Raw genomic sequence first — 113,249 nt, 5'->3', positions numbered from 1 at the left:
ACGACCACGCGGTGGTGGAGGTCCACACCGTGGGCGCCGACGACTGGACGACCCTGCCGGAGGCGGGCGGTGCCACCACCGACGCCGTGCCCGCCGAGTGCGGGGCCGGGTTCCTGATCGGGGAGCACCCCTGGCTGAAGCACTACCTGACGCTCACGGGCAACGCGTGCACCGCCACGGGGACCACCGGCCGTTGGCACAGCCTCACCGGGCGGTCGTCGGGCTGGCAGAAGGTGGACTTCGATCTGAGCGCGTACGCGGGCAAGCAGATCGAGCTGTCCGTCTCCTACATCACCGACCCCGGCACCGGCGGCCACGGCGTGCTCGCGGACGACGCCTCGCTCGTCACCGGCGGCAACGCGAAGGAGACGGAAGGGTTCGAGTCCTCCCTCGGTCCCTGGCGCGCCTCTGGACCCCCAGCCGGGAGTCCCGCGGTGCTGAAGGACTGGGCCCGCACCGGCGCCCTCTTCCAGACCTATGGAGCGGTCACCACCGACGACACCGTGCTGCTCGGATTCGGCCTCGAACAGGTCGCGTCGGCGGCCGAACGGACCGCTCTCGTCCGCAAGGCGCTGGCCGCACTCGACAGGTGAGCGAGACCCCCTCTCAACGGTGCGCGGAAAGCCCCCGCATCAGGTGAGCCAACCCGCTCACGAACGAGTGAAAAGCGCGTCGGCGGTGCCCGTCATTCCCTGACAAAGAGGAGTGAATCCACCGCCGTTCCGAGGTGTTCCGTACCCTACTGACGGGTACGGAACGCCTGCCCTTTTATGCGCCATCTCGATGTCACCCCAGGGGCCGCAGAGGGGTAGGGTCGTGGTTGGTCGGGGACATCCCAAATACAGCTCGCCGGCACCGCATAGCCGGCGTACCAACGAGGAGATCGGTTCGTGACGATCCGCGTAGGCATCAACGGCTTCGGCCGCATCGGGCGTAACTACTTCCGCGCTCTGCTGGAGCAGGGTGCGGACATCGAGGTTGTGGCTGTCAACGACCTGGGTGACACCGCGACCACGGCGCACCTGCTGAAGTACGACACCATCCTGGGCCGCCTCAAGGCCGAGGTGACGCACACCGACGACACGATCACGGTCGACGGTCACACCATCAAGGTGCTCTCCGAGCGCAACCCCGCCGACATCCCGTGGGGCGAGCTGGGCGTCGACATCGTCATCGAGTCGACCGGCATCTTCACCAAGCGCGACGACGCCGCCAAGCACCTGGCCGGCGGCGCCAAGAAGGTCCTCATCTCGGCTCCGGCCAAGGACGAGGACATCACCATCGTCATGGGCGTCAACCAGGACAAGTACGACCCGGCGAAGGACCACGTCATCTCCAACGCCTCGTGCACCACCAACTGTGTGGCGCCGATGGCGAAGGTGCTGGACGAGAACTTCGGCATCGTCAGCGGCCTGATGACCACGGTGCACGCGTACACCAACGACCAGCGCATCCTGGACTTCCCGCACAAGGACCTGCGCCGCGCCCGCGCCGCCGCCGAGAACATCATCCCGACCACCACGGGCGCCGCCAAGGCCACCGCGCTGGTCCTGCCGCAGCTCAAGGGCAAGCTCGACGGCATCGCGATGCGCGTCCCGGTCCCGACCGGCTCGGCCACCGACCTGGTCGTGGAGCTCCAGCGCGAGGTCACCAAGGACGAGGTCAACGCCGCGTTCAAGAAGGCGTCCGAGGACGGTTCGCTCAAGGGCTTCCTGTCCTACACCGAGGACGAGATCGTGTCCTCCGACATCGTCGGCGACCCGGCCTCCTGCACCTTCGACTCGTCCCTGACCATGGTCCAGGACGGCAACACGGTGAAGATCCTCGGCTGGTACGACAACGAGTGGGGCTACTCCAACCGCCTCGTGGACCTGACGGTCTTCGTCGGCGAGCAGCTCTGATCCGCCGGATCGGACCCAGCAGGACCTTGAAGTGAGAGCAGGGCCCGGGCAGCGCACGGCCGCGCTGTCCGGGCCCTGTCTCACGCACGGACCACGCCCTCTTACGATCAGGGGCATCACGAGCCCTCTCCAGGAGTCCACTCAATGAAGACGATCGACGAACTTCTCGCCGACGGCGTGAGCGGCAAGCGGGTCTTCGTCCGCGCCGACCTCAATGTGCCGCTGGCCGAGGGGACCATCACCGACGACGGCCGCATCCGTGCCGTCGTGCCCACCATCAAGGCCCTCGCCGACGCGGGCGCCGAGGTGGTCGTCGCCTCCCACCTGGGCCGTCCCAAGGGCGCCCCGGACCCGGCCTTCTCGCTGCTGCCCGTCGCCGAGCGGCTCGCCGAACTCCTCGGCACGCCGGTCGCCTTCGCCGAGGACACCGTCGGCCCCGCCGCCCACGCGGCCGTCGACGGCCTGGAGCCCGGCCAGGTCGCGGTCATCGAGAACCTCCGCTTCAACCCCGGCGAGACCTCCAAGGACGACACCGAGCGCGGTGAGTTCGCCGACCAGCTCGCCGCCCTCGCCGACGTGTACGTGGGCGACGGCTTCGGCGCCGTGCACCGCAAGCACGCCTCCGTCTACGACCTCCCGGCCCGGCTGCCGCACTACGCCGGCTACCTGATCGCGCGCGAGGTCGGCGTCCTGAAGAAGCTCACCGACGACGTCGAGCGCCCCTACGTCGTCGTGCTCGGCGGCGCCAAGGTCTCCGACAAGCTCGCCGTCATCGACGAACTGCTCGGCAAGGCCGACCGCCTGCTCATCGGCGGCGGCATGGCCTACACCTTCCTCAAGGCGCAGGGCCACGAGGTCGGCATCTCCCTCCTCCAGGAGGACCAGATCCCGGCCGTCAAGGAGTACATGGAGCGCGCCGAGAAGAACGGCGTCGAGCTGGTCCTGCCCGTCGACGTCCTGGTCTCCCCGGAGTTCCCGGACCTGAAGACCAAGGCTCCCTCGCAGCACACCGTGGTCGACGCGGACAAGATCCCCGCCGACCAGGAGGGCCTGGACATCGGCCCGAAGACCCGCGAGCTGTACGCCTCGAAGCTCGGTGACGCCAAGACCGTCTTCTGGAACGGTCCGATGGGCGTCTTCGAGCACCCCGACTACGCCGAGGGCACCAAGGCGGTCGCCCAGGCGCTCGCCGACTCCGACGGCTTCAGCGTCGTCGGCGGCGGCGACTCGGCCGCCGCGGTGCGTACGCTCGGTTTCGACGAGAACGCATTCGGCCACATCTCGACCGGCGGCGGCGCCTCCCTCGAGTACCTCGAGGGCAAGACGCTCCCCGGCCTCGCCGCACTGGAGGACTGACCCCGCATGACCACTCGCACGCCGATCATGGCGGGCAACTGGAAGATGAACCTCAACCACCTCGAGGCCATCGCGCACGTCCAGAAGCTCGCCTTCGCCCTGGCCGACAAGGACTACGAGGCCGTCGAGGTCGCCGTCCTGCCGCCCTTCACCGACCTGCGCTCCGTGCAGACCCTGGTCGACGGCGACAAGCTCAAGATCAAGTACGGTGCCCAGGACGTCTCGCAGCACGAGTCCGGTGCCTACACCGGCGAGATCTCCGGCCCGATGCTCGCCAAGCTGAAGTGCTCCTACGTGCTGGCCGGCCACTCCGAGCGCCGCCAGTACCACCACGAGACCGACGACGTGGTCAACGCCAAGGTCAAGGCGGCCTTCCAGAACGGTCTGACCCCGATCCTGTGCGTCGGCGAGGAGCTGGACGTCCGCGAGGCCGGCAACCACGTCGACCACACCCTCGCCCAGGTCGAGGGCGGCCTGAAGGACGTCCCGGCCGAGCAGGCCGAGAACGTCGTGATCGCCTACGAGCCCGTGTGGGCCATCGGCACCGGCAAGGTCTGCGGCTCCGACGACGCCCAGGAGGTCTGCGGCGCGATTCGGGGCAAGCTCGCCGAGCTGTACTCGAGGGACGTCGCCGACAAGATCCGCATCCAGTACGGCGGCTCCGTGAAGTCCGGCAACGTCGCCGAGATCATGGCCAAGCCGGACATCGACGGCGCCCTGGTGGGCGGCGCGTCGCTGGACACCGACGAGTTCGTCAAGATCGTGCGGTTCCGCGATCAGTGATCCCGTCCGCGAGTAGGCGGTAGCGGCGATACGTCGTACTCTTGCGGGGGCATGGCCATCGTGCCGTGCCCCCGTCGTCCAGCTCAATCCGTCCGTCCGAATCCGAGGAAGTTGGTCCAGCCGTGGTTTTGGGGTTCTCGATCGCCCTGATCGTCTTCAGCCTGCTGCTGATGCTGCTGGTGCTGATGCACAAGGGGAAGGGCGGCGGCCTCTCCGACATGTTCGGTGGTGGCATGCAGTCCTCCGTGGGCGGCTCCTCGGTCGCCGAGCGCAACCTCGACCGCATCACGGTCGTGATCGCCGTGCTCTGGTTCGCCTCGATCATCGTGCTCGGCTTGCTCATGAAGTCGAGCGGCTGACCGAACCGCCGAGGCGGGGGCCGCGCGTACAGCCGCGATGCCCCGCACATCCCACAAGTGCATAGATTCCACACGTAAGGCCCCATGTTCGGTACGCGCTCACGAGCGCGGCCTATCATGGGGCTTGCGTCTGGGTCGGGGCGTTACCTCCCATCACTGGACGCGCGTTGGGCCTTACGTAGACTGAGGCGCTCGCGGCGAAGCGATAGGCCGACCTGCTTCGCGGCACCATCACGCAGGGAGTTACGACCGTGGCAAGTGGCAACGCGATCCGGGGCAGCCGGGTCGGTGCGGGGCCGATGGGCGAGGCCGAGCGCGGCGAGTCCGCTCCGCGTCTGCGCATCTCCTTCTGGTGCTCCAACGGGCACGAGACCCAGCCGAGCTTCGCCAGCGACGCGCAGGTCCCCGACACTTGGGACTGCCCGCGCTGCGGCTTCCCGGCCGGTCAGGACCGGGACAACCCGCCGGACCCGCCGCGCACCGAGCCCTACAAGACGCACCTCGCCTATGTGCGCGAGCGGCGCAGCGACGCGGACGGCGAGGCGATCCTCGCCGAGGCGCTCGCCAAACTGCGGGGCGAGATCTAGGAGTTGACACCGGCCGGGACCCGAGAGGGTGCCCGGCCGGAGCTGTCCCGTCCCCGGGCCGGACCCCGTTGTCAGTGGTGCCTCCTACTGTGAGGAGGTAACTGCGACTCAGGGGGAAGGGCATGACGACGGCTCAGGTGGCGGAAGCGGCAACGCCCGCATGGCGCGGCGGATTCGGGCGGCTGTGGAGCGCCGCCGTGCTCTCCCGCTTCGGCGACGCGCTGCGCACGGCCGCGCTGCCCCTGCTCGCCGTGCGGCTGACCGACGATCCGCTCGCCGTCGCCGCCGTGACCGCCTGCGGCTATGTTCCCTGGCTGCTGTTCGGGCTGCTGGGCGGCGCCGTGGCCGACCGGGTGGACCAACGGCGTGCGATGTGGGCCGTGGACGTGGGACGCGGGCTGCTCGTCGCCGCGTTCGCCCTCGCGGTGGCTCTGGGACACGCCTCGATCCCGCTGCTGATCACGCTCGCCTTCTCCCTCACCGCACTCCAGACCCTGTTCGACAACGCGGCCACCGCCCTGCTGCCCTCAGTGGTCCGGCGGGAGTCCCTGGGCAGCGCCAACGCCCGCCTGATGACGGGTCAGCAGCTCGCCGGGGGCCTGCTGGGCGGGCCTCTGGTGCCGCTGCTGCTGACAGCCGGGGCGTTCCTGCCCTACGCGGCCGACGCCGTCACCTACCTCCTGGCCGCCGCCCTCGTGGCCTCCCTGCACATCGGGACGCCCACGCGTGCACCGCGCCCGCGGGGCGCCACCCTGCGCGCCGACATAGCGGAGGGACTGCGGGCCCTCTGGCGGGACCGCGTACTCCGGGCCGTCTGCGGGGCCACCCTGCTGTGCAACATCGGCATGGGCGCCCTGATCGCCACCCTCGTCCTGCATGTCACCGGCTGGCTGCACGCGGGCAACGCCGGATACGCGGCCGCGATGACCGCCTACTCGGCCGGCAGTATCGCCGGCGGCTTCCTGGCCCAGCGCCTGGCGGGCCGCCTCGGCCGGGTACGGGCCCTGCTGCTGGGCGGCACCGTGCAGACCGGCGCGCTGCTCCTGCTGGGCGCGGTGCGCGAGCCGGCCGCGCTGGTCGCCGGAATGCTGCTGCTCGGCGCGATGGGCATGGTGTGGAACGTCAACCAGGTGACGCTGATGCAGCAGCGCGCCCCCGGCGCCATGACCGGCCGTATCTCGGCCGCCTTCCGTACCGCCTCGACCGCCGGTGCCCCGCTCGGCGCCCTCCTGGGCGGCGTCGCCGCGGCCTCCCTCGGCCTCAACACCCCCGCCCTCCTCGCGGCCGCCCTCTTCGCGGCGGCGGTCCTCACACTGATACCGGCGCGCTCCGCGGACGTATCGAAGGACGAGGAGCGGGGCGGTGTCACCACCGGCCCGGCCTCGGTGTGATCAATTAGGTTGGTCCCGCAGTGGGCACACGGGGCAGGACAGGCGACAGGCGACAGGCGCAGCAAGGAAGGCGGAAGCCGGAGATGAACGCACAAGGCCGTACGGCACTGAACCGGACGCCCGAGTGGGCCGCTCTGAAGGAGCACCGCGAGGGATTCGGCGGGACGAGCCTGCGGGAGCTGTTCGACGCCGACCCGGAGCGCGGGCGGACGTACACGGTCCAGGTCGGGGACCTCTACATCGACTACAGCAAGCAGCTCGTGGACGCCGAGGCGTTGCGGTTGCTGCGCGAACTGGCCGTCGCCACCGATGTGTTCGGGCAGCGGGACGCGATGTTCCGTGGGGAGCGGATCAACACGACCGAGGACCGTGCGGTGCTGCACACGGCGCTGCGCGCGCCGCGGGACGCGGTGATCGAGGTCGACGGGGAGAACGTGGTCCCGGCCGTGCACGCGGTGCTGGACAAGATGAGCGGCTTCGCCGACCGGGTCCGCTCGGGTGAGTGGACGGGTCACACCGGCAAGCGGATCAAGAACGTCGTCAACATCGGTATCGGCGGCTCCGACCTGGGTCCGGCGATGGCGTTCGAGGCGCTGCGTCCCTTCACCGAGCGTGGCCCACGGTGCGGTTCGTGTCGAACGTGGACGGTGCGGATCTGCACGAGGCCGTGCGGGATCTGGACCCGGCGGAGACGTTGTTCATCGTGGCGTCGAAGACGTTCACGACGATCGAGACGATCACGAACGCGACCTCGGCCCGTACGTGGCTGCTGGACGCGCTGGGTGACGACAAGGCCGTGGCGAAGCATTTCGTGGCGTTGTCGACGAACGCGGAGAAGGTCACCGGGTTCGGCATCGACGTCGACAACATGTTCGAGTTCTGGGACTGGGTCGGGGGCCGGTACTCCTTCGACTCGGCGATCGGGCTGTCGCTGATGATCGCGATCGGTCCGGAGCGGTTCCGGGAGCTGCTGGACGGTTTCCACACCGTGGACGAGCACTTCCGTACGGCTCCGGCGGAGGAGAACGCGCCGCTGCTGCTGGGCCTGTTGGGCATCTGGTACGGGAACTTCTTCGACGCGCAGTCGCACGCGGTGCTGCCGTACAGCCACTATCTGTCGAAGTTCACGGCGTATTTGCAGCAGTTGGACATGGAGTCCAACGGCAAGTCCGTGCAGAGGGACGGCACGCCGGTGGAGTGGCAGACCGGGCCGGTGGTGTGGGGTACGCCGGGTACCAACGGGCAGCACGCGTACTACCAGTTGATCCATCAGGGTACGAAGCTGATCCCGGCGGACTTCATCGGGTTCGCGCGTCCGGTGGACGAGCTGAGCGAGGAACTCAAGGCCCAGCACGACCTGTTGATGGCCAACTTCTTCGCGCAGACCCAGGCCCTCGCCTTCGGCAAGACCGCCTCGGAGGTCCGGGAGGAGGGGGTGCCGGAGGAACTGGTCCCGCACAAGACCTTCCAGGGGAACCGGCCGACGACGACCATCCTGGCACCGGAGCTGACCCCGTCCGTGCTCGGCCAGCTCATCGCGCTCTATGAGCACAAGGTGTTCGTGCAGGGCGCGGTCTGGAACATCGACTCCTTCGACCAGTGGGGCGTCGAGCTGGGCAAGGTCCTGGCCAAGCGCATCGAACCCGCCCTCACCGAAGGCGCCGAGGTGCCCGGCCTCGACCCGTCGACGCGGGCCCTGGTCGCCGAGTACCGGACGATGGGCGGCTGACCGGCCGGTGAGGCGGGCGCGGCCGGTCCGGGCCGCCGCGCCCGCCGGCGGAAGGGTTCCGGTGGCGCCGGTCAAGGGGAACCGCCCCGGCCGCGCAAGAGTTCCCCCGGAGTTTCACAACAGATCCATATCGAGTTGTCGATCTTCGGTGTGGCGGCGGAACGCACCTGATAGGGAGATACCTCCAGGGGGGCCGGAGAGGGTGGTCACCCCTGCGCAGCTCCGGGAGGTACCCACCACATGGCCCATCAGCCGCACACCCTGTTGAAGGCCGTGCTCGACGGATGGCGGAACTCTCTGCTGGACATGGGCGGCCGCAACCGGCTGCTGAACTTCCGGCACACCAGGACCGCCACCCTGGAGATCACCGCACCGGACCCGGCCGCCCTCCTCGCGGAGCTGGCCAAGGGCTGGGAGTTCGCCGCCGTCACCGAGCGGGAGGCCGGGGTGGAGCCGGCCAAGGCCGGTGACTCCGGCACCGCGCGGCGCTCCCGGCCCGGACTGGTCACCCAGAAGACCACCCAGGCCGCGCTGGACAGTTCGCTGTACCAACTCCGCCAGAAGTCCGGCCAGATGTTCAACGACTACGGCCTCTGGGTGCTCTGGCTCGGCATCGGCATGCTCGACTGGCGCGAGCCCGGCGCGCAGGAGAGCAGCGCCGCGCCGCTGCTCCTCGTCCCCGTGGAGCTGCGCCGGGACGGCAACCGCCAGTACCGGCTCCACCCGGCCGAGGGGCAGGAGCGCATCCACAACCCGGCGCTCGCCGTGAAGGCGGACCGGCTCGGCGTCGACTGGTCGCCCGTCACCGGCACCGACGCCGCCGACCTGGGTGCCGTGCTCGCCGCCGCCCGGAAGGTCACCGCCCGGCAGGAGGGCTGGGCGGTGAAGGAGCGGGCGGTCCTCGGGCTGTTCGCCTCCCACCGCGAGGCGATGTACCAGGACCTCCAGCAGAACGAGGAGCAGATCCTCGCCCACCCGCTGGTCCGCGCCGTCGCCCTGGGTCCCGACGCCGGGCTCCCCGCCGACCTGGTCGACTTCGAGCCGCCCGGCCTGGACCGCATCGACGAGGTCCAGCTCCCCGAGCGGACCCCGCTCGTCCTCGACGCCGACGCCTCCCAGCGGCAGTGCGTGGCGGCCGCGCTGGAGGGGCGGTCCTTCGTGATGAGCGGGCCGCCCGGCACCGGCAAGAGCCAGACCATCACCAACCTGATCGCCGCGCTCATGCACGCCGGCCGCAGCGTGCTGTTCGTCAGCGAGAAGGCCGCCGCCCTGGACGTCGTGCGCAACCGGCTGGGCGCGGTCGGCCTCGGCGACTTCGTGATGGCGCTGCACAGCGGCGACACCAGCAAGAAGGCGGTGGCCACCGAACTCGCGCGGGTGCTGACCACCGAGGCCCGCGTCACCGGCGCCGCCGCCCACGAGCTGGAGCGCGCCCGCGCCCTGCGCGAGGAGCTGTCCGGCTACGCGGCCGCGATGAACGAGACCCGCGAGCCCCTCGGCCGCACCCTGCACGACGTACTGGGCCGGCTGGTGCTGCTGGAGCAGGCGGAGACCCCGCAGCTCCCGCTCGGCGCGCGCAACGCCAAGGCCGCCCGCACCCTGAGCGCCGCCGCACTCCAGGAGCTGCTGGCCGCCGCCGGAACCGTCGCCCGTGCCTGGCGCCCGGCCGCCGAGGGGGACGCCTTCGCCTGGCGCGGTCTGACCGGCACCGCCCCGCACCAGGCCGTGGACGAGGCCGCCGACGCGCTCGGCGCCCTGGTCACCGCCGCCGGACGCCGTCCCTTCGCGGTCACCGTGGACGAGCCCCGCACGGTCCGCGAGCTCCAGCAGCTCGTCCGCACCCTCGCCGCCGGGCTGCCCGGCGGCACGGCACCGGCCGACGGCGCGCTGCCCGACGACATCACCGCGCAGACCGCCCAGCTCGCCGACCTCTTCGGCATGCCCAAGCCGGACCGGCCCGAGGCCGCGTTCGCCCTGTGCGAGCTGGCCGCGCTCACCACCGCCGGACACCGTCCGCCGCGCGACTGGTTCGACGCCGGGACACTGCGCCGCGCGCACACCGCCGCCGCCGAGCTGCGCACCGCCCTCGACGCCGAGGAGCGGGCCCGCGCGGCCGCCGCCGAGGTGTTCGGTGAGCAGGTGCTCGCGGAGCCCGGACTCCCGGATCTGGTCGCCCGGTTCGGGGAGCAGCACAAGGGGCTGATGGCCCGCTTCTCCGCGCAGTACAAGGCCGACCGGCTCAAGCTCACCGGCCTCACCCGCACCGGCACCTGGGACAAGTCCCTCCTCGCCCGGCTGGACCACGCCCTCGCCTGGCACCGGGCCGCCGCCGAGGTCGCCCGGCTCACCGAGACCCACCGGCAACTCCTCGGCCCGTACACCCCGCGCACCCTCCCGGCCTGCGCCGGCACCGACCGCGCCCTCGCCACCGCCGACCGTGTCGCGGTGCTCGGCGCCCCGGCCGAGCGGCCCGCCCTGCTGGCCGACCGCCTCGCCGCCGACGCCGACCCCGACCCGCTGCCCAGCCTGCTCGCGGACCAGATCCAGGGCGCCCTGGCCGCCTGGTGCGCCGTCGCCACCGCCCGCGCCGCCCGCTGGAACGCGGCCGTCACCGAACTGCTGGACCAGTTCGACGCGGCCCGCCGCACCCAGCTCTCGCCCGCCCTGCTCGGCCCCCTCGACCAGGCCGGGCAGGCCGTCGACGCCCTGCTGAACGACCCGCAGGGCCCCGAGGTCTGGCACACCCACGTCGGCGGGGTCGCCGTGCTCGCCCGGCACGGCGCCGACACGCTGGTCACCGGCGCCGCCGAGCGCGGGCTCGACCCGGAGCGGCTGCCCGAGGTGGCCGAGCAGGCGGTGCTGCGCGCCTGGGCGGACGACCTGCTCGCCACCGACCCCCGGCTGCGCAGCACCCGTGCCGAGGACCTGGACACCCGCGTGGCCGACTTCCGCGCCGCCGACCTGCGGCTGGTCGCCGCGGCGGGCGGCGCGGTGACGGAGGCGTGCAACAAGCGGCGCCCGCGCAACTTCGCCGGGGGCGGCGGCGCCGTCATCGTCCGCGAGGCCGAGAAGAAGACCCGGCACATGCCGGTGCGCGAACTGCTGGGCCGCACCCGCGAGGTCGTCCAGGCGGTCAAGCCCTGCTTCATGATGAGCCCGCTGACCGTCAGCCAGTTCCTGCCGCCCGACTTCCACTTCGACGTGGTGGTGTTCGACGAGGCGTCCCAGGTGCGGCCCAGCGACGCCGTGAACTGCATCTACCGGGGCCGCACCCTGATCGTCGCCGGTGACGACAAGCAGTTGCCGCCGACCTCGTTCTTCGACTCCGCGGTGGACGACGACTCCGACGAGTACGCCGAGGACCTGCCCGACTCCTTCGAGTCCCTGCTGCACGCCTGCAAGGCGGGCGCGATGCGCGAGCTGCCCCTGCGCTGGCACTACCGCAGCCGCCACGAGAACCTGATCACCTTCAGCAACCGTGAGTTCTACGCCAACTCGATGATCACCTTCCCCGGCGCGGTGGCCGAGGGCGAGGACGTGGGCGTGGCCTTCCTGGCTGCCGACGGTGTCTACGACCGGGGCGGGCGCCGGGACAACCGGGCCGAGGCCGAGTTCGTGGCCCGGCGGGTGCTGCACCACTTCGACACCCGGCCCGGCAGGACCCTCGGTGTCGTCGCGCTGTCGCAGGCGCAGGCGTCCGCGATCGACCTGGCCGTGCAGCAGGCCCGGCTCGCCCGGCCCGACCTCGACCACTGCTTCACCGAGGACCGGCTCGACGGGTTCTTCGTGAAGAACCTGGAGTCGGTGCAGGGCGACGAGCGCGATGTGATGATCATGTCGATCGGCTACGGCCCCGACGAACACGGCCGCCTCGGCCTCAACTTCGGCCCGATCAACAAGAACGGCGGCTGGCGGCGCCTCAACGTGGCGGTCACCCGCGCCCGCTTCCGCATGGAGGTCGTCTCCTCCTTCCGGGGCACGAGCCTGGCCGACAGCCCGAACGAGAGCGTGCAGTACCTCAAGCGCTACCTGGAGTACGCCGAGAACGGCCCCGCAGTCCTCGCCCGAGACGTGGTCCAGTCCGACGCCGAACCCGACAGCCCCTTCGAGGAGTCCGTCCTCGCCGTGCTGCGCGGCTGGGGCTACCGGGTCCAGCCGCAGGTCGGCGTCGCCGGGTACCGCATCGACCTGGGCGTACGCCACCCCGAGCTGCCCGGCGCGTACGCGCTCGGCATCGAGTGCGACGGCGCGATGTACCACTCCTCCAGGGCCGCCCGCGACCGGGACCGGCTGCGCGAGCAGGTGCTGGTCGGGCTCGGCTGGCGGCTGCACCGCATCTGGGGCACCGACTGGTACCGGGGCCGGGCCGCGGCGGAGCGCCGGCTGCGCGAGGCCGTCGAACAGGCCGTCGCCGGCGGCCCGTTGACCACGGTGACCGGTCCGGCGCCCGTCGCGGCGGTGCCCGAGCAGCGCACCCAGCCCGTCGAGATCCCGCTGGAGCGCGTCCCCGTCGACCTCGGCACCGGGCGCGAGTGGAGCGCGCCGTACGCCCCCGGTGTCGTCACCGTCGCCCCGCGCCACGAACTGCACACCGCCGAGGCGCGGCCCGCGCTGCGCGAGGTGCTGGCCCGGATCGTCGAGGCCGAAGGCCCGGTGCACGAGGAGCTGTTGGTGCAGCGGGCGCGGGAAGCCTGGGGCGTCGGCCGGGCGGGCAGCCGTATCCGGGACAACGTCCGCGCGGTCGCCGACGCCCTGGTGCGCTCCCGGAAGATCGCCTCGGACGACGGCTTCTACACGCTCGCGGACCCCGGCCCGCTGAAGGCCCGTCACCCCCGCGAGGGAGACACACCCCGCAAGGTCACGCACATCGCGCCCGTCGAGCGCCACGTGGCCCTGTACGAACTGGCCGCCGAGTGCCCCGGTATGACCGAGGACGAACTCATCAAGCAGACCTGCGAGTTCTTCGGCTGGCGGCGCACCGGCAAGGACATCCGGGACCGGCTCGCCGCCGACATCGCCGAACTCCGCGGCGCCGGACGGCTCCAGGGCGGCCCGGAGCAGGTGAGCGCCGCCCGCTGACACACGAAAGGGCGGCGGAGACTCCATGAGAGTCTCCGCCGCCCCTCCGGCGGCTCAGCTCACGGTGAAGCCGGCGGATACATCGACCGCGGCAGGTCCGCCGCGGCCGCCGAGTCCAGCAGCCACAGCGTCCGCGCCCGGCCCCGGGCGCCGGCCGCCGGGGCCTGCACCTCGCCCGCGCCGGACAGCGCGATCGCCACCGCCTCGGCCTTGTCCTCGCCCGCCGCCAGCAGCCACACCTCACGCGCCGCGCGGATCGCGGGCAGCGTCAGGGAGGTCCGGGTCGGCGGCGGCTTGGGCGCGCCGTGCACACCCACCACCGTGCGCTCGGTCTCCCGCACCGCGGGCAGCTCCGGGAAGAGCGACGCCACATGCGTGTCCGGGCCGACGCCCAGCAGCAGCACGTCGAACTCCGGCACCTCGGCGTGGTCCTCGGGACCGGCCGCCTTGGCCAGCTCCGCCGCGTAGGCGGCAGCCGCCGCGTCCACGTCCGCGCCGTGGGGCCCGTCGGAGGCGGGCATCGGGTGCACGCGCGCCGGGTCCAGCGGTACGGAGTCCAGCAGAACCTCGCGGGCCTGCGTGTAGTTGCGGTCCGGGTCGCCCTCGGGGAGGTAGCGCTCGTCGCCCCACCACAGGTCGAGGCGGCCCCAGTCGATGGCGTCCCGCGCGGGCGCCTTGGCCAGCGCGGCCAGCAGACCGTTGCCGTTGCGGCCACCGGTGAGGACCACCGAGGCGTGACCGCGCGACGCCTGCGCGTCCACGATCTTGGTGATCAGCCGCGCGGCGGCGGCCTCGGCCATCAGTTCCTTGTCGCGGTGCACGACCAGTTGCGGAGTGCTCACTTCGACGCCGCCTTCCTCGCGAGGTCCTTCGGGGTCGGCCGCTCGGCGTCACCCTCCTCGGTGCCCGCCTCGGACTCGGCCACGGCCACCTCGGTGACCGCCGCCGCCTCCTCTTCCTCCGCCGCCTCGTCCGAGGACCCGGCAGGGGCGCCGCCCAGCGTCGCCACCGCGTCCGCGCCCATGGACAGCCGCTCCACGCCGTAGCGCAGGGCCGCCGCGTAGGTGTCGTCCGGGTCGAGCCGGCGCAGCTCCTCCGCGATCAGCTCGGCGGTGTCCCGGCGCTGGAGCGCCACCGCGCGGCCCGGCTGGCCCTGGATGGACAGGTTCGCCAGCGAACCGTCCGCCCGGTCCAGCACGACCGGCCCGCACGTCGTCTCCATCCGGACCGCCGTCAGACCCGGCCCCGAGGACAGCGACCGCCGCACCGGCACACCCAGCCGGTCCGCCAGCCACATGGCCAGCAGCTCGCAGCTCGGGTTGAACTCCTCGCCCTCGACCTCGACGGACCGCACCTCGCAGTCCACCTGGTCCAGGGCCGCCGCCAGCATCGAACGCCACGGCGTGATCCGCGTCCACGCCAGATCGGTGTCACCCGGCGTGTACGTCTCCGCACGCGCCGCCAACTCACGCACCGGCTGCTCGGCCGCGTAGGTGTCGGTGACCCGGCGCTGCGCCAGCGCGCCCAGCGGGTCCTCGGCCGGGTCGAGCGGCGCGTTCACCGGCCACCAGACCACCACCGGCGCGTCCGGGAGCAGCAGCGGCAGCACCACCGAGTCGGCGTGGTCGGACACCTCGCCGTACAGCCGCAGCACGGCTGTCTCACCGGTGCCGGCCTCCGCGCCCACCCGCACCTCGGCGTCGAGGCGGGAGCCGGTGCGGTCGCGCGGCGTGCGCGAGACCCGGCGGATGACCACCAGCGTGCGCGAGGGGTGTTCCCGCGAGGCATCGCTCGCCGCCCGCAGCGCGTCGTACGCGTTCTCCTCGTCGGTGACGATGACCAGGGTCAGTACCATGCCCACGGCGGGCGTGCCGATGGCGCGGCGGCCCTCGATCAGTGCCTTGTTGATCTCACCGGCGGTGGTGTCGGTCAGGTCTATCTTCATGGCCGGCGCCAGCTCCGTCCGTCTCGTGCGAGCATCTCGTCGGCCTCGGCCGGACCCCAGGTGCCCGACTTGTACTGCGCGGGCCGCCCGTGCTCGTCCCAGTACTCCTCGACCGGGTCGAGGATCTTCCAGGACAGCTCGACCTCCTCCGTGCGCGGGAAGAGGTTCGCGTCGCCCAGCAGCACATCGAGGATGAGCCGCTCGTACGCCTCGGGGCTGGACTCGGTGAAGGACTCGCCGTAGGCGAAGTCCATCGACACGTCCCGGATCTCCATCGAGGTGCCCGGCACCTTCGAGCCGAAGCGGACCGTGATGCCCTCGTCGGGCTGGACCCGGATGACGATCGCGTTCTGGCCCAGCTCCTCGGTCGCCGTGTGGTCGAACGGGGAATGCGGCGCCCGCTGGAAGACCACCGCGATCTCGGTGACCCGGCGGCCCAGCCGCTTGCCGGTGCGCAGATAGAAGGGGACGCCCGCCCAGCGGCGGTTGTCGATCTCCAGCTTCAGCGCCGCGTAGGTGTCGGTCTTCGACTTGGGGTCGATGCCGTCCTCTTGCAGATAGCCGATGACCTTCTCGCCGCCCTGCCAGCCGGCCGCGTACTGACCGCGCACGGTGTCGGCTCCGAGGTCCTTCGGCAGCCGTACGGCACCGAGCACCTTGGTCTTCTCCCGGGCCAGCGCGTCCGCGCCGAAGGAGGACGGCTCCTCCATGGCGGTCAGCGCCAGCAACTGGAGCAGGTGGTTCTGGATCACGTCACGGGCGGCGCCGATGCCGTCGTAGTACCCGGCACGGCCGCCGATGCCGATGTCCTCGGCCATGGTGATCTGGACATGGTCGACGTAGGACCGGTTCCAGATCGGCTCGAACATCGTGTTGGCGAAGCGCAGCGCCAGGATGTTCTGGACGGTCTCCTTGCCGAGGTAGTGGTCGATCCGGAACACCTGGTCCGGCTCGAACACCTCGTGCACGACCTTGTTCAGGTCCTCGGCCGACTTCAGGTCGTGGCCGAACGGCTTCTCGATGACCGCGCGGCGCCAGGAGCCCCCGGACTGGTCGGCCAGCCCGTGCTTCTTGAGCTGCTGGATGACGACCGGGAACGCGCGCGGCGGCACCGACAGATAGAAGGCGAAGTTGCCGCTGGTGCCCTGCTGCTTGTCCAGGTCTTCGATGGTCGAGCGCAGCCGCTCGAACGCCTCGTCGTCGTCGAAGGTGCCCTGGACGAAGCGCATCCCCTGGATGAGCTGCTGCCAGACCTCCTCACGGAACGGCGTACGGGCGTGTTCCTTGACCGCGTCGTGCACGACCTGGGCGAAGTCCTCGTGCTCCCAGTCGCGGCGGGCGAAGCCCACCAGGGAGAAGCCCGGCGGCAGCAGGCCGCGGTTGGCGAGGTCGTAGACGGCCGGCATCAGCTTCTTGCGCGACAGGTCGCCGGTGACGCCGAAGATCACCAGGCCCGACGGCCCCGCGATGCGCGGGAGCCGTCGGTCCGCGGGATCACGAAGCGGGTTCGCTCCGGAACCGTTGAGGGGTGACAAATCAGCCCTCCGAGGGGGCGAGGCGCTTCAGCTCCGCCTCGGTCGACTTGAGCAGGTCGTTCCAGGACCCCTCGAACTTGTCCACGCCCTCGTCCTCCAGCACCTGGACGACGTCGTCGTAGGAGATGCCGAGGGCCTCGATCGCGTCGAGGTCGGCGCGGGCCTGCTCGTAGGTGCCGGACACCGTGTCGCCGGTGATCTCGCCGTGGTCCTCGGTGGCCTCCAGGGTGGCCTCCGGCATGGTGTTGACCGTGTTCGGCGCGACCAGCTCGGTGACGTACATCGTGTCCGAGTACGCCGGGTCCTTCACACCGGTCGACGCCCACAGCGGACGCTGCTTGTTGGCGCCCGCCTTCTCCAGCGCCTTCCAGCGGTCGGACGAGAAGACCTCCTCGTACGCCTGGTAGGCGAGGCGCGCGTTGGCGATGGCGGCCTTGCCGAGCAGCGCCTTGGCCTCGTCGGTGCCGACGGCCTTCAGCCGCTTGTCGATCTCGGAGTCCACGCGGGACACGAAGAAGGACGCCACGGAGTGGATCTTCGACAGGTCCAGGCCGCGTTCCTTGGCCTTCTCCAGGCCGGTCAGGTACGCGTCCATGACCTTGCGGTACCGCTCGAGGGAGAAGATCAGCGTGACGTTGACGCTGATGCCGTTGCCGATCGTCTCCGCGATGGCCGGCAGGCCCGCCTCGGTCGCCGGGATCTTGATCAGGGTGTTCGGGCGGTCCACCAGCCAGGCGAGCTGGCGGGCCTCGGCGACGGTGGCGCGCGTGTTGTGCGCGAGCCGGGGGTCGACCTCGATGGAGACCCGGCCGTCCTGGCCGTCGGTGGCGTCGAAGACCGGGCGCAGGATGTCGGCGGCGTCACGGACGTCCGCCGTCGTGATCATGCGGATGGCCTCTTCGACCGTGACCTCGCGCGCGGCGAGATCGGTGAGCTGCTGGTCGTAGCCGTCGCCCTGCGAGATCGCCTTCTGGAAGATCGTGGGGTTGGTGGTGACGCCCACGACGTGCTGCTGGTCGATCAGCTCGGCGAGGTTGCCGGACGTGATCCGCTTGCGCGACAGGTCGTCCAGCCAGATCGCCACGCCTTCCTCGGAGAGGCGCTTCAGTGCGTCTGTCATGGAAATTGCATCTCCTACGTGTCGTTTACGGGCGTCAGCGCTGCGTAGCGGCGAGGGATTCCCGCGCCTTGTCGGCCACGTTCTCCGGAGTGAAGCCGTACTCGCGGAACAGGACCTTGCCGTCCGCGGACGCGCCGAAGTGCTCCAGGGAAACGATGCGGCCGGCGTCACCCACGTACTTGTGCCAGGTCAAGCCGATGCCCGCCTCCACGGCGACGCGGGCCTTGACCGACGGCGGCAGCACGGAATCCCGGTACCCCTGGTCCTGCTCCTCGAACCACTCGACCGACGGCATCGAGACCACACGGGTCGGCACACCCTCGGCCTGGAGCTGCTCACGCGCCTCCACGGCCACGTGCACCTCGGAACCGGTGGCGATCAGGATCACCTGCGGCTCGCCACCCTCGGCCTCGAACAGGACGTAGCCGCCCCGCGCGGCGTCCTCGTTGGGCTCGTACGTCGGCACGCCCTGGCGGGTCAGCACCAGGCCGGTCGGGGCGCCCTTGCCGAACTCCTTGGTCCAGCGCTTGAGCACCTCGCGCCAGGCGGTCGCGGTCTCGTTGGCGTCCGCCGGGCGGACCACGTTCAGACCGGGGATCGCGCGCAGCGCGGCCAGGTGCTCCACCGGCTGGTGGGTCGGGCCGTCCTCGCCGAGACCGATCGAGTCGTGCGTCCAGACGTACGTCACCGGAAGGTGCATCAGCGCCGACAGGCGGACGGCGTTGCGCATGTAGTCGGAGAAGACGAGGAACGTACCGCCGTAGACGCGGGTGTTCCCGGCCAGGGTGATGCCGTTCATCTCGGCGGCCATGGCGAACTCACGGATGCCGAAGTGGATCGTGCGGCCGTACGGGTTCGCCTCCGGCAGCGGGTTGCCCGCCGGGAGGAAGGAGCTGTCCTTGTCGATGGTCGTGTTGTTCGACCCGGCGAGGTCGGCGGAGCCGCCCCACAGCTCGGGGATGACCGGGCCGAGCGCCTGGAGGACCTTGCCGGAGGCGGCACGGGTGGCCACGCTCTTGCCGGTCTCGAAGACCGGGATCTTCAGCTCCCAGCCGGTCGGCAGGGCGCCCTCACTGATGCGGTCGAACTCGGCCGCGCGGTCGGCGTTGTTGTCGCGCCAGACCTGGAAGCCCTTCTCCCACTCCGCCTTGGCCTGCCGGCCGCGCTCCAGGGCGCCGCGGGTGTGGTTCAGGACCTCGTCGGCGACGGCGAAGCTCTGCGCCTCGTCGAAGCCGAGGACGCGCTTGGTGGCCGCGACCTCGTCGTCACCGAGGGCGGAGCCGTGCGCGGCCTCGGTGTCCTGGGCGTTCGGCGCGGGCCAGGCGATGATCGAGCGCATGGCGATGAAGGACGGCCGGTCGGTGACCGCCTTGGCCTCCTCGATCGCCGCGTAGATCGCCGCCGGGTCGAGGTCGCCGTCGGCCTTGGGCTCGACGCGCTGGACGTGCCAGCCGTACGCCTCGTACCGCTTCATCGTGTCCTCGGACACGGCGGTCTCGGTGTCGCCCTCGATCGAGATGTGGTTGTCGTCCCACAGCAGGATCAGGTTGCCGAGCTTCTGGTGGCCCGCCAGCGAGGACGCCTCGGCGGAGATGCCCTCCTGGAGGCAGCCGTCACCGGCGATGCAGTAGATGTAGTGGTCGAACGGGGACGTGCCCTCGGGCGCGTCGGGGTCGAACAGGCCCCGCTCGAAACGGGATGCCATCGCCATGCCCACCGCGTTGGCCACACCCTGGCCCAGCGGACCGGTGGTGGTCTCGACGCCCTTGGTGTGCCCGTACTCCGGGTGACCCGGAGTCTTCGAGCCCCAGGTGCGGAAGGACTTCAGGTCGTCCAGCTCCAGGCCGAAGCCGGCCAGGTAGAGCTGCGTGTAGAGGGTCAGGGACGAGTGACCGGCGGACAGCACGAAGCGGTCGCGGCCCACCCACTGCGGGTCGGCCGGGTCGTGCCGCATCACCTTCTGGAAGAGGGTGTAGGCGGCCGGGGCCAGGCTCATCGCCGTGCCGGGATGGCCGTTGCCGACCTTCTGTACGGCGTCGGCGGCCAGGACCCGGGCGGTGTCCACGGCCCGCTGGTCCAGCTCGGTCCACTCAAGGTCTGTGGTGGTCGGCTTGGTGCTCACCCTGGGTCAGGGCTCCTCTCCACATGTCGTTCGCCGGTTCGCGGCGCGTGGCGCCCGCCGGCCGCCGGTGCACTGGTGTCCACCGGCCGTTGTCGAGCCTACCCCCGAGGGGACGTGCGTTTTTTCGAGTCATTCCAGACTGCCGGGACTCTTCGCGATCCGCCTCCCGACCGGCCCACGAGCCGCTTGGCACATGAATACGGAGCCGCTCGTCCGAGTGCTCAACCGAGCCGGGGGAGACCTCGGACGGGCGGCCTGGAGAGAGGTTCGCCAACACGAGCCGACCCCGGCGAAAAACCGGATATGGGCAACGTCTAAAGTGGCGTGGTACGCGCGAGCCTTTACCCCGCTTTCACACGGGAACGCTCGCTTGATGTCTCTGTCAGGGGTGTGCGTGACGGCCGTCGAATCCCGTCCTGGCGGCACTTCCCAGGCCCTTGAGGCTCTGGGGGAGGCCGGTCCCGGTACGAGCCGGAGCCCGGTTCACCGGTCGTTCGGAGCCCGCGTCAAGGGCTTCGTGGCGCTGACCAAGCCGCGGATCATCGAGCTGCTGCTCATCACCACGGTCCCGGTGATGTTCCTGGCCCAGCAGGGAGTGCCCGACCTGGGCCTCGTCCTGCTCACCTGCGTCGGCGGCTATCTGTCCGCGGGTGGCGCCAACGCGCTCAACATGTACATCGACCGCGACATCGACGCGCTGATGGACCGCACCTCGCAGCGGCCGCTGGTGACCGGGCTGGTGAGCCCGCGCGAGTGCCTCGCCTTCGGCATCAGCCTCGCGGTCGTCTCGACGCTGCTGTTCGGGCTGACCGTCAACTGGCTGTCCGCCTGGCTGTCGCTCGGTGCGCTCCTCTTCTACGTCGTCGTCTACACGATGATCCTCAAGCGGCGTACCTCGCAGAACATCGTCTGGGGCGGTATCGCGGGCTGCCTGCCGGTGCTGATCGGCTGGTCCTCGGTCACCAACTCGATGTCCTGGGCGCCGGTCATCCTCTTCCTGGTGATGTTCTTCTGGACGCCGCCGCACTACTGGCCGCTGTCCATGAAGGTCAAGGAGGACTACGCCCGCGTGGGTGTGCCGATGCTGCCCGTCATCGCCTCCAACAAGGTGGTCGCCCGGCAGATCGTGATCTATAGCTGGGTGATGGTCGCCGTCTCCCTGCTGCTGACCCCGCTCGGCTACACCGGCTGGTTCTACACCGTGGTCGCGCTCGCGGCCGGCGGCTTCTGGCTCTGGGAGGCGCACGGCCTGCAGAACCGGGCCAAGGCCGAGGTCACCGGAGGCAAGCTCAAGGAGATGCGGCTGTTCCACTGGTCGATCACCTACGTCTCCATCCTCTTCGTCGCCGTCGCGGTGGACCCCTTCCTGCGCTGACGTTCCTGTGCTGACGCTCCTGCGCTGACGACGAGGCCGACCCCTCCCGTCGCCCTTTTCTCTACTCGTCGGTAGCATCCTGGTCATGGCTGACACGGAGCAGGTTGACGCGAAGAGCGAGCGCAAGGTGAAGCGGCTCGCCCACCAGATCGGTACGTTCGCCAAGGCGCACGGCGGGGCCGAGGGGAATGTCGCTTACCTCGGTGAGCGCGGGGCGCGTATCGCCCTCGTGGGCGAGGACGGCGAGTGGGGCAACCTGGTCGCCCCCAGCGTGGAGATCGGGCGCCGGGCGGTGGAGAAGGCCGGGGTCACGCTCCAGGAGGAGTTCGACGGCGAGTTCGCGGCGAAGATCCGTACGTCTTCGTACGAGTGGAAGCGGATGGCTGGGATTCAGCTCTGAGTTCCGGGCTCGCGCCACCTGAACCACTCTCGCCCCGTTAGGACGGTCAAGCAGCACACCGTTCACGGGAGCCTCGATGATCGACACGCCCACGCTCGTGGATCAGTACTGCCATGGGGTGCTCAGGACCGAGCTGGGGCTCGGGACGTTCGAGGCGCGGCTCGGGCGGGAGGGGCCGGCCGCGCCGGGGACCACGTTGTTCGACACGCAGACGGGGTTCGCGGTGCGGCGCTGGTGTCCGCCGCTGCTCGGTCTGGAGCCGCACTGTCCGCCCGCCCGCTATCTGGCCCGACGCCGCGAACTGGGTGTGCTGGAGGCCGGGCGCAGGCTGCTGCGCGGGTCCGGGATCACCACCTACCTGGTCTCCAGCGGGCTGCCCGACGACCTCACCGGGCCCGAGGAGATGGCCGCCGCCGGTGACGCTGAGGCATGCGAGGTGGTCCGGCTGGAGCCGCTGGCCGAGCAGGTCGCGGACACCTCGGGCACGGTCGCCGCGTTCCTTGCCAATCTGGCCGAGTCGGTGCACGGGGCCGCCACGCACGCCGTCGCCTTCGCCGCCACGGCCTCCCTGGCCGGCGGAGGGCCCGCCCTCGCCCCCGAGCCGCCGGGACCCGGTGCGGTACGCGGTGCCGCCGCCCGCTGGCTGGCGGGGCGGCGCGTGGGGGAGGAGCTGACCGACCCGGTGCTGCTGAGCCACCTGCTGTGGATCGCGGTCGCCACGGGCCGCCCGCTCCAGTTGCACGCCGGCCCCGAGGAGCCCGGCCTGCGCACCGACCCCGCCCCGCTCACCACCTTCGTACGGGCCACCGCCGGGCTCGGCACCGACCTGGTGCTGCTGCCCGGCCTCTTCCACCACCGCTACGCGGCCCGGCTGGCCGCCGCTCACCCGCACGTCTACGCCGACTCCGGCGCCGCCCTCGCCCGTTCCGGTGCCCGCGCGGCCGCGATCCTCGCGGACATCCTGGAACTCGCGCCCTTCGGCAAGATCCTCTTCTCCACCGGCGCCCAGTCGCTCCCCGAACTCCATGTGGTCGGCGCACACCTCTTCCGCGAGGCCCTCGACCGGGTCCTCGGCACCTGGGTCACCGAGGGCGCCTGGTCCCCCGCGGACGCCCGCCGCGTCGCCCATCTCCTCGCGGCGGACAACGCCCACCGGGTGTACGGCCTGCGCTGAGGTCTGTACGGGCGGCCCCCCGTCCCCGACACTCGCCCCATGCCGACCGAAGCGCTCCTCGCCCGCTTCCTGGACGACCTCGCCCCCCTCCGCCCGCTCGCCGTCTGGGCCCACGGCTCACTGGGCGGCGGGGACTACCAGGAGGGCCGCAGCGACCTGGACCTGATCGCGGTCCTGCCAGGCCCGCCGACCCCGGCCTCCGTACGCCGGCTGATCGTGCTGCACCGGCACCTGCGCACCGAACCCCTCGCGGACAGGCTGCACTGCTCCTACCTGACCCCGTCCACCGCGGCCGATCCCGAGAGGTCCCATCTGACCTGGGCGCACGGCCGGATCAAGCGCCGCCCGGTCACCCCGGTGACCCGTAGCGAACTGCACGAGTTCGCAAGGGTGCTGCACGGGGCGCCGCCCGCCGCGTATCTGCCCCCGGTGCCGGACCGGGACCTGCGGGACTTCGTCGCGGCCGACCAGCGGGACTTCTGGCGCCCGGCCGTGGACGAGGAGCGGCTTTGGACCAAGGACATCTGGGTCGACCTCGGCCTGCTGACCTTCGCCCGCGCCACCGTCACCCTGCGCGAGGGGCGGCTGATCTCCAAGCGGCAGGCGCTCACCGAGCTGCCCGCACTGGGGGCGCCGCGCGAGGTCGTGGAGGACATCACGCGGCGGCGCTACGGGGAACAGGGCCCCGGACCCTCGCCGGACCACCGGGCGCGGCTGACCCGTGCCTTCCTGGGCCCGGCCATCGACGCGCTGGTCGCCGGATACCGCTGAGTCAGGCCGGCGTGCCCACGGACACCTCGGCCGCCGGACCGGGGACGGAGACCACGGACTCCGGGCGTTCGCGGAGGGAGAGGAGGACGCGGACGGTGGCGATCCACATAAGGCAGGAGCCGAACATGTGGAGGGCCACCAGGGCCTCGGGAAGGTGGGTGAAGTACTGGATGTAGCCGATGACGCCCTGGCCCAGCAGGATCAGGAACAGGTCGCGGGTGCGGTTCAGGGGGCCCCTGGGGGCGTCCACCGCCTTGAGGACGAACCACAGGGCGAAGGTCAGCGTCACCACGATCCACGCCAGCACCGCGTGCAGCTTGGCGATCATCTCCCAGTCCAGCGGGATGCGCGCCACCTCGGAGGAGTCGCCCGCGTGCGGACCGGCACCGGTCACCACCGTGCCGACCGCGATCAGCAGTACGGCCGCGCCCACCAGGAACCACACGAGCTGCCGTACCGCCCCGCCGACCAGCGGACGCGGCTCGCCGTCACCCTCACGCGTGCGCTGCCACATCACGGTGGCCACGGTGATCAGCGCCGTGGACAGCAGGAAGTGCGCGGCGACCGTGTACGGGTTGAGGCCGACCAGCACCACGATGCCGCCGAGCACCGCGTTGCCCATGACCACCCAGAACTGCGCCCAGCCGAGCCGGGTCAGGCCGCGCCGCCACGGCTTCTGGGAGCGGGCGGCGATGATCGCCCAGCCGACGGCGGCGCACAGCACGTAGGTCAGCATGCGGTTGCCGAACTCGATGACACCGTGCACGCCCATGGCGCGGGTGGTGGTCAGCGAGTCGTCGGTGCAGGTGGGCCAGGTCGGGCAGCCCAGACCCGAGCCGGTCAGGCGCACCGCGCCGCCGGTGACCACGATGACCACCGACATCACGAGTGCGGCGAGCGCGGCCCGGCGGACGGTCCGGGGGTCCGGGGTCCAGCGGTCGGCGATGAAGGCGAGCGGGTTGCGGAGCGCCGCTGCGGCGTCGGCGGGGGTCAGCTTTGGCACGCGCACCATCGTAAGGCGCCCGCTTGTGCACGCTTTCACGAGGGGGCGCCCAGGACCTTCGGGGCCTACTCCCAGCGGAAGAACCTGCCCGCCGCCGCGAGCCCCACGACCGCCCACACCGCGAGGATCGCCAGATCGCCCCAGGGCATCCCGGCGCCGTGCTGGAGCACGTCCCGCAGGCCGTCGGAGAGCGCGGAGATCGGCAGCAGCCCGAGGACGTGCTGCCCGGCGGAGCCGAACTTCTCCAGCGGCACGATCACCCCGCCGCCGACCAGCAGCAGCAGGAAGACCAGGTTGGCCGCGGCCAGCGTCGCCTCCGCCTTCAGGGTGCCCGCCATCAGCAGCCCGAGCCCGGAGAACGCGGCCGTGCCGAGGATCAGCAGGAGCAGGACGGCGGCCGGGTCGCCGTGCGGGGACCAGCCCAGCGCGAAGGCGATGACGGTCAGCAGGATCACCTGGAGCACCTCGGTGACCAGCACCGCGGCCGTCTTCGCGGTCATCAGCCCCCAGCGCGGCAGCGGCGAGGAGGCCAGCCGCTTCAGCACGCCGTAGCGCCGCTCGAACCCGGTGGCGATGGCCTGCCCGGTGAACGCCGTGGACATCACCGCCAGCGCCAGGATGCCGGGGGTGAGGAAGTCGACGGCCTTGCCGGACCCGGTGTCCACGATGTCCACGGAGCTGAACAGCACCAGCAGCAGGGTCGGGATCACCACCGTCAGCAGCAACTGCTCGCCGTTGCGCAGCAGCATCCGCGTCTCCAGCGCGGCCTGCGCGCCGATCATGCGGGGGAGCGGGGCCGCTCCGGGCCTGGGGGCGTACGTGCCCGGCGCGGTGGTCATGAGCGCAGCTCCTTGCCGGTCAGTTCCAGGAAGACGTCTTCGAGGGTGTGCCGCTCGACCGAGATCCGGTCCGGCATCACCCCGTGCTGCGCGCACCAGGAGGTCACCGTGGCGAGCAGTTGCGGGTCTATCTTGCCGGTCACCCGGTAGCTGCCCGGCGTCAGCTCGTCGGCCGTGCAGTCGGCCGGGAGCGCCTTGAGCAGCGAGGCGACGTCCAGACCGGGGCGTCCGCCGAAGCGCAGGGTGTTCTCGGCGCCGTCCCGGCACAGCTCCTCCGGGGAGCCCTGGGCGATGACCCGGCCGCCGTCGATGATCGCCACGTCGTCGGCGAGCTGTTCGGCCTCGTCCATGTGGTGGGTGGTGAGGATCACCGAGACGCCGTCGGTGCGCAGGTCCCGTACGAGGTCCCAGGTGGCGCGGCGGGCCTGGGGGTCGAGGCCCGCGGTCGGCTCGTCCAGGAAGACCAGCTCGGGGCGGCCGACGACGGCCATGGCGAGCGCGAGCCGCTGCTGCTGGCCGCCGGACAGCCGCCGGTAGGAGGTCCGGCCGCAGGAGCCGAGTCCGAGGCGCTCGATCAGGGCGTCCACGTCCAGCGGGTGCGCGTGCAGCCTGGCGACATGCCGCAGCATCTCGTCGGCGCGGGCGCCGGAGTAGACGCCGCCGGACTGGAGCATCACGCCGACGCGGGGGCGCAGCGCGGCCGCGTCCCGCAGGGGGTCGAGGCCCAGGACGCGCACCGTGCCGGAGTCCGGCCTCCGGTACCCCTCGCAGGTCTCGACCGTGGTCGTCTTGCCGGCGCCGTTGGGACCGAGTACGGCGGTCACGCCCGGCCGGGCCTCCAGGTCGAGGCCGTCCACCGCGGTCTTCCGCCCGTACCGCTTCACCAGGGCCTGGACCTGGACCACGGGGTCACTGTGCATGGGTCCAGAGTCTAGGGAGGCGCGGCGCGGCTCAGGCGCGGGGGTGCTGGAAACCGGCCTCGCGGGGGCGGTGCAGCGGGAGCCAGCGCTCGGCGTAGGCCACCGCGTCCGCGACCGGGAACAGCCGGGCCCCGGCCGCGCCGACCCGGCCCCGCAGGACCGGCCGGTCCCGCTCGAAGTCGTGGCCCAGTTCGTCGAAGCGGTCGGAGGTGATGGACACCTCGGTCACCGTCTCCCAGCCGCCGCGGCCGGGCCGGCCGACCTCCACCAGCGGCGCGGGTATCCGGTATTCGGCCAGGTGGAAGGCGGTGCAGGCGGGGTAGCCCGCGCCGAGCAGCAGCACCCGGGCGCCGAGCCGTTCCAGCCGGGCCAGCGGGCTGCGCTCACCGAGCCGGCAGGTGGGGGCGTGGCCGTCGGTGATCTCGGCGGCGCGCGGGCCGAGGGCGGCGAAGGAGGTCTGCGGGTGGGCGCTGCGCCGGGCGCCGGGCCAGGTGCGGAGGGTCTCCGGGATCACCCCGACCCCGCGTGAGGGGGTGGTGCGGGGGTCGTACACCGGCATGGTGGCCCGTACCGTCTCCCACCACTCGGGCGGCACCGGGGGCGCGTGCCACAGCTCGGGGTCGGAGAGGCCGGCGGACTGGGTGGGGACGACCAGGGTGCCGTCCGGGCCGAGGGCGTCGAGAAGGCCCTGGACGACGGCGACGGCACCTCCGTTCACCCACCCGAGGGAACTCAGCGTGGAGTGCACGAGCAGGGTCTCGCCGGGCTCCACACCCAGGGAACCGAGCTGTTCGGCGAGGGTGGCACGGGTGACCAGGGGGCCGTTCGGGACGGGGGTCGGCATGGCGCGGAGTCTGCCCGTCGGGGGGTCCGGGCGCCAGCGGTTTTGCCTGGTGAGGGGGGCCGCGATCGACGTCCGGGAGATCGTTTCCGCAGGTCAGGTTAGGTGGGCCTAAGTGACGCAGGGCACCGTCGATCGCTCCCGGTCCGGCTTGTCAGGCTCCGAAGAATTACGCAACAATAGCGTTGTGAAAAACGTCGGCGAGGCTCGGGAGACCCCTACGGGGCCCCAGGAAGAGCTAGCGACCGGTGAGCGTTCGACGCGCAACCGGGTCGCGCGGTCCATCCTGGACCACGGCCCGTCGACCGTCGCCGAACTGGCCGGCCGGCTGGGCCTCACCCAGGCCGCCGTGCGGCGGCACCTGGACGCGCTGGCCGCCGACGACGTCGTGCAAGCACGCGAGCAGCGGGTGTACGGAGCCCGTACCCGCGGCCGCCCCGCGAAGGTCTTCGCCCTGACCGCCTGCGGCCGGGACGCCTTCGACCAGTCCTACGACCAGCTCGCCGCCGACGCCCTGCGCTGGATCGCCGAGCGTGAGGGCGGGGACGAGGCCGTCGCCGCCTTCGCCCGCGCCCGCATCGCCGCCCAGGCCGCCACCTACCGCAAGGCCGTCGAGGGAGTGGAGCCGGAGCGCCGCGCCGAAGCCCTGGCCAGGGCCTTGACCGTGGACGGGTACGCTGCTACGGCACGCAGTGCCCCCCTCCCGCAACAGGGTGAGCAGCTCTGCCAGCACCACTGTCCGGTCGCCCACGTCGCCGAGCAGTTCCCCCAGCTCTGCGAGGCGGAGACGGAGTTCTTCGCCGAGCTGCTGGGGACCCACGTCCAGCGACTGGCGACCATCGCCCACGGCGACGGCGTCTGCACGACGTTCATCCCCAAGATTTCCAAGACCGACAAGTCCGATCAGAGCCACCACGCAAGCACGGCCGGGAGGAACCCCGCATGACGCTCCCCACGGAGACTGCCCACCCCGAACTCGAGGGCCTGGGCAAGTACGAATACGGCTGGGCCGACTCCGACGTAGCCGGCGCCTCGGCCAAGCGCGGCCTGAGCGAGGCCGTCGTCCGCGACATCTCGGACAAGAAGTCCGAGCCGGAGTGGATGACCAAGCTCCGCCTCAAGGGTCTGAAGCTGTTCGAGAAGAAGCCCATGCCCAACTGGGGCTCGGACCTCTCGGGCATCGACTTCGACAACATCAAGTACTTCGTGCGCTCCACGGAGAAGCAGGCGGAGTCCTGGGAGGACCTGCCCGAGGACATCAAGAACACCTACGACAAGCTGGGCATCCCCGAGGCCGAGAAGCAGCGCCTCGTCGCCGGTGTCGCCGCCCAGTACGAGTCGGAGGTCGTCTACCACCAGATCCGCGAGGACCTGGAGGAGCAGGGCGTCATCTTCCTGGACACCGACACCGCGCTCCGTGAGCACCCCGAGCTGTTCAAGGAGTACTTCGGCACGGTCATCCCGGTCGGCGACAACAAGTTCGCCTCGCTGAACACGGCCGTGTGGTCCGGCGGCTCCTTCATCTACGTGCCGAAGGGCGTGCACGTGGAGATCCCGCTCCAGGCCTACTTCCGGATCAACACCGAGAACATGGGCCAGTTCGAGCGGACGCTGATCATCGTCGACGAGGATGCCTACGTCCACTACGTCGAGGGCTGCACCGCGCCGATCTACAAGTCGGACTCGCTGCACTCCGCGGTCGTCGAGATCATCGTCAAGAAGGGCGCCCGCTGCCGTTACACGACCATCCAGAACTGGTCGAACAACGTCTACAACCTGGTCACCAAGCGCGCCGTCGCCTACGAGGGCGCGACCATGGAGTGGGTCGACGGCAACATCGGCTCCAAGGTGACCATGAAGTACCCGGCCGTCTACCTGATGGGCGAGCACGCCAAGGGCGAGACCCTCTCCATCGCCTTCGCGGGTGAGGGCCAGCACCAGGACGCCGGCGCCAAGATGGTCCACATGGCGCCCAACACGTCGTCCAACATCGTCTCGAAGTCGGTGGCGCGCGGCGGCGGCCGTACCTCCTACCGCGGTCTCATCGAGATCGGCGAGGGCGCGGCCGGATCGAAGTCCAACGTGCTGTGCGACGCGCTGCTCGTCGACACCATCTCCCGCTCGGACACCTACCCCTACGTCGACGTCCGCGAGGACGACGTCTCCATGGGCCACGAGGCGACCGTCTCCAAGGTCTCCGAGGACCAGCTCTTCTACCTGATGAGCCGCGGCCTCTCCGAGGACGAGGCGATGGCGATGATCGTGCGCGGCTTCGTCGAGCCGATCGCCAAGGAGCTGCCGATGGAGTACGCGCTGGAGCTCAACCGGCTGATCGAGCTGCAGATGGAGGGCGCGGTCGGCTGACCCGCCGCCCGCACCCCGGCACGCCACACACGCAGCCACCTACGCAAAGGAAAGCGAGCACCACGACAGCCATGGCTGAGCAGAACATCCCCGTGGGGTCCACCACCGCGGGCTCGATCGCGGTCGCCGCGGAGTCGACCGTCGCCACGCGCATGAGCGCGCCCCCCTCCTACGACGTCGCGGACTTCCCCGTCCCGCACGGCCGGGAGGAGGAGTGGCGGTTCACTCCGCTGGAGCGGCTGCGCGGCCTGCACGACGGCACCGCCGTCGCCACCGGCGAGGGCCTGAAGGTCGTCGTCGAGGCCCCCGAGGGCGTCACCGTCGAGAACGTCGGCCGTGACGACGCCCGGCTCGGCAAGGCCGGCACGCCGGTCGACCGCGTCGCCGCGCAGGCGTACTCCGCCTTCGAGCAGGCGTCGGTCGTCACCGTGCCCAAGGAGACCGTCCTCACCGAGCCGATCCGCATCGCGGTGCACGGCGAGGGCGGCACCGCCTACGGCCACCAGGTGATCGAGCTGGGCGCCTTCGCCGAGGCCCTCGTCGTCATCGACCACACCGGTGACGCGGTGCTCGCCGCCAACGTCGACTACGTGCTCGGTGACGGCGCCAAGCTGACCGTCGTCTCCGTCCAGGACTGGGACGACAAGGCCGTGCACGTGGCCCAGCACAACGCCCTGGTCGGCCGCGACGCCTCCTTCAAGTCCGTCGTGGTCACCTTCGGCGGCGACGTCGTCCGCCTCCACCCGCGCGTCAGCTACGCGGGCCCCGGCGGCGAGGCCGAGCTGTTCGGCCTGTACTTCACCGACTCCGGCCAGCACCAGGAGCACCGCCTCCTGGTCGACCACAACGCCCCGCACTGCCGGTCCCACGTGGTCTACAAGGGCGCGCTCCAGGGCGAGGGCGCGCACGCCGTCTGGATCGGCGACGTGCTCATCGAGGCCAAGGCCGAGGGCACCGACACCTACGAGATGAACCGCAACCTGGTTCTCACCGACGGCTCCCGCGTCGACTCGGTCCCCAACCTGGAGATCGAGACCGGCGAGATCGTCGGCGCCGGCCACGCCTCCACCACCGGCCGCTTCGACGACGAGCAGCTCTTCTACCTGATGGCCCGCGGCATCCCGGAGCACGAGGCCCGCCGCCTCGTGGTCCGCGGCTTCTTCGCCGAGCTGGTCCAGCAGATCGGTCTCCCCGACATCGAGGAGCGCCTGCTCGTCAAGATCGAGGAGGAGCTGGAGGCCGCGGTCGCATGACGACGACCTTCCAGCGCGTCTGCGGACTGAGCGAACTGTCGGAGGACACCCCCAAGCGGGTGGAACTCGACGGCACGCCGGTCTCCGTCGTGAAGACCGAGGGCGAGGTGTACGCGATCTACGACATCTGCTCGCACGCGAACGTCTCCCTCTCCGAGGGCGAGGTGGAGGACGGGCAGATCGAGTGCTGGCTGCACGGCTCCTGCTTCGACCTCCGCAGCGGCAAGCCGTCCGGCCCGCCCGCGACGCGCCCCGTCCCCGTATACCCCGTAAAGATCGAAGGGGACGACGTGCTCGTCTCCCTCACCCAGGAGTCCTGAGGCACCCATGGCAACGCTTGAAATCCGAGACCTGCACGTCACCGTCGAGGCCGACAACGCCACGAAGGAGATCCTCAAGGGCGTCGACCTCACCGTGAAGCAGGGCGAGACGCACGCCATCATGGGCCCCAACGGCTCGGGCAAGTCGACCCTCGCCTACTCGCTCGCGGGTCACCCGAAGTACACGATCACCGGCGGCACCGTCACCCTCGACGGCGAGGACGTCCTCGCCATGTCGGTCGACGAGCGCGCCCGCGCCGGCCTCTTCCTCGCCATGCAGTACCCGGTCGAGGTCCCCGGCGTCTCCGTCTCCAACTTCCTGCGCACCTCCGCCACCGCCATCCGCGGCGAGGCCCCCAAGCTGCGCACCTGGGTGAAGGAGGTCAAGGAGAACATGGAGCGGCTCCACATGGACCCCTCCTTCGCCGAGCGCAACGTCAACGAGGGCTTCTCCGGCGGTGAGAAGAAGCGCCACGAGATCCTCCAGCTCGAACTGCTCAAGCCGCAGGTCGCCATCCTGGACGAGACCGACTCCGGCCTCGACGTGGACGCCCTGCGCATCGTCTCCGAGGGCGTCAACCGCGTCCGCGAGACCGGCGAGACCGGCACCCTGCTGATCACGCACTACACGCGCATCCTGCGCTACATCAAGCCGGACTTCGTCCATGTCTTCTCCGGCGGCCGCATCGTCGAGTCCGGCGGTCCGGAGCTGGCCGACAAGCTGGAGAACGAGGGCTACGAGGCTTACACGAAGGGTGGCGTATCCGCGTGACAGAGCTGCCGGGCCTCCTCGACACCGAGGCGATCCGCAAGGACTTCCCCATCCTGGGCCGTGAGGTCCACGACGGGCGCAAGCTCGTGTACCTGGACAACGCGGCGACCTCGCAGAAGCCGCGCCAGGTGCTGGACGCCCTGAGCGAGTACTACGAGCGCTACAACGCCAACGTCCACCGCGGCGTGCACGTCCTCGCCGAGGAGGCCACGGCGCTGTACGAGGGCGCGCGTGACAAGGTCGCCGACTTCATCAACGCGCCCAGCCGCGACGAGGTGATCTTCACCAAGAACGCCTCCGAGTCGCTCAACCTCGTGGCCAACATGCTGGGCTGGGCCGACGAGCCCTACCGGGTCGACCACGAGACCGAGATCGTCATCACGGAGATGGAGCACCACTCCAACATCGTGCCGTGGCAGCTCCTCGCGCAGCGCACCGGCGCGAAGCTGAAGTGGTTCGGCCTCACCGACGACGGCCGGCTCGACCTGTCCAACCTGGACGAGATCATCACCGAGAAGACGAAGATCGTCTCCTTCGTGCTGGTCTCCAACATCCTGGGCACGGTCAACCCGGTCGAGGCGATCGTGCGCCGCGCCCAGGAGGTCGGCGCGCTGGTCTGCGTCGACGCCTCGCAGGCCGCGCCGCACATGCCGCTGGACGTACAGGCGCTCGGCGCCGACTTCGTGGCCTTCACCGGCCACAAGATGTGCGGCCCGACCGGCATCGGGGTGCTCTGGGGACGCCAGGAACTCCTGGAGGACCTGCCCCCGTTCCTCGGCGGCGGCGAGATGATCGAGACGGTGTCGATGCACTCCTCGACCTACGCGCCGGCGCCGCACAAGTTCGAGGCGGGCACCCCGCCGATCGCCCAGGCGGTCGGTCTCGGTGCGGCCATCGACTACCTGAACTCGATCGGCATGGACAAGATCCTCGCCCATGAGCACGCCCTCACCGAGTACGCGGTGAAGCGGCTGGGCGAGGTCCCCGACCTGCGCATCATCGGCCCCTCCACGGCCGAGGACCGCGGCGCGGCGATCTCCTTCACGCTCGGCGACATCCACCCGCACGACGTGGGCCAGGTCCTCGACGAGCAGGGCATCGCGGTGCGCGTCGGCCACCACTGCGCGCGGCCGGTCTGCCTGCGGTACGGAATTCCGGCGACCACCCGGGCGTCGTTCTATCTGTACTCCACGCCCGGCGAGATCGACGCACTGGTCGAGGGGCTGGAGCACGTACGGAACTTCTTCGGCTGAGAGGCGTGGGCTGACACCGTGAAGCTGGACTCGATGTACCAGGAAGTCATCCTGGACCACTACAAGCACCCGCACGGGCGTGGTCTACGGGATGGCGACGCCGAGGTGCACCACGTGAACCCGACGTGCGGCGACGAGATCACCCTCCGGGTGCGGTACGACGGTACGACGATCGCGGACGTCTCGTACGAGGGCCAGGGCTGTTCCATCAGCCAGGCCTCGGCGTCCGTGCTGAACGAACTGCTGGTGGGCAAGGACCTGCCCGAGGCGCAGAAGATCCAGGAGACCTTCCTGGAGCTGATGCAGTCCAAGGGCCGGATCGAGCCCGACGACGCGATGGAGGAGGTGCTGGAGGACGCGGTCGCGTTCGCCGGTGTCTCCAAGTACCCCGCGCGGGTCAAGTGCGCCCTCCTGAGCTGGATGGCGTGGAAGGACGCGACGGCCCAGGCCCTGGGCGAGGCCGGCGCGGACGCCGAAAGGAAGACGGCATGACCGACACCGCTGAGATGAAACCGGTCTCGGAGGAAGAACTCCGCGAGGCCCTGATGGACGTCGTCGACCCCGAGCTGGGCATCGACGTCGTCAACCTCGGTCTGATCTACGGCATTCACGTCGACGACGCGAACATCGCCACGATCGACATGACCCTGACCTCCGCGGCGTGCCCGCTGACGGACGTCATCGAGGACCAGGCCAAGTCCGTCACCGACGGCCTGGTCAGCGAGCTCCGCATCAACTGGGTCTGGATGCCCCCGTGGGGCCCCGACAAGATCACCGACGACGGCCGCGAGCAGTTGCGGGCGCTGGGGTTCAACGTCTGAGGTTTCCCTTTTCACGGTTGAGGCGGCGGTGCCCTCGGGTGCCGCCGCCTTCGCGTACCCGGCGCCGCACCGGTCAGGTACCGGTTAGGCCGCCACCCCGCTCCCACGTTAGGTTTTCCGCATGACCGACACTGCTTCCCGTACCACCGGCGCCGTCGCCGCCGGTCTCGCCACCATCGCCGCCGACGGCACCGTTCTCGACACCTGGTTCCCGGCGCCCGAGCTGGTCGCCGAGCCCGGTCCCTCCGGCAGCGAGCGGCTGTCCGCCGACCGGGCCGCCGAACTGCTGGGCGACAACGCGGTCTCCGCGCTCGGCCCGGACGCCCGGCGGGGCGTCGAGGTGGTCGCGGTCCGTACGGTCATCGCCTCGCTGGACGAGAAGCCGCTCGACGCGCACGACGTCTACCTGCGGCTGCACCTGCTCTCGCACCGCCTGGTCAAGCCGCACGGCCAGAGCCTGGACGGCATCTTCGGCCACCTCGCCAACGTCGCCTGGACCTCGCTCGGCCCGGTCGCGGTGGACGACATCGAGAAGGTGCGGCTGAACGCGCGCGCGGACGGCCTGCACCTCCAGGTCACCTCGATCGACAAGTTCCCCCGCATGACGGACTACGTCGCCCCCAAGGGCGTCCGCATCGCCGACGCCGACCGGGTCCGCCTCGGCGCGCACCTCGCCGCGGGCACCACGGTCATGCACGAGGGCTTCGTCAACTTCAACGCCGGCACCCTGGGCACCTCCATGGTCGAGGGCCGCATCTCCGCCGGCGTCGTCGTCGGCGACGGCTCCGACATCGGCGGCGGCGCCTCCACCATGGGCACCCTCTCCGGCGGCGGCAACGTCATCATCGCCATCGGCGAGCGCTGCCTGGTCGGCGCGGAGGCGGGCGTCGGCATCGCCCTGGGCGACGAGTGCGTGGTCGAGGCGGGCCTGTACGTCACGGCCGGCACCCGCGTCACGATGCCCGACGGCCAGATCGTCAAGGCCCGCGACCTCTCCGGCGCCTCCAACGTCCTCTTCCGCCGCAACTCGGTGACGGGCGCGGTGGAGGCCCGCCCGAACAACGCGGTATGGGGCGGCCTGAACGACATCCTGCACAGCCACAACTGACGTGCCACCCCCGAGCGCCCTCCCGCCCAGCACGACGCGGGAGGGCGCTCGCGCGCGTGGGTCCTACCCCTCTGAGTTCTGTCGGTCGGTGAGTGATCTGGGCCGGGAGAGGTCTCAGCCGGACATCGGCCTTGGTTGCAGGCCCTCCAGCAGCAGCCCCAGGTACCGATCGATCTCCTGCTTGCCAGCCCCCAACTCCGCCGCCGTGGCGATCCCTTGGGTCAGGCGCAGGAGGTCCGTGGGGGTTAGGTCCGGGCGGAGGGTGCCTTCCGACTGGGCGGCTTCCAGCAAGGTTGCTGCCGTCGAATTGACCAGGGTGCCGCAGGTGGTCAGAGGGGTCTCTGCGGCGGCTGTGCCCAACAACGTCTTCAGGCCGCGGACCTGGATGGTGGCCGCGCAGAGTTCGTGCAGCCATGCCGTCAGTGCCTCGCCCGGCGGCAGCGACCGTGACAGTTCCTCGCCCCGTTCGCCCAGTGCCTCGATGCGGGCCGCGTACGCCGCCTCCAGGAGCGCCCGACGCGTCGGGAAGTGGCGGTACAGCGTGCCCGAGCCCACGCCCGCGCGCTTGGCGATGTCGTCCAGGGACGCGCCCTCGCCGTGTTCGGCGAAGGCTGTGGCCGCTGCGGAGAGGAGGCGGGCGTGGTTGCGTCGGGCGTCTGCCCGCATGGGCCTGGGGTGGGGCATGCGGGGGCTTCCTGTCGGACGGGGGCTGGCCCCGAGAGTCTAGTCCCGCCGCTGCCGCTTCCACGGCCCCGTGATCGCCAGCATGATGCCCGGTTCCTGGATGTTGGCGAAGAGGGTGTGGCCGTCGGGGGAGAAGGTGACACCGGTGAACTCGCTGTAGGCGGGGGCGGATTCGGTGCCGATGTTGAGTTCGTTGCGGGCGATCGGGTACGTACGGCCGCTGTCGGTCGCGCCGAAGAGGTGCTGGGCGCCCTCGCCGTCCTCGGCGATGACCAGGCCCCCGTAGGGGGAGACGGTGATGTTGTCGGGGCCGTCGAGCACGCCCCCGGTGCCGAGGAGCACCTTGAGGGTCAGCGTCCGGCGCCGTGGGTCGTAGAACCAGACCTGGCCGTCGTGCTGGACGGGGCTCTCCTCGCGGGCGTAGGACGAGACGACGTAGACCCCGCCGTCGCCCCACCACATGCCCTCCAGCTTGCGGGCCCGCGTCACCTGGCCGTCGGTGAACTGCCGGCGGACCGGGACCGTACGCGCGTCCCGGTCGGGGACGTCGACCCAGTCCACGCCGTACACCGTGCCGGTGCGCGTCGCGCGGGAGAGGTCGTCCACGAAGCGGCCGCCGGAGTCGAAGCAGCGGAACGCCTGGAGGACGCCCGCGTCGTCCGCGAGGGTGCGCAGCCGGCCCCGGCCGTGGCGGAAGCCCTCCGGCGGGGTCCAGCGGTAGAACAGGCCGTTGGGGCCGGAGGCGTCCTCGGTGAGGAAGATGTGGCCCCGCTTCGGGTCGACCACCACCGCCTCGTGGGCGTAACGGCCCAGCGCCTTCAGCGGCTCGGGGGCGCGGTTGGCGCGGGCGTCGACGGGATCGACCTCGAAGACGTAGCCGTGGTCCTTGGTCATACCGTTCTGCCCGGCCCGGTCCTCGGTCTCCTCGCCGGTCAGCCAGGTGCCCCACGGAGTGCTGCCGCCGGCGCAGTTGGTGGACGTACCGGCGATGCCCACCCACTCGGCGACATGGTCCCGGCGGACCTCCACCACCGTGCAGCCACCCGCGGCGGCCGGGTCGTACACCAGGCCCTCGGCCAGCGGTACCGGGTGCTCCCAGTTCGAGCGCGGCCCCTTCAGCTCATGGTTGTTCACCAGCAGCACGGAACCACGCGGACCCGCGAAGGCCGCCGTGCCGTCGTGGTTCGACGGCGTCGGCTCGCCCGACTCCAGCCGGGTACGGCCGCTGTACGTCACCACCCGGTACGAGAAGCCCGCGGGCAGCGCGAGGATGCCGTCCGGGTCGGGGACCAGCGGGCCGTACCCGACGCCGGGGTGGCCGTGCGCGTCCTGCGCGCCGTCGAGGTCCGTGGCGGCGAGGGCCTGCGGGGCGGTGGCGAGGGCGCCCACGCTGCCGGCGAGCACGACCCCGGCACCGGTGGCCGCGGTCGTTCTGCCGAAGTCCCTGCGGGTGATGGACATGGTGTCTCCTGTGACGGTCTCGATGCCCGTGGCGGAGGGCGAGGGTGGCGCGTCGTTCGGCCGTCACACTCCCGGCCCCCGCTGAACGGCAGTTGAACACCGCACCGCGCGCAGGACACCGCTGCCGTACACCCGGGGGACTTCAGCTCCCCTGCTGCTGCGACCTCGCCTTGAACGCGGCCTTCCGCGCCTCCTTGGCCACCCGCTTGTCCGGGTGCAGCCGCCCCATCGCCTCCAGCACGTCCGCCGTCGCCGGGTGCTCCACCCGCCAGGCGGCCGAGAAGAACCCGCTGTGCTGCTCCGCCAGCCCCTCCACCAGTGCCTGGAGTTCCTCGGAGTTGCCCTCCGCCTGGAGCTGCGCGGCGATCGTGTCGACGGTCAGCCAGAACACCAGGTCCTGCGAGGGCGCGGGCACGTCCGGCGCGCCCCGCTCGCTCAGCCAGACCCGGGCCAGACCGCCCAGCTCGGGGTCGTCCAGCACCTCCCGCAGCGCGGGCTCGGCTGCCTCGCCGACCAGGGACAGCGCCTGCTGGCAGCGCAGCCGCCGCAGCGGAGCACCCGGGTCCGCACCCCGCGCCGCCGCGAGCAACTCCCGCGCGGCGGCCAGGGGTTCACGCTGGCCGAGCCACTGCTCGGTCTCGGCGCGCGCGGCGAACTCCCCGTACGCGGCGGTGCCGTCGAGCAGCGCGTCCGCGCCCTTGTCGGCCAGCTCGCCCACGGCCGGTGCCTCGAACCCCGCCTCCATCAGCCGCGCCCGCAGGCCGTACAGCCCGAGCGGGGTCAGCCGGACCATGCCGTAGCGGGCGATGTCGTCCTCGTCGACCGGCTCGGCGGGCTCCTCCTCGCCGGCCATCAGCTCCTCGTCCACCGGCTGGTACTCCACCAGGCCGATCGGCTCCAGCATCCGGAACTGGTCGTCCAGCTTCATCATCGCGTCGGAGACCTGCTCCAGGACGTCGTTGCTGGGCTCCTCCAGGTCGTCGGGGACGATGGTGGAGGCGGCCAGCGCGGGCAGCGGCACCGGGCTCTCGCCGGGGCCGTCCTCACCGACCGTCAGCAGGTAGAGGTTGCCCAGCACGCCGTCGAGCAGCTCCGCCTCGCCCTCGGTGTCCCAGTCGAACGTCGAGAAGTCGATCTCGCCGCCCTCCTCCAGAGCGGCGGCCAGTCCCTCCAGGTTCGGCAGCCCGGCATCCGCGACGACCGTGTCCAGCGCGGCCAGCCAGATGGTCAGCACGTCGTGCGGGGCGCCGGTCAGCAGGGCGAGGTCCGCGCCGGGGGCCACGGTCCCGGCCTCCTCGTCGGTGATCTCGACCAGGCCGGTGTCCACCGCCACGCCCCACGCCTCGGCGGCCTCCGCGGCGGCGTCGTCGCCGGTCAGTCCGAGCAGTTCGGCGGCCGCGGGTAGCTGTTCCTCGACCAGGCTGCCGCCGCCGTCGACACGGGTCTCGGGACCCGCCCAGCGGGCGAGCCGGGCGGCGCGGGAGAGCAGCGGGGTGGACAGCGCGGCACGCGCCAGCTCCGCTTCGGGACGCAGCCGTACGGGCGGCAGGGGGGAGCTGTCTGACATCGGCTGGTTCTCCTCGGACCGGGAAGGCACTCAACTTCTCAGCGTAGACGGCTTTGCCGGCGCACCGCCCGGTTCCGGCCCGCGCTGCCCCTCGTACGTGGCTGAAACCTTGACAACTCCAGCCGTCAGGCAGGAGATTGACGCGCGTAGAGGTGGGGGAACGACTGTTCACTCGGCTCTACGCGTGTCACTGAGGGCGACGAGCCCCGCACGCTGCTGTGCGCTCCCGTCCCGGCGTTCCGTCACGTTCCCGGAGGAATCCCCTTGCCGAGCAGGACTTCCGCGCGTCTCGCCGCGCTCACCGTCGCCGCCGTGTGCGGCGCCGCGTCCGCCGTCGTCGCCACCTCGCCCGCGCACGCCGACTCGGTGCGCGTCCACGACATCCAGGGCACCACCCGCCTCTCCCCGTACGCCGGCAAGCAGGTCGCCGACGTGCCCGGCGTGGTCACCGCCGTACGCACCTACGGCTCGTCCAAGGGCTTCTGGCTCCAGGACCCCAACCCGGACGCCGACCCGGCCACCAGCGAGGGCGTCTTCGTCTTCACCAGCTCCACGCCCAAGGTGGCCGTGGGCGACTCGGTGACCGTCACCGGCACCGTCTCGGAGTACGTGCCCGGCGGCACCGCCTCCGGCAACCAGTCGGTCACCGAGATCACCAAGCCCGTCGTCACCACCGTCTCCACCGGCAACGCCGTCCCGGCGCCGACAGTGATCACCAAGCGCTCGGTGCCGGAACGATACGCCCCGACGGGCGACCCGGCCGCGAACAACTCCGTCAACGCCCTGCCGCTCGCCCCCGCGACCTACGCCCTCGACTACTACGAGTCGCTGGAGGGCATGAACGTCCAGGTCAGCGACGCGCGCGTGGTCACCGGGACCGACCCGTACAGCGAGCTGTGGGTCACCGTGAAGCCGAAGGAGCACCGCACCGAGCGGGGCGGCACGCTGTACGGCTCGTACGACGCGCAGAACACCGGACGCCTCCAGATCCAGTCCCTCGGCGCGACGGCGGACTTCCCGCAGGCGAACGTCGGGGACACCCTCGCCGGGACCACCACGGGACCGCTGGACTTCAACCAGTTCGGCGGCTACACGCTGGTGGCGAGCGCCCTCGGCACGCTGGAGAGCGGCGGCCTGGAGCGGGAGACGACGCGCAAGCAGGCGTCCGGCGAGCTGGCGGTGGCGACGTACAACGTCGAGAACCTCGACCCGTCCGACGCCACCTTCGACGCGCACGCGTCCGCGATCGTGAACAACCTGCGCTCGCCCGACATCGTGTCCCTGGAGGAGATCCAGGACGACAACGGCGCCAAGAACGACGGCACGGTGAGCGCCGGCGTGACGGTCGGCAAGCTGATCGACGCGATCGTCGCGGCGGGCGGTCCGCGCTACGACTGGCGCTCCATCGACCCCGTCGACAAGCAGGACGGCGGTGAGCCGGGCGGCAACATCCGGCAGGTGTTCCTCTTCAATCCGGAGCGGGTGTCCTTCACCGACCGCCCCGGCGGCGACTCCACCACGGCGGTCGGCGTCGTCAAGGAGCACGGCGAGGCCCGGCTGACGGTGTCGCCCGGCCGGATCGACCCGGCGAACGCGGCCTGGGCCAACAGCCGCAAGCCGCTGGCCGGGGAGTTCGTGTTCCGGGGCCGTACGGTCTTCGTGATCGCCAACCACCTCAACTCCAAGGGCGGCGACCAGCCGCTGACCGGGCAGTACCAGCCGGTGGTCCGCAGTTCGGAGACGCAGCGGCACGCGCAGGCGACGGAGGTCAACACCTTCGTGAAGTCCCTGCTCGATGCGCAGAAGGACGCGGCGGTCATCGCGCTCGGGGACATGAACGACTTCGAGTTCTCCGACACCGCGAAGATCCTGGAGGGTGACGGGCAGCTCTGGTCGGCGATCAAGTCGCTGCCGCGCAGGGAGCGTTACACCTACGACTACCAAGGCAACGCGCAGGTGCTCGACCAGATCCTGATCAGCAAGGCGATCCGGCGCGGGCCGTTCGCGTACGACAGCGTGCACATCAACTCGGAGTTCCACGACCAGATCAGCGACCACGACCCGCAGGTGCTGCGCTTCCGCCCCTGATTGTTCAGATCCGCTTGACTGCATCTCGTAGCAGATTTAAGTGGAGCTTCATGGTCGTGGTGTCGAGACTACGACCATGAGGCAACGGAACGCACCCTTCGGCCGCACGCTCTGCGCGATGGTCACCCCGTTCACGTCGGCCGGCACGCTCGACGTGGACGGGGCGGCCCGCCTGGCCACCCGTCTGGTGGCGGGCGGCTGCGACGGGTTGGTCCTGAACGGCACCACGGGCGAGTCGCCCACCACCACCGACGCGGAGAAGCGGGAGCTGATCACGGCGGTCCGCTCCGCGGTCGGACCCGCCGTCCCGCTGGTCGCGGGCGTCGGCACGGCGGACACCCGCCACACCGTCGAACTCACCCTCGCCGCCGAGAAGGCGGGGGCCGACGCGGCCCTGGTCGTCACCCCGTACTACAGCCGCCCCCAACAGGCCGCCGTCGAGGCGCACTTCCGCCAGGTGGCGGACGCGAGCGGCCTCCCCCTGATGCTCTACGACATCCCCGGCCGCACGGGTACCCGTATCGCCCCCGCCACGATGATCCGCCTGGCGCAACACCCTCGCATCATCGCCGTGAAGGACTGCTCCTACGACTTCCTCGGCACCCAGAAGATCCTGGCGGAAACCGACTTGGCGTACTACGCGGGGTGCGACGAGCACATCCTTCCGCTGTACGCGGTGGGGGCGGCGGGGTGCGTGAGCACGATCGCGAACGTGGCGCCGGGCGAGGTGGCGGCCATCCTGGCGGCCTTCGACGCGGGGGACCCAGCGCTCGCCGCCGAACTCCAGTCCCGCGTCACCCCGTTGATCGAGGTGGTGATGGCCTCGGACCTGCCGGGCACGGTGACGACGAAGGCCCTCCTCAACGCGTTGAACCTCCCGGCGGGACCAGTACGGGCACCACTGCTGGCGGCGGACACGGACACCACGGCGGATCTGCTGACTGTTCACGACGCCCTGGCCGAGCGGCCGCGATAAGTTGCCCGCCATGACCGGACTCGGAAACGTCCCCTGGCCGCCCGCCCCGATACGGACCGAGCGGCTCGTGCTGCGGGAGTCCGAGGGGCGCGACCGTCCCGCCTTCATCGAGTTGTTCACGTCGCCCGAGGTGGGCACCTACATCGGCGGCGCCCGTCCGCGTGCGGAGGTCGAGCGCATCGCCCCCGAGGTACCGGGGCGGCGGCCCGGCAGCTTCGTGGTCGAGCGGGACGAGGCGATGATCGGCACGGTGACGCTGGTCCGGCGCGACGCGGAGCAGCCGGCGCGCGTGCGTCCCGAGGGCGGGGAGGTCGAGCTCGGCTACATGTTCCTGCCCGAGGCGTGGGGGAGCGGGTACGCGGCCGAGGCGTGCGGCGCGGTGCTGGAGTGGCTGGCCGGCGTACTGTCCGGTGAGCCGGTGGTCCTCACCACGCAGAGCGGCAACGCCCGGTCGCTGCGCCTCGCGGAGAAGCTCGGGTTCACCGAGGCGCAGCGCTTCGAGGCGTACGGCGCGGAGCAGTGGTTCGGCGTCCGGCCAGGGGTTCCGGTGACGGGCCCCGGCCGGGCGTCCTAGAGCTCTGTCACAGGGCCGCGCCCCCCGGCTTCACCATGTTCCTCACCGTGCGGGCCTTTACGAAGTCGCCTAGGGCGGTCATGTCCCATTCGCCGGAGTACTGGCGGATCAGTTTCGCCATCAGGACGCCGGTCTGGGGCTCGGCGGAGGTGAGGTCGAAGCGGACCAGTTCTTCGCCGGAGGCGGGGTCGATCAGGCGGCAGTACGCCTTGGCGACCTCGGTGAACTTCTGGCCGGAGAAGGAGTTGACGGTGAAGACGAGGCCCGTGACCTCCGGGGGGATGCGGCCGAGGTCGACCGTGATGACCTCGTCGTCACCGCCGCCCTCGCCGGTGAGGTTGTCGCCGGAGTGCTTGATGGCGCCGTTCAGGATGGACAGCTTGCCGAAGTAGCAACTGTCGACGGCGTTGCGCTGGGGACCGTAGGCGATGACCGAGGCGTCGAGGTCGATGTCCTTGCCGCGATAGGCGGGCTCCCAGCCGAGGCCCATCTGGACGCGGGAGAGAAGGGGGGCGCCGCCCTTGACCAGCGACACGGTCTGGTTCTTCTGAAGGTTCACCCGGCCCTTGTCCAGGTTGATCTTGCCCGCGCCCGGTGCCGGAGCCGGGGGTGCCTGGGGTGCGGGGGGCGTCTGGGGAACCGGGGGTGCCTGGGCGGCCGGAGGGGCGGATACCGGCTGGGCCGGTTCCTCCACCGTCACCCCGAAGTCCGTCGCGATGCCCGCCAGCCCGTTCGCGTACCCCTGGCCGACCGCACGGGCCTTCCACTGGCCGTTGCGCCGGTAGATCTCCACGACCACCAGGGCCGTCTCGGCGCCGAGGCCGGGCGGGGTGAAGGAGGCGACGACCGCGCCGCCGTCCGCGTCCCGGATCGTGGCCGTCGGTTCGATGCCCTGGAAGGTCTGGCCCGCCGCGTCCGGGCTCGCGGTGACGACGATCTTCTCGATGTCCGGCGGCACCGCGCCGGTGTCGACCGTGATCGAGTCCGGCGCGGACCCGCCGCCCGAGCGGTAGCTCACACCGGGGCCGGCCGGCTGGTTGTAGAAGATGAAGTCGTCGTCGGAGCGCACCTTGCCGTCGGCGGTGAGCAGCAGGCCCGACACGTCGAGCCGCACCGGTGCGGCCACGTCCACCGTCACACGGGCGGCCGGAAGCGGGACGTTGGAGCCAGGGGTCATAGCGGTCATGCCGGGTGAACGAACGAGCCCACTTTGCCGTTCCCTTACCCGACGCCGAGACCCCCGTTCGGGTCAGGGCGCCGGGAATCGGGTCAAGGGGTCACGACGATCTTGCGGCCGACGCCCGCCGCGAACTGGTCCAGCGCCTGCGGGTAGTTTTCCAGTGCGATCCGGTCGCTGATGAACACGTCCGGGTTCAGCACACCGTTCGCGAACAGCTCCGCCGCCCGCTCGTAGCTGTGCAGCACCGCCATGGAGCCGGTGATGGTGATCTCCTGGTTGTAGATGCGGTACGGGTCGATCGTCACCCGCGTCGCGTAGTCGGCCACGCCGAACTGGAGGTACGTACCCGCCTTCGCCACCCGGCCCAGACCGTCCTGGATCGCCGCCGCGTTGCCGGTCGCGTCGATCACGATCTCCCAGCCCTGCGGCCGGTCCAGCTCGTCCGCGTCGGCCGCCGAGCCCGAGACACCGAGCAGCTTGGCGGTCTCCAGCCGGGCCGGGTTGATGTCGACCATGTCCACGCTCGCCGCGCCCGTGCGCTTGGCCAGCTCCAGCATCATCAGGCCCATGGTGCCGGAGCCGTAGATCAGGACATGGGCGCCGAGGCGGGAGTTGAGGATGTCGTAGCCGCGCACCGCGCAGGACAGCGGCTCGATGAGGGCCGCGTCCTGGGGGCGTACGTGCTCGGGGAGCTTCACGCAGTTGGCCACGGGTGCGACCGCGTACTGGGCGGCACCGCCGGCCGTGGTCACGCCGATCGCGGCCCAGCGCTCGCACATGTTGTTGTGGCCGTCACGGCAGAAGCGGCACTCGTAGCAGTACAGCGACGGGTCCACCGCGACCTGGTCGCCGACCGCGACCTCGGTGACCTGGCTGCCGATCCCGACCACCTGGCCCGCGAACTCGTGCCCCGGCACGATCGGCAGCCTGGGCGCGAACTCGCCCTGGAGGATGTGCAGATCGGTCCCGCAGATCCCGCACGCGGCGACCTCCACGACCACGTCGCGCGGGCCGGGGGTCGGATCGGGGACCTCGGTGACGACGGCGCGGCCCACGGACTCGATGACGGCGGCCTTCATTTCACGGCTCCCAACGACAGGCCCTGGACCAGCTTGTCCTGGGCGGCGAACCCCGCGGCGAGCACCGGCAGGGAGACGACGAGCGACGCGGCGCACACCTTGGCCAGGAACAGGCCCTGGCTGGTGATGAAGCCGGTCAGGAAGACGGGCGCGGTCTCCGCGACCACCCCGGTCAGCACCCGGGCGAACAGCAGCTCGTTCCAACTGAAGATGAAGCAGATCAGTGAGGTCGCCGCGATGCCGGGCAGCGCGATCGGCGCGACCACGCGGGCCAGGATCACCGGCAGCGACGCCCCGTCCACCCGCGCCGCCTCGATGACCGCGACCGGCACCTCGGCGAGGAAGGACTGCATCATCCACACCGCGATCGGCAGGTTCATGGAGGTGTAGAGGACGACCAGCAGCCAGATGTTGTCCAGCATCCCGGCGTTCTTCGCGAACAGGTACAGCGGCAGCAGGCCCGCCACGGCCGGGAGCATCTTGGTGGACAGGAAGAAGAACAGGACGTCGGTCCACTTCTTCACCGGCCGGATGGACAGCGCGTACGCCGCCGGAAGGGCCAGCACCAGCACGAACAGGGTGGAGGCCAGCGAGGCGACCGTGGAGTTGACCAGCGCGGGCCAGGGGCTGGCGCCGCCGGCCGCGCCGAAGAACTCGCGGTAGCCGTCCAGGGTGAGCGGGGCGGCGAAGGACGGCGGGTTGGTCGCCGCGTCCGCCTCGGAGTGGAACGAGGTCAGCACCATCCAGGCGATGGGCAGGAAGAACACGATGCCGGCCAGCCAGGCCACCAGGCCCAGGCTGCTGCGCCCGCCTCGTCCGGTGCGCCGTGCGGCGGCGGTGGCGGAACTCATCGGGACACCTCCTCGCGGAACAGGGACGACACCACGCGCAGCGCGAAGGTGGCGATGATGATGGAGCCGATGACGACCAGGACACCCGCCGCCGAGGCGAGGCCGTTCTCATGGGCCTGGTAGAAGCTCTGGTACACGGTGTACGGCAGGTTCGCGGTGCCGAGGCCGCCGGAGGTGAGCGTGAACACCGCGTCGAAGTTCTGCACGATGTAGATGGAACCCAGCAGGGCGCCCAGTTCCAGGTAGCGGCGCAGGTGCGGGAGGGTGAGGTGGCGGAAGATCTGCCAGTCGCTCGCCCCGTCCACCCGGGCGGCCTCGATCTGCTGCTGGTCCCGGCTCTGCAGTCCGGCCAGCAGGATCAGCATCATGAACGGCGTCCACTGCCACACCAGCGAAGCCTCCACCGCGAGCAGCGGGGTGTGGGAGACCCAGTCCGGCTGTGGGCCGCCCACATAGTGCAGCAACCCATTGAGAAGTCCGTACTCCGGGTTGTAGAGCACATGCTTCCAGAGCAGGGCGGCGGCCACCGGGACCACCAGGAAGGGGGCGATCAGCAGGGTGCGGACCACACCCCGGCCCTTGAACCTCCGGTCCAGCAGCAGCGCCAGCGCGAGGCCGAGCACCAGGCTGGCGATCACCACGGAGGCGGTGAGCAGCACGGTCACCCACACCGAGTGGCGCAGATCGGCGTCGGTGAGCACCTGCTGGTAGTTGTCGAACCAGGTGAAGCGGCGGGCCTTGGGGTAAAGCGCGTTCCAGTCGAAGAACGAGATCACCAGCGTGGCCACGAACGGCAACTGGGTCACGACGATCATGAAGACCAGGGCGGGCAGGAGCGGGGCACGGGTGGCCCAGGCGCGCAGCCGGGCCGGGGGGCGCCGGACGGCGGGTGCGGAGTCGGCCGCGAGCGGGGCCGTTGTCGTCGCTGTCATCGTCCCTCGTACTCCTTGGAGATCTGCTCGGCGAGCTGCTGGGACTTGCGCAGGGCCGAATCGACCGACTGGCGGCCGGCGATGGCCGCGCTGATCTGCTGGGACACCTTGGTGCCGAGGTCGGTGAACTCGGGGATGCCGACGAACTGGATGCCGGGCGCGGGGCGCGGCTGCACGCCGGGGTCGGTGGGCCGGGCGTTCTCGATGGCCTCCTTGGTCATCTCCTGGAAGGAGGCGGCCTCCTCGCGGTACTCCGGGTTGGTGTAAGTGGAGGCGCGCTTGCCCGCCGGGGCGTTGGCCCAGCCGCTGGTGTCGCCGACCAACTGCTCGTACTCCTTGCTGGAGGCCCAGGAGACGAACTTCCACGCCTTGTCGGGGTTGCGGGAGGCGTGCTGGATGCCCCAGGCCCAGGTGTAGAGCCAGCCGGAGGATTTGGTCTTCTCCACCGGGGCGGGGGCGTAGCCGAGCTTGCCCTTGACCGGGGAGCCCTTGCCCTCCAGGAGTCCGGCCGCGGAGGTGGCGTCGTACCACATGGCGGTCTTGCCCTGGGTCATGTTGTTCAGGCACTCGGCGAAGCCGGACTGCGCCGCGCCGGACTCGCCGTGCTTGCGGACCAGGTCCACATAGAAGTTGACGGCCTGCTTGAACTCGGGGGAGTCCAGGCGGGCCTTCCAGTCCTTGTCGAACCAGGTGCCGCCGAAGGTGTTCACCACCGTGGTCAGCGGGGCCATGACCTCGCCCCAGCCGGGCAGGCCGCGCAGACAGATGCCCTTCATGCCGGGTTCGGCGCCGTCCGCCTTCGCGGCGAGGTCGGCCACCTGCTGCCAGGTCGGGTGTGCGGGCATCTTCAGGCCCTTGGCCGCGAAGATGTCCTTGCGGTACATCAGGAAGGACGACTCGCCGTAGAAGGGCTGCCCGTAGAGCTTGTCGTCGTCGCCGGTGAGCGACTGGCGCATGGGCTTGAGCACATCCTGCTCGTCGTACCCATGGTCCTTCGCCACATAGCCGTCCATGTCGTGCAGCCAGCCGTTGCGGGCGTAGATCGGGATCTCGTAGTTGGACAGCGTGGCCACGTCGTACTGGCCGGCCTGGTTGGCGAAGTCCTGGCTGATCTTGTCGCGGACGTCGTTCTCGGGCAGCACGGTGAAGTTGACCTTGATGCCCGTCTCCTTGGTGAAGTGGGCGCGGGTCAGCTTCTGCAACTCGGTCATCTGCGGGTTGTTGACCATCAGTACGTTGATGGAATCGCCGCCGGAACCGGTCCCGCCCGCGCCGGCCCAGCAGCCGGAGAGAAGCGGGGCGAGCAGCGTCCCTGCGGCGGCCATGGCGAATGTGGTTCGCGGCCTCCGTCGGCTCGGGGTGCGCATGGATCGCTCCTGGATAGATGGGGACAGAAGGGCATGGCCGCGCGTACGGCTGCCCTCGGGGGGAGTGGTGGTGCGGAAAGCTGTGTGGTGCGGTGCTGTGTCAGACCCGGATGACCTGTGGCCCCAGGAGGGAGTAGCGGTGGGCCTCGGCCGCCGGAAGCTGGGTGCTCGTGACGATCGTGTCCACCGCGCCGACCTCCGCGAACCGGCAGAAGCTCACGGCCCCGAACTTGGTGTGCACCCCGGCGAAGACCGTGCGCCGGGCGGCCCGGATGGCCTGCGCCTTGACCTCGCTGACGGCGGGGTCGGGCGTGGTCAGACCGTGTTCGCGGGAGATGCCGTTGGCGCCGAGGTAGGCAAGGTCCACCACGAAGCCGGCCAGCATCTTGGTCGTCCAGTGGTCGACCGTGGCGAGCGTGCCCGCCCGGACCCGGCCGCCCAGCAGCAGGACCGACACGTTCTCGGCCTCCGCCAGGGCGCCGGCGACGGGCAGCGAGGCGGTCACCACGGTCAGCGCCCGGCCGGTCGGCAGGGCCTCGGCGATGAGCTGGGGGGTGAAGCCCTCGTCGACGAAGACCGTCTCCGCGTCCCCGAGCAGCTCGGCCGCGGCGGCCGCGATCCTGCGCTTCTCGGGTACATGGCTGGTGGCGCGGAAGGCGAGCGTGGTCTCGAAGGACGCGCTCTCCACCGGGTAGGCGCCGCCGTGGGTGCGGCGGACCAGCCCGTGGTCCTCCAGCGCGCGCAGATCGCGCCGGATGGTCTCCTTGGCCACGCCCAGCTCCTCGGCGAGCGCGGTGACGTCGACGGAACCGGTGGCCCGCGCCGCGCGCACGATCTCGCGTTGGCGTTCCTCGGCCGTCCTGGTGGTCATGTCGTCACCCGCTCTCGTCATTGAGATGCCCGCTGGGATGCCCGTTCGGGCCCTGGGGGAAGTTCTACAGCGGACGCGCGGCGCTGACCAGGTCTGTTCGATGCCCGATCCTGCCCGTGTGTGCCCGATCACATCCCGCCGTACCCGCCTCGGACCTGCGCGGCAGCGGGGGCCGGGGTGGGAGCGGGCACGGAGCATGCCCGAACGCGACCGCGGGCAGGCCCGTTCGGTGCCCGCCCGCGATCGTTTTCGGCCGTGGGGCCGGTCGGTGGGGCGGTTCGGTGGGCCGGTCGGTGGACCGGTCGGTCGTGGGGTCAGTGCTGCCAGATCGGCGGGTCGGTGAGGAAGTGGCCGCCGAGGCGGTCGTGGGCCGGGTCGGCGGGGTCCGGTTCGCCCTGCTCGGCGATCAGCTTCGCGGCGTACGGCTCGGAGTCGTCCTGCGGTGAGTAGCCGAGGGCGCGGGCGGAGGTGAGGTCCCACCACAGGCGGGTGTTGGCGGAGGAGCCGTAGACCACGGTGTGGCCCACGTCCTCGGCGGTCAGGGCCGCGTGGAAGAGGCGGGCGGCGTCGGCGGGGCTCAGCCAGATCGAGAGCATGCGCACGCTGGTGGGCTCCGGGAAGCAGGAGCCGATGCGGACGGAGACGGTCTCGATGCCGTGCCGGTCCCGGTAGAGCTGGGCGAGGTCCTCGCCGAAGCACTTGGAGAGGCCGTAGAAGGTGTCCGGGCGGTGCGGGGTGTCCGCCGGGATGCGGGGATCGTCCGGCGCGGGGACGGGGGTGGCGCCGACCGCGTGGTTGGAGGAGGCGAAGACCACGCGGCGGACGCCCTCCAGGCGGGCGGCCTCGTAGAGGTGGTACGTGCCCTCGATGTTGGCCTTGAGGATCTTCTCGAACGGGGCCTCCAGGGAGATGCCGGCCAGGTGCAGCACCGCGTCCGTGCCGCGTACCGCTGCGCGCAGGGCGTCCAGGTCCGCGAGGTCCGCGGTGATGGCGTCCGGGGCGTCGGGGATCGGGCGGCTGTCGAGGAGGCGGAGGTCGTAGCCGTGGGCCGGGAGCAGGGAGCGCATCAGGGTGCCCAGGCCGCCTGCGGCGCCGGTGAGCAGGAGGGTGCGTGGGGCGGGCAATTCAGGACTCCTTGTGTGGTCCGGCCATGTGGGGCGTTCACATACCTGGTGAAGTTAGAGAGGGGGTCCGGGAGGATCAAGTGGGTTGCGGAATGCGGTCGATCGGCTGGTGGATACGGGGTTCGCGGGACCTTGACCGCTTCGGGTGCCGATGAGTTCTCGGCGGCCGGACGGTCACCCCTTCGTACGCCCGGCGCACCCCCGCGAGGAGACCGACATGACCGACTCGACCCTGGACCTCGGCCCGCAGGCCCGGATCGTCGCACGGCTGGCCGAGGCCGTGAGCGATGAGCAGCTCTCGGCGCCGACACCGTGTCCGGACGCCCCCGTACGGAACCTGCTCGGGCACCTGCTGCACCTGTCCGTCGCCTTCCGGGACGCCGCCCGCAAGGACCTGGGTGCCACGACCGACACGAACCCCAACGCCACCGTCCCGGAGCTGCCCCCCGGCTGGCGCGAGGAACTGCCCAAGGCGCTGGACGAACTCGCCGACGCCTGGCGCGAACCCACCGCCTGGACGGGCTGGACCCGCGCCGGCGGAGCGGACCTCCCCGGCGAGATCGCGGGCGCCGTGGCCGCCGACGAGCTGGTCATCCACGGCTGGGACCTCTCCCGCGCCCTGGGCCTCCCCTACACCCCCGACCTCCCCGCCCTGGCCTCCGCCCACGGCTTCCTCCTGGCCGCCGCGGAAGACCCCGACCGGGGCGACGGCCTCTTCGGCCCGGTCGTCGAGGTCCCCCCCAAGGCCCCCCTCCTGGACCGAGCGGTGGGCTTGAGCGGCCGCGACCCGAAGTGGCGGGCGTAGCTGGACAACGGGCCGCCCCGTCTGCGTAGTCGACCAGGACCCGCAACCACGCACACCCCCGCCAAGCCCCGCAGGGCTTGGCTTGATCTCGATCCTGCAACACTCGTCGCGCGGCGGCGCTTACGCGCGTAGAACACCTGTCATGCATAAATCACTGCGGATCGCGGCCGCCACCGCCGCCTGTGCGCTTGCCGGGGGTGCGCTGTACGGCGCCGGGGCGGCCACCGCCGGTCAGTCGACGGCGAACTCCACGCACGAGCCCTACAACATCGGGCTCCTGGTGAAGGACATCGACACCTACTACGGCACCACCGCCGACAGCACGGGCAAGTACCAGGCGTCGCCCACCAGTCCGTACGCCGAGGACCTGGCACGGATCGACGCCGACGCCAAGCGGTACATCGACAAGGCGGCCCAGAAGGCCCACCACCGGGGCGAGAAGCCGGCCGTGGTGTTCGACATCGACGACACCCTGCTGCTGAGCCTCGACTACGAGAAGCGTTACAACTACACGTACAACCCCGCCACCTGGAACGACTACGTGAACCGCGCCGACCGCCCCGAGGTGTTCGGCAGCCCCGAGCTGGTGCGGTACGCCGCCGCCAAGGGTGTCGCGGTGTTCTACAACTCCGGTCTGAGCGAGTCCCAGCGCGCCGGTGCCGTGGAGAACCTGAAGAAGATCGGCGCCGACGTCAACCTGGACGCCGGCCACATGTTCCTCAAGGACAAGGCCAACCCGCCCGCCTACCTGTCCGACTGCGCCACGCCGGGCACCTGGACCTGCACCACCGTCCAGTACAAGGCCGGCACCCGCAAGCACATCGAGCAGGACCTCGGGTACGAGATCATCGCCAACTTCGGCGACCAGTACTCCGACCTTGACGGCGGCTACGCCGACCGCACGTACAAGCTGCCCAACCCGACGTACTTCGTGTCCTGACGAACCACGTCGACCCGGCGGCGCTCAAGCCCGCTTGAGCGCCGCCGCCATCATCGCCCGGGCCACCGGAGCCGCGAGGCCGTTGCCGCTGACCTCCGAGCGGGCCGCCCCGGACTGCTCGACCATCACCGCCACGGCGACCTCCTCGCCCGTGCTGTCCGACTTGCCGTACGCGGTGAACCAGGCGTACGGCGTCTCGCTGTTGTTGGGGCCGTGCTGGGCGGTGCCGGTCTTGCCGCCGACCGTCACCCCGTCGATGAGCGCGTTGCGGCCGGTGCCGTCCCGGACCACCGTCCGCATCGCGGACTGGAGCTGCTCGGCGGTACGGGCGCTGACGATCCGCTTGCGGTCCGCGTCCCCGAAGTCCTGCAACACATCGCCGTCGCCTGTGGTGAGCTGAGACACCATATGGGGCGCCACCAGCTCCCCGCCGTTCGCTATGGCGGAGGACACCATGGCCATCTGGAGCGGGGTGGCGGTGACGTCGTACTGCCCGATGCCCGACAGCGCGGTGAGCGCCTTGTCCATGTGGGCCGGATACACACTCGGGTAGGCCCGCACCGGCACGTCGAGCTTGTCGTCGTCGAAGCCGAACTTCTCCGCCATGGCCCGCACCTTGTCCTGGCCGAGGTCGACGGCGAGCTTGCCGAAGACGTTGTTGCAGGAGTACTGGAGGGCCACCCGGATCGAGGCGTTCTCGCAGGGGGCGGCGGTGTTCTCGTTCGGCAGCTCGCGGGTGGTGCCCGGCGGGGTGTAGGGCACCGGGCTGTCGGTGGGCCGGTCCACGTCCGGGTACATCCCGTCCTCCAGCGCGGCCGCCGCCACGACCAGCTTGAAGGTCGAGCCCGGCGGAAGCGGCTGCCGCATCGCCCGGTTGACCAGCGGCTTCTCCTTGTCGGTGGTGAGCTTTCGCCAGGCCGGACCCGCCGTGTTCGCGGCGGTCAGCGCCGAGGGGTCGTAGGACGGCGTGGAGACCATGGCGAGGATCTCGCCGGTCTTCGGGTCGATCGCCACGGCCCCGCCCTTGTTGCCGCCCAGCGCCTGCGCGCCGGCCTTCTGCACGGCCGGGTCGATCGTGGTGATCACATTGCCCGGATCGGCTCGCCGCCCGGTGACGGTGTCCATGACCGTGCGCAGCCTGGTGTCCGTGCCGTTGAGCACGTCGGCGTAGACGCCTTCGAGCTGCGTGGGGGCGTACGCCTGGGAGGCATAGCCGGTGACCGCCGCGTACAGCGAGCCGTCGGTGTACGTGCGCCGGTACGCGAGGTCGCTCCCACGGACCCGGTCCGACCCGGTGACCGCCTTGCCGCCCACCACGATGTCGCCGAGCGGGCGGGAGTAGGTGCCGATGGCGTTGCGGCGGTTGTCGGGGGAGTCCGCGAGGGCCTTGCCGTCGTAGAACTGCACCCAGGTCGCCCGGAGCAGCAGGGCGAGCACGAGCAGCAGGGAGAGGACGGCGGCGCGCCTGATGGTCTTGTTCATGGCGCACGGGAAGACGAGCCGGACTGTCGGTTCCGTTCCCGTCCGGACGCGGTTCTCATCGCATGTTCAGATTTTCCGTGCCGATGTCGTGTGCGCGGCGACCGCTCACAGCCGCCGAGTCGCCAGCGTCAGCCGGTCCCGCGCGTCCAGCAGCGCGTCCTTGATCATCTGCTCGTGCGCCGGGGTCAGCCGGGCCACCGGCACCGAGCAGCTCACCGCGTCGCGGGCCGGGGTGCGGTACGGCACGGCGACACCGAAGCAGCGCAGGCCGAGGGTGTTCTCCTCGCGGTCCACGGCGTACCCCTGCTCGCGGACCCGGTGCAGCTCGGCGATCAGCTCCTCCCGGTCGGTCACCGTGTGCTCGGTGAGCGCGGGGAGCTTCTCGGGCAGCAGCGCCCGTACCTGGTCGTCGGTGTGCGTGGCGAGCAGCGCCTTGCCCAGCGAGGTCGAGTGCGCGGGCAGCCGGCGGCCGACGCGGGTGAAGGGGCGCAGGTAGTGCTGGGACTGGCGGGTGGCGAGGTAGACCACGTCGGTGCCGTCCAGCCGGGCCAGGTGGATGGTCTCCGTGGTGTCGTCCGCGAGCCGGTCCAGCGCGGGCCGGGCCGCCTCGACCACCTCGTCGCCGTCGAGGTAGGAGGTGCCGACCAGCAGCGCCCGTACCCCGATGCCGTACCGGGTGCCGGTCGCGTCCGTCTCCACCCAGCCCAGCTCCACCAGCGTGCGCAGCAGCATGTACAGGCTGGACTTGGGATAGCCGACGGCCTCCTGCACGTCCGCCAGGGAGTGCATGCCGGGCCGCCCCGCGAAGTACTCCAGCAACTCCACCGTCCGCACCGCGGACTTGACCTGCGCCCCGCCGCCCGTCTCGGCTGCCGTCATCGCCTCTCGACCCTTCGCTCGGCTGGTGCCCGGAAGCTGCGGGCACCTGGAAACCGGAGCCCCCCGCCCTATAGTCTCCGGGCAGCTCATTCAGCACCGGGGACGGCGTTCAGGATATCGAACGAGCCGGTGGCCGAATCCCGGTGGTACGGCCTTGTCTGGAGGGAACCGCGGTGACAGCAGCACCAGTCTGGAGCGTCGACCCGCGTACGGGGAGGCACCGGGAGCAGGTCGCGGTGGAAGCCACGGCCGACGAGGTGGACACCACCGTCCGGGAGGCGCACGCCGCGCGCGACGCCCTCGCGGACCGCGCCGTACGCGCCGCCTTCCTCCGTGAGGCGGCCACCGGTCTGGAGGCGGTCAGTGCGCTGCTGATCGAGGTCGCCGACGCGGAGAGCGCCCTCGGCCCGGTCCGGCTCACCGGCGAACTCGCCCGCACCGCCTACCAGTTGCGGGCCTTCGCCGACCTGGTCGACGAGGGCGCGTTCCTGGACGTCGTCATCGACCACCCCGACCCCGCCGCCACCCCGCCCGTGCCGGACCTGCGCCGCTGGAAGATCCCGCTCGGCGTGGTCGCCGTCTACGCGGCCTCCAACTTCCCCTTCGCCTTCTCCGTCGCGGGCGGCGACACCGCGAGCGCGCTGGCCGCGGGCTGCCCCGTCGTGGTCAAGGCCCACCCCGACCACCCGGCGCTGTCCGAGCTGGTCGCCAAGGTGCTGCGCCGGGCCGCGACCGCGCACGGCCTGCCCGCGGGCGTCGTCGGCCTGGTGCACGGCTTCACCGCCGGTGTCGACCTGATCAAGCACCCCCTGGTCGCCGCCGCGGGCTTCACCGGCTCGGTGCGCGGCGGCCGGGCCCTGTTCGACGCGGCCGCCGCCCGCCCGGTGCCGATCCCGTTCCACGGTGAACTCGGCTCGCTCAATCCGGTCGTGGTCACCGAGGACGCGGCCGCCCAGCGGGCGCAGGACATCGGCGCCGGACTCGCCGCCTCCATGACCCTCGGCGTCGGCCAGTTCTGCGTGAAGCCCGGCCTGGTGCTGGTGCCCGCCGGGGCGCACGGCGACGGGCTGGTCAAGGCGCTCACCGACGCCGTCAGCGACACCGAGCCCGGTGTCCTGCTCGACCACCGGATGCGGGACGCCTTCCTCGCGGGCGTCGGCGAGCGCAGCGCCCTGCCCGAGGTGGACTCGCCCGTCACACCGGGCGCGGCCGGGGCGCACACCGTCGGCGCGGGCTTCCTCACCGTCCCCGCGGCCCGGCTCACCGAGGACGCGCACGCACTGCTGCTGGAGGAGTGCTTCGGTCCGGTCACCGTGGTGGCCCGCTACGCCGACGAGGACGAGCTGACCGCCGTACTGGAGCGGCTGCCCGGCAGTCTGACCGCGACCGTGCAGCTCTCCACGGCCGAGGCGGCGGGGGAGGGGGACGCGGCCGCGCTGCTGGCCCGGCTGACCCCGCTGGCGGGCCGGGTCCTGGTCGACGGCTGGCCGACCGGCGTGGCGGTGGCCCCGGCCCAGCACCACGGCGGCCCCTACCCCGCCACCACCTCCACCTCGACCTCGGTCGGCGGCACCGCCGTCGAGCGCTGGCTGCGCCCGGTCGCCTACCAGAACACCCCCGAGCCGCTGCTCCCGCCCGAGCTGCGCGACGGCAACCCGCTCGGCCTGCCCCGGCGGTACGACGGAGTCCTCGAACGCTGACGCGAACTCCCTGCGAGAATCGCCCGATGGACATAGAGCTTCCCGAACTCCCCTTCCCCTTGCGGACGTACGGCCCGGACGGGCACTGGTCGTACGAGAAGGGGGTGCTCACCGGCTGGGCCGGGCCCCGGCAGGACCGGTTCGTCACGCCGACCGGGGAGGCGCTGGACCCGGCCGTCGACGCGCCCCGGCTGCTCGGATCGCCGGAGGGCGACTTCCAGTTGATCGCCCGCCTCACGGTCGGCTTCAACGCCGCCTTCGACGCCGGGGTGCTCTACGTCCACGTCGGCGACCGGGCCTGGGCCAAGCTCTGCCTGGAGAACTCCCCGGACGTGCCCACCATTTGCACGGTGGTCACCCGAGGGCACTCCGACGACGCCAACTCCTTCACGGTGCCCGGCAGTTCCGTGTGGCTCCGGGTGAGCCGCACCGGTCGCGCGCTGGCCTTCCACGCCTCCCGCGACGGCCAACGCTGGACCTTCGTCCGCCTCTTCACCCTGGGCGACGAGAAGGAGACCGGCGCCGCCCTGATCGGCTTCATGACCCAGTCACCGCTGGGCGAGGGCTGCGTGGTGACCTACGACCACCTGGAGTTCCGGCCCGCCTGGCCCGCGGACCTGCGCGACGGGAGCTGAGGAACCGCGCGCGGGGGCACGCACGTCCTGACCGGCATGATCAGTGACGAGACAGCGGGTGCCCTGGTGATCCGTCCCGCCCAGGCCGGGGAGGCCGAGGTGATCGCCGCCCTGCACGCGCGGGCCCGTGCGACGTACTACCCGGACGGGCTGCCTCCGTCGGACTTCGACTGGACGGATGCCTGGCGGGGCTCCATCGAGCGCCCCGACGGCCAGGTGCTGTGCGGGGTGCGGGACGGGGAGATCGTCGCCATCGCCTCCTTCCGCACCCCGGAGGGCGAGCCGGCGGACACGGTGAAGCTGTACCAGTTCCATGTGGCGCCGGACCGCTGGCGCTCCGGCCTCGGCAGCGCCCTGCACGCCGCCTGCGTCGAGCGGTGGCTGGCGGGTCGCGTGCGGGCCGCCGTGCTCGACGTGCACGTGGACAACCTGCGCGCCCAGGCGTTCTACGCCCGCCAGGGCTGGGTCCCCGACCCGGCGAAGCCGCCCGCCGAGGACGACCACCACCTGTTCCTGCGCTGGACCCCGCCCGGGGAATGAAACGAGCTGCTTGAACGTTCACGTACCGGACGGAGAGAGTCCCCGTCCGGTACGAGCGAGAAGAGAGCCCCGAAGATGCGCGTCGAGATCTGGTCCGACATCGCCTGCCCCTGGTGCTACGTCGGCAAGGCACGCTTCGAGAAGGCGCTCGCCGCGTTCCCGCACCGCGACGAGGTCGAGGTCGTGCACCGCTCCTTCGAGCTGGACCCCGGCCGCGCCAAGGGCGACGTCCAGCCGGTGATCGACATGCTCACCCGGAAGTACGGCATGAGCCCGGCGCAGGCCGAGGCCGGCGAGGACAACCTGGGCGCCCAGGCCGCCGCCGAGGGCCTGGACTACCGCACCCGCGGCCGTGACCACGGCAGCACCTTCGACCTGCACCGCCTGCTGCACTTCGCCAAGGAGCAGGGCCGGCAGGAGGCGCTGCTGGACCGGCTCTACCGGGCCAACTTCGCCGACGAGCAGTCGGTGTTCACCGGCGGCGACGACCACCTGGTGGAGCTGGCGACCGAGGCCGGCCTGGACGCGGACGCCACCCGCGCCGTCCTCGCCGACCCCACCGCCTACGCCGACGAGGTCCGCGCCGACGAGCGCGAGGCCGCCCAGCTCGGCGCCAACGGCGTCCCCTTCTTCGTCCTCGACCGCACCTACGGCGTCTCCGGCGCCCAGCCCGCCGAGGTCTTCACCCAGGCCCTCGCCCAGGCGTGGGGCGACCGCTCCCCGCTGAAGACGGTGGCCCAGGACGACGCCGGCACCTGTGGCCCCGACGGCTGCGCGGTGCCCCACCAGGGCTGACGCGTAAGGGTTGCTTGGGTACACCCTGTAGAGACGCGTGATGGACGACGGCTTCCGGGCGCCGCACAGTGGACCCATGGAGACCACGGAGACGTTCGACAGCCTCGTCCGCGCCGAGTTCGCCCCGGTCGGCACCTTCCTCAACACCGCCAGCAACGGCCTGCTGCCCGCCCGCGCCGTCACCGCCCTGCACGACGCGGCCCTGCTGCGCGTGCAGGGCAGGCCGCTGACCGCGCTCCACGACGACGTGGAGGCGTGCCGGGCCGCCTACGCCCGGCTCGCCGAGGTCCCCGTGGAGCGGGTCGCGCTCGGTGCCTCGGTCGCCGCGCACGGCGGGGTGCTCGCCGCCTCGCTGCCGTCCGGCGCCGAAGTCCTCACCGCCGAGGACGACTTCGCCTCCGTGCCCAACCCGTTCCACGTCCGGGGCGACCTCAAGGTGCGCGCGGTCCCTGTGGAGCGGATCGCCGAGTCCGTCCGGCCCGGCACCGCGCTCGTCGCCGTCAGCGCCGCGCAGTCCGCCGACGGCAAGGTGGCCGACCTGCCCGCGCTGCGCGAGGCGGCCCGCACCCACGGCGCGCGGACGTACGTGGACTTCTCCCAGGCGGCCGGGTGGCTGCCGATGGCGGCGGGGGAGTGGGACTTCAGCGCGGCCGTGGCCTACAAGTGGCTGCTCGGCCCGCACGGCGTCGCCTTCCTCGTCGTCCCCGAGGACTTCGGCGGGCTCGACCCGCTGCTCGCGGGCTGGGTCGCGGGCGAGCGGCCCTGGGAGAGCTGCTACGGCCCCGTCACCGAACTCGCCCACTCCGCGCGGCGGTTCGACCTCAGCCCGGCCCTGTTCTGCTACCCGGCGCTGCGCCGCTCCCTGGAGCTGATCGAAGAGCTGGGCGTGTCCGCGATCCACGCCCACGACACGGCCCTGGCCGACCGCTACCGGGCCGGGCTCGCCGCGCTGGGCCACGAGGCGCTGCCCGCGCCGGGCTCCGCGATCGTCTCGGTGCCGGGCCTCGGCTCCCGCCAGCCGGAGCTGAGCCGGGCGGGCATCGAGGTGTCCGACCGCGCGGGCAACCTGCGGGCTTCCTTCCATCTCTACAACACCGAGGCGGACGTCGACCGGCTGCTGGACGCGCTGGCCGGCTGAGCCGTCCCCCCTGCGCGGACATGACCGGGCCGGTGCCTCTCGTCCCACACGAAGAGGCACCGGCCCGGTGACAAGGGGTCGGGCGAGGGCTACCGCACCGGAGTGAAGTCCCGCGCCCCGATGAACTCCGGCCTGCGCACCGGCGCCGCGAACGGCTCCACGGCCGTGTTCTCCACGCTGTTGAACACGATGAAGACGTTGCTGCGCGGGAACGGCGTGATGTTGTCGCCGGAGCCGTGCATGCAGTTGCAGTCGAACCAGGTGGCCGAGCCCGCCGCACCGGTGAACAGGCGGATGCCGTGCTCACTGGCCAGGTCGGTCAGCGCCTCGTCGGACGGGGTGCCCGCGTCCTGCATCTGGAGCGACTTCTTGTAGTTGTCCTTCGGGGTGGCACCGGCACAGCCCAGGTACGTCTTGTGCGACCCCGGCATGATCATCAGGCCGCCGTTGGTGTCGTAGTTCTCGGTCAGCGCGATCGAGACGGACACCGTGCGCATGTTGGGCAGGCCGTCCTCGGCGTGCCAGGTCTCGAAGTCCGAGTGCCAGTAGAAGCCGCTGGCCCCGAAACCGGGCTTGACGTTGATCCGCGACTGGTGGACGTAGACGTCCGAGCCGAGGATCTGCCGGGCCCGGCCCACCACCCGCTCGTCGTGCACCAGGTTGGCGAACAGCTCGCTGATCCGGTGCACCTCGAAGACCGAGCGGATCTCCTGGGACTGCGGCTCCACGATCGAGCGCTCGTCGGCGCGGATCGCCGGGTCGGCGACCAGCCGGTCCAGCTCACGCCGGTAGACCTGCACCTCGGCGGGGGTGATGATCTCGTCGACGGTGAGGAAGCCGTCGCGCTCGAACCCCTCCAGCTCGGCCGCCTGGATCGGGCCCGGCGTGTCCGGGGAACCCCAGACGACCGGGTCCTTGCGCGGGATGCGGACCTCGGTCGCGCCCCGGCTCGGGTACAGGTCGGTGGGCGTGGTGGTGAGCGTGGTCATGGTCCTCACACCTCCTCGGGCTCGGTGAGCAGCGGGTAGACGCCGTTCTCGTCGTGGTCCTCCCTGCCGGTCACGGGCGGGTTGAACACGCAGATGCAGCGGAAGTCCTCCTTCACGCGCAGCGTGTGCCGCTCGTGCCCGTTCAGGAGGTACATGGTGCCGGGCGTGATGGTGTACACCTGCCCGTCCTCGTGGTCGGTCAGCTCGGCCTCGCCCTCGGTGCAGACGACGGCCTCGATGTGGTTGGCGTACCACATGGACGTCTCGGTCCCGGCGTACAGGACCGTCTCGTGCAGGGAGAAGCCGACCCGCTCCTTGGCGAGCACGATGCGCTTGCTCTCCCAGGTACCCGATTTGGCCTTCACATGCCGGTCGGTGCCCTCGATGTCCTTGAACGAACGGACGATCACGGTGTCTCCTCCTCCTTGTTTGCCAAGTGGTCAGGTTTGTCCGCCAAGTGGTCAGGCGGTCTCGCGGACGGCTCGGGCGAGCACGCTCAGTCCCTCGTCCAGCTCCTCCGGGGTGATGGTCAGCGCGGGCAGCAGCTTGACGACCTCGCCCTGCGGGCCGGACGTCTCGATGAGCAGGCCCAGCTCGAAGGCGCGCTTGGCCACCCGCGAGGCGCGCGCGGCGTCGTGGAACTCCAGGCCCCACACCAGCCCGCGGCCCCGGTACTCCTTGACGTCGGCGAGGTTCTCCTCGGTGATGGAGATCAGCTCGCGCTCGATCTGCTCACCCCGCGTGCGGGTCTGCTTCTCCATCGCGGCGCCGTCCGCCCAGTACGTCTCCAGCGCGGCCGTGGCCGTGACGAACGCCGGGTTGTTGCCGCGGAAGGTGCCGTTGTGCTCGCCCGGCTCCCAGATGTCCAGCTCCGGCTTGAACAGGCACAGCGACATCGGCAGGCCGTAGCCGGAGATCGACTTGGAGACCGTGACGATGTCCGGGGTGATCCCCGCGTCCTCGAAGGAGAAGAACGGGCCGGTACGGCCGCAGCCCATCTGGATGTCGTCGACGATCAGCAGCATGTCCTGCCGCTCGCACAGCTCCTTCAGCGCGCGCAGCCACTCGGGCCGGGCCACATTGATGCCGCCCTCGCCCTGCACGGTCTCCACGATCACCGCGGCGGGCTTGTTCAGGCCGGAGCCCTGGTCCTCCAGCAGCCGCTCGAACCACAGGAAGTCCGGCACGGTGCCGTCGAAGTAGTTGTCGAAGGGCATCGGGGTGCCGTGCACCAGCGGGACACCGGCGCCGGCCCGCTTGAAGGCGTTGCCGGTGACCGCCAGCGAGCCCAGCGACATGCCGTGGAAGGCGTTGGTGAAGGACACGATCGCCTCGCGCCCCTTCACCTTCCGGGCCAGCTTCAGCGCGGACTCCACCGCGTTGGTGCCCGTCGGGCCCGGGAACATGACCTTGTACGGCAGGTCGCGCGGCCGCAGCACCAAGTCCTGGAAGGTCTGGAGGAAGGTCCGCTTGGCCGTGGTCGACATGTCCAGGCCGTGGGTCACCCCGTCGCGGTCCAGATAGTCGATCAGCGCCCGTTTCAGCACCGGGTTGTTGTGGCCGTAGTTGAGCGAGCCGGCCCCGGCGAAGAAGTCGAGGTAGGCATGGCCGTCCTCGTCGTACATCCTGCTGCCCCGCGCCTGGTCGAACACGACGGGCCAGCCGCGGCAGTAGCTGCGGACCTCGGACTCCACGGTCTCGAAGACGCTCAGGTCGGGCTGGGTGATGGTCACGGTGATTCGCTCCTCGGGGGACGTCAGTGCGCCGGGACGTGGGTCAGCGGGCCTATGCGGTACAGCACTTCGGGGTCGTGCGGGCCGTCCGGGAACAGTTCCTCCGCGAACAGCACCTCGCGGGTCAGCCCGGCGCCGTGGCGCTCGGCGAACGAGGTGAACAGCCGCTCGGAGGCGGTGTTGCCGGGGGTGATGGTCGTCTCCACATCCGTCACGCCCTGCTCGGCGGCCAGTCGCGCGGTCAGCCCGTCGAGCAGCGCGGCGGCGATGCCCCTGCCTCGCTGGGAGCCGTCCACGGCCACCTGCCAGACGAGCAGCGTGTGCGGGCGGTCCGGGCGGACGTACCCGGTGACGAACCCGACGGGCTCACCGTCCGCGCCACGGGCCACCGCCGAGGTGCCGGCGAAGTCACGACACCACAGCAGATAGCTGTACGAGGAGTTCAGGTCGAGCGTTTTCGAGTCCTTGGCGAGACGCCAGAGTGCGGCGCCGTCGGTGACCGCGGGTCTGTCGATGAGCAGGTCGGCGGATGCGGAAGTCATGCGGCCTGAATTTAGCGAGGTGAATTGCGAAATGCACGGCGGTGATCTCGGCGGGGTCTGGACCTCTCGGCGGTATGCCGGATTTGACCTAGGTCAAACCGGGAAAAAGAGATTCCCGTGTGGACTGTGTCACAGGGCGGAAACCCGCCGGAAATCCAAGTTGTTTAGCTCTGCAAAAACCGGGCAGGATAAAAAGGCTGAGCATCGCCGACTGAATTCACGGGGAATTTACGTCATATGGATAAGCGGCAGGATCGGTGGCCGGAAAAGAAAACGGCCCGCGCGAAATCGCGCGGGCCGCTCGTCGGTGCCGGGGATCAGAGCGCGTACTCGTCCACCGCTGCCGCGGCCGCCGCGACGTCCACCGTCAGCCCCTGTCCGGCCAGCGCCGCGCCCAGCGCCGCCAGCGCGCGGCGCACCACCTGCGGCGTGGCGTCGGGCCCGTAGTGGTTCACCCGGATCATCTCCTTGGCCAGCGCCCCGCCGCCGGCGGCCAGCGGCAGCCCCGGGTCGCTCTCCAGCGCCCGCGCCACCAGCTCCGAGGCCACCGTGCCCGTCGGCACCCGCAGCGTGGTCGCCACCGGCGCCGCGTCCCGCTCCTCGCGCACATACGGCTCGAGGCCGCCGCCGAGGGCGATCGCGCCCGCCCGGGTCGCCCGCGCGAGGGTGCGGTGCCGGGCCATCACCGTGTCCAGGCCGTCCGCCTCGATCCGCTCCATGCAGGCGTCCAGCGCCAGCATCTCCAACTGGGCCGGCGCGTGCGGCAGCGCCTTGCGGCCGCCGTCGATCCAGCGCTCCTTCCAGTCCAGCAGGGAGAGGTAGGAGCGGCGCGGCGCGTTCGGGTTGGCGGCCATCCGCTCCCAGGCCCGCTCGCTCACCGAGATCGCGGACACCCCGGCGGGGCCGCCCATCGCCTTCTGGGCGCCGATCACACACAGGTCCACGCCCCACGCGTCCGGCAGCACCGGCTCGGCGCCGACCGAGGCGACCGCGTCCAGGTAGAAGAGGGCGCCCTGCTCCCGTACCGCCTCGCCGATCTCCGCGACCGGGTTGGTGTTGCCGGTGGCCGCCTCCGCGTGCACCAGGGAGACGAAGTCGATCTCCGGGTGCTCGGCGAACGCCGCCCGGACCTGGTCCGCGGTGACCGCCGAGTCGAACGGCACCCCGAGGTCGTGCACGGTCGCGCCGGAGTCGCGCAGCCAGTCGCCGAAGGTCTGCCCGTACGGGCCGGTGATCACGTTCAGCGCGACGGTGCCCGGACCGGCGGCGGCGCGGATCGCGCCCTCCAGTGGCAGCAGCGCCTCGCCCTGGGTGATCAGCACGTCCTGCCGGGTGTCCAGCAGCCGGGCCACCCGGTCCTCGATGGCGGCGAACCGCGCGGCGGTCAGCGGGGGCAGGTCGAGGAGGGGATGGGTCACGGAGGGTGCCTTCTTCGCTCACGAGGTCCACGGGGCCGGTCCCGGCGGGCCGACGGTGACGAGGGTAACTGGCGGCCTCCGTGCCGTTTTGACCGGCGACATCTTAGGCTGGGCGGCCGCGAAGCCATCAGTTTGATTTGAGAGGCCCAAACCTCTCCTTATAATCGGAACCCACAGTTCCCCCGAACGGGAGATTCCCCCCATGAAGACCCTCCTTCGGCGCCGGCCCCGTGTGCTGGCAGCCATCACCGCGGCGGCCGCGATCGCGCTCGTCGCCGGCTGCTCCTCCTCGGGCGGCGGGGGCGGGAAGACCACCGTCAAGGGGGTCCACCTCGCCAACGCCGGAGCGCTGACCGTCTGCACCCACCTGCCCTACCCGCCGTTCCAGTCGGTGATCGACGGCAAGGTGCAGGGCTTCGACGTCTCCCTGATCGACCTGGTCGCGGGGGACCTGGGCGTCAAGCAGAAGATCGTGGACACGCCGTTCGAGAACTTCAAGACCGGCGCCTTCCTCAACTCCGGCCAGTGCGACCTCGCCGCGGCAGGCATGACGATCACCGACGAGCGCAAGAAGAACGTCGACTTCTCCGACCCGTACTTCGAGGCCACCCAGGCCGTCCTGGTCGACAAGAAGAGCGGCATCAAGTCGCTCGCCGGCCTCAAGGGCAAGAAGCTCGGCGCGCAGGCGCAGACCACCGGTGAGGACCTCGCCAAGAGCAAGGGCCTCGACCCGGTCTCCTTCCACTCCTCCGACGCGGTCCTCAACGGCCTGCGCACCGGCCAGGTCCAGGCCGTGGTCATCGACTACCCGGTGGTCCAGGGCTGGCTGAAGGACAAGGCCAACGCCTCCGCCTTCCAGGTGGTGGACAACATCAACACCGGCGAGCAGTACGGCTTCACGGTGAAGAAGGGCAACACCGCCCTGCGCGACGCGATCAACAAGGCGCTGGCCCGCGCCAAGTCCGACGGCGAGTACAAGAAGATCTACGAGAAGTGGATCGGCCCGTACGACCCGTCCGCCGCCTCCCCCTCCGCGGGCTCCTGACCCGATGGCCGACACGGACACCCGCATCCAGCCCCGCAAGAAGGGCCTGACCCGCAGGCAGCGGCGCAGGCTCTCGCGCGGCGCGCAGTACGTCGTCTTCGTCGCCGCCGTCCTCGCCTTCGCGTTCTCCGCGGACTGGGGACGGCTGAAGAACCAGTTCGCGCAACTGCCCATCGCCGAGCAGATGTTCCCGGACATCATCACGCTGGCGCTGAAGAACACCGTGCTCTACACGCTGTCCGGCTTCGTCGTCGGACTCGTGCTGGGCGTCGTCGTCGCCCTGATGCGGCTGTCCTCGGTGGGGCCGTACCGCTGGCTCGCCGGCATCTACATCGAGATCTTCCGGGGCCTGCCCGCCCTGCTGATCTTCATCTTCGTCGGCGTCGGCGTGCCGCTGGCCTTCCCGGACGTGCAGTATCCGGGCGGCACCTACGGCAAGGTCGCGGTCGCCCTCGGCCTGGTCTCGGCCGCCTACATGGCCGAGACGATCCGGGCGGGCATCCAGGCGGTGCCCAAGGGACAGATGGAGGCGGCGCGTTCCCTGGGCTTCTCGCCCGCGCGGGCCATGATCTCCATCGTCATCCCGCAGGCGTTCCGCATCATCCTGCCCCCGCTCACCAACGAACTCGTCCTGCTGTTCAAGGACTCCTCGCTGGTGCTGTTCCTCGGGGTCACGCTGGAGGAGCGCGAGCTGTCCAAGTTCGGCAACGACCTGGCCAGCACCACCGCCAACTCCACCCCCATCCTGGTGGCCGGCCTGTGCTATCTGCTGGTCACCATCCCGCTCGGCTTCGTCGTCCGGCGGATGGAGTCCAAGTCCCAGGAGGCGATCCGGTGACCACCCCCGAGATCCGCGTCGAGGGGCTGCACAAGTCCTTCGGCGACAACCACGTGCTGCGCGGTGTCGACCTGGAGATCGGCCAGGGCGAGGTGGTCTGCGTCATCGGGCCGTCCGGCTCCGGCAAGTCCACCCTGCTGCGCTGCGTCAACCTGCTGGAGGAACCCCAGCAGGGCACCATCGTGGTCGGCGGCACCGAGCTGACCGACCCGGACGTGGACATCGACGCCGTACGCCGTCGCATCGGCATGGTGTTCCAGCAGTTCAACCTGTTCCCGCACCTCGACGTCACCGAGAACCTCACGCTGCCGCAGCGCCGGGTGCTCGGGCGGGACAAGGCGGCGGCGGAGAAGGTCGCGGCGGAGAACCTGGCCCGCGTCGGGCTCTCCGACAAGGCGCGCGCCTACCCGTCCTCGCTCTCCGGCGGCCAGCAGCAGCGGGTGGCCATCGCCCGCTCGCTCGCGATGGGCCCCGAGGTGATGCTCTTCGACGAGCCGACCTCCGCGCTCGACCCCGAGCTGGTCGGTGACGTGCTCGCGGTGATGCGGGGGCTCGCCGAGGAGGGCATGACCATGATGGTCGTCACCCACGAGATGACCTTCGCCCGCGAGGTCGCGGACCGGGTCGTCTTCATGGACGGCGGTGTCATCGTCGAGCAGGGCACCCCGGAGGAGGTCATCGGGAACCCGAAGAACGAGCGGACCCGGCACTTCCTCTCCCGCGTCCTGGACCCGGCGATGGCCGAGGTGGAGGACGCACCCGGCAAGACGGAGAAGTAGCAGGGGGTTCAACGGACGGGGACCCGTCACTAAGGTGCGGTGCATGAGCGATCACGCGGTGCTGCACGTGAAGGGGCGGGTCCTGGCCGGGCCCGACGACGTCCGCGACGAGCTGTGGGTGGTCGGCGGCCGTGTCACCTACGACCGCCCCGCCGGCGCCGGTGACGTCAGAGCCGTCCAGGGCTGGGCGCTGCCCGGCCTGGTCGACGCCCACTGCCATGTCGGCCTCGGCGCCGAGGGCCCGGTCGACGCGGACACCGCCGAGAAGCAGGCCCTCACCGACCGCGAGGCAGGCGCCCTGCTGCTCCGGGACGCCGGTTCGCCTTCCGACACCCGCTGGGTGGACGAGCGCGAGGACCTCCCGAAGATCATCCGTGCCGGGCGGCACATCGCCCGTACCCGCCGCTACATCCGGGGCTACGCCCACGAGATCGAGCCCGCCGACCTGGTCGCCTACGTCGGTCAGGAGGCGCGGCGCGGGGACGGCTGGGTCAAGCTGGTCGGCGACTGGATCGACCGGGGCGTCGGCGACCTGGCGCCCTGCTGGCCGCGCGAGGCGGTTCAGGCGGGCATCGCGGAGGCGCACCGGCTGGGCGCGCGGGTCACCGCGCACTGCTTCGCGGAGAGTTCGCTGCGGGACCTGGTGGAGTCGGGCATCGACTGCATCGAGCACGCCACCGGCCTCACCCCCGAGCTGATCCCGCTGTTCGCGGAGCGCGGGGTCGCCATCGTGCCGACCCTGGTCAACATCGCCACCTTCCCCGACCTGGCGGCGGGCGGCGACGACAAGTACCCCCGCTGGTCGGCACATATGCGACGACTCCATGAGCGGCGCTACGACACGGTGCGCGACGCCTATGACGCGGGCATCCCGGTGTATGTCGGCACCGACGCGGGCGGCTCGCTGCCGCACGGGCTGGTCGCCGCCGAGGTGGCGGAACTGGTCACCGCCGGCATCCCGCCCGTCGAGGCGCTGGCCGCCGCCAGTTGGGCCGCCCGCGCCTGGCTGGGCCGCCCAGGACTGGAGGAGGGCGCCCCGGCCGACCTGGTGGTCTACGAGTCCGACCCGCGCGCCGACGTACGGGTGCTCGCGGCACCGCGCCGGGTCGTGCTGAACGGGCTGGTCGTGCAGTAGGCGGAGCGAACGGACGTGCCCGCTTAATCGAATACGGGGACGGAAACCCCACGATGGAGTGAAGTAACCCAGGATCGCTGACCGTTCACCCACAGTGCGTAAGGGTTGGCGTGTCCCGAGCACGTTTCTCCTGGGGGTCCCACCGCCTTGAACAGCGACAACTTCCGCATGCCCGCACGCCGTCTCGCCGCCGTGGCGACGGCCGCCGCCCTCACCGCCGCGCCCCTGCTCCTGAGCGCACGCCCGGCGCACGCCACCGGCGGCCACGGCCACGCCTCCGCCGCCGTGCTGCGCGCCGGGCTCGACGTGTCCCTGCTCCACCGCACCGCCGACGTCCCGCTCACCCTCTCCCTCAACGAGGTGCGGGCACCGGGCGACGCCGACCGCACCGCCCTGTCAGCCCGGCTCGACGGCGTCAACCAGGGCCGCCCCTTCTCCGTGCTGCGCGCCGACGTCGCCTCGGCCAGAGCCACCGCCACCGACGAGCGCGCCGAGGGCTCGGTCCGCCTCGCCGACGCCCGGCTGCACGTGCCCGGTCTGCCGCTGCTCTCCCTGATCGAGGTCGGCACGGTCACCGCCCGCGCCACCTGCGCGGCCGGGGAGGAGCCCGAGGCCGAGGCGAACGTCCTCGGCGCCGTCACCGTGCTCGGCAAGCGCACCACCCTCACCGCGGGCGGCCCCACCGAGGTACGCGTCCCCGGCGTCGGTGAGGTCCGCCTCGACCTGGCCGAGCACCGGACCACCTCCGGCACGGCGGCGGCCACCGCGCTCCGGCTCAAGGTCGCGGTGAACCCGCTGCGGCTGGACGTGGCCGAGGTGACCGGCACGGTGACGCTGGCGGAGGCGAGCTGTGAGACTCCGGCGGGGGAGGAGTCGGGTCCCAGTGAGGCGCCTGCGTCTTCGAAGCCCGTCGTTGAGTCGTCCGAGGCCGCGCCGGAGGAGTCCAGCCAGGCGCCCCGGGCGGAGCCCCAGGGCACGCAGAGCAACCTCGCGGAGACGGGCGGCAGTTCGGCCACCCCGTACATCGCGGGCGGCGCGCTGGCGCTGCTTCTGCTGGGCGGGGGAGCGGTGACGATGGCCCGCAGGCGCCGGGGCTGAGAGGACTCACCGCCGGGCCAGCGCCAGCAGGCTCAGGCCGAACATCAGCACGCCCAGCGGGAGATGGACCGACGGCACATGGGCGATGCCGAGCACGACCTGGACCGAGGCGAGCGCGAGGAACCCCGAGGCGTGCCCTATCGGCCGGGCCGAGCCGCCGCCCGGCTTCCACGCCAGCACCGCCGCGAGCACGTACAGCATCGACGCCCCGTACATCACGCGGGCGCCGATGCCGTGCAGCGTCTCTCCGTAGGACGTGGTGAGCAACAGTCCGGCGGAGACGGCCTGGAGGAAGATGGTCAGCGTCTGGAGAGCCAGGGCGATGCGGAGGAACGCGGTGCCGTCGCGTCGCGCGTCCGTCGTGGTCGTCACCTGAGTGGCCATGTCACGGTCCCCTTTTCCGCCCGTCGGGCAGCAGCTCGATAAGGTCTCACCAGTCCGACGACGCGGGCCTGCGAAAGGTAAGGCGAGGGGGCGGCATGGGGGCGGTGGAGGACAGGGCCGAGCGGCGTCAACTGCTCAATGTGGCCTATCGGTTGCTCGGCTCGGTGACCGAGGCCGAGGACGCCGTGCAGGACGCGTACACGCGCTGGTACGGGCTCACCGACGGCCGGCGGGCGGAGATCCTGTCGCCCGGCGCCTGGCTGACCACGGTGACCGGCCGGATCTGCCTGGACCTGCTCGGCTCGGCGCGGGCCCGCCGGGAGCGGTACGTCGGCGCCTGGCTCCCCGAGCCGCTGCCCGACCGCGCCGAGTGGGACGGTACGGGCGGGACCGACCCCGCCGACCTGATCGTGCGGGACGAGTCGGTGGCGATGGCGTTCCTGGTCGTGCTGGAGTCGATGACACCGGCCGAGCGGGTCGCGTTCGTGCTGCACGACGTCTTCCGGTACCCGTTCGCGGAGATCGCGGAGGTGCTCGGCCGGTCCCCTGCGGCCTGCAAGCAGTTGGCGGCCTGCGCGCGGCGCCGGGTGAGCGCCGCGCGGGCTCCGGCGCCGGTGCGGGCGGACGTGGTGCGGCGGGTGAAGGAGGCGTGGGAGAGCAAGGACATCGCCGCCCTCGTCGGCCTCCTCGACCCGGCCGCCGTGATGACCGCCGACGGCGGCGGCATGGTCGGCACCGTGCTGCGCCCGGTCGAGGGCGGCCCGAGCATCGCCCAGTACATGGCCGCCATCGCGGACCGGGCCCCCGGCCTCGAACTCCTGGAGCGTTCGGTCAACGGCCTGCCCGGCCTGGTGGCCCGCCGCGACGGTGCCGTGGTCACCGTCGCCGCCTTCGAGAGCGACGGCGACCGGGTCACCCGGATCTGGGTGGTCCGCAACCCGGAGAAGCTGCGGCCGTGGTCCGCGGGGCTTCAGCCCTCCTGAGCCAGCACCCTGCCCAGCGCCGCCACGAACCCCGCCGTCGTCGTCCGGTCCCGGACCGCGACCCGCAGCCAGTCCGGACCCAGGCCGGGGAAGGTGTCGCCCCGGCGGACCGCGTAACCCAGCTCGCGCAGGCGGTGCCGTACGCGCTGGGCGTCCGGCAGTTCCAGGAGGACGAAGGGTGCCTCGGCGGGGCCGGTCACCTTGACGCCGTACGGGGCCAACTCGGCCAGTCCGGTGAGGAGATGGGTGCGGTCGGCGGCCGTGCGGTGGGCCGCGTGAGCCGCCTCGGCGAGGGCGCGCGGGGCCACGCAGGCGCGGGTCGCGGCCAGGGCCGGGGTGGACACCGGCCACAGGGGCTGGGCGCGCTCCAGCTCGGTGACCGTCTCCGGGGCCGCGAGGACGTAGCCGACCCGGAGCCCGGCCAGCCCCCAGGTCTTGGTGAGGCTGCGCAGCACCACCAGGCCGGGCACGTCCGTCCGCCCCGCCAGCGCCTCCCGCTCGCCCGGCACCGCGTCCATGAACGCCTCGTCCACGACCAGCGTCCGCCCGGGACGGGCCAGTCGGGTGAGCGTCCCGGCCGGGTGGAGCACCGAGGTCGGGTTGGTCGGGTTGCCGACGATCACCAGGTCGGCGTCCTCGGGCACCGCCGCCGGGTCCAGCCGGAAGCCGTCCCGCGCGCTCAGCAGCACCCGCTCCACCGCGTGCCCCGCGTCCCGCAGCGCCGCCTCCGGCTCGGTGAACTGGGGATGCACCACCACCGGCCGCCGCACCCGAAGCGCGCGGGCCAGCAGCACGAACGCCTCCGCCGCGCCCGCCGTCAAGAGCACCCGCTCCACCGGCAGCCCGTGCCGCTGAGCCACCGCCGCCCGTGCGGCCCGCCCGTCCGGGTAGGCCGCGAGGCCGGTCAGCGAGGCGGCGATCTCCTCGCGCAGCCAGCGCGGCGGCGTGTCCGCGCGGACGTTGACGGCGAGGTCCACCAGGCCCGCCCCGGCGTCGCGGACCTCGGCGTCCCCGTGATGGCGGAGATCGGGCCCGGCGTCAGTGCGCATGGCTGTGGGTGTGGCCGCCGTGGTGGTGCCCGTGCCCATGTCCATGCCCATGTCCGTGGCCCTCGTGGCCGTCGTCGTCCGGGTGGAAGTGCGGCTGCTGCGGCTGCCCCACCTTGTCCTCGAAGCCCGGCAGCGCGATCCGGTACACACAGGAGTCGCAGTTCATCCGCAGATCACCGGCGACGGCCTCCGCGTACCGCTCCATGACCAGGTCCAGCAGCTCCGGCTCCGGCCCGATCACGTCCGCCGAGCGCACCTCCACCTCCGGATGCGCCGCCGCCCACTCCTCCGTCTGCCGCCGTACCCGGTCGGGGAGGATGCCGGTGAACAGGAAGTACGGCAGGACGACGACCCGCCGCGCCCCCAGCCGGGCGACCCGGTCCAGGCCGCTCGGCACGTCCGGCGCCGCCAGCGACACGAACGCCGTCTCGACGCCCGCGTACCCGCGCCCCTCCCACAGCAGCCGGGCCGCCTTGCACACCTCGGCGTTGGCGTCCGGGTCGGTGGAGCCGCGCCCGACCAGCAGCACGGTCACGTCCTCGCGGGGCGTCCCGGCCAGGGCGTCGTCCAGCCGGCGTTCCAGCACCCGCAGCAGGGCGGGGTGCGGGCCGAGCGGGCGGCCGTAGGTGTAGGTGACGCCCGGATGGCGCTCCTTCTCGCGGGCCAGCGCGGCCGGTATGTCGCCCTTTGCGTGCCCGGCGGACACCAGCATCAGCGGCACGGCGGCGAAGCGGCGTACGCCCCGCTCGACCAGCTCGGTGACGGCCTCGCCCAGCGGGGGCGGGGACAGCTCGATGAAGCCGCCCGCGACGGGCAGTTCGGGGTGGCGGCGGCCCAGCTCCTGCACGAAGTCGCGGAATGCCTCGGCCCCGGCCTCGTCACGGGTGCCGTGTCCGGCGATGAGCAGGGCGGGCGGCTGGGTGGTCACGGGTTCTCCTCAGGTGAAGTCGGGTGGTACAGCAGGGCGTTGAGAGCGGCGGCGGCGACCGCCGAGCCGCCCTTCTCGGAGACGTTGCTCACGGCGGGCAGCCCGCTCGCGCGCAGCGCCTCCTTGGACTCGGCGGCGCCCACGAAGCCGACCGGCAGCCCGATGACGAGCGCCGGGTCGGCGTCCAGGGTGAGCAGTTCCTCCAGCGCGGTCGGCGCGCAGCCGATCACCCACAGCGCGCCGGGTCCGACCTGCTCGTACGCGAGCCGCACGGCGTGCGCCGAACGGGTCAGCCCGTCAATGGACTTGGCCTCGCGCAGCCGGCAGACGGTGTCGCGGCGGGTGATCCCGGCCGCCACCATCTCCACGTCCACGACGACCGGCGCCCCCGCGTGCAGCGCGGCGTGCCCGCGCCGGAGGTCGGCCTCGGCGGTGACGAGGTCGGTGGCGTACTCCAGGTCGGCGGCGGAGTGGATGACCCGCTCCACCACCGCACGGGTCAGCGGCGGGAAGCCGGAGGTGTCCAGGCGGGCGCGCAGCCGCCGGAACGACTCCTGCTCGATGGGGTGGACGACACGGTTCACCGGGCTCCCTCCGGGGCGTGCTGCCAGCGGTAGCCGCGCGGGGTCACCATGCGCCCGGCGATGTTCCGGGTGGCGGTGTTGCCGACGGTGACCACCGTCATCATGTCGACGGTCGCCGGGTCGAGTCCGGCGAGCGTGGTCAGCCGTGCGGACTCGTCCGGCCGGGAGGCGTTGCGCACCACACCGACCGGCGTCCCTGGTTCCCGGTGCTCCGCGAGGACGGCGAGCGCCTTGGGGAGCTGCCAGTCCCGGCCGCGCGAACGGGGGTTGTAGAAGGTCACCACGAGGTCCGCCTCGGCGGCCGCGCGCACCCGCCGCTCGATGACCTCCCACGGGGTGTGCAGGTCGGAGAGGCTGATCGAGACGTGGTCGTGGCCCAGCGGCGCGCCCAGGACCGCCCCGGCCGCGAGCGCGGCGGTGACACCGGGGACGCCGACCACGTCGATGTCGTCGGACGCCTCCGCGAGCGCGGGGGAGGCCATGGCGTACACGCCCGCGTCCCCGCTGCCGATCAGCGCCACCGCGTGGCCCTCGCGGGCCTCCGCGACCGCCGTACGGGCCCGCTCCTCCTCCGCGCCCAGTCCCGACTCCAGCACCCGGGTGCCGGGGCGGATCAGGTCGCGGATCTGGTCGACGTACTGGTCCAGGCCCACCAGCACCGAGGCGCGCCGCAGTTCGGCGGCCGCGCGCGGGGTCAGCAGGTCACGGGCACCGGGCCCGAGCCCGACCACCGCGAGCCGCCCCCGGCCGGGACGGCGTACGACCGCGCAGGTCGCCATGGCGGGCTGGGCCGCCGACTTCCGCTTGGGTACGAGGAGTTCGCCCCCGTTCCGCAGCGCGGCGGCCTCCGCCACGGACGGGGTGCCGACCGCCGCGAGAGGCGCGTCGGAAGGGTTCGGCACGGACACGGCGGCCAGTTCGTCCGCCGGGTACGTCACCAGGGGCACGCCCAGCCGCTCGGCGGCGGCCACGATGCCGGGCTCCTCCGACTTGGCGTCCACCGTGGCGAGTTCGGCCACCGAGCGCACCGAGAGCCCCGCCTCGCGCAGCGCCTCCTCGATCAGCCCGAGCACCTCCTCGACGGGCGCCCCCTTGGACGCGCCGACGCCCACCACGAGCGACGGCGGGCGCAACAGCACCTCCTGCGGGCCGGGTCGCACATCACGGTCGGTCAACCGCACCGTGTACGCGCCCTGTTCGGCGAAGGGCACCGGCGGCAGCGGCCAGGACGACTCGGCCTCCAGCACCACCGGTTCCCCGTCCAGCAGCGCCCGCGACACCGCCGCCACCGCGCCCTCCGCCGGCAGGCCCAGGGTGTCCAGACCGGCCAGGCCCACCGCGTCCGTCGCCGTCGTCACCACGGGCTCCGCGCCCAGCAACTCGGCCACCTCGTACGCCAGTTCATTCGCGCCGCCGCCGTGCCCGCCGACCAGGGACACCGCGAACCGGCCGCCCTCGTCCACGCACACCACGCCCGGATCGGCCGCCTTGTCCCCGAGCAGCGGGGCCAGCAGCCGGACCGTGGCGCCGGTGGCCAGGAAGCACACCAGCCGGTCACACTCCGCGAACGCCGCCCGTACGGCCTCCCCGGCCGGACCCTCGTACACCCGCGTACGGTCCGGCCAGGCGGCGGCCAGCCGGTCGCGGGCCGCCGCCCCCGCCGCGGTGGCGGAAATCAGGCCGATCACTGGACTCCTCCTTCACTCCGCGCCGGGAGGCGGTCGCCCCACAGCAGGAAAACGGGGTTGGCCGCCGCCAGCCGGGTCACGTCACCCGGCAGCGGCGCCAGGCGCGACGACTGCAACAGCACCCCGTCGCAGCTCAGCCCGGCCCGGGTCAGCGCCTCGCGCACCGGGCCGACCCGGTCCAGCGCGGCCACGGCCACCACGACCGTCCGCCGCGCCCGCGCCGCGCACACGCCGACCACGGCGGGCAGATCACGTCCGCCACCGCCCACGAACACCGCGTCGGGCTCGTCCAGACCGGCCAGCGCCTCCGGGGCGGTGCCGTGCACCACGCTCACGTCGACACCGTGGGCGCGGGCGTTGGCCCGTACCCGCCCGGCGCCGTCCTCGGTCTTCTCCACAGCGGTCACGGCCGCGCCGAGCCGCGCGCACTCCACGGCCACCGAGCCTGAGCCCGCGCCCACGTCCCACACCAGGTCGCCCAGGCGCGGCCCGAGCCGGGCGAGCGCCAGCGCCCGCACCTCGAACTTGGTGATCATCGAGTCCCGGTGCGCGAACTCGCCCTCCGCGAGTGCCCATCGCGCGGGCCCGGCACCCGGACCGGCGACCGTACGCGGACCCTCCGCCGGACGCGCCTCGTCCAGGCACAGCACCACGCTCACCGCCGGACCCCAGTCCCGCGCGGCGGCCTCGGCGGGCGTCACCCGCTCCACCCGCTCCCGCCGCGGATCACCGAGCGCGCTCACCACGGCCAGCACCCGGCCCGTACCGTCCAGCCGGGCCCCCAGCTCGGCCGGACCCGAGCCGGGACCGGTCAGCAGGGCGACCTTCGGACGCGCGCGGCACACATTGACCGCGGTCCGCAGGTCCCGCCCGTGCGCGCTCACCACGACCGCGTCGTCCCAGGTCAGCCCCAGCCGGGCGAAGGCGCCCGCCACCGAGGACACCCCCGGCCGGACGTCGAGCGGCCCGGCGCCGAAGCGTTCCGCCAGCACCCGCACGATGCCGAAGAACCCCGGATCACCCGAGGCGAGCACCACCACCGGCCGCTCCTCGGCCAGGTACTTCCCGATCGCGTCCAGGGCGGGCTCCAGCGGGCCGAGCACCACGCGTGCCGCGCCCTCGGGGACCGGCGCCGCGTCCAGATGGCGCTGCCCGCCGACCACGAGTTCCGCCCCGGCGAGCACGTCCGGCGGGACCGGGGTGCCCGTCCCCGCGCCGACGACCGTGATCAACTGCTCGCCCCCCGCTCACGCAGCGCCCGCCGCGCCTCCGGGTCGGCCTTGCGGAAGCCGTGGAAGTGGCCGGGGTGGTACAGGTGCGAGCGGGTGCCGTGCGCGTCCAGCGCCGCGCCGACCAGGAACAGGGTGTGCTTCCACAGCCGGTGCTCCTTGACCGTCTCCTCCAGCGTGCCGATCGTGCACCGCACCACCAGCTCCTCCGGCCAGGTCACCTGATGGGCGACCACGACCGGGGTGGACGTCGGGTAGCCGCCCTCCAGCAGCTCCCGCACCAACTGACCGCTGCGCGCCGCCGACAGGAACACCGCCATCGTGGTGCCGTGCCGGGCGAACTCGCGCACCTCCTCACCGGGCGGCATCGGCGTCTTGCCGCCGCCGAGCCGGGTGAGGATCACCGACTGGGCCACCTCCGGGATGGTCAGCTCCCGCCCGGCCAGCGCGGCCACCGCCGAGAACGAGGACACGCCCGGCACGATCTCCGTGGCGATCCCGACCTCCGCGCACCGGTCCATCTGCTCCTGGGTGCCGCCCCACAGCGAGGGGTCGCCGGAGTGCACGCGGGCCACCTTCAGACCCTCCGCGTGGGCGCGCCGGTACACGGCCACCACGTCCTCCAGGGAGAGGGTGGCCGAGTCGAGGATCTCCGCGTCCGGGCGGGCGTGCTCCAGCACCTCGGCGCGGACCAGGCTGGCCGCCCAGATCACCACGTCCGCCTCCGCGATCGCGCGGGCCGCGCGGAACGTCAGCAGGTCGGCGGCACCGGGCCCGGCACCGACGAACGTCACCTTGCCGGCGGGGGCATCGGGCACATCGGGCATGCGAAGGGTCCTCTCCTACGGGAAGCCCGGACACGTGGTCGTGGTCCGGGGCTCACTGGAACTGGGGTGAATGTCAGGGTCTGATGAGGTTTGCGGGCCGCAGGATGTGCGAACAGGGCCCCGCATCGGATAGCAAGGGCTTATGGCGGTCCTTGTCGCGCTCGGCGCGTTCCTGATGACGCTGGCCGGCGGCTGGACGGCACAGCGCGTGACCGACCGTCGCCACCTGGTCCTGGGCCTGGCCGGCGGCCTGATGCTGGGCGTGGTCGGCCTCGACCTGCTCCCCGAGGCGCTGGAGGCGGCCGGTCACGAGGTGTTCGGCGTACCCGCCGCGCTCGTGCTGTTCGTCGCCGGATTCCTGCTGGCCCATCTGGTGGAACGTCTCCTCGCCGGCCGCCAGGCCGCGCACGGCGCCGGCGAGCACACCCACCGGGCGCCCGAGGTCGGCCTCACGGCGGCCGCCGCGATGGTCGGGCACAGCTTCATGGACGGCGTCGCCATCGGCGCCGCCTTCCAGATCGGCGGCGGGATGGGCCTGTCCGTCGCCCTCGCCGTGATCGCGCACGACTTCGCCGACGGCTTCAACACCTTCACCATCACCAGCCTGTACGGCAACGCCCGCCGCCGGGCCGTCGCCATGCTGGTCGCCGACGCCTGCGCGCCGATGCTGGGCGCGCTGTCCACGATGTTCGTGCACATCCCCGAACCGCTGCTCGGCGGCTACCTCGGTCTCTTCGGCGGCGCGCTGCTGTACCTCGCCGCCGCCGAGATCCTCCCCGAGGCCCACCACGACCACCCGGCCCGCTCCACCGCGCTGTGCACCGTCGCGGGCGCGGCCTTCATCTGGCTGGTGGTCGGCCTCTCCGGCGGCTGACCCCCTCACAGCTTCCCGCCCCGGCCGCCCTCGCGCCGGGGCGGCGCTATGAGCGTCGACAGGTACGGCAGCGCGTCGCCGTCCAGCTCGGCGGCGGGCCGCACCGACTCCTCGGGCAGCCCCAGCGCCGAGCCCCACACCGCGTCCTGAAGCCGTCCGGCCTCGCGCAGCGCCGCCGCCACCTCGGCCGCGCGCCGCCCGAACTTGTACGCCACCACGGTCCCCGGACCCGCCAGCGCCTCCTTCAGCGCCGCCGCGCCCGCCGTCACCGGCACCAGGGTCAGCGGCTCGGTGCCCTCGGTCAGTACCGCGCCCGACCTGGCCGCGAGGTCCTGCATCGCGGTGATGCCGGGCACGGTCTCGACGACCAGCTCCGGCACCAGCTCCTTCAGGGTCTGCGCGAGGTAGGTGAAGGTCGAGTACACGTTGGGGTCACCGATGGTCGCGAACGCCACGTACGCATGCTCCCGCAGCAGCTCCGCCACCCGGGCGCCCGCCGCGTCCCACGCGGCCTCCCGGCGCGCGCGGTCCGTCCGCTCGTTCAGCGCGAACACCACCCGGACGATCTTCTCCCCGGACACGTGGTGCAGCACCGTCGCCTCCGCGCGGCCCCGCTCCAGGGTGTCCATCACCGGTACGACCACCACATCGGCGGCCCGCAACGCGTTGACCCCCTTCACCGTCACCAGCTCCGGGTCTCCGGGACCCACTCCGACCCCGACCAGCCTGCTGCTCATGAAGTCCGGCACCTCTCCGTGAATCGCCGGGCCACACCGGGCTCCGACGCCCAGTGCGTATGCAGATAACTCGCGTGCACGCCCTGCCGCACGAAACCCTCCACGCGCCGCTCGGGCGCGACGACCCCCCAGGCGGGCGCGGGACCGGCCCCCGGCGCGACCCCGGTCCGATGGAACTCATGCCCCCGCATCCGGGTCCCCGCCACCGCGAGCACGCTGTCCCCCACGGCCACGGCATCCCGGTACCCGAGCGTCAGCCGCTCGCCCATCCGCGCGGACGCGTCGAGCACCCCGCACATGGGCACCCCGTCCAGCTCCCGGCACAGATAGAGCAACCCGGCACACTCGGCGGCGACGGGCGCCCCGGAGAGCGCCAGCGCGGCGATCTCCTCACGCAGCGACTCGTTGGCCCCCAGCTCACTGGCGTACACCTCGGGGAACCCCCCACCGATGACGAGCCCCCGAGTCCCCTCGGGCAACCGCTCATCCCGCAGAGGGTCGAACGTGACGACCTCCGCCCCGGCAGCGTCGAGCAACTCGGCGTGCTCGGCATAGGAAAAGGTGAACGCGGCTCCGCCGGCGACGGCAACGACGGGACGTTGACGTACAGCGTCGCTGTCGTCGTCCCGCCTCTCGGCCGACCGAGACGGGTGGTCGTGGGTGGGCGAAGAAAGGGCCTCAGCCGGAGTCCACCCGCCACCCGGCAACGCACCCGCGCTACGCGCCAGCGCCATCAGCGCGTCCAGGTCGCACCCGGCGGAAACCTGCGCAGCCATCGCCGCGACCGCGGACACCGCGGCAGCACCCCGCTCAGCCACCGGCACCAGCCCCAGATGCCGAGACGGCGTAGCCACCTGCGAGGCCCGCCGCAGCGCACCCAGCACCGGCACCCCCGCCTCCTCCAGCGCCTCCCGCAGCAGAGCCTCATGCCGCGAGGACCCCACCTTGTTGAGGATCACGCCCCCGATCCGCACCCCCGCATCCCAGGACGCGAACCCATGCACCAGCGCCGCAACGGACCGCGACTGCGACGACGCGTCGACGACCAGCACCACCGGCGCCCGCAGCAGCTTGGAGACCTGCGCCGTGGACGCCAGCTCCCCCTGCCCGGCGGCCCCGTCGTACAGCCCCATCACCCCCTCGACCACGGCCAGATCGCAACCCCGGGAACCATGGACGAACAGCGGAGCGACCAGCTCCGGCCCGCACAGGTACGCGTCGAGATTCCGCCCCACCCGCCCGGTGGCGAGCGCGTGATACCCGGGGTCGATGTAGTCCGGCCCCACCTTGTGCGGAGACACGGCAAGCCCCCGCGCGGCGAACGCGGCCATCAGCCCCGTGGCGACAGTGGTCTTCCCGCTGCCCGACGAGGGCGCGGCGATGACCAGCCGGGGAACGGACATCACCACTCGATGCCCCTCTGCCCCTTCTGCCCGGCGTCCATGGGGTGCTTCACCTTGGACATGTCGGTCACCAGATCCGCGAACTCCACCAGGGCGGCAGGCGCGTTACGCCCGGTGATCACCACATGCTGATTCCCCGGCCGGTCCCGCAGCACCGAGACGACCTCCTCCGTGTCCACCCACCCCCAGTGCATCGGGTACGCGAACTCGTCCAGCACGTACAGCCGGTACGTCTCGGCGGCCAGGTCCCGCTTGACCTGCGCCCACCCCTCCCGAGCCTTCTCCTCGTTGTCGAGCTGGGCGTCCCGCTGCACCCAGGACCACCCCTCGCCCATCTTGTGCCAGTCGACCGACCCGCCCTCGCCGGAGGCACCGAGCACGCGCAGCGCGTTCTCCTCGCCGACCTTCCACTTCGCCGACTTGACGAACTGGAACACCCCGATCGGCCACCCCTGGTTCCAGGCCCGCAGCGCCAGCCCGAACGCGGCCGTCGACTTGCCCTTCCCGATCCCGGTGTGCACGACCACCAGCGGACGATTGCGCCGCTGCCGCGTCGTCAACCCGTCGTCCGGCACCACACTCGGCTGCCCCTGCGGCACTACGCGGCCCTCCTCGAAGTCGTCCCCCGCACATCCCTGACCAGCCCGGCGATCGCGTCCGCCCGCAGCTCCTCCAGCGTCACCGCCGTACCCCCCAGCTCCTCCGCGAGCCGCCCCGCGAGCCCCAGTCGCACCGGCCCCGACTCGCAGTCCACGACCACCGAGGCCACCCGCCCTGCGCCGAACAGCCGCGCCGCCCGCCCCGCCAGCGCCACCGGCTCCGGACCACCGGTCGCCCGTCCGTCCGTCACCACCACCAGCAGCGCCCGCCGCGACGGGTCCCGCAGCCGCTCCACCCGCAGCACGTCTTGCGCCTTCAGCAGCCCCGCCGCCAGCGGCGTACGGCCGCCCGTCGGCAGCGACTCCAGCCGGGCCGCCGCCGCGTCCACCGACGAGGTCGGCGGCAGCGCCACCTCGGCGGCGGTACCCCGGAAGGTCACCAGACCGACCTTGTCCCGCCGCTGGTAGGCGTCCAGCAGCAGCGACAGCACGGCACCCTTCACCGCGCTCATCCGCTGCCGGGCCGCCATCGAACCGGAGGCGTCCACCACGAACAGCACGAGGTTCCCCTCACGCCCCTCCCGCGCCGCCTGCCGCAGATCGTCCCGGCGCAGCACCAGTCCCGGCCCCGACCGGCCCCGCGCCCGCTGATGCGGCGCCGCCGCCCGCACGGTGGCCGCCAGGTGCAGCTTGGTCAGCGCCCCGCGCGGCCGCAGCGCGCCGGTGGTCCGTCCGCGGTCGGTCCGCGCCCGCGAACGCCGCCCGGCCGCACCCGCCCCGACACCGGGCACGGTCAGCGCCTTGGTACGGAACGGCTCCGCCGCCCGCGCCGGCGCCTGCTCACCCGCACCGCCGGCGGCAGGCCGCGGCTCACCGTCGTCCCCGGCCTCCGGCTGCGCGCCGGTGTCCCCGCCCTGCGGACCTTCCTCGGGCGAGGGCGACGGCTGCCCGCCCCCGCCGCCGGGACCGTCCGGGTCGGGATCGTCGTCGTCCCCGGCCGACTCCTCCAGCGTCTGGTCGAGCTTGTCCTCGTCCAGGCCCGGCGCGTCGAAGGGGTTGCGCCTGCGCCGGTGGGGCAGCGCCAGCAGCGCGGCCTGGCGTACGTCCTCGGCGAGCACATCGCTGCGCCCGTCCCACGCGGCCAGCGCGGTCGCGGTACGCGCCATCACGATGTCGGCCCGCATGCCGTCCACCTCGAAGGCCGCGCAGGTCGCCGCGATCTGCTTCAGCGCCCCGTCGCCCAGCCGCACCTTGGGCAGCAACTCCCGCGCCGCGACGATGCGTTGCCGTACGGCACGCTCCTCGTCCGCCCAGCGCGCCGCGAAGGCGGCCGGATCGTCGTCGTACGCCAGCCGGCGCCGCACGACCTCCACCCGCTGATCCGGCTCCCGCGAGGCGGCCACCTCGACCGTCAGCCCGAACCGGTCGAGCAACTGCGGCCGCAGTTCCCCCTCTTCGGGGTTCATCGTCCCCACGAGCAGGAACCGCGCCGCATGCCGTACGGAGACGCCCTCGCGCTCGACGTAGGAGGCGCCCATCGCGGCCGCGTCCAGCAGCACGTCCACCAAGTGGTCGTGGAGCAGGTTGACTTCGTCGACGTAGAGGATGCCCCGGTTGGCCGCCGCGAGCAGGCCGGGCTCGAACGCCTTGACCCCCTCCGCGAGCGCCCGCTCGATGTCCAGCGCCCCCACCAGCCGGTCCTCGGACGCCCCGACAGGCAGCTCGACCATCCGCGCGTCCCGCGCCTCGGCCGCCTCCCCGCCGTGCGGCCCGGCCGGGCAGCTCGGATCGGGCGACGCCGGATCACAGGAGAACCGGCACCCGGCCACCACCTCGACCTCGGGCAGCAGCGCCGCCAGCGCGCGTACGGCGGTGCTCTTGGCGGTGCCCTTCTCGCCCCGCACGAGGACGCCGCCGATGTTCGGCGCGACGGCGTTGAGCAGCAGGGCCAGTTGCAGATCCTGCTGTCCGACCACCGCGGTGAACGGGAATCGCGTGCTCACTCGTCTCCCTCCAGCTCTCCCTCGAGTTCCAGATACGTGGCCCGGAGCCGGTCCAGGGTCTCCTGGTCCGGCTCCGCCCACAGGCCCCGGTCCGCCGCCTCCAGCAGGCGCTCGGTGATGCCGCGCAGGGCCCACGGGTTGGACTTCTTCATGAAGTCCTGGTTCTCCGGGTCGAAGACGTACTCGGCGCTGAGCTTCTCGTACATCCAGTCGTCCACCACGCCCGCTGTGGCGTCGTACCCGAAGAGGTAGTCCACGGTCGCCGCCATCTCGAAGGCACCCTTGTATCCGTGCCTTCTCATCGCGCTCATCCAGCGGGGATTGACCACCCTCGCCCGGAAAACGCGGTGCGTCTCCTCGGCCAGACTTCTGGTCTTGACCTGGTCCGGCACGGCCGAGTCGCCCACGTACGCCTCGGGGCTGGTCCCGGTCAGGTGGCGCACCATGGCGACCATGCCGCCGTGGTACTGGAAGTAGTCGTCCGCGTCGACGAGATCGTGCTCACGCGTGTCGACGTTCTTCGCCGCCACCGCGATCCGCCGGAACGCCGTCTCCATGTCCCCCCGTGCCGCGCGCCCGTCCAGCCCGCGCCCGTAGGCGTAGCCGCCCCAGACGGCGTACACCTCGGCGAGGTCCGCGTCCGAGCGCCAGTTGCGGGCGTCGATCAGGGGGAGGAGGCCCGCGCCGTACGCGCCCGGCTTGGAGCCGAAGACGCGGGCCGTGGCGCGGCGGCGGTCACCGTGCTCGGCGGTGTCCTCCTCGACGTGGGCGCGGACGTAGTTGGACTCGCCCGGCTCGTCCAGCTCGGCCACCGCGCGCACCGCGTCGTCGATCAGCCCGACCACGTGCGGGAACGCGTCCCGGAAGAAGCCGGAGATGCGCACGGTGACGTCGATGCGCGGCCGCCCCAGCTCGGCGAGCGGCACGATCTCGAAGCCGGTTACCCGGCGCGAGGCGTCGTCCCACACCGGGCGGCAGCCCAGCAGGGCGAGGATCTCCGCGATGTCGTCGCCCTGGGTCCGCATGGCGGAGGTGCCCCACACGGTCAGGCCCACCGACTCGGGGTACTCCCCGGTGTCGGCGAGGTACCGCTGCACCAGTGAGTCCGCGAGCGACTGCCCGACCTCCCAACTCAGCCGGGACGGGATGGCCTTGGGGTCGACGGAGTAGAAGTTGCGCCCGGTCGGCAGCACGTTGACCAGACCGCGCGTGGGCGACCCGGAGGGCCCCGCCGGGACGTAACCCCCGTCCAGCGCCCGGAGGATGTGCCCGATCTCGTCGGTGGTCCGGGCGAGCCGGGGCACGACCTCGGTGCACGCGAACTCCAGCACGGCGCTCGCGTCGGCCAGTTCGAAGCCGAGTACCTCACTCAGCACCGTCGGTACGGCCGCCCGGTCCCAGTCCCGCGCCTCCATGCCCTCGGCGATGCCGCGGCACAGCTTCTCCAGCAGGTCGACCGCGTCGGCCCCGGTGCGCGCCGGGCCCTCGGCGAGGTCAGTCAGCTCCACCGGCACCTTCACCGGCGCGCCCGGCTCGGCCAGCAGCTCCTTCTCGACCAGCCCGAAATGCCGGGCCAGCGCGGCCCGCAGGCCCGGCAGGGCGTTCGCCTGCCCGCCCCACACCTGGGAGGCGCGCAGCACGGCGAGGACGAGGTTGACACGGGCCTCGCCCTCGGGGCCGCCGCCCAGGATGTGCAGTCCGTCGCGGATCTGCACGTCCTTGATCTCGCAGAGGTAGCCGTCGATGTGCATGACGAACGAGTCGAAGTCGTCGTCCTCCGGCTGCTCGTCCACGTGCAGGTCGTGGTGCAGCTCGGCGGCCTTGACCAGGGTCCAGATCTGGGCGCGCACGGCCGGGGCCTTGGCCGGGTCCAGGTCGGAGACGAGCGCGTACTCGTCCAGCAGTTGTTCCAGCTTGGCGAGGTCGCCGTAGGTGTCGGCGCGGGCCATCGGCGGCACCAGGTGGTCGACCACCGTGGCGTGCCCGCGCCGCTTGGCCTGGGTGCCCTCGCCGGGGTCGTTGACGATGAACGGGTAGATCAGCGGGAGTTCACCGAGCACCGCGTCCGGGGCGCAGCCGCGCGAGAGGCCGAGGCCCTTGCCGGGCAGCCACTCCATCGTGCCGTGCTTGCCCATGTGGACGATCGCGTCCGCGCCGAAACTGTTCTCCAGCCAGCGGTAGGCGGCCAGGTAGTGGTGCGAGGGCGGCATGTCGGGGTCGTGGTAGATGGCGATGGGGTTCTCGCCGAAGCCGCGCGGCGGCTGGATCATCACCACGGCGTTCCCGAACCGCAGGGAGGCGAGCACGATGTCGTCGCCGTCCACGTACAGGCCGCCCGGCGGCTCGCCCCACGCCTCCAGCATGGCGTCGCGCAGCTCGGGGTCGAGGGTGTCGAACCAGGCCCGGTAGTCCGCCAGCGGCACCCGCGCGGGCGCGGCGGCGAGCTGCTCCTCGGTCAGCCACTCCACGTCGTGACCGCCGGCCGCGATCAGCCGGTGGATCAACTCGTCGCCCTCGTCGGGGTGTTCGTCCACCCCGTACCCGGCGTCGCGCAGCGCGTCCAGCACCCGGACCGCCGAGGCGGGGGTGTCCAGGCCGACGGCGTTGCCGACGCGGGAGTGCTTGGTCGGGTAGGCGGTGAAGACGAGCGCGATCCGCTTCTCGGCGTTCGGCTTGTGCCGAAGTGCCGCGTGCCGTACGGCGATTCCGGCGACCCGTGCCGCGCGCTCCGGGTCGGCGACGTAGACCGGGACCTCGTCGGGGCCGGGCTCCTTGAAGGAGAAGGGCACGGTGATCAGACGGCCGTCGAACTCCGGGATGGCGACCTGCATCGCGGCGTCCATCGGGGAGAGGGCGGCGTCCGAGGCGTCCCAGGCGGCCCGTGTGGAGGTGAGGCAGAGCCCTTGCAGCACCGGCACGTTCAGGTCCGCGAGGGCGCCGATGTCCCACGCCTCCTCGTCCCCGCCCGCCGAGGCGGCCGAGGCGTGCGCCCCGCCCGCCGCGAGCACCGTGGCGACCAGGGCGTCGGCCCGGCCCAGCAGCTCGTACAGCCCGGCGTCCGCGTCGCGCAGCGAACCGCAGTACACCGGCAGGGCGTTGGCGCCGCGCTCCTCGATCGCCGCGCACAGGGTGTCCACGAAGGCGGTGTTGCCGCTGAGTTCGTGGGCCCGGTAGAAGAGCACGCCCACCGTGGGCCGGCCGGGCCGCTGCTCGTAGGCGCCGTGCAGCCCGAACTCCGGCATCCGGCGCGGCTCTTCGAAGCCCTCGCCGGTCAGCAGGACGGTGTCGGACAGGAACCGGGACAGCTCCAGCAGGTTCGCCGGGCCGCCCTCGACCAGATAGCGCAGCGCCTCCGCCACGACCCCGGCCGGGGCGGTGGACTCGGCCATCAGCTCGGCGTCCGGCACGCTCTCGCCGCCCAGCAGCACCGTCGGCACCCCGGACGCCTTCAGTGCGGCGAGTCCGTCCTCCCATGCCCGCTTGCCGCCCAGCAGCCGGACCACCGCGAGGTCCGCGCCGTCGAGCAGGGCGGGCAGGTCCTCGGCCGCGTCGACGCGGGACGGGTTGCCGATGCGGTAGTCGGCGCCGCTGGCGCGGGCGGCCAGCAGGTCGGTGTCGGCGGTGGACAGCAACAACACTGTGCTCATGCGGGCGCTCCCGGTGGAATGAAGGGCAGTCCTGCGGGCGCGCCCGACTCGATGAGCCGCCACAGCGCGTCCGTGTCCGCGTGGTGTTCGATGAGGTCGCCGAGCAGGTCGAGCTGCTCCTCGCGCAGCGCGGCGAACGACGTGTCCGGGGCCGGGACGAAGCGGCGCCCCGAGGCGGCGGCGACCTCGCGCAGGAAGGCGCGCCGGAAGCCGTCCGACTCCAGCGAGCCGTGCCAGTGGGTGCCCCAGACCTGGCCGGTGCGGCAGCCGTCCAGGAAGGCGTCCCCGCCCAGTACCTCGGCGACCCCGTGGTGGATCTCGTACCCCTCGACGGGCTCACCCAGGGCTTCCCCCACGGGCCGGGCGAGGGTCTTCTCCGGGTGGAACCGCACCCGCACCGGGAGCAGTCCGAGCCCCGGCACGCTTCCGGCGCGCGACTCCACGTCGTCCTCGATGTGCTCGCCGAGCACCTGGAAGCCGCCGCAGATCCCGAGCACCGGGCGCCCCTCGGCGGCCCGGCGTACCAGCGCGTCCGCGAGCCCCCGCTCGCGCAGCCATTCCAGCGCCCGTACGGTCCCGCGCGTGCCCGGCACCACCACGAGGTCGGCGTCGGCCAGTTCCTCCGGCCGGTCCACGAAGCGGACCACGACGCCGGGTTCGGCGGCGAGGGCGTCCACGTCGGTGAAGTTGGACATCAGCGGCACGGCGCACACGGCGACCCGCAGCACGTCCTCGCCGTGCGGGGGAGCGACGGTGGATTCCCGTACGGTCCCGCGCAGGGACACCCGGAGACCGTCCTCCTCGTCGATGCCGAGCCCGTGCCGGAACGGCAGCACCCCGTAGGTGTGCCGTCCGGTGAGACCGCGCAGCATGTCCAGGCCCGGCTCCAGCAGCGTCACGTCGCCCCGGAACTTGTTGACCAGGAACCCGGCGATCAGCGCCTGGTCCTCGGCGGAGAGCAGGGCGACGGTGCCGAAGAAGGAGGCGAAGACCCCGCCCCGGTCGATGTCGCCGACGACGAGCACGGGCAGCCCCGCACCCCGCGCGACGCCCATGTTGACGATGTCGGTGCGCCGCAGGTTGATCTCGGCGGGCGAGCCCGCGCCCTCACAGATCACCGCGTCATACGTGCCCCGCAATTCCTCCAGGCACTCCAACACCGTTCCCAGCAAAGCCTGTTGACGACCACCGTGATAGCCGCGCGCGCTCAGCTCGCCCACCGGCCTGCCCAGCAGCACCACTTGGCTGCTGCGCTCGCCACCGGGCTTGAGCAGCACGGGGTTCATCAGCGCGGTCGGCTCCACCCGGCACGCCTGGGCCTGCATGGCCTGCGCCCGCCCGATCTCCGCGCCCTCACGGGTCACGAAGGAGTTGAGGGACATGTTCTGCCCCTTGAACGGCGCCACCTTGACGCCCTGCCGGACCAGCCACCGGCAGATCCCGGCCGTCACCACGCTCTTGCCCGCGTCGGACGTCGTCCCCGCGACCAGCAGACCACCGCTCACCTGCCCCGCCCCCTTTTGATGAGGCGCCCGGCGAGGGTGACGCCGAGCGCGAGCAGACCGACCCGGCGCGAGAGCCGTACCGCCCGTCCGATGTCGGCGACCTCGACCGGCCGCCCGGTGCCGTTGAGCACGGGCCGGTGCTCGACCCGGCCGCCGTAGGAGAGGGTGCCGCCCAGCCGGACGCCGAGCGCGCCCGCGAACGAGGCTTCCACCGGGCCCGCGTTGGGGCTCGGATGCCGGTGCGCGTCCGCCCGCCAGGCCCGTACCGCCCCGCGCGGGTCGTCCCCGGCGAGCACGGCGAGTACGGCGGTGAGGCGGGCGCCCGGCCAGCCGGCCACGTCGTCCAGCCGGGCGGAGGCCCAGCCGAAGCGAAGCAGCCGGGGCGACTTGTGCCCGACCATCGCGTCCAGCGTGTTCACCGCCCGGAAGCCCAGCAGCCCCGGCACCCCGGCGACCGCGCCCCACACCAGGGCGCCCACCACGGCGTCGGAGGTGTTCTCCGCGACGGACTCCACCACGGCACGCGCCATCGCGTCGGCGTCCAGCGCCTCGGGGTCCCGCCCGCACAGATGCGGCAGCCGGGCCCGCGCGGCCGCCAGGTCGCCGCGCTCCAGGGCACGGCCGACGGCGGACGCCTCGCGGGCGAGCGAGGTACCGCCGACGACGGCCCAGGTGGCGGCGGCGGTCAGCGCGGCGGAGCGGGTGAAGGAAGTACGTACGGCGCGTGCGGCCACCACGCCGAGCGCGGTGGCGCCCCCGGCGCACACCAGGGTGTGCAGCGCGCCCCAGCCGCGGTGGTCGTGCCACAGCGCGCGCTCCACGCGCCCGGCGGCCCGCCCGAAGGCGGCGACGGGGTGCCCGCGCCGGGGATCGCCCAGGAGGAGATCACCGAGGAGGCCGGCGGCGGCACCGTACGCGTACGAGCGATCGGCGCCCATCGGCTAGCTCGCCGTGGGCGTGCCGGTGTTCCTGGTGCGTGTTCTGGGGCGACGGCCGGGCATCACGGTAGTCCTCACTCAGGGTGTCCACGCCCTGGTTCGACGAGACCGGCGACGAGAGTTCCTGGCTCCCGGGGACTTCTCCCCGGTGACAGTGGCGGGACCGCGCCGGATTCGCACCGGCTTCCTCTGCTGTCGCCGTACATGGCCCGCGAAGTCCACCACGTGCCCGGAAGGGCCGTCAACCTGCCTGTGACCTGCGGGAGAAGAGTGTGTGGAGCCCCACACCGGCACCGGTGGGAACAGCGGAGGGCCCCCGCACGGCACATGCCGTGCGGGGGCCCTCCGGGGTGCGGGCGCTAGGCGACGATCAGGTAGAAGCCGTACGCCACCGCCGCCGCGCAGGCGGCGAAGCAGGCGTAGGCGCCGGTGACCGCGAGCGGGGCCGAGCCGCCGGTGGCCACCGCGCGCTCGCGGCGGGCCAGGCCGCTGACGCCGAGGGTGAACAGGCCCACCAGGGCCACCGTGACCACGAGGCTGACGCCGAAGACGGAGCCGAGGGCCGCCCAGTCGATCTTCATGGGGATGTTCCTCCAGTTGCCGGGTGGTCAGACCCGGGCGGACGGCGCGGTGGTGGCGGGGGTGGGCTCGGTCGTACGGGGCTCGGCGGCCGGGATGGTGGCCGTCAGGTCGTCCGCGACGATGCCCACGGGGGGCGGGGTGACCATGGCCATCGCGGTGGTCACCACACCGGCCGGCTCCGCGTACTCCTCCGCGGTGACGTTGGTGTGGTCGATGACCTCGCGGCGGGAGATCTTCCAGATGGCGAAGCTGGAGCCGATCAGGAAGAGCGCGACCAGTCCGGTGCCCCAGTCGCCCAGGCCGGTCACGGCCTCGGCGCCCGCGCCGACCAGCGCGGCGGCCGGCAGGGTCAGCGCCCAGGCGACGAACATCCGGCTGGCGGTGGACCAGCGGACCACTCCGCCCTTGCGGCCGAGGCCGGCGCCCATCACCGAGCCGGAGACGACGTGGGTGGTGGAGAGGGAGAAGCCGAGGTGCGAGGAGGCCAGGATCGCGGTCGCGGCGCTGGTCTGCGCGGCGAAGCCCTGACGGGGCTCCAGGTCGGTCAGGCCCTTGCCCATGGTGCGGATGATGCGCCAGCCGCCGATGTAGGTGCCGAGCGCGATGGCCAGGCCGGCGGAGAGGATCACCCAGGTGGGAGGGTTCGAGCCGGGGGAGAGGGCGCCGCCCGCGATCAGCGCGAGGGTGATGATGCCCATGGTCTTCTGCGCGTCGTTGGTGCCGTGCGCCAGGGAGACCAGGCCGGCCGAGGCGATCTGGCCGGCGCGGTAGCCCTTGCGGGTCGCGGTGGTGTCGCCGTTCCCGCCGATGCCGTAGGAGAGGCGGGTGGCGACCATCGTGGCGAGGCCCGCCACGATCGGCGCGGCCACCGCCGGGAGCAGCACCTTGGTCACCAGCACGTCGCCGTGGACGGCGCCGAAGCCCGCCGAGGCGACGGTGGCACCGACCAGGCCGCCCATCAGGGCGTGCGAGGAACTGGACGGCAGGCCCACCAGCCAGGTCAGCAGGTTCCAGAGGATCGCGCCGGTCAGGGCCGCGAAGATGACCTCGGGACGGATGCCGGTCTCGTCGACGAGACCCTTGGAGATCGTGTTGGCGACCTCCACCGAGAGGAAAGCGCCCACCAGGTTGAGCACGGCGGACATGGCCACCGCGACCTTGGGCTTGAGAGCGCCGGTCGAGATGGTGGTGGCCATCGCGTTGGCGGTGTCGTGGAAACCGTTCGTGAAATCGAACGCGAGTGCGGTTATCACCACTATCGCGAGGATCAGCGAGAAGCTTTCCATTTACCCAGGCAATCGTTCGAAGTCGTTGGCACGGTGAACGTAGGCAACCTGGGTGAACGGAAGGTGAACTGGGACGGGCGCCTTGGTGCCGGAAGCGGGACCCCGGATTCCGGGGGGCTTCCGGCCGCCGTCCGGGGCCCGTTCAGCGCCCACGCGCGAAGGCCCGCAGCCGGGTGGAGGAGCCGCCGAAGAGATCCTGGTCACCCGGCAGCCTTCCCTTGGTGCCGTGCTGCCAGAAGGTCCAGTACCGCCAGCCGCCGGGCAGCCTGCCGGGACCCGGGGAGCCGTGGCTCGCGATCCACAGCGCGTGGTCGGCGGCGAAGGCGCGGCTGTTGCCGGTGCAGGCGGTCCACCAGTTGGTGGTGGTGTAGATGACCGGGCGGCGGCCGGTCTCCCGGCGCACCTCGTCGCTGAACGACCTGATCCAGCGCACCATCCGGGCCCGGCTCAGCCCGTAGCACTTGTGGTGCTTGTCGTACGGGTTGTACTCGATGTCCAGCGCGGGCGGCAGCGTCACCCCGTCCGCCCGCCAGCCGCCGCCGTGCCGGACGAAGTACGCGGCCTGCACGGCGCCGGAGGAACGGTTCGGCAGGGCGAAGTGGTACGCCCCCCGGATCAGGCCGGCCCGGCGGGCACCGTTGTACTGGCCGGTGAAGTAGGGGTTGCGGTAGGTCGTGGACTCGGTCGCCTTGATGTACGCGAACCGGGCGCCCTTGGCGCGGGCCGTGTACCAGTCGACGTGCCTCTGGTGCGAGGAGACGTCGTGCCCCTTGGGCTGGGTCCGGCGCAGCTCGGGCTGCGCGGCCGGCTGGGCGTGGGCGGCGGTCAGGGCCCCGGTGAGGGTGAGGGCCGTCAGGGCCGCCGCGAGGACGCCCGCGCGGCGACGGGTTGATGAGCGGTCACGGGCCATGCGGTCCCCCGGCGAGACGTGGTCCAGCGGCAAGCTGTCCAGCGGCAAGAGGGACCAGTGAAAGCCGGGGGGTTGTCAGAAGTGTGACTATTTGTGGTGTTTCCGGTTGATTTCGCTCGTTCGGCCGCGCCTGGAGGGGGCCGAAGCGGGCACACGGCCGGCCGCCTCCTGGCAGGATCGCGGCATGGCGGAACAGCGGCGGGACGCGGACGGCGACGAGGCGCGGGCCTGGGAGACGCTGGTGGCCACCGCCCGGCGGACCGTCACCGACAGACTGGTCGTCGGCACCTCCGGCAACGTCTCCGTACGGGTGGGCGACACCGTGCTGGTCACCCCCTCGGGCGTGCCCTACGACCGGCTCACCCCGGCCGACGTCACCGGCGTCGACCTCGCCGGCCACCAGGTGCTCGGCTCCCTGGTGCCGACCAGCGAACTCCCCATGCACCTCGCGGTGTACCGCACCACCGACGCCCGTGCGATCGTCCACACCCACGCCGTGCACGCCACCGCCGTCTCCACCCTCGTCACCGAGCTGCCCGCCATCCACTACATGACCGGCGCTCTCGGCGGCCCCGTACGGGTCGCCCCCTACGCCCCCTACGGCACCCCCGAACTCGCCGCCCACGTGCTCCGGGCCTTGGAGGACCGCTCCGGCTGCCTCCTGCGCAACCACGGCACGCTCACCCACGGCGACACCCTGGACCGCGCCTACGACCGCACCGCCCAACTGGAGTGGATGTGCCGCGTCTGGCTCACGGCGTCCTCCGTACCGGGCCTGAGCCCGTCGCTGCTCACCGGGGCCGAACTGGCCGAGGCGGGGGAACGGCTGCGGGGCTACGGGCAGCGCTGAACGCCGGTGCTCCACTGGCCGGGACCCGCCCGGCCCGTGACACTGGACGCGTGCGCAAAGTCCACGTAGTCGCCGCCGCCATCGGTGCCGTGCTGGCCGCGGGTGCCGCTTCCGTGGCCGTCGGAAGACTGGCCAGCGGAGCCGCGCTGAAGCTGCAGCCCGGCCGCCCGCTGCCCACCGAACCCCGGCTCACCGTGCACGGCCTGGAGGGCGGCCGGATCACCCTCACCCGTGACCTCGCCTCCCGCCGCCCCGGCGTCCACGGCCTCGCGGGCAACGGCTCGCACGCCGTCGTCGGGGAGGTGCTGGAGGGGGCCGAGCAGAGCCCGGACACCGTCGTACGCCGCCTCGAACGCCTCACCCACGGCGCCTTCGCCCCCGGCGACCCGGCCTGGCTCACCCCCAACGCCTACGTGGGCGACCCCGGCTCCGCCCTCGGCCTGGAGTACGCCGACATCGACATCCCCGGCGAACTCGGGCCGCTGCCCGCCTGGTTCGTGCCCGGCCCCCGCGACACCTGGGTCATCGCCGTGCACGGCCTGGGCACCACCCGCGAGCAGACCCTCAACGTCATGGGGATACTCCACGCCCTCGGCCTGCCCGTCCTCGCCCTCGCCTACCGGGGCGACCTCGGCGCCCCGCGCTCCCCGGACGGCCTGAGCCACCTTGGCGAGACCGAGTGGCGGGACGTGGACGCGGCCATCCGGTACGCCGTCCGCTTCGGCGCCCGCCGGGTCGTCCTCCTCGGCTGGTCCACCGGCGCCACCATGGCCCTGCGCGCCGTCGAACGCTCCTCCGTACGGGACCGGGTCGCCGGGCTGATCCTCGACTCGCCCGTCCTCGGCTGGGAGACCACCCTGCGCGCCCTGGCCCACGCCCGCCACGTCCCCGGCCCCCTCCTGCCCCTCGCGGTACGCGCCGCGCAGGGCCGGGCCGGCATGCGCACCGCCCGCCACGCCGTGGCCGTCGAACCCCTCAAGGTCCCCACCCTGATCATCCACGGCCCCGACGACAAGATCGCCCCCTGGGCCGACTCCCGCCGCCTCGCCGCCCGCCAGCCCGGCCTCATATCCCTCCACCCCGTCCCGGGCGCCCCCCACGCCGCCATGTGGAACACGGACCCCACGGCCTACGAGGACCTCCTCCGCCGCTTCCTGACCCCGCTGCTGTAAGCACCCCGGACCGGTTGACCCCGGCCGGAACCCCCGGTTCTGGCCCTCTCCGTCGCCGCCTGTGACTTCCCGTTTGGGTTTTCGGACCGTCAACCGGAAGACTGCACCCGTGACGTCCCGTATCCCGCGCGACTCCAGGCTTCGACTCGTCCGACCGCGACCCCTGGCCGCCGCCCCCAGAGCTGTGAACCAGCGGCGCCCGCGCCGCGCCGCGCCCCGGCCGCCCGAGGGGACCCCGGCCCCCGCCGAACTGGCGAGACTCGCCCGGACCGTCCTCGCCGGGGCGGTCCGGGTGGCCCGGTGGGCCGACCTCGCCCTAGGACCCGGCAGCGATGCCGCCACCGCCGACGGCAAGGCCACCCTCTCCGACGCGACCGCCGAGCGCGCCGCCGCCGACCTCGGCCTCACCCCCGCGCAGATCCGCGCCGACTGGGACACCGCCCGCCTCTCCGGCCTGGTCGAGGTGCACGGCGACAGCGCCCGCCCCGGCTGGCGCCTGCGCGCCTGGGACCGGGACGACAGCGCCGTACTGCGCGGCTGGGTCGCCCTCTTCGACGCCTGGTCGCTGGCCTGCCCCGAACCGCACGGCCAGGAGCCGGCCACGGTCGCCGAGGTCGTCTCCGCCATGCCCCAGGTCCTCTCCTTCCTCCAGCTCTCCGCCGGACCCGTCCCGGCGGAGCAGTTGCTCGACCTGCTCCAGCAGCGGGTCACCGAACTGCGCACCGAACGCTGCGAGGTCACCTACGCCCCCGGCGCCGTCGAGGCCCCCGTCCTCACCGCCCCCGCCCCGGACGTCCCCCTCGCCCCCCTCCTGGACTGGGCCGTGGAGGCGCTCGCCGCGGTCGGCGCGCTCACCCACGGCGACGGCCACGCCACCCTCACCCCCCTCGGAAGCTGGGCGGTCTGGGTCAAGCTGGAGCAGATCTGCGTCGCCGCGCAGAGCCCCGCCGGGAACATCGAGCAGTCCGCCGAGGACATGCTCCGCGGCTGCGCCCAGCTCCGCCCCAACGCCGCCCGCGCCGAGTACCGCGCCTGGCTCGCCGCCCGCACGGTCGGCGGCGCCGTCGGCCAGCTCCTGGACGCCGCCCGGGGCGACGACGCCCTGCTGCGCGGCCTCGCCTTCGAGGCGCTCCGCGTGGTCGGCGCCCCCGCCGAGCACGAGGTCCGCGCCGTCGTCGCCGAGCCCGCGCTGCGCCCCTACGCCCTGCTGTGGCTCGCCGAGTACGACGGCGTCGACCCGGAGGACGCCCACGAGGTGCTCACCCGCGAGGAAGCCACCTGGCTCTGGGTCGACACCGCCGCGGCCGTCGCCGACCACGGCGAGACCGACATGCTCGTCCGGCACCTGGAGGCGGCGGTGCAGCCCACCGTCCCCGCCCTGCTGGAGGAGGTCCGGGCCGTCGGCCACCCGCGCACCGTGCAGGTCCTGGTCGCGCTGGCCGCCGCCCACCCCGACCCCGCCCTCGCCAAGGCCGTGCGCCGGGCCGCCTTCCAGGTGCACACCGGAGGCTGAGAGCGGCCCGCCGCAACGCCCCCGCCGCTCAGGAAGCCAGCGCGGGGGCGTCCGTGCCGAAGCTCCTGTGTGAGCCAGGCCACCACTGACAACGCCTCGGCCGGGCGCCTCAGCCGAACGTGTCGCAGCGGTCCGGGTCGCCCGTCCGGTACCCCTGGTCGAACCACTGCTGCCGCTGCAGCGAGGACCCGTGGGTCCAGGTCTCCGGGGTGATCTTCCCCTGGAACTCCTGCTGGATGCGGTCGTCGCCCACGGCCGCCGCCGCGTTCAGCCCGTCCTTGATGTCGGCCGGGGTCAGCTCGGTGATCAGCGGCCTCCCCGTCGACTCGTCCGGCGTCGTCGTCGCGTGGTGCGCCCACACCCCGGCGTAGCAGTCCGCCTGGAGTTCCACCCGGACCGAGCTGCTGTCCTCGCCGGTCGTCCCGTCCTGGGTCCGGCCCAGCGTGCCCATCAGGTCCTGCACATGGTGGCCGTACTCGTGCGCGATGACATACGCCTGCGCGAAGGGACCCCCGCTCGCCCCGAACTTCGTGCGCAGCTCGTCGAAGAACCCCAGGTCCAGATAGACCCGCTGGTCACCGGGGCAGTAGAACGGCCCCACGGCCGCCGTCGCCGCCCCGCAGGCGGTACGGATCTGCCCGCTGAAGAGATACGTCTCCGCCGGGGTGTACCGCTCCCCCCGCTGCCGGAACTCGCCCGACCAGTAGTCCTGGACGCTGTTGACGACCGCGACCGCCCGGCAGTCCTCACGGGTGTTCGCGTCCCGGCCGGTACGGCAGGACTGCTGGACCTCGCTCACCGAGGAGGGCTGGGACGCGGACTCGTCACCGCCCGAGGAGAGCCCGAGCTGGTCCGGGCCGACGCCCAGGAACAGCGCCAGCAGCAGCCCGACCAGCCCGACGACACCGCCCCCGATCGTCGCCCGGCCGCCCGGCACCCGGCTTCCGCGCACGTCCCGCACCTCGGAGGTGTCCAGATCCGCGTCGTCGTCGAACTGCACAGCCCGTCACCTTCTGTCAGCGTCCATCGGCTTTCGCGCGCTTCCGGCCGACCCGCCCCACCCGTCGCCCGCAGCTCACGCGGCATGTCTACCCCGCGAAGGCCCGCACCCCGCCACCGGGGCAGGAAAAGGGCTTGCCCGCCCCCGTTAGACTGGCCCCATGGCCATTCTCCTCGCGCATTAGACGGCGGGAACGCCCTCGACAGCCGCCCATCCGTCAACCACGTACGCCCTGGAGTATGTCCGTGATCTCCGCCTCCGGTATCGAGCTGCGCGCCGGTGCGCGCGTCCTCATCGAGAACGCCACCTTCCGTGTCGCCAAGGGTGACCGCATCGGCCTCGTCGGCCGCAACGGCGCGGGCAAGACCACCCTCACCAAGTGCCTGGCCGGTGACGGCATCCCGGCCGCCGGCACCATCACCCGCTCCGGCGAGGTCGGCTACCTCCCGCAGGACCCCCGCACCGGCGACCTCGACGTCCTCGGCCGCGACCGCATCCTCTCCGCCCGCGGCCTCGACGTGCTGATCCGCAAGATGCGCGAGAACGAGCAGCGCATCGCCAACGGCTCCGGCGCCACCCGCGAGAAGGCCCTGCGCCAGTACGAGCGCCAGGAGACCGAGTTCCTCACCAAGGGCGGGTACTCCGCCGAGGCCGAGGCCGCGACCATCGCCGCCGCGCTCAACCTGCCCGACCGCGCGCTCGGCCAGCCGCTGCACACCCTCTCCGGTGGTCAGCGCCGCCGTATCGAGCTGGCCCGCATCCTGTTCTCGGACGCCGACACCCTGCTGCTCGACGAGCCGACCAACCACCTCGACGCCGACTCGATCGTCTGGCTGCGGGACTACCTCAAGACCTACCGCGGCGGCTTCATCGTGATCTCCCACGACGTCGAGCTGGTCGAGACGGTGGTCAACAAGGTCTTCTACCTGGACGCCAACCGCTCCCAGATCGACGTCTACAACATGGGCTGGAAGCTCTACCAGCAGCAGCGCGAGGCCGACGAGAAGCGCCGCAGGCGCGAGCGGCAGAACGCCGAGAAGAAGGCCGCCGCCCTGCACTCGCAGGCCGACAAGATGCGCGCCAAGGCCACCAAGACGGTCGCCGCGCAGAACATGGCCAAGCGCGCCGACAAGCTGCTCTCCGGCCTGGAGGCCGTCCGCCAGTCCGACAAGGTCGCCAAGCTCCGCTTCCCCGAGCCCGCCCCCTGCGGCAAGACCCCGCTGATGGCGGAGGGCCTGTCGAAGTCGTACGGCTCGCTGGAGATTTTCACCGATGTGAACCTGGCGATCGACAAGGGCTCCCGCGTCGTCATCCTCGGCCTCAACGGCGCCGGCAAGACGACCCTGCTGCGCCTCCTCGGCGGCGCGGAGGAGCCCGACACCGGCTCGGTCGTCCCAGGCCACGGCCTCAAGCTCGGCTACTACGCCCAGGAGCACGAGACCCTGGACCCCGAGCGCACGGTCCTGGAGAACATGCGCTCGGCCGCGCCGGACCTGGACCTGGTCGAGGTCCGCAAGACGCTCGGCTCGTTCCTCTTCTCCGGCGACGACGTCGACAAGCCGGCCGGGGTCCTCTCCGGCGGCGAGAAGACCCGCCTCGCGCTCGCCACCCTGGTCGTCTCCTCGGCCAACGTGCTGCTGCTGGACGAGCCCACCAACAACCTCGACCCCGCCAGCCGCGAGGAGATCCTCGGCGCGCTGCGCACCTACAAGGGCGCGGTCGTCCTGGTCACCCACGACGAGGGCGCCGTGGAGGCGCTTCAGCCGGAGCGGATCATCCTGCTCCCGGACGGAGTGGAGGACCTGTGGGGTGCCGGTTACGCCGACCTGGTGGCCCTCGCCTGACCCCGACCGGATCACTCGGCCCGATCATTCGGCCCAGTGGTGATCCACCATCTGAGTGAGATCTCCTCATACCGAGGTGTGTCCTACACGGATTTCGCGGCCGGTCCCCCGGTACCCGAGCGGTACCGGGGGGCCGGCCGTCTCGCGTCTCTGACCTGCACCTTCCCGATTCCACCCGTTCGGCGGTACGCGCGCGCCGCTTCGGAATTCCCGATTCCGTATGTGCGGGCCCGCTCCTGTCGTCACAACCTCGTCTCACGGACCTTGCCGAATGGGTGGCCAACCCGACGAGAAGGGGTGATCATGAGAAGACCAGAGCGCACTTCCCATGAGGAGGACCGGGTGGCCGAGACTCTGAAGAAGGGCAGCCGGGTAACCGGCGCCGCGCGCGACAAGCTCGCGGCAGACCTGAAGAAAAAGTACGACTCCGGTGCGAGCATCCGGGCGCTGGCCGAGGAGACCGGTCGCTCGTATGGCTTTGTGCACCGGATGCTCAGCGAGTCGGGCGTCACGCTCCGTGGGCGTGGCGGTGCGACGCGGGGCAAGAAGGCCGCGTCGTCCTGACTCCGGGCGGCCCATCGGCTTCGATGGTGGCCACCCGGTCGGTCCCCTGATCGTCCGGGTGGTTACTGTGCAGTCACTTCGCGGTGCCGTAGGGCACCGCGCGATGACCGCACCCACCGGAGGCGCCCCATGGCTTCGCCCGACCAGGACCTGGCTCCTGTACTCGACAAGGACGGCGTACGGCTCACCGTCGACGACGCGCTCGCCACGGTGACCCTGACCAACCCGGCCAAGCGCAACGCGCAGAGCCCCGCTCTGTGGCGGGCGCTGGCCGAGGCGGGCCGGGCGCTGCCGGGCTCCGTCCGGGTCGTCGTGCTGCGCGGCGAGGGCAAGTCCTTCTCCGCCGGGCTGGACCGCCAGATGTTCACCCCGGAGGGGATCGAGGGCGAGCCGACCTTCATCGATCTCGCGCGCCGTGACGACGCCGGAGTCGACTCCGCCATCGCCGCCTTCCAGGAGGCGTTCACCTGGTGGCGGCGCAATGACATCGTGTCCATCGCCGCCGTGCAGGGACACGCCATCGGTGCCGGCTTCCAGTTGGCCCTCGCCTGTGACCTGCGCGTCGTCGCCGACGACGTGCAGTTCGCCATGCGCGAGACCAGCCTCGGCCTGGTCCCCGACCTCACCGGCACCCACCCGCTGGTCGGCCTCGTCGGCTACGCCCGCGCGCTGGAGATCTGTGTGACCGGCCGCTTCGTGCACGCGGAGGAGGCGGTCGTCTCCGGTCTCGCCAGCGTCGCCGTGCCCGCCGCCGAACTCGACGGCGCCGCCACCGACCTGGCCTCCGCCGTGCTGGCCGCGCCGCGCGACGCGGTGGTGGAGACCAAGGCGCTGCTGCGCGGTGCGGTCGGCCGCTCCTTCGACGAGCAGGTCGTCGCCGAGCGCGCCGCCCAGGCCCGCCGCCTGCGCGACCTCGCGGGCATCGGCGACTGAGCGCGACGCGGCCCGTTGCGCGGCCGCGCTCACTCCACGCCGGTCACCAGGACCGCCACCGTCGGGCGGTCCTCCAGCGTGTCCCGCACCGCCGCGCGCACCCGCTGGGCCACCTCGGTGGCCCGGTGCGCGGAGTCCGTGGCCACCTCCACGTACACATGCCGGTGCGGGAGGGCCGCGTCCGACTCGCGCCGCTGGACCCGGACCGCGTGACCCCGGTCCCCGAAGGCCGCCGTCAGCCGGGTCACCCCGGCCACCGTCAGCACGGCGGCGGCCACCAGCGCCTCGTCCGGGTCGGTGGTCCGCTCGGCGTCCGGCGCCCGCTGCGCCTGGGGTGCCGGGGGCGGTTCGGCGGGCGGCTCCAGCAGGTCCGTCACCCGCAGATCCACCTCCGTCACCGTGAGCCCGAGCCGGTCGGCCGCCGCCGTCAGCACCTCCCGCAGCCGGTCCGCCGTCTCCGGCAGCGGCCGGGCGGCGGTCGCCGCGAAGTCCGCCGTCACCCGCAGGGGTCCCGGCCACAGCGCGCTCGGCGGGGCCGGTACGACCGGCTCGCGCGCCTCCCCCGGATCGGCCGGACCGATCCGCAGCGTGCCCAGCCACGCCCCCGGCACCTCGGCCGCCGCCGCCCCGGCCAGCACCGACACCGCCGCCCGTTCCGTCATCCACGCGCCGTCCCGGCTGCCGCCGAGCGGCAGCAGTCTGCCGGGCGCCAGTCGCTGCCGTACCGCCTGTGTCCAGTCCGCCGTCATTCCTCCACCCTGCCCTCTCCACGGCGCGCAACGGCGCAGGCGTGCTTACGGTGGTCGGAGAACGACGACCGAAAAGGGGAGCAGTGGCGATGAGCGAGATGGCAACCCACGGCGGCGACAACGAGCCGCAGACCTCGGCCCGCAGGCAGACCCGGTCCGGCGGCGGCGACCCGGCGACCAGAGGCCGCACCACGATCGCGGACGGAGTCGTCGAGAAGATCGCCGGAATGGCGGCACGGGACGTGGAGGGCGTACACGCCATGGGCAGCGGTCTCTCCCGCACCTTCGGCGCCGTGCGCGACCGGGTGCCGGGCGGCGGCAAGGCCGTCACCCGAGGGGTGAAGGCCGAGGTCGGCGAGGTGCAGACCGCGCTCGACCTGGAGATCGTCGTGGAGTACGGCTACCCGATCGGCGACGTCTCCCGCGCGGTACGGGAGAACGTGATCGCCGCCGTGGAGCGCATGACCAGCCTTGAGGTCGTCGAGGTCAACATCGCGGTCAGCGACGTGCACCTCCCCGACGAGGAGGACGACGAAGAGCCGGAGCAGCCTCGTATCCAGTGAGTTGGGGGGTACTCGTAAAAGAGGCCGGACCGGCTGACATCACTCGGTCGGACGAGCCGACTCGCTTGAAGGAGCGCTGCAGAGATGAGCATGGCAGCAGTCGGCATGATCGCCGGAATGGCGCTGGGCTTCGCCGGCTTCTACGGCGGCTTCGGAGCCTTCGTGCTGGTGGCGGCCCTCGGGGCCGTCGGATTCTTCGCCGGCCGCTTCATGGACGGTGAACTCGAACTCGGCGACTTCTTCCGCCGCCGGGACGACCGCACCCGTGACGACCGGTTCCGCACCGGCGGCGACCGGCGCGACTGGCGCCGGTGACCGCGATGAGCACGGACACCGGCGCGGCGGCGCCGGCTGTCCCGGACCGTACGGCGCCGGGCGAGCGCGGGTTCACCCGGATCGCGGACCGGGTCGTCGCCAAGATCGCCGCGCGGGCCGCGCGCGAGGCGCTCGCCCCCGTGCCCCGCGACCTCCACCCGCCGCACGCCACGGTCAACGTCCGCCCCCGGGCGCGCGGCACCGGCCCGGTGGAGGACAGCCCCTTCGCCACGGCCCGGGTGCGGGTCGTGCTGGAGCTGGAGTACCCCGGCGACATCGGCGCGCGCTGTGCCGCCGTACGCCGCCGGGTCACCGAGCGGGTGGGCACGCTGGCGAACATGGAGGTGCCGGAGGTGGTCGTCGAGGTGGAGCGGCTGCGGCTGCCCGGTGAGCGTCAGGGGAGGACGGTATGAGCGAGCCGCCGCAGGACGCCACCCGGCCCATGCCCGTGGTCGACACCGAGAAGCACCCCGGCACCGAGCGGCACCCCCACGCCGGACAGCACCTCCCGGCCCCAACGGAGCGACCCGCCCTCCCCCCGGACGCCAAGGGCAGCGGCCGCTTCTGGTCGGCCCGCCGCGTCCCCTCGGCGCTCGTCGCCCTGCTCACCCTGGGCGGCGCCGGCCTGCTGCTGTACGACATCGTGGCCGTCCGCACCGGGCATCCGGCGATGTACTGGCGCCGCGAACTCGCCCGCCAGTTTGCCGAGCGCCACCTCGACGACATCCCGGTGCTCGCGGGCGCCGCCTTCGTCACCGCCCTCGGCCTCTGGCTGATCCTGCTCGCGCTCACCCCCGGCCTGCGCAACCTGCTCCCCATGCTCCGCCCCCGCTACGACGTACGCGCCGCGCTCACCCGCGACGCGGCCGCCCAGGTGCTGCGCGACCGGGCCGTGGAGGTGTCCGGGGTGCGTGAGGCGCGGGTGAGGATGCGCCGCCGGCGGGCCGACGTGCGGGTGATCTCGCACTTCCGGGACCCCGCCGAGGTGCGGAGCGACCTGGACACCGCGCTGGCCGGCGCCGTCACCGACCTCGGCACGGTCCGGCGCCCCAAGCTGTCGGTACGCCTCAGGGGACCCGGGAAGAAGGGATGAGGGGCATGCGTTCAGGAGCCGTCAACCGCGTCCTGCTGGCGCTCGCCGGACTGGTGCTGTTCGTGCTCGGCGGGTCCGTGCTGGCCATCGGCCTCGGCGCGCCCTCGCCCTCCTGGTGGCCGCACTCCGGCCGGCGCGACGTGCTGCTCAGCCGGGCCGAGCGCACCGCCTGGCGGGACCAGGACTGGTGGTGGCCCGCGCTGATCGCGCTGCTGGCCGTCCTGCTGCTGATCGGGCTGTGGTGGCTGGTGTCGGTGCTGCGCAGGCGCCGGCTGTCGGAGATCCTCGTCGACTCCGGCGACGGCACCGGCGCCCTGGTGCGCGGCGGCGCGCTGGAGTCCGCCCTCGCGGACGACGCGGCCCGCCGGCCGGGCGTGGCCGGAGCCGACGCCCGCCTGAGCGGGCGCCGTACGTCCCCCACGCTGCGCGCCGGGCTCCGACTGGAACCCGACGCCTCCCCGGCCGCCACCCTGGCCGACTTCGCCACGCACCCGCTGGGCGCCGCCCGCGACTCGACGGGCATCGAGACCCTGCCCACCGAGGTACGGCTGCGGAAGGTCCGGCACAAGGCGGACCGGGTGAGCTGAGCGCCCGACCTTCCCTGAAGAGCGCTCAGAACCCGTGCCGCATGCCCCCGTCGACCGGCAGCATCACGCCCGTCAGATAGGACGCGGCCGGGGACAGCAGGAACGCGGCCACCCGCCCGAACTCCTCCGGCGTGCCGTACCGGCGCAGCGGGATGCGGGACTCGTTGGCCGCCCTGGTGGCCGCCGGGTCGGCGGACATCGAGTCCAGCTCGCGCACCCGGTCGGTGTCGATACGGGCCGGGAGCAGGCCGACGACGCGGATGCCGCGCGGGCCCAGTTCGTCGGAGAGGGACTTGGCGAACCCGGCGAGGCCCGGCCGCAGCCCGTTGGAGACGGTCAGTCCCGCGATCGGCTCGTGCACCGAGCCCGACAGCACGAACCCGATGACCCCGCCGGGCTCCAGCTCGGCCGCCGCCGCGCGGGCCAGGCGCACCGCGCCGAGGAACACCGACTCGAAGGCGTCCCGCCACTGCTCGTCGCTGTTGTCCGCGACGAAGCCGGGCGGCGGGCCGCCGACGCTGATGAGGATGCCGTCGAAGCGGCCGAAGCGCTCGCGGGCCAGTGCGATCAGCCGCTCGGGGGCGTCCGCCTCGGCGTTGCCGACGGCCACGCCCACCGCGTCCGGGCCCAGTTCGGCGGCGGCGTCCGCCACCCGCTGCTCGTCCCGGCCGGTGACGACCACCTTCGCCCCGTCCGCGACCAACTGCCGTGCGGCGGCGTTGCCCAGGCCCCGCGAGGCGCCGGTGACGATGTACACCCGGTCCTTCAGTCCAAGATCCATGCCCCTATCCTGCCTCCTCGGTGCCGAACAGCGTGAGGGCGGTGTTCACCAGCGCGATGTGGCTGAACGCCTGCGGGAAGTTGCCGAGCTGGCAGCCCGCATCCGCGTCGTACTCCTCGGCCAGCAGGCCCACGTCGTTGACCAGCCCGGCCAGCCGCTCGAACAGCGCGCGGGCCTCTTCGGTGCGGCCGGTCATGTGCAGGGCGTCGGCCAGCCAGAAGGAGCAGGCGAGGAAGGCGCCCTCGCCCTCGGGCAGCCCGTCGACCACCGGGCCCTCGGGGTCCTCGGTGTCGTAGCGGCGCACGAAGCCCCCGTCGCCCAGGTCGGCGGCGATCGCGTCGACCGTGCCGATCACCCGCGGGTCCTCCGGGGGCAGGAAGCCCACGCGCGGGATGAGCAGCAGCGAGGCGTCCAGCTCGCGGGAGCCGTAGTACTGGGTGAAGGTGTTGCGCTCCGGGTCGTAGCCCTTGGCGCACACCTCCGCGTGGATCTCGTCGCGCAGTTCCCGCCAGCCGGACAGGTCGCCCTCCAGCTCGGGGTGCTCCTCCAGGGTGCGTACCGCGCGGTCCACCGCGACCCAGGCCATCACCTTGGAGTGGGTGAACTGGCGGCGCCCGCCGCGCACCTCCCACAGCCCCTCGTCCGGCTGCCGCCACTGCTCCTGGAGGAAGTCGATCAGCGCGCACTGGAGGGCCCACATGTGCGGGCGGGCCGACAGCCCCGACTGCCGGGCCAGCCACAGGGAGTCCATCACCTCGCCGTACACGTCGAGCTGGAGCTGGTCCACCGCGCTGTTGCCGATGCGGACCGGCGCCGAGCCCGCGAACCCGGCGAGCCAGGGCAGCTCGGTCTCCGGGAGCCGGCGCTCGCCCGCGACGCCGTACATGATCTGGAGGTCCTCGGGGCTGCCCGCGACCGCCCGCAGCAGCCAGTCGCGCCACGCCTCGGCCTCCTCGTGGTACCCGGCGGCCAGCAGCACGTTCAGGGTGAGGGTGGAGTCGCGCAGCCAGCAGTAGCGGTAGTCCCAGTTGCGCACCCCGCCCAGCTTCTCCGGCAGCGAGGTGGTGGCCGCCGCGACGATCCCGCCGGTGGGCCGGTAGGTGAGCGCCTTCAGGGTGATCAGCGACCGCACCACGGTGTCCCGGTACGGCCCCTCGTAGCGGCACCGCCCGCTCCAGCGCCGCCAGTCCCGGACGCTGGAGCTGAGCGCCTTGTACGGGTCGATCAGGCGGGGGCGCGGCTGGTGCGAGGGGTGCCAGGTGAGCACGAACGCCACCCGCTCGCCCTCGGCCAGGGTGAACTCCGAGTGGGTGCCGAGGTCCTCGCCCCAGGTGCGCACATGCGGCTCGGAGCGCAGCCAGGTGGAGTCCGGGCCCGCGACGGCCACCCGGTGCCCGTCCGCGCGCCGCATCCACGGCACGATGGAGCCGTGGTCGAAGCGCAGCCGGAGCGTGCTGCGCACGGTGACCCGGCCGCTGACACCCTCCACGATCCGTACGACGTCCGGGGCCTTCTCCCGCTGCGGCATCAGGTCGGTGACGCGCAGGGTGCCCTCGGGGGTGTCCCACTCGGTGTCCAGGACGAGGGTGTCGGGGCGGTAGGCGCGCCAGGTGCAGGTGCCGGCGCCCTTGGGCGCGATCCGCCAGTAGCCGTTGTCCTCGTCGCCCAGCAGCCGGGCGAAGCAGGCGCCGGAGTCGAAGCGGGGCAGGCAGAGCCAGTCGATCGAGCCGTCCCGGCCGACCAGGGCGGCGGTCTGCTCGTCGCCGATGACGGCGTAGTCCTCGATGCGCGGGTTCACGCCTTGGCGATTCCCCGTGCGGCCTGACGGCCAATCAGGTGGTGCGCCGGGGGAGTGACGCCCGGCTCACACGGCGGCGGGCTCCGCCTCGGCCGCGTTCTCCTGCTCCGCCGCGGCGGCCCGGTCGCGCAGTTCGCGCCGGACCAGGAACCACCAGCCGACGGGCACGGCGGCGGCGAACAGCCACCACTGGATCATGTACGCGTAGTTGAGCGGGGCGTCCTCGCTGCCGGGGCTGGAGATCTGCTCCGGGGTGCCGCCCCTGGGCTCCGGCGCGGTCTGCTCGACGTAACCGCCGAGCACCGGGGCGCCGAGGCGCTTCGCCTGGTCCGCGCTGTCGATGAGCATGACCTGACGGTCGGGGAGGCCCGCGAGCTGCTTGATGCCGCTGGCCTCGGTGGTCTCGTCGGCCTTCAGCCGGCCGGTGATCGTGACCTTCCCGGCCGGGGGTGCGGGGACCTTCGGGAACTCGGTCTGGGCGCCGTTCGCCGGAATCCAGCCCCGGTTGACCAGCAGCACCCGGCCGTCGGTCAGCCTGAGCGGGGTCAGGACGTGGAAGCCCACCTCGTCGTCGGCGTTGGTGCGGCGCCGGACGACCTCCTCGTGGGCGGTGTCGAAGGTGCCGGTCGCGGTGACCGTGCGGTACTTGTCGGCGTGGGTGACGGCGCGGCCGGGGGCGGTGAGCCGTTCCACGGGTACCGGGGCGGCGTGCAGGGCCCGCGCGACCAGGTCGTTGCGGGCGGTGCGTTCCTCGTACCGGTGGTGCTGCCAGATACCGAGCCTGATCATCGTCGGGATCAGCGCGATCACGACGAGGGTGAGGATCACCCACTGGCGGGTGAGCAGGAAGCGGTAGCGGTGCACCCCACGACGGTACCTCCGTGCCGTGGGGCGCATTCGGGCGGGTACCGGGTCAGACCCGGTCCACCACGCCCGCCTTCCCCTCGGCGCGGGCGCAGTGGGCGCCGCAGTACCAGTGGCCCTCCACCTCGACGCCCTGCCCGATGATCTGCACCCGGCAGTGCTCGCAGATGGGTGCCATGCGGTGGATGGCGCAGGAGAAGCAGTCGAAGACGTGCACCGCGCCCTGTGCGTGGACCTCGAAGGTCATTCCGTAGTCATTGCCGCAAACTTCGCATCTCGCCATGCGCCTCAGAGTGAGCCGTACCCGGCCGCCGGGCGAGCGGACGCGGGTGCGAATCGCGGGGAATCACCCGTGTGTACGGCTCTCAGCCGGCGTCCCTCGCGTCTTCAGCGTCTTCAGCGTCTTCAGCGTCTTCTACATCGCGCAGCAGTTGCCCGAAGGCCGCCTCGTCGATGACCGGCGTGCCGAACTGGCGGGCCTTGGCCGTCTTGGAGGTGCCCGAGTCGGGGTCGTTGGTGACCAGCAGGCTGGTCAGCCGGGACAGGCTGGTGGCCACGTGCAGCCCGGCCTCGGTCGCCCGGTCCTCCAGCAGTTCGCGCTCGGTGGAGGTGTCACCCGAAAAGGCCACCCGCATGCCCTGCTTGAGGCGTTTGCCCGGTTCGTACCGTCCGGGATTGGGGTACGGGCACGCCGGCCGTTTGCGCGCCGGGCGCCAGCCGGGGCCGCGTCCGCCGCCGTGACCGCCGGTCGCCTGACGGCCGATGACCGGGGCGTCCGACCACTCGGTGAGCGGACGGCACTCCAGCAGCGGCAGCCGCACCTCGCTCGCGGCGGCCGCCCTCAGACTCGGCCGGAACGCCTCCGCCAGCACCCGGGCGTCGTCCAGCGCGTGGTGCGCGCGCTGCTGCACGACCCCGAAGTGCGCGGCCAGCGACTCCAGCTTGAAGTTGGGCAGCGGCAGCCGCAGCTCCTTGGAGAGCGCGATGGTGCACAGCCGCTGGCGCACGGGGGGCTCGCGCCGGGCGCGCGCGTACTCCCGCGCGATCATCTGCCAGTCGAAGACCGCGTTGTGCGCCACCAGTACGCGGTCCGCCAGCCGGGCCGCGAACTCCTCGGCCACCTCCGCGAAGAGCGGGGCCCCTTCGAGCACGTCGCTCGTCAGCCCGTGTATCCACACCGGGCCGGGGTCGCGCTCGGGGTTGACCAGCGTGTACCAGTGGTCCTCGACCTCGCCGCGCGCGTCCAGCCGGTACACGGCCGCAGAGATGATCCGGTCGTCGCGGGCCAGTCCGGTGGTCTCGACGTCAACGACCGCGTATCCCTTCGGATACACGGCCGGCCACGGGGTGGGCGAGGACGCTGCGGTCGCGAGGTCTTCGAGCATGGTCAATGAGGATACGGGTCACGGCCGACAGCCGGGCCGCCCAGGGGCGCGCATCCCACCGACCGGGTCGGGCCTCGCAAGGGTGTGCGCCTTCAAAGCCGGTACGGGAAAACGGCCTTGAGGGCGTCGCCGCTGGTCCGGGGCCCCTCGCGGCGCGGACCGGGCCCGCGACGGCGTACCGTGGATGCGCTCGGGACAGCTCCGGGCGCCCCCGCCTCCCGGTACGAGAAGGACCTCCGTCATGCGCGCCACCACCATCCACGCCCCGTTCGACATGCGGGTGACGGACGTGCCCGAGCCCATCGTGCAGCTCCCCACCGACGCCGTCGTACGCGTACTGCGCGCCTGCATCTGCGGCAGCGACCTGTGGGCCTACCGGGGCGAGGCGGCCCGGCAGCCGGGGCAGCGGATCGGGCACGAGTTCCTCGGCGTGGTGGAGGAGACCGGCTCCGCCGTCGGCACCCTGCGGCGCGGGGACCTCGTGGTCGCCCCGTTCATGTGGTCCGACGGCACCTGCGAGTACTGCGCCGAGGGCCTGACCACGTCCTGCGTGCACGGCGGCTTCTGGGGCTCCGTCGGCTACGACGGCGGCCAGGGCGAGGCGGTACGCGTGCCGTTCGCCGACGGCACCCTGGTCAAGCTGCCCGGCGAGGCGGCCTCCGACGACCACCTCCTCACCGGCCTGCTCACCCTCTCCGACGTGCTCGGCACCGGCCACCACGCCGCCCTCGGCGCGGGCGCCCGCCCCGGCGCCACGGTCGCCGTCGTCGGTGACGGCGCGGTCGGCCTCTGCGCGGTGCTGGCCGCCAAGCGGCTCGGCGCCGAGCGGATCATCGCCCTCGGCCGCCACCAGGCCCGTACCGACATCGCCCGCCGCTTCGGCGCCACCGACGTCGTCGCGGCGCGCGGCGAGGAAGCGGTCGCGGCCGTCCGCGAGCTGACCCGTGGCCAGGGCGCGCACGCCGTCGTCGAGGCGGTCGGCACCGAGCAGTCCATGAGCACGGCCGTCAACATCACCCGCGACGGCGGCGCCATCGGCTTCGTCGGCGTCCCCCACGGCAGCGGCACCGGCCTCGACCTCAGCGTCATGTTCGACCGCAACATCGCCCTGCGCGGCGGCGTCGCCCCGGTCCGCACCTACATCCCCGAACTGCTCCCCGACGTCCTCAGCGGCACCATCGACCCCTCCCCGGTCTTCGACATGACCGTCGACATCGAGGGCGTCCCGGCCGGCTACCGCGCGATGGACGAACGCACGGCCCTCAAGGTCCTCGTCACCAACGACTGACCGGTCAGCTCCACGCGGCCGGCTGGCCCGGCCGGTTCCATGCCGGCGGGCTGGAGCCCCAGGGCACCGGTGGGGTGGACCAGTCCGTCGGGCCGCCGGTGAAGGACACCGGGGGCCGGGCGTAGTGCAAGTGGCCCAGCGGGGTGTCGCGTTCGGTCAGCCAGGCGGAGGGGCCCTCGTAGCGCTGGCCGCCCGGGCGCGGGTCCCGGCCGGCCTCGTCGGTCAGCCAGCGCGCGGTCCGGGCGAGCGCGAGGCGCACCAGGCGGCCTCGGCCGTCGCGGGACCGTTCGACCAGGGCGCGCAGGATGCCCGCCGCCATCAGATAGCCGGAGCCGTGGTCGAGGGCCTGCGCGGGCAGCGCGCCGGGCTCCATGGTCGAGCCCTCGGTGGCCGCGATGCCGGTGGCGGCCTGGACAAGGCTGTCGAAGCCGCGCCGCTCGCCCCAGGGCCCGTACGCACCCCATGCCGAGAGCTGGGCGACGATCAGGCCGGGGTACCGCTCCGCCAGTGCCTCGGGGGAGAGGCCGAAGCGGTCGAGCGTGCCGGGGCGGTAGCCGGTGACGACCACGTCGGCGGAGGCCAGCAGCTCCTCCAACGCCTCGGTGCCGGTGGTGAGTTCGAGGGTGGCCGAGCGCTTCCCGAAGCCCGTGTCGGCGTGCTGGTCGGCCAGTTCGGGCAGGTCGGGCCGGTCCACGCGCAGCACGTCGGCGCCGAGCAGCGCGAGGGTGCGGGTGGCGACGGGCCCGGCGAGTACGCGTGTGAGGTCCAGGACACGCAGCCCGGCGGCCGGCAACAGGGGGCCGGACTCTCTTTCCAGAGGCGGGAGTTGGCGTGCCGAGGCCGCGCCGAGCGGGGCCCGCTCGACCAGGGGCCGCAGGGCCACCTCGGCGGCCTGCGGATGTGCCGCCCACTGTCCGGGCGTACGCAGGGCCACCGCCAGGCCCCCGGCGGCGTACACCGTCTCCTCGATCTCCAGGGCGGAGCGCTCGAGGAGCACCCGCTCCACGTCCTCGGGTCCGGCGCCGTCGGGCAGACCCAGCGCGCAAAGGAGGCGCCGGCGGTGGTGCGGGTAGTTGGCGTGCGTGCGCACCCAGCCGTACGACGCGCGCCACCAGCGGGACAGCGGGGCGAAGTTGACCGGGGGGCGGCCGTCGATCCGCAGCACCCGCTCGCTGTGGAAGGCCGTGACGACCGCGCCGTCGTCCACCACGGTACGCGGCACGGTACCGAGCCCGGCCCGCAGCGCGCCCAGCTCGGCGGCGGCCAGCGCGCACGCGCCCACGCACGCACGCGCCAGCCGCTGCGCCGGGAGGCGGGCGGCCAGGGCCCCCGGACGCTCGACGGTGACCAGCCGCGCGAGCAGCTCACGGTCACCGCCCAGCGCGACCCAGGCGGACTTGATCATGGGATCGATCATGGCCGCACTATGCATCAGCCGCCCCGGCCCCACAAGGAGGCGCCCACGCGCCTAGTGCGTCACCGCCGCCAGCGCGTCGGCCGTGCCCCAGCCGTAGAAGCCGTTGCGGTTCTTCGTGCCCTCGCACACCGCGTCGACCTTGCCGTCACTGTTGATGTCGTACGGGTCGGTGCACGGCGTGGCGGTCGCCTCCGCGTACAGCAGGGCCTTCACCGTGGCGGCGGAGGCGTGCGGGTGGACCGACTTGATCAGCGCGGCGACACCGGCGACGTGCGGCGAGGCCATCGAGGTGCCCGCCATGTACCCCCACCTGCCGCCGGGCAGCGGGCCGAGGATGAGGCCGCTGGTCGCGGGCGGGGCCGGGGTCTGGTAGGCGGTCGAGTCGCCACCGGGGGCCGCGATGTCGATGGTGCCCAGGCCGTAGTTGGAGAACGACGACTTGATGCCCTTCGCGCCGGTCGCCGCGACCGTCACCACACCGGGGAGCTGGGTGGGTATGTCGAAGCACTCGCGCGGGTCGACGGTCCGGTCCGAGGGCGTGCCGTCGTTGGGCGAGGAGGGGTCGGTGATCGAGTCGGCGGCGAAGTCGTAGTTCTCGTTGCCGGCCGCCGCGACATTGACCGTGCCCTTGCTCTCCGCGTACCGGGTGGCCCGCGTGATGGCGTCCACCAGGGCCTTCTGGTCCGGGTCGCCGGTGCAGTTGAAGTACCACGGGTCGGTGTAATAGCTGTTGTTGGTGATGTCCACGTGGTGCTCGGCCGCCCACACGAACCCGCAGACCACGGCCTCGGTGTAGAAGTAGCCGTCCGGGTTGGACACCTTGATGCCGGAGACCTTCACGCCCGGCGCCACACCCGTGATGCCGACGCCGTTCTTGGCGCCCGCTATCTCACCCGCGACATGCGTACCGTGCGGGGACTCCGCCGCGCTCGGCCGCCAGGCGCCGTCGGCCGTGTTCGGGGCGCCGGAGACGCAGTTGACGGAGGCCGCCCGGTCGAAGTTGGGCGCGATGTCCGGGTGGGTGTCGTCCACACCGGTGTCGATGACGGCGACCGTCACCTTGCTGCTGCCGAGCGTCTTCTCATGGGCCTTGTCCGCCTTGATGGCGGGCAGATCCCACTGCAACGGCTCCAGCGGGTCCTGCCCGGCCGCCGCCTGCACCTTCGACAGCTCCGCCGCCGTCAGCGGCTTGGGCGCCCCGACGTCGGTGGTGGACTGCGCGGGCAGCGGCGCGTTGCGGGTGGCCCCGGCCGAGGAGACACCGGACACCCTGCGGATCGACTTGGCGAAGTCGGGGTTCGCGGAGTGCACCACGATCACGCCGATACGGTCGTAACTGGCCACGACGGTGCCGCCGTTACGTCCTATCGCGCGGCGCACCGACTCGATCGTGCGATGGTCCGTTCTCGTGTTGACCACGTAGGACAGCTTCGGGCCGTCGTACGTGGTGGCCGAACCCTCCGCCGCCCGCGTCGTCGGGGCCGTGGACGGGGCCGCCGAAGCCGCCGTCGGCAGGAAGCCGAGCGAGGCGGTCAGCGACAGCACGACCGGGACGGCCGGTGCGAACCGGCGCCGGGAGCGCAGATGAGCCATGGGATCTCCACATCATCCGGAAACGAAACCGCCCGAGGCACGGGTGGCGCTCGGGCAGGTACATGACGGGTCGAACAAGGTGAAGCTATCCCGCGGGCGCCGAACTCCGAAAGGGCCGGGCCCGCGTGAACCGGTGTCACCGCCGGGCCGTGTGCGTCAACGAGGGGGCACGGCCGGATCGCGCCCCCCGGAAGATCACAACGGGGAGTCACGCGTTGACTCCCGGTAACGTGATCTCCGTTTCAGTGAGGTCGGCAACCGCCCGTCCGTGACGCGAGGAGACCTTAAGTGGCGACCGAGACACCGCCCCCCGCGAAGCACCCACTTCCTTCCCCCGAGGAGTTCAACGAGGCGCAGGCGAGCGCGGAGTTCGGTGAACTGCGCCGCGCCTACCGCTCGTTCGCGTTCCCCCTGACGATCGCCTTCATCACCTGGTACCTGCTCTACGTGCTGCTCTCCTGCTACGCGGGCGGCTTCATGGGCACCGAGGTCGCGGGGAACGTCAACGTGGCCCTCGTACTGGGCCTCGCCCAGTTCCTCACCACGTTCCTCATCGCCTGGTGGTACGCGCGGCACGCCGCCGCCAAGCTCGACCCCAGGGCCGAGGCCATCAAGTCCCGGATGGAGGGCGGCGCATGATTTCCGCTCAGCACACGATCGCCGCCCAGCACACCCTGCTCGCCGCCGGCGAGGCCAGTGAGCACAGAGGTCTGATCATCTCCCTGTTCGCGGTGTTCGTCGCCGCGACCCTGGTCATCACCGTCTGGGCGGGCCGCCAGACCAAGGACGCCGCCGACTTCTACGCGGGCGGCCGCCAGTTCACCGGCTTCCAGAACGGCCTGGCCGTCTCCGGCGACTACATGTCCGCCGCATCCTTCCTCGGCATCGCGGGCGCCATCGCCCTCTTCGGCTACGACGGCTTCCTGTACTCCATCGGCTTCCTGGTCGCCTGGCTGGTCGCCCTGCTCCTGGTCGCCGAGCCGCTGCGCAACTCCGGCCGCTACACCATGGGCGACGTACTGGCCTACCGGATGCGCCAGCGCCCGGTGCGCACCGCCGCGGGCACCTCCACCATCGTGGTGTCGATCTTCTACCTGCTCGCGCAGATGGCCGGCGCCGGTGTCCTGGTCTCGCTGCTGCTCGGCATCACCAGCGACAGCGGCAAGATCGGCATCGTCGCCCTGGTCGGCGTCCTGATGATCGTGTACGTCACCATCGGCGGCATGAAGGGCACCACCTGGGTCCAGATGGTCAAGGCGGTCCTCCTCATCGCGGGCGCCCTGCTGCTGACCTTCCTGGTGCTGCTCAAGTTCGACTTCAACGTCTCCGACCTGCTGGGCTCGGCCGCCGACAACAGCGGCAAGGGCAAGGCGTTCCTGGAGCCCGGCCTGAAGTACGGCGCCACCGGCACCTCCAAGCTGGACTTCATCTCCCTCGGCATCGCCCTGGTCCTGGGCACCGCGGGCCTGCCGCACATCCTGATCCGCTTCTACACGGTCCCCACCGCCAAGGCCGCCCGGAAGTCGGTGATCTGGGCCATCGGCCTGATCGGCGCCTTCTACCTGATGACCCTCGCCCTGGGCTTCGGCGCCGCCGCGCTGATCAAGCCGGAGGAGATCATCGCCTCCAACAAGGCGGGCAACACCGCGGCCCCCCTGCTCGCCCTGCACCTCGGGGGAGTGGACTCCAACTGGGGCGCCATCCTGCTGGCCAGCATCTCCGCGGTCGCCTTCGCCACGATCCTCGCGGTCGTCGCCGGTCTCACCCTGGCCTCCTCCTCGTCCTTCGCCCACGACATCTACGCCAACGTCATCAAGAAGGGCCAGGCCACCGAGAAGCAGGAGATCAACGCGGCCCGGTACGCCACCGTCGGCATCGGCGCCGTCTCCATCGTGCTCGGCGCCCTCTCCCGCGACCTGAACGTGGCCGGACTCGTGGCGCTGGCCTTCGCGGTCGCCGCGTCGGCGAACCTGCCGACCATCCTCTACAGCCTGTTCTGGAAGCGGTTCACCACCTCCGGCGCCCTGTGGTCGATCTACGGCGGCCTGGTCACCGCAGTCGGCCTGGTGCTGTTCTCCCCGGTGGTCTCCGGCAAGCCGACCTCGATGTTCCCCGACGTCGACTTCCACTGGTTCCCGCTGGAGAACCCCGGCATCATCTCGATCCCGGTCGGCTTCCTGCTGGGCGCGGTCGGCACCCTGCTGTCCAAGGAGGTCCCGGACGCGGACAAGTACGCCGAGCTGGAGGTACGGTCCCTGACCGGCACCGGGGCGCACTGAGCGTCCACCGGGCACACCTCACGGCCGCGGCGCGCGGGGGGCGGGCCCCCCCCCGGCGCGGCCCCCTCCCTAACCGGCCCGGCAAAAACCCGCTGGCGATTTACCAGGTCGAGCGGAGGCTAGCAGGTGACAGGTGACA

General features: G+C 72.2%; 104 protein-coding genes, 1 pseudogene and 1 riboswitch (1 of these 106 running past the window's edge). Of the genes and pseudogenes, 53 read left to right on the top strand and 52 right to left on the bottom strand.

What is annotated here, in order from left to right; translation table 11 throughout:
* From ACZ3HQ_RS28750 to ACZ3HQ_RS28710, 9 genes and pseudogenes are all read left to right on the top strand, one after another.
* Positions 1-593 carry the 3' end of a M14 family metallopeptidase gene (locus tag ACZ3HQ_RS28750; protein ID WP_467515341.1) on the top strand. It extends 2,386 nt beyond the left edge of the window, so only the last 593 of its 2,979 coding nucleotides appear in the window; the start codon falls outside the window, past its left edge; its stop codon occupies positions 591-593.
* Positions 594-890: 297 nt separating this feature from the next.
* Positions 891-1,901, top strand: coding sequence for a type I glyceraldehyde-3-phosphate dehydrogenase (gap, locus tag ACZ3HQ_RS28745; protein WP_031182819.1), 1,011 nt, complete (start codon positions 891-893; stop codon positions 1,899-1,901).
* Between the two features lie 144 nt (positions 1,902-2,045).
* Positions 2,046-3,257 (top strand): phosphoglycerate kinase, encoded by a 1,212-nt coding sequence (locus ACZ3HQ_RS28740; protein WP_467515338.1) that lies wholly within the window; start codon positions 2,046-2,048, stop codon positions 3,255-3,257.
* A gap of 6 nt (positions 3,258-3,263) precedes the next feature.
* Positions 3,264-4,040 carry a triose-phosphate isomerase gene (tpiA, locus tag ACZ3HQ_RS28735; protein ID WP_467515337.1) on the top strand — a complete coding sequence of 259 codons (777 nt, stop codon included), beginning with the start codon at positions 3,264-3,266 and terminating at the stop codon, positions 4,038-4,040.
* A 122-nt stretch (positions 4,041-4,162) separates the two neighbouring features.
* Positions 4,163-4,399: a preprotein translocase subunit SecG gene (gene secG / locus ACZ3HQ_RS28730; RefSeq protein ID WP_030809737.1), complete on the top strand. Its 237-nt coding sequence runs from the start codon at positions 4,163-4,165 to the stop codon at positions 4,397-4,399.
* Positions 4,400-4,650: 251 nt separating this feature from the next.
* Positions 4,651-4,986: an RNA polymerase-binding protein RbpA gene (locus ACZ3HQ_RS28725; protein WP_003957010.1), complete on the top strand. Its 336-nt coding sequence runs from the start codon at positions 4,651-4,653 to the stop codon at positions 4,984-4,986.
* Between the two features lie 122 nt (positions 4,987-5,108).
* On the top strand, positions 5,109-6,377 hold the full coding sequence (locus tag ACZ3HQ_RS28720) for an MFS transporter (RefSeq protein WP_467515335.1): 1,269 nt from the start codon (positions 5,109-5,111) through the stop codon (positions 6,375-6,377).
* A gap of 83 nt (positions 6,378-6,460) precedes the next feature.
* A pseudogene (gene pgi / locus ACZ3HQ_RS28715) lies at positions 6,461-8,106 on the top strand (glucose-6-phosphate isomerase).
* Between the two features lie 240 nt (positions 8,107-8,346).
* Positions 8,347-13,185: a DUF3320 domain-containing protein gene (locus ACZ3HQ_RS28710; RefSeq protein WP_467515333.1), complete on the top strand. Its 4,839-nt coding sequence runs from the start codon at positions 8,347-8,349 to the stop codon at positions 13,183-13,185.
* A gap of 59 nt (positions 13,186-13,244) precedes the next feature.
* Here the strand turns inward: ACZ3HQ_RS28710 and pgl are convergent, their stop codons facing one another.
* From pgl to tkt, 5 genes are read right to left on the bottom strand one after another with little or no spacing between them, the layout of a single operon-like run.
* A complete protein-coding gene (gene pgl / locus ACZ3HQ_RS28705; RefSeq protein ID WP_467515331.1) occupies positions 13,245-14,027 on the bottom strand; it encodes a 6-phosphogluconolactonase in 783 nt (260 codons plus the stop codon).
* Positions 14,024-15,130, bottom strand: coding sequence for a glucose-6-phosphate dehydrogenase assembly protein OpcA (gene opcA / locus ACZ3HQ_RS28700; protein WP_467515329.1), 1,107 nt, complete (start codon positions 15,128-15,130; stop codon positions 14,024-14,026). Before opcA ends, pgl begins: the two co-directional genes overlap by 4 nt.
* Positions 15,127-16,665: a glucose-6-phosphate dehydrogenase gene (zwf, locus tag ACZ3HQ_RS28695; RefSeq protein ID WP_467515327.1), complete on the bottom strand. Its 1,539-nt coding sequence runs from the start codon at positions 16,663-16,665 to the stop codon at positions 15,127-15,129. The genes opcA and zwf overlap by 4 nt, the downstream gene beginning before the upstream one ends.
* A 1-nt stretch (position 16,666) precedes the next feature.
* Entirely contained in the window at positions 16,667-17,785 is a 1,119-nt protein-coding gene (gene tal / locus ACZ3HQ_RS28690) for a transaldolase (RefSeq protein WP_467515326.1), read from the bottom strand.
* Positions 17,786-17,819: 34 nt separating this feature from the next.
* Positions 17,820-19,907 carry a transketolase gene (tkt, locus tag ACZ3HQ_RS28685; RefSeq protein WP_467515323.1) on the bottom strand — a complete coding sequence of 696 codons (2,088 nt, stop codon included), beginning with the start codon at positions 19,905-19,907 and terminating at the stop codon, positions 17,820-17,822.
* Between the two features lie 388 nt (positions 19,908-20,295).
* Here tkt and ACZ3HQ_RS28680 point away from each other — a divergent pair, with 388 nt between their 5' ends.
* From ACZ3HQ_RS28680 to ACZ3HQ_RS28665, 4 genes are all read left to right on the top strand, one after another.
* Positions 20,296-21,282, top strand: coding sequence for a heme o synthase (locus ACZ3HQ_RS28680; RefSeq protein ID WP_467515367.1), 987 nt, complete (start codon positions 20,296-20,298; stop codon positions 21,280-21,282).
* Positions 21,283-21,367: 85 nt separating this feature from the next.
* Positions 21,368-21,682 (top strand): hypothetical protein, encoded by a 315-nt coding sequence (locus tag ACZ3HQ_RS28675; RefSeq protein WP_467515320.1) that lies wholly within the window; start codon positions 21,368-21,370, stop codon positions 21,680-21,682.
* A 76-nt stretch (positions 21,683-21,758) separates the two neighbouring features.
* Positions 21,759-22,856, top strand: coding sequence for an amidohydrolase family protein (locus ACZ3HQ_RS28670; RefSeq protein WP_467515318.1), 1,098 nt, complete (start codon positions 21,759-21,761; stop codon positions 22,854-22,856).
* A gap of 39 nt (positions 22,857-22,895) precedes the next feature.
* Complete coding sequence (locus ACZ3HQ_RS28665; protein ID WP_467515316.1) at positions 22,896-23,627, top strand: DUF4111 domain-containing protein; 732 nt, start codon at positions 22,896-22,898, stop codon at positions 23,625-23,627.
* A 1-nt stretch (position 23,628) separates the two neighbouring features.
* On the opposite strand, the gene ACZ3HQ_RS28660 is transcribed toward ACZ3HQ_RS28665, so the two are convergent.
* Genes ACZ3HQ_RS28660 through ACZ3HQ_RS28645 form a run of 4 tightly spaced genes read right to left on the bottom strand, consistent with a single transcriptional unit; the run spans position 23,629 to position 27,233 of the window.
* The gene (locus ACZ3HQ_RS28660; protein WP_467515314.1) at positions 23,629-24,639 is read right to left on the bottom strand and encodes a COX15/CtaA family protein; all 1,011 of its coding nucleotides are present in this window, start codon (positions 24,637-24,639) and stop codon (positions 23,629-23,631) included.
* A 56-nt stretch (positions 24,640-24,695) separates the two neighbouring features.
* The gene (locus tag ACZ3HQ_RS28655; protein ID WP_467515311.1) at positions 24,696-25,469 is read right to left on the bottom strand and encodes an ABC transporter permease; all 774 of its coding nucleotides are present in this window, start codon (positions 25,467-25,469) and stop codon (positions 24,696-24,698) included.
* On the bottom strand, positions 25,466-26,389 hold the full coding sequence (locus ACZ3HQ_RS28650; protein WP_467515309.1) for an ABC transporter ATP-binding protein: 924 nt from the start codon (positions 26,387-26,389) through the stop codon (positions 25,466-25,468). The genes ACZ3HQ_RS28655 and ACZ3HQ_RS28650 overlap by 4 nt, the downstream gene beginning before the upstream one ends.
* 31 nt (positions 26,390-26,420) lie before the next feature.
* Positions 26,421-27,233 (bottom strand): AAC(3) family N-acetyltransferase, encoded by an 813-nt coding sequence (locus tag ACZ3HQ_RS28645; RefSeq protein WP_467515308.1) that lies wholly within the window; start codon positions 27,231-27,233, stop codon positions 26,421-26,423.
* Between the two features lie 184 nt (positions 27,234-27,417).
* Between ACZ3HQ_RS28645 and ACZ3HQ_RS28640 the strand changes: the two genes are divergently transcribed.
* The 9 genes from ACZ3HQ_RS28640 (at position 27,418) to dapD (ending at position 35,121) form a co-directional block, all read left to right on the top strand.
* Positions 27,418-28,176 carry a helix-turn-helix transcriptional regulator gene (locus ACZ3HQ_RS28640; RefSeq protein ID WP_467515306.1) on the top strand — a complete coding sequence of 253 codons (759 nt, stop codon included), beginning with the start codon at positions 27,418-27,420 and terminating at the stop codon, positions 28,174-28,176.
* Positions 28,173-29,594 carry a Fe-S cluster assembly protein SufB gene (sufB, locus tag ACZ3HQ_RS28635; protein ID WP_030815341.1) on the top strand — a complete coding sequence of 474 codons (1,422 nt, stop codon included), beginning with the start codon at positions 28,173-28,175 and terminating at the stop codon, positions 29,592-29,594. Before ACZ3HQ_RS28640 ends, sufB begins: the two co-directional genes overlap by 4 nt.
* A gap of 71 nt (positions 29,595-29,665) precedes the next feature.
* Entirely contained in the window at positions 29,666-30,847 is a 1,182-nt protein-coding gene (sufD, locus tag ACZ3HQ_RS28630) for a Fe-S cluster assembly protein SufD (protein WP_467515305.1), read from the top strand.
* Positions 30,844-31,167, top strand: a complete 324-nt coding sequence (locus ACZ3HQ_RS28625; RefSeq protein ID WP_086692713.1) for a non-heme iron oxygenase ferredoxin subunit — start codon at positions 30,844-30,846, stop codon at positions 31,165-31,167. Before sufD ends, ACZ3HQ_RS28625 begins: the two co-directional genes overlap by 4 nt.
* Before the next feature lie 7 nt (positions 31,168-31,174).
* Positions 31,175-31,939 carry a Fe-S cluster assembly ATPase SufC gene (gene sufC, locus ACZ3HQ_RS28620; RefSeq protein WP_164192634.1) on the top strand — a complete coding sequence of 255 codons (765 nt, stop codon included), beginning with the start codon at positions 31,175-31,177 and terminating at the stop codon, positions 31,937-31,939.
* Positions 31,936-33,192, top strand: a complete 1,257-nt coding sequence (locus tag ACZ3HQ_RS28615) for a cysteine desulfurase (protein WP_030815353.1) — start codon at positions 31,936-31,938, stop codon at positions 33,190-33,192. The genes sufC and ACZ3HQ_RS28615 overlap by 4 nt, the downstream gene beginning before the upstream one ends.
* A gap of 18 nt (positions 33,193-33,210) precedes the next feature.
* Positions 33,211-33,684, top strand: a complete 474-nt coding sequence (gene sufU / locus ACZ3HQ_RS28610; protein WP_467515303.1) for a Fe-S cluster assembly sulfur transfer protein SufU — start codon at positions 33,211-33,213, stop codon at positions 33,682-33,684.
* Positions 33,681-34,013 (top strand): metal-sulfur cluster assembly factor, encoded by a 333-nt coding sequence (locus tag ACZ3HQ_RS28605; protein WP_031182020.1) that lies wholly within the window; start codon positions 33,681-33,683, stop codon positions 34,011-34,013. The genes sufU and ACZ3HQ_RS28605 overlap by 4 nt, the downstream gene beginning before the upstream one ends.
* 121 nt (positions 34,014-34,134) lie before the next feature.
* Positions 34,135-35,121: a 2,3,4,5-tetrahydropyridine-2,6-dicarboxylate N-succinyltransferase gene (gene dapD / locus ACZ3HQ_RS28600; protein ID WP_467515301.1), complete on the top strand. Its 987-nt coding sequence runs from the start codon at positions 34,135-34,137 to the stop codon at positions 35,119-35,121.
* Positions 35,122-35,235: 114 nt separating this feature from the next.
* On the opposite strand, the gene ACZ3HQ_RS28595 is transcribed toward dapD, so the two are convergent.
* The 3 genes from ACZ3HQ_RS28595 to ACZ3HQ_RS28585 form a co-directional block, all read right to left on the bottom strand.
* Positions 35,236-35,805: a TetR/AcrR family transcriptional regulator gene (locus ACZ3HQ_RS28595; protein ID WP_467515298.1), complete on the bottom strand. Its 570-nt coding sequence runs from the start codon at positions 35,803-35,805 to the stop codon at positions 35,236-35,238.
* 39 nt (positions 35,806-35,844) lie between these two features.
* Positions 35,845-37,266, bottom strand: coding sequence for an alkaline phosphatase PhoX (locus ACZ3HQ_RS28590; protein WP_467515296.1), 1,422 nt, complete (start codon positions 37,264-37,266; stop codon positions 35,845-35,847).
* Between the two features lie 142 nt (positions 37,267-37,408).
* Positions 37,409-38,833, bottom strand: coding sequence for a hypothetical protein (locus ACZ3HQ_RS28585; RefSeq protein WP_467515293.1), 1,425 nt, complete (start codon positions 38,831-38,833; stop codon positions 37,409-37,411).
* Positions 38,834-39,097: 264 nt separating this feature from the next.
* Between ACZ3HQ_RS28585 and ACZ3HQ_RS28580 the strand changes: the two genes are divergently transcribed.
* The 3 genes from ACZ3HQ_RS28580 to ACZ3HQ_RS28570 all read left to right on the top strand — a co-directional run bounded on the left by ACZ3HQ_RS28580 (position 39,098) and on the right by ACZ3HQ_RS28570 (position 42,471).
* The gene (locus ACZ3HQ_RS28580) at positions 39,098-40,921 is read left to right on the top strand and encodes an endonuclease/exonuclease/phosphatase family protein (RefSeq protein ID WP_467515291.1); all 1,824 of its coding nucleotides are present in this window, start codon (positions 39,098-39,100) and stop codon (positions 40,919-40,921) included.
* A 76-nt stretch (positions 40,922-40,997) separates the two neighbouring features.
* A complete protein-coding gene (gene dapA, locus ACZ3HQ_RS28575) occupies positions 40,998-41,897 on the top strand; it encodes a 4-hydroxy-tetrahydrodipicolinate synthase (RefSeq protein WP_467515289.1) in 900 nt (299 codons plus the stop codon).
* A gap of 10 nt (positions 41,898-41,907) precedes the next feature.
* A complete protein-coding gene (locus ACZ3HQ_RS28570) occupies positions 41,908-42,471 on the top strand; it encodes a GNAT family N-acetyltransferase (protein ID WP_467515287.1) in 564 nt (187 codons plus the stop codon).
* A 7-nt stretch (positions 42,472-42,478) separates the two neighbouring features.
* Here ACZ3HQ_RS28570 and ACZ3HQ_RS28565 read toward each other — a convergent pair whose 3' ends face one another.
* The 7 genes from ACZ3HQ_RS28565 to ACZ3HQ_RS28535 form a co-directional block, all read right to left on the bottom strand.
* Positions 42,479-43,648, bottom strand: a complete 1,170-nt coding sequence (locus ACZ3HQ_RS28565; RefSeq protein ID WP_467515366.1) for a TerD family protein — start codon at positions 43,646-43,648, stop codon at positions 42,479-42,481.
* Between the two features lie 92 nt (positions 43,649-43,740).
* Positions 43,741-44,730 carry a zinc-dependent alcohol dehydrogenase family protein gene (locus tag ACZ3HQ_RS28560; protein WP_467515285.1) on the bottom strand — a complete coding sequence of 330 codons (990 nt, stop codon included), beginning with the start codon at positions 44,728-44,730 and terminating at the stop codon, positions 43,741-43,743.
* On the bottom strand, positions 44,727-45,581 hold the full coding sequence (locus ACZ3HQ_RS28555) for a carbohydrate ABC transporter permease (protein WP_467515283.1): 855 nt from the start codon (positions 45,579-45,581) through the stop codon (positions 44,727-44,729). The genes ACZ3HQ_RS28560 and ACZ3HQ_RS28555 overlap by 4 nt, the downstream gene beginning before the upstream one ends.
* On the bottom strand, positions 45,578-46,513 hold the full coding sequence (locus ACZ3HQ_RS28550) for a carbohydrate ABC transporter permease (RefSeq protein WP_467515281.1): 936 nt from the start codon (positions 46,511-46,513) through the stop codon (positions 45,578-45,580). Before ACZ3HQ_RS28550 ends, ACZ3HQ_RS28555 begins: the two co-directional genes overlap by 4 nt.
* A complete protein-coding gene (locus ACZ3HQ_RS28545) occupies positions 46,510-47,880 on the bottom strand; it encodes an ABC transporter substrate-binding protein (RefSeq protein ID WP_467515279.1) in 1,371 nt (456 codons plus the stop codon). The genes ACZ3HQ_RS28550 and ACZ3HQ_RS28545 overlap by 4 nt, the downstream gene beginning before the upstream one ends.
* Positions 47,881-47,980: 100 nt before the next feature.
* The gene (locus tag ACZ3HQ_RS28540; protein ID WP_467515277.1) at positions 47,981-48,751 is read right to left on the bottom strand and encodes a DeoR/GlpR family DNA-binding transcription regulator; all 771 of its coding nucleotides are present in this window, start codon (positions 48,749-48,751) and stop codon (positions 47,981-47,983) included.
* 314 nt (positions 48,752-49,065) lie between these two features.
* Positions 49,066-49,875: an NAD-dependent epimerase/dehydratase family protein gene (locus tag ACZ3HQ_RS28535; protein ID WP_467515273.1), complete on the bottom strand. Its 810-nt coding sequence runs from the start codon at positions 49,873-49,875 to the stop codon at positions 49,066-49,068.
* Positions 49,876-50,092: 217 nt separating this feature from the next.
* Between ACZ3HQ_RS28535 and ACZ3HQ_RS28530 the strand changes: the two genes are divergently transcribed.
* Both ACZ3HQ_RS28530 and ACZ3HQ_RS28525 read left to right on the top strand, forming a co-directional pair.
* Positions 50,093-50,680 (top strand): TIGR03086 family metal-binding protein, encoded by a 588-nt coding sequence (locus ACZ3HQ_RS28530; RefSeq protein WP_467515270.1) that lies wholly within the window; start codon positions 50,093-50,095, stop codon positions 50,678-50,680.
* 142 nt (positions 50,681-50,822) lie between these two features.
* On the top strand, positions 50,823-51,620 hold the full coding sequence (locus ACZ3HQ_RS28525; protein ID WP_467515268.1) for an HAD family acid phosphatase: 798 nt from the start codon (positions 50,823-50,825) through the stop codon (positions 51,618-51,620).
* A 24-nt stretch (positions 51,621-51,644) separates the two neighbouring features.
* Here ACZ3HQ_RS28525 and ACZ3HQ_RS28520 read toward each other — a convergent pair whose 3' ends face one another.
* Together ACZ3HQ_RS28520 and ACZ3HQ_RS28515 are read right to left on the bottom strand one after the other, a co-directional pair.
* Entirely contained in the window at positions 51,645-53,102 is a 1,458-nt protein-coding gene (locus tag ACZ3HQ_RS28520) for a peptidoglycan D,D-transpeptidase FtsI family protein (protein ID WP_467515266.1), read from the bottom strand.
* Between the two features lie 105 nt (positions 53,103-53,207).
* Positions 53,208-53,981: an IclR family transcriptional regulator gene (locus ACZ3HQ_RS28515; protein ID WP_467515264.1), complete on the bottom strand. Its 774-nt coding sequence runs from the start codon at positions 53,979-53,981 to the stop codon at positions 53,208-53,210.
* 173 nt (positions 53,982-54,154) lie between these two features.
* Between ACZ3HQ_RS28515 and ACZ3HQ_RS28510 the strand changes: the two genes are divergently transcribed.
* The 5 genes from ACZ3HQ_RS28510 (at position 54,155) to ACZ3HQ_RS28490 (ending at position 58,789) form a co-directional block, all read left to right on the top strand.
* A complete protein-coding gene (locus tag ACZ3HQ_RS28510; protein WP_467515262.1) occupies positions 54,155-55,681 on the top strand; it encodes an aldehyde dehydrogenase (NADP(+)) in 1,527 nt (508 codons plus the stop codon).
* Between the two features lie 26 nt (positions 55,682-55,707).
* Entirely contained in the window at positions 55,708-56,316 is a 609-nt protein-coding gene (locus ACZ3HQ_RS28505) for a DUF1349 domain-containing protein (RefSeq protein WP_467515261.1), read from the top strand.
* 36 nt (positions 56,317-56,352) lie between these two features.
* Positions 56,353-56,856: a GNAT family N-acetyltransferase gene (locus tag ACZ3HQ_RS28500; protein WP_467515259.1), complete on the top strand. Its 504-nt coding sequence runs from the start codon at positions 56,353-56,355 to the stop codon at positions 56,854-56,856.
* A gap of 75 nt (positions 56,857-56,931) precedes the next feature.
* Complete coding sequence (locus ACZ3HQ_RS28495; RefSeq protein ID WP_467515258.1) at positions 56,932-57,651, top strand: DsbA family oxidoreductase; 720 nt, start codon at positions 56,932-56,934, stop codon at positions 57,649-57,651.
* Positions 57,652-57,727: 76 nt separating this feature from the next.
* Positions 57,728-58,789 (top strand): aminotransferase class V-fold PLP-dependent enzyme, encoded by a 1,062-nt coding sequence (locus ACZ3HQ_RS28490; protein WP_467515256.1) that lies wholly within the window; start codon positions 57,728-57,730, stop codon positions 58,787-58,789.
* An 89-nt stretch (positions 58,790-58,878) separates the two neighbouring features.
* Here the strand turns inward: ACZ3HQ_RS28490 and thpD are convergent, their stop codons facing one another.
* The 5 genes from thpD to ACZ3HQ_RS28465 form a co-directional block, all read right to left on the bottom strand.
* Positions 58,879-59,778, bottom strand: a complete 900-nt coding sequence (gene thpD / locus ACZ3HQ_RS28485; RefSeq protein ID WP_467515254.1) for an ectoine hydroxylase — start codon at positions 59,776-59,778, stop codon at positions 58,879-58,881.
* 5 nt (positions 59,779-59,783) lie between these two features.
* The gene (locus ACZ3HQ_RS28480) at positions 59,784-60,188 is read right to left on the bottom strand and encodes an ectoine synthase (RefSeq protein WP_030815454.1); all 405 of its coding nucleotides are present in this window, start codon (positions 60,186-60,188) and stop codon (positions 59,784-59,786) included.
* 51 nt (positions 60,189-60,239) lie between these two features.
* Entirely contained in the window at positions 60,240-61,511 is a 1,272-nt protein-coding gene (gene ectB / locus ACZ3HQ_RS28475) for a diaminobutyrate--2-oxoglutarate transaminase (protein ID WP_467515252.1), read from the bottom strand.
* 23 nt (positions 61,512-61,534) lie between these two features.
* Positions 61,535-62,053: a diaminobutyrate acetyltransferase gene (gene ectA, locus ACZ3HQ_RS28470; protein WP_086695374.1), complete on the bottom strand. Its 519-nt coding sequence runs from the start codon at positions 62,051-62,053 to the stop codon at positions 61,535-61,537.
* A gap of 317 nt (positions 62,054-62,370) precedes the next feature.
* The gene (locus ACZ3HQ_RS28465) at positions 62,371-63,471 is read right to left on the bottom strand and encodes a pyridoxal-phosphate-dependent aminotransferase family protein (protein WP_467515250.1); all 1,101 of its coding nucleotides are present in this window, start codon (positions 63,469-63,471) and stop codon (positions 62,371-62,373) included.
* A gap of 202 nt (positions 63,472-63,673) precedes the next feature.
* On the opposite strand from ACZ3HQ_RS28465, the gene ACZ3HQ_RS28460 reads away from it, so the two are divergent.
* The 5 genes from ACZ3HQ_RS28460 to ACZ3HQ_RS28440 all read left to right on the top strand — a co-directional run bounded on the left by ACZ3HQ_RS28460 (position 63,674) and on the right by ACZ3HQ_RS28440 (position 68,366).
* Positions 63,674-64,516 carry a basic amino acid ABC transporter substrate-binding protein gene (locus ACZ3HQ_RS28460; RefSeq protein WP_467515249.1) on the top strand — a complete coding sequence of 281 codons (843 nt, stop codon included), beginning with the start codon at positions 63,674-63,676 and terminating at the stop codon, positions 64,514-64,516.
* A gap of 4 nt (positions 64,517-64,520) precedes the next feature.
* On the top strand, positions 64,521-65,354 hold the full coding sequence (locus ACZ3HQ_RS28455; RefSeq protein WP_130340228.1) for an amino acid ABC transporter permease: 834 nt from the start codon (positions 64,521-64,523) through the stop codon (positions 65,352-65,354).
* A complete protein-coding gene (locus tag ACZ3HQ_RS28450) occupies positions 65,351-66,133 on the top strand; it encodes an amino acid ABC transporter ATP-binding protein (protein ID WP_467515247.1) in 783 nt (260 codons plus the stop codon). The genes ACZ3HQ_RS28455 and ACZ3HQ_RS28450 overlap by 4 nt, the downstream gene beginning before the upstream one ends.
* Positions 66,134-66,176: 43 nt before the next feature.
* Positions 66,177-67,268, top strand: coding sequence for an amidohydrolase family protein (locus ACZ3HQ_RS28445; protein WP_467515246.1), 1,092 nt, complete (start codon positions 66,177-66,179; stop codon positions 67,266-67,268).
* Between the two features lie 147 nt (positions 67,269-67,415).
* Entirely contained in the window at positions 67,416-68,366 is a 951-nt protein-coding gene (locus ACZ3HQ_RS28440; RefSeq protein WP_467515244.1) for an SCO1860 family LAETG-anchored protein, read from the top strand.
* Between the two features lie 6 nt (positions 68,367-68,372).
* On the opposite strand, the gene ACZ3HQ_RS28435 is transcribed toward ACZ3HQ_RS28440, so the two are convergent.
* Positions 68,373-68,750, bottom strand: coding sequence for a hypothetical protein (locus ACZ3HQ_RS28435; protein ID WP_467515242.1), 378 nt, complete (start codon positions 68,748-68,750; stop codon positions 68,373-68,375).
* A 95-nt stretch (positions 68,751-68,845) separates the two neighbouring features.
* Here ACZ3HQ_RS28435 and sigJ point away from each other — a divergent pair, with 95 nt between their 5' ends.
* Positions 68,846-69,733, top strand: a complete 888-nt coding sequence (sigJ, locus tag ACZ3HQ_RS28430) for an RNA polymerase sigma factor SigJ (RefSeq protein ID WP_467515240.1) — start codon at positions 68,846-68,848, stop codon at positions 69,731-69,733.
* Here sigJ and cobC read toward each other — a convergent pair.
* From cobC to cobM, 6 genes are read right to left on the bottom strand one after another with little or no spacing between them, the layout of a single operon-like run.
* Positions 69,721-70,782: an Rv2231c family pyridoxal phosphate-dependent protein CobC gene (cobC, locus tag ACZ3HQ_RS28425; protein ID WP_467515239.1), complete on the bottom strand. Its 1,062-nt coding sequence runs from the start codon at positions 70,780-70,782 to the stop codon at positions 69,721-69,723. The two genes, sigJ and cobC, sit on opposite strands and share 13 nt — an antisense overlap.
* Positions 70,772-71,710, bottom strand: a complete 939-nt coding sequence (locus tag ACZ3HQ_RS28420; RefSeq protein ID WP_467515237.1) for a sirohydrochlorin chelatase — start codon at positions 71,708-71,710, stop codon at positions 70,772-70,774. The genes cobC and ACZ3HQ_RS28420 overlap by 11 nt, the downstream gene beginning before the upstream one ends.
* Positions 71,707-72,294 carry a precorrin-8X methylmutase gene (locus tag ACZ3HQ_RS28415; protein WP_467515235.1) on the bottom strand — a complete coding sequence of 196 codons (588 nt, stop codon included), beginning with the start codon at positions 72,292-72,294 and terminating at the stop codon, positions 71,707-71,709. Before ACZ3HQ_RS28415 ends, ACZ3HQ_RS28420 begins: the two co-directional genes overlap by 4 nt.
* On the bottom strand, positions 72,291-73,982 hold the full coding sequence (cobJ, locus tag ACZ3HQ_RS28410) for a precorrin-3B C(17)-methyltransferase (protein ID WP_467515232.1): 1,692 nt from the start codon (positions 73,980-73,982) through the stop codon (positions 72,291-72,293). The genes ACZ3HQ_RS28415 and cobJ overlap by 4 nt, the downstream gene beginning before the upstream one ends.
* A complete protein-coding gene (cbiE, locus tag ACZ3HQ_RS28405) occupies positions 73,979-75,214 on the bottom strand; it encodes a precorrin-6y C5,15-methyltransferase (decarboxylating) subunit CbiE (protein ID WP_467515230.1) in 1,236 nt (411 codons plus the stop codon). The genes cobJ and cbiE overlap by 4 nt, the downstream gene beginning before the upstream one ends.
* Entirely contained in the window at positions 75,211-76,029 is an 819-nt protein-coding gene (gene cobM / locus ACZ3HQ_RS28400; RefSeq protein ID WP_467515364.1) for a precorrin-4 C(11)-methyltransferase, read from the bottom strand. The genes cbiE and cobM overlap by 4 nt, the downstream gene beginning before the upstream one ends.
* Positions 76,030-76,180: 151 nt before the next feature.
* On the opposite strand from cobM, the gene ACZ3HQ_RS28395 reads away from it, so the two are divergent.
* Positions 76,181-76,912, top strand: coding sequence for a ZIP family metal transporter (locus tag ACZ3HQ_RS28395; protein ID WP_467515228.1), 732 nt, complete (start codon positions 76,181-76,183; stop codon positions 76,910-76,912).
* 5 nt (positions 76,913-76,917) lie between these two features.
* Here ACZ3HQ_RS28395 and cobI read toward each other — a convergent pair whose 3' ends face one another.
* The 10 genes from cobI to ACZ3HQ_RS28345 all read right to left on the bottom strand — a co-directional run bounded on the left by cobI (position 76,918) and on the right by ACZ3HQ_RS28345 (position 90,522).
* Entirely contained in the window at positions 76,918-77,649 is a 732-nt protein-coding gene (gene cobI, locus ACZ3HQ_RS28390) for a precorrin-2 C(20)-methyltransferase (RefSeq protein WP_467515226.1), read from the bottom strand.
* Entirely contained in the window at positions 77,646-79,058 is a 1,413-nt protein-coding gene (locus ACZ3HQ_RS28385; protein ID WP_467515223.1) for a cobyrinate a,c-diamide synthase, read from the bottom strand. Before ACZ3HQ_RS28385 ends, cobI begins: the two co-directional genes overlap by 4 nt.
* A complete protein-coding gene (gene cobO / locus ACZ3HQ_RS28380) occupies positions 79,052-79,651 on the bottom strand; it encodes a cob(I)yrinic acid a,c-diamide adenosyltransferase (protein ID WP_467515221.1) in 600 nt (199 codons plus the stop codon). The genes ACZ3HQ_RS28385 and cobO overlap by 7 nt, the downstream gene beginning before the upstream one ends.
* Positions 79,651-81,654, bottom strand: a complete 2,004-nt coding sequence (locus ACZ3HQ_RS28375) for a putative cobaltochelatase (RefSeq protein ID WP_467515219.1) — start codon at positions 81,652-81,654, stop codon at positions 79,651-79,653. The genes cobO and ACZ3HQ_RS28375 overlap by 1 nt, the downstream gene beginning before the upstream one ends.
* A complete protein-coding gene (gene cobN, locus ACZ3HQ_RS28370; protein WP_467515217.1) occupies positions 81,651-85,301 on the bottom strand; it encodes a cobaltochelatase subunit CobN in 3,651 nt (1,216 codons plus the stop codon). The genes ACZ3HQ_RS28375 and cobN overlap by 4 nt, the downstream gene beginning before the upstream one ends.
* Positions 85,298-86,806 carry a cobyric acid synthase gene (locus ACZ3HQ_RS28365; RefSeq protein WP_467515215.1) on the bottom strand — a complete coding sequence of 503 codons (1,509 nt, stop codon included), beginning with the start codon at positions 86,804-86,806 and terminating at the stop codon, positions 85,298-85,300. Before ACZ3HQ_RS28365 ends, cobN begins: the two co-directional genes overlap by 4 nt.
* Entirely contained in the window at positions 86,803-87,744 is a 942-nt protein-coding gene (locus tag ACZ3HQ_RS28360) for a cobalamin biosynthesis protein (RefSeq protein ID WP_467515213.1), read from the bottom strand. The genes ACZ3HQ_RS28365 and ACZ3HQ_RS28360 overlap by 4 nt, the downstream gene beginning before the upstream one ends.
* Positions 87,745-87,843: 99 nt before the next feature.
* A riboswitch (cobalamin riboswitch) is annotated at positions 87,844-87,982 on the bottom strand.
* Positions 87,983-88,103: 121 nt separating this feature from the next.
* Positions 88,104-88,325 (bottom strand): hypothetical protein, encoded by a 222-nt coding sequence (locus tag ACZ3HQ_RS28355; RefSeq protein WP_030815516.1) that lies wholly within the window; start codon positions 88,323-88,325, stop codon positions 88,104-88,106.
* Positions 88,326-88,352: 27 nt separating this feature from the next.
* Entirely contained in the window at positions 88,353-89,612 is a 1,260-nt protein-coding gene (locus ACZ3HQ_RS28350) for an inorganic phosphate transporter (RefSeq protein WP_467515211.1), read from the bottom strand.
* 142 nt (positions 89,613-89,754) lie between these two features.
* The gene (locus ACZ3HQ_RS28345; protein WP_467515362.1) at positions 89,755-90,522 is read right to left on the bottom strand and encodes a lysozyme; all 768 of its coding nucleotides are present in this window, start codon (positions 90,520-90,522) and stop codon (positions 89,755-89,757) included.
* A 184-nt stretch (positions 90,523-90,706) separates the two neighbouring features.
* Between ACZ3HQ_RS28345 and ACZ3HQ_RS28340 the strand changes: the two genes are divergently transcribed.
* The 3 genes from ACZ3HQ_RS28340 (at position 90,707) to ACZ3HQ_RS28330 (ending at position 94,057) form a co-directional block, all read left to right on the top strand.
* Entirely contained in the window at positions 90,707-91,372 is a 666-nt protein-coding gene (locus ACZ3HQ_RS28340) for a class II aldolase/adducin family protein (protein WP_467515209.1), read from the top strand.
* Positions 91,373-91,422: 50 nt separating this feature from the next.
* Positions 91,423-92,544, top strand: coding sequence for an alpha/beta hydrolase (locus ACZ3HQ_RS28335; protein WP_467515207.1), 1,122 nt, complete (start codon positions 91,423-91,425; stop codon positions 92,542-92,544).
* A 109-nt stretch (positions 92,545-92,653) separates the two neighbouring features.
* Positions 92,654-94,057: a hypothetical protein gene (locus ACZ3HQ_RS28330; protein WP_467515205.1), complete on the top strand. Its 1,404-nt coding sequence runs from the start codon at positions 92,654-92,656 to the stop codon at positions 94,055-94,057.
* Positions 94,058-94,166: 109 nt separating this feature from the next.
* Here ACZ3HQ_RS28330 and ypfJ read toward each other — a convergent pair whose 3' ends face one another.
* A complete protein-coding gene (gene ypfJ / locus ACZ3HQ_RS28325) occupies positions 94,167-95,057 on the bottom strand; it encodes a KPN_02809 family neutral zinc metallopeptidase (RefSeq protein ID WP_467515204.1) in 891 nt (296 codons plus the stop codon).
* Positions 95,058-95,302: 245 nt separating this feature from the next.
* On the opposite strand from ypfJ, the gene abc-f reads away from it, so the two are divergent.
* The 3 genes from abc-f to ACZ3HQ_RS28310 all read left to right on the top strand — a co-directional run bounded on the left by abc-f (position 95,303) and on the right by ACZ3HQ_RS28310 (position 98,398).
* Positions 95,303-96,901 (top strand): ribosomal protection-like ABC-F family protein, encoded by a 1,599-nt coding sequence (abc-f, locus tag ACZ3HQ_RS28320; protein WP_467515360.1) that lies wholly within the window; start codon positions 95,303-95,305, stop codon positions 96,899-96,901.
* Positions 96,902-97,243: 342 nt separating this feature from the next.
* Entirely contained in the window at positions 97,244-97,465 is a 222-nt protein-coding gene (locus ACZ3HQ_RS28315) for a helix-turn-helix domain-containing protein (RefSeq protein WP_004002281.1), read from the top strand.
* Positions 97,466-97,594: 129 nt separating this feature from the next.
* Entirely contained in the window at positions 97,595-98,398 is an 804-nt protein-coding gene (locus ACZ3HQ_RS28310; RefSeq protein WP_135785351.1) for an enoyl-CoA hydratase/isomerase family protein, read from the top strand.
* 29 nt (positions 98,399-98,427) lie between these two features.
* On the opposite strand, the gene ACZ3HQ_RS28305 is transcribed toward ACZ3HQ_RS28310, so the two are convergent.
* Positions 98,428-99,147, bottom strand: coding sequence for a nucleopolyhedrovirus P10 family protein (locus ACZ3HQ_RS28305; protein ID WP_467515201.1), 720 nt, complete (start codon positions 99,145-99,147; stop codon positions 98,428-98,430).
* Positions 99,148-99,245: 98 nt separating this feature from the next.
* On the opposite strand from ACZ3HQ_RS28305, the gene ACZ3HQ_RS28300 reads away from it, so the two are divergent.
* From ACZ3HQ_RS28300 to amaP, 5 genes are all read left to right on the top strand, one after another.
* On the top strand, positions 99,246-99,710 hold the full coding sequence (locus ACZ3HQ_RS28300; RefSeq protein WP_467515358.1) for an Asp23/Gls24 family envelope stress response protein: 465 nt from the start codon (positions 99,246-99,248) through the stop codon (positions 99,708-99,710).
* Positions 99,711-99,794: 84 nt separating this feature from the next.
* Complete coding sequence (locus tag ACZ3HQ_RS28295; RefSeq protein ID WP_130340172.1) at positions 99,795-100,025, top strand: hypothetical protein; 231 nt, start codon at positions 99,795-99,797, stop codon at positions 100,023-100,025.
* A gap of 5 nt (positions 100,026-100,030) precedes the next feature.
* Positions 100,031-100,438 (top strand): hypothetical protein, encoded by a 408-nt coding sequence (locus tag ACZ3HQ_RS28290; RefSeq protein WP_467515199.1) that lies wholly within the window; start codon positions 100,031-100,033, stop codon positions 100,436-100,438.
* Positions 100,435-101,118 carry a DUF6286 domain-containing protein gene (locus ACZ3HQ_RS28285; protein ID WP_467515197.1) on the top strand — a complete coding sequence of 228 codons (684 nt, stop codon included), beginning with the start codon at positions 100,435-100,437 and terminating at the stop codon, positions 101,116-101,118. The genes ACZ3HQ_RS28290 and ACZ3HQ_RS28285 overlap by 4 nt, the downstream gene beginning before the upstream one ends.
* The gene (amaP, locus tag ACZ3HQ_RS28280; protein ID WP_467515194.1) at positions 101,115-101,705 is read left to right on the top strand and encodes an alkaline shock response membrane anchor protein AmaP; all 591 of its coding nucleotides are present in this window, start codon (positions 101,115-101,117) and stop codon (positions 101,703-101,705) included. The genes ACZ3HQ_RS28285 and amaP overlap by 4 nt, the downstream gene beginning before the upstream one ends.
* Positions 101,706-101,730: 25 nt before the next feature.
* Here the strand turns inward: amaP and ACZ3HQ_RS28275 are convergent, their stop codons facing one another.
* From ACZ3HQ_RS28275 to ACZ3HQ_RS28255, 5 genes are all read right to left on the bottom strand, one after another.
* On the bottom strand, positions 101,731-102,486 hold the full coding sequence (locus ACZ3HQ_RS28275) for an SDR family oxidoreductase (protein ID WP_399566975.1): 756 nt from the start codon (positions 102,484-102,486) through the stop codon (positions 101,731-101,733).
* A gap of 4 nt (positions 102,487-102,490) precedes the next feature.
* Positions 102,491-104,284, bottom strand: coding sequence for a glycoside hydrolase family 15 protein (locus ACZ3HQ_RS28270; protein WP_467515192.1), 1,794 nt, complete (start codon positions 104,282-104,284; stop codon positions 102,491-102,493).
* 66 nt (positions 104,285-104,350) lie between these two features.
* Positions 104,351-105,181: an SURF1 family cytochrome oxidase biogenesis protein gene (locus ACZ3HQ_RS28265; RefSeq protein ID WP_467515190.1), complete on the bottom strand. Its 831-nt coding sequence runs from the start codon at positions 105,179-105,181 to the stop codon at positions 104,351-104,353.
* Between the two features lie 16 nt (positions 105,182-105,197).
* Complete coding sequence (locus ACZ3HQ_RS28260; protein ID WP_078858611.1) at positions 105,198-105,431, bottom strand: hypothetical protein; 234 nt, start codon at positions 105,429-105,431, stop codon at positions 105,198-105,200.
* Between the two features lie 82 nt (positions 105,432-105,513).
* Positions 105,514-106,533 (bottom strand): DEDDh family exonuclease, encoded by a 1,020-nt coding sequence (locus tag ACZ3HQ_RS28255; RefSeq protein ID WP_467515188.1) that lies wholly within the window; start codon positions 106,531-106,533, stop codon positions 105,514-105,516.
* Positions 106,534-106,774: 241 nt separating this feature from the next.
* Here ACZ3HQ_RS28255 and ACZ3HQ_RS28250 point away from each other — a divergent pair, with 241 nt between their 5' ends.
* Positions 106,775-107,821, top strand: a complete 1,047-nt coding sequence (locus tag ACZ3HQ_RS28250; RefSeq protein ID WP_467515186.1) for a zinc-dependent alcohol dehydrogenase family protein — start codon at positions 106,775-106,777, stop codon at positions 107,819-107,821.
* A gap of 4 nt (positions 107,822-107,825) precedes the next feature.
* On the opposite strand, the gene ACZ3HQ_RS28245 is transcribed toward ACZ3HQ_RS28250, so the two are convergent.
* Together ACZ3HQ_RS28245 and ACZ3HQ_RS28240 are read right to left on the bottom strand one after the other, a co-directional pair.
* A complete protein-coding gene (locus ACZ3HQ_RS28245; RefSeq protein WP_467515184.1) occupies positions 107,826-109,238 on the bottom strand; it encodes a CoA transferase in 1,413 nt (470 codons plus the stop codon).
* 51 nt (positions 109,239-109,289) lie between these two features.
* A complete protein-coding gene (locus ACZ3HQ_RS28240; protein ID WP_467515182.1) occupies positions 109,290-110,831 on the bottom strand; it encodes a S8 family peptidase in 1,542 nt (513 codons plus the stop codon).
* 288 nt (positions 110,832-111,119) lie between these two features.
* On the opposite strand from ACZ3HQ_RS28240, the gene ACZ3HQ_RS28235 reads away from it, so the two are divergent.
* Both ACZ3HQ_RS28235 and ACZ3HQ_RS28230 read left to right on the top strand, forming a co-directional pair.
* Positions 111,120-111,470, top strand: coding sequence for a DUF485 domain-containing protein (locus tag ACZ3HQ_RS28235; protein WP_467515180.1), 351 nt, complete (start codon positions 111,120-111,122; stop codon positions 111,468-111,470).
* Positions 111,467-113,110 (top strand): solute symporter family protein, encoded by a 1,644-nt coding sequence (locus ACZ3HQ_RS28230; protein WP_467515178.1) that lies wholly within the window; start codon positions 111,467-111,469, stop codon positions 113,108-113,110. Before ACZ3HQ_RS28235 ends, ACZ3HQ_RS28230 begins: the two co-directional genes overlap by 4 nt.
* Positions 113,111-113,249 lie beyond the last annotated feature (139 nt).

The sequence above is a fragment of the Streptomyces sp. NPDC018263 genome (genome assembly GCF_055562575.1).
Note: the sequence above shows the minus strand (reverse complement) of the source record. Positions and strands in the feature narration are given on the sequence as shown.

Bases quoted from the DNA above. Each gene is read 5' to 3' on its own strand.
- ACZ3HQ_RS28720 (WP_467515335.1), top strand. From the start codon at position 5,109: ATGACGACGGCTCAGGTGGCGGAAGCGGCAACGCCCGCATGGCGCGGC.
- ACZ3HQ_RS28245 (WP_467515184.1), bottom strand. From the start codon at position 109,238: ATGATCGATCCCATGATCAAGTCCGCCTGGGTCGCGCTGGGCGGTGAC.
- ACZ3HQ_RS28395 (WP_467515228.1), top strand. From the start codon at position 76,181: ATGGCGGTCCTTGTCGCGCTCGGCGCGTTCCTGATGACGCTGGCCGGC.
- opcA (WP_467515329.1), bottom strand. From the start codon at position 15,130: ATGAAGATAGACCTGACCGACACCACCGCCGGTGAGATCAACAAGGCA.
- ACZ3HQ_RS28660 (WP_467515314.1), bottom strand. From the start codon at position 24,639: ATGGTGCGCGTGCCAAAGCTGACCCCCGCCGACGCCGCAGCGGCGCTC.
- ACZ3HQ_RS28500 (WP_467515259.1), top strand. From the start codon at position 56,353: ATGATCAGTGACGAGACAGCGGGTGCCCTGGTGATCCGTCCCGCCCAG.
- ACZ3HQ_RS28505 (WP_467515261.1), top strand. From the start codon at position 55,708: ATGGACATAGAGCTTCCCGAACTCCCCTTCCCCTTGCGGACGTACGGC.
- ACZ3HQ_RS28305 (WP_467515201.1), bottom strand. From the start codon at position 99,147: ATGACGGCGGACTGGACACAGGCGGTACGGCAGCGACTGGCGCCCGGC.
- ACZ3HQ_RS28740 (WP_467515338.1), top strand. From the start codon at position 2,046: ATGAAGACGATCGACGAACTTCTCGCCGACGGCGTGAGCGGCAAGCGG.
- ACZ3HQ_RS28360 (WP_467515213.1), bottom strand. From the start codon at position 87,744: ATGGGCGCCGATCGCTCGTACGCGTACGGTGCCGCCGCCGGCCTCCTC.
- dapA (WP_467515289.1), top strand. From the start codon at position 40,998: ATGAGGCAACGGAACGCACCCTTCGGCCGCACGCTCTGCGCGATGGTC.
- ACZ3HQ_RS28710 (WP_467515333.1), top strand. From the start codon at position 8,347: ATGGCCCATCAGCCGCACACCCTGTTGAAGGCCGTGCTCGACGGATGG.
- ACZ3HQ_RS28265 (WP_467515190.1), bottom strand. From the start codon at position 105,181: ATGCGCCCCACGGCACGGAGGTACCGTCGTGGGGTGCACCGCTACCGC.
- ACZ3HQ_RS28675 (WP_467515320.1), top strand. From the start codon at position 21,368: ATGGCTGACACGGAGCAGGTTGACGCGAAGAGCGAGCGCAAGGTGAAG.
- ACZ3HQ_RS28255 (WP_467515188.1), bottom strand. From the start codon at position 106,533: ATGCTCGAAGACCTCGCGACCGCAGCGTCCTCGCCCACCCCGTGGCCG.
- ACZ3HQ_RS28570 (WP_467515287.1), top strand. From the start codon at position 41,908: ATGACCGGACTCGGAAACGTCCCCTGGCCGCCCGCCCCGATACGGACC.
- sufB (WP_030815341.1), top strand. From the start codon at position 28,173: ATGACGCTCCCCACGGAGACTGCCCACCCCGAACTCGAGGGCCTGGGC.
- ACZ3HQ_RS28295 (WP_130340172.1), top strand. From the start codon at position 99,795: ATGAGCATGGCAGCAGTCGGCATGATCGCCGGAATGGCGCTGGGCTTC.
- ACZ3HQ_RS28565 (WP_467515366.1), bottom strand. From the start codon at position 43,648: ATGACCCCTGGCTCCAACGTCCCGCTTCCGGCCGCCCGTGTGACGGTG.
- ACZ3HQ_RS28560 (WP_467515285.1), bottom strand. From the start codon at position 44,730: ATGAAGGCCGCCGTCATCGAGTCCGTGGGCCGCGCCGTCGTCACCGAG.
- ACZ3HQ_RS28310 (WP_135785351.1), top strand. From the start codon at position 97,595: ATGGCTTCGCCCGACCAGGACCTGGCTCCTGTACTCGACAAGGACGGC.
- ACZ3HQ_RS28275 (WP_399566975.1), bottom strand. From the start codon at position 102,486: ATGGATCTTGGACTGAAGGACCGGGTGTACATCGTCACCGGCGCCTCG.
- ACZ3HQ_RS28260 (WP_078858611.1), bottom strand. From the start codon at position 105,431: ATGGCGAGATGCGAAGTTTGCGGCAATGACTACGGAATGACCTTCGAG.
- ACZ3HQ_RS28595 (WP_467515298.1), bottom strand. From the start codon at position 35,805: ATGCCCCACCCCAGGCCCATGCGGGCAGACGCCCGACGCAACCACGCC.
- ACZ3HQ_RS28655 (WP_467515311.1), bottom strand. From the start codon at position 25,469: ATGACCACCGCGCCGGGCACGTACGCCCCCAGGCCCGGAGCGGCCCCG.
- ACZ3HQ_RS28340 (WP_467515209.1), top strand. From the start codon at position 90,707: ATGGCGGAACAGCGGCGGGACGCGGACGGCGACGAGGCGCGGGCCTGG.
- ACZ3HQ_RS28445 (WP_467515246.1), top strand. From the start codon at position 66,177: ATGAGCGATCACGCGGTGCTGCACGTGAAGGGGCGGGTCCTGGCCGGG.
- tpiA (WP_467515337.1), top strand. From the start codon at position 3,264: ATGACCACTCGCACGCCGATCATGGCGGGCAACTGGAAGATGAACCTC.
- ACZ3HQ_RS28495 (WP_467515258.1), top strand. From the start codon at position 56,932: ATGCGCGTCGAGATCTGGTCCGACATCGCCTGCCCCTGGTGCTACGTC.
- ACZ3HQ_RS28435 (WP_467515242.1), bottom strand. From the start codon at position 68,750: ATGGCCACTCAGGTGACGACCACGACGGACGCGCGACGCGACGGCACC.
- ACZ3HQ_RS28345 (WP_467515362.1), bottom strand. From the start codon at position 90,522: ATGGCCCGTGACCGCTCATCAACCCGTCGCCGCGCGGGCGTCCTCGCG.
- thpD (WP_467515254.1), bottom strand. From the start codon at position 59,778: ATGACCACGCTCACCACCACGCCCACCGACCTGTACCCGAGCCGGGGC.
- ACZ3HQ_RS28665 (WP_467515316.1), top strand. From the start codon at position 22,896: ATGCCGACCGAAGCGCTCCTCGCCCGCTTCCTGGACGACCTCGCCCCC.
- sigJ (WP_467515240.1), top strand. From the start codon at position 68,846: ATGGGGGCGGTGGAGGACAGGGCCGAGCGGCGTCAACTGCTCAATGTG.
- ACZ3HQ_RS28300 (WP_467515358.1), top strand. From the start codon at position 99,246: ATGGCAACCCACGGCGGCGACAACGAGCCGCAGACCTCGGCCCGCAGG.
- ACZ3HQ_RS28520 (WP_467515266.1), bottom strand. From the start codon at position 53,102: ATGAACAAGACCATCAGGCGCGCCGCCGTCCTCTCCCTGCTGCTCGTG.
- cobI (WP_467515226.1), bottom strand. From the start codon at position 77,649: ATGAGCAGCAGGCTGGTCGGGGTCGGAGTGGGTCCCGGAGACCCGGAG.
- ACZ3HQ_RS28545 (WP_467515279.1), bottom strand. From the start codon at position 47,880: ATGCGCACCCCGAGCCGACGGAGGCCGCGAACCACATTCGCCATGGCC.
- ACZ3HQ_RS28555 (WP_467515283.1), bottom strand. From the start codon at position 45,581: ATGAGTTCCGCCACCGCCGCCGCACGGCGCACCGGACGAGGCGGGCGC.
- ACZ3HQ_RS28585 (WP_467515293.1), bottom strand. From the start codon at position 38,833: ATGTCAGACAGCTCCCCCCTGCCGCCCGTACGGCTGCGTCCCGAAGCG.
- ACZ3HQ_RS28285 (WP_467515197.1), top strand. From the start codon at position 100,435: ATGAGCGAGCCGCCGCAGGACGCCACCCGGCCCATGCCCGTGGTCGAC.
- ACZ3HQ_RS28590 (WP_467515296.1), bottom strand. From the start codon at position 37,266: ATGTCCATCACCCGCAGGGACTTCGGCAGAACGACCGCGGCCACCGGT.
- ACZ3HQ_RS28250 (WP_467515186.1), top strand. From the start codon at position 106,775: ATGCGCGCCACCACCATCCACGCCCCGTTCGACATGCGGGTGACGGAC.
- ectA (WP_086695374.1), bottom strand. From the start codon at position 62,053: ATGACTTCCGCATCCGCCGACCTGCTCATCGACAGACCCGCGGTCACC.
- ACZ3HQ_RS28230 (WP_467515178.1), top strand. From the start codon at position 111,467: ATGATTTCCGCTCAGCACACGATCGCCGCCCAGCACACCCTGCTCGCC.
- ACZ3HQ_RS28550 (WP_467515281.1), bottom strand. From the start codon at position 46,513: ATGACAGCGACGACAACGGCCCCGCTCGCGGCCGACTCCGCACCCGCC.
- ACZ3HQ_RS28670 (WP_467515318.1), top strand. From the start codon at position 21,759: ATGATCGACACGCCCACGCTCGTGGATCAGTACTGCCATGGGGTGCTC.
- ACZ3HQ_RS28240 (WP_467515182.1), bottom strand. From the start codon at position 110,831: ATGGCTCATCTGCGCTCCCGGCGCCGGTTCGCACCGGCCGTCCCGGTC.
- ACZ3HQ_RS28490 (WP_467515256.1), top strand. From the start codon at position 57,728: ATGGAGACCACGGAGACGTTCGACAGCCTCGTCCGCGCCGAGTTCGCC.
- ACZ3HQ_RS28625 (WP_086692713.1), top strand. From the start codon at position 30,844: ATGACGACGACCTTCCAGCGCGTCTGCGGACTGAGCGAACTGTCGGAG.
- ACZ3HQ_RS28525 (WP_467515268.1), top strand. From the start codon at position 50,823: ATGCATAAATCACTGCGGATCGCGGCCGCCACCGCCGCCTGTGCGCTT.
- cobN (WP_467515217.1), bottom strand. From the start codon at position 85,301: ATGAGCACAGTGTTGTTGCTGTCCACCGCCGACACCGACCTGCTGGCC.
- dapD (WP_467515301.1), top strand. From the start codon at position 34,135: ATGACCGACACTGCTTCCCGTACCACCGGCGCCGTCGCCGCCGGTCTC.
- tal (WP_467515326.1), bottom strand. From the start codon at position 17,785: ATGACAGACGCACTGAAGCGCCTCTCCGAGGAAGGCGTGGCGATCTGG.
- ACZ3HQ_RS28290 (WP_467515199.1), top strand. From the start codon at position 100,031: ATGAGCACGGACACCGGCGCGGCGGCGCCGGCTGTCCCGGACCGTACG.
- amaP (WP_467515194.1), top strand. From the start codon at position 101,115: ATGAGGGGCATGCGTTCAGGAGCCGTCAACCGCGTCCTGCTGGCGCTC.
- cobC (WP_467515239.1), bottom strand. From the start codon at position 70,782: ATGCGCACTGACGCCGGGCCCGATCTCCGCCATCACGGGGACGCCGAG.
- ACZ3HQ_RS28650 (WP_467515309.1), bottom strand. From the start codon at position 26,389: ATGCACAGTGACCCCGTGGTCCAGGTCCAGGCCCTGGTGAAGCGGTAC.
- ACZ3HQ_RS28355 (WP_030815516.1), bottom strand. From the start codon at position 88,325: ATGAAGATCGACTGGGCGGCCCTCGGCTCCGTCTTCGGCGTCAGCCTC.
- ACZ3HQ_RS28540 (WP_467515277.1), bottom strand. From the start codon at position 48,751: ATGACCACCAGGACGGCCGAGGAACGCCAACGCGAGATCGTGCGCGCG.
- ACZ3HQ_RS28645 (WP_467515308.1), bottom strand. From the start codon at position 27,233: ATGCCGACCCCCGTCCCGAACGGCCCCCTGGTCACCCGTGCCACCCTC.
- ACZ3HQ_RS28350 (WP_467515211.1), bottom strand. From the start codon at position 89,612: ATGGAAAGCTTCTCGCTGATCCTCGCGATAGTGGTGATAACCGCACTC.
- ACZ3HQ_RS28460 (WP_467515249.1), top strand. From the start codon at position 63,674: ATGAAGACCCTCCTTCGGCGCCGGCCCCGTGTGCTGGCAGCCATCACC.
- ACZ3HQ_RS28455 (WP_130340228.1), top strand. From the start codon at position 64,521: ATGGCCGACACGGACACCCGCATCCAGCCCCGCAAGAAGGGCCTGACC.
- ACZ3HQ_RS28515 (WP_467515264.1), bottom strand. From the start codon at position 53,981: ATGACGGCAGCCGAGACGGGCGGCGGGGCGCAGGTCAAGTCCGCGGTG.
- sufD (WP_467515305.1), top strand. From the start codon at position 29,666: ATGGCTGAGCAGAACATCCCCGTGGGGTCCACCACCGCGGGCTCGATC.
- sufC (WP_164192634.1), top strand. From the start codon at position 31,175: ATGGCAACGCTTGAAATCCGAGACCTGCACGTCACCGTCGAGGCCGAC.
- ACZ3HQ_RS28530 (WP_467515270.1), top strand. From the start codon at position 50,093: ATGACCGACTCGACCCTGGACCTCGGCCCGCAGGCCCGGATCGTCGCA.
- ACZ3HQ_RS28605 (WP_031182020.1), top strand. From the start codon at position 33,681: ATGACCGACACCGCTGAGATGAAACCGGTCTCGGAGGAAGAACTCCGC.